The 114,010-nt window shown below is 65.9% G+C and carries 96 protein-coding genes, 7 tRNA genes and 2 pseudogenes; 68 read left to right on the top strand and 37 right to left on the bottom strand.

Annotation, left to right across the window (positions count from 1 at the left end; genetic code table 11):
* The first annotated feature begins 108 nt into the window (after positions 1-108).
* Both FA90_RS03505 and FA90_RS03510 read left to right on the top strand, forming a co-directional pair.
* Entirely contained in the window at positions 109-3,324 is a 3,216-nt protein-coding gene (locus FA90_RS03505) for an EAL domain-containing protein (protein WP_051971371.1), read from the top strand.
* The gene (locus FA90_RS03510) at positions 3,272-5,593 is read left to right on the top strand and encodes a xanthine dehydrogenase family protein molybdopterin-binding subunit (protein ID WP_081933616.1); all 2,322 of its coding nucleotides are present in this window, start codon (positions 3,272-3,274) and stop codon (positions 5,591-5,593) included. The genes FA90_RS03505 and FA90_RS03510 overlap by 53 nt, the downstream gene beginning before the upstream one ends.
* A 3-nt stretch (positions 5,594-5,596) precedes the next feature.
* On the opposite strand, the gene FA90_RS03515 is transcribed toward FA90_RS03510, so the two are convergent.
* Positions 5,597-6,025: a thioredoxin family protein gene (locus FA90_RS03515; protein ID WP_036165982.1), complete on the bottom strand. Its 429-nt coding sequence runs from the start codon at positions 6,023-6,025 to the stop codon at positions 5,597-5,599.
* A gap of 61 nt (positions 6,026-6,086) precedes the next feature.
* On the opposite strand from FA90_RS03515, the gene tsaB reads away from it, so the two are divergent.
* The 4 genes from tsaB (at position 6,087) to FA90_RS03535 (ending at position 9,345) form a co-directional block, all read left to right on the top strand.
* Complete coding sequence (gene tsaB, locus FA90_RS03520; RefSeq protein WP_036165985.1) at positions 6,087-6,830, top strand: tRNA (adenosine(37)-N6)-threonylcarbamoyltransferase complex dimerization subunit type 1 TsaB; 744 nt, start codon at positions 6,087-6,089, stop codon at positions 6,828-6,830.
* Positions 6,831-6,937: 107 nt separating this feature from the next.
* On the top strand, positions 6,938-7,381 hold the full coding sequence (rimI, locus tag FA90_RS03525) for a ribosomal protein S18-alanine N-acetyltransferase (RefSeq protein ID WP_051972091.1): 444 nt from the start codon (positions 6,938-6,940) through the stop codon (positions 7,379-7,381).
* A 403-nt stretch (positions 7,382-7,784) separates the two neighbouring features.
* Positions 7,785-8,390, top strand: a complete 606-nt coding sequence (locus FA90_RS27100; protein WP_239700522.1) for a uracil-DNA glycosylase — start codon at positions 7,785-7,787, stop codon at positions 8,388-8,390.
* The gene (locus FA90_RS03535) at positions 8,359-9,345 is read left to right on the top strand and encodes a DUF1853 family protein (RefSeq protein WP_036165987.1); all 987 of its coding nucleotides are present in this window, start codon (positions 8,359-8,361) and stop codon (positions 9,343-9,345) included. Before FA90_RS27100 ends, FA90_RS03535 begins: the two co-directional genes overlap by 32 nt.
* Before the next feature lie 617 nt (positions 9,346-9,962).
* On the opposite strand, the gene lplT is transcribed toward FA90_RS03535, so the two are convergent.
* Positions 9,963-11,225, bottom strand: a complete 1,263-nt coding sequence (gene lplT / locus FA90_RS03540; RefSeq protein ID WP_036165990.1) for a lysophospholipid transporter LplT — start codon at positions 11,223-11,225, stop codon at positions 9,963-9,965.
* 166 nt (positions 11,226-11,391) lie between these two features.
* Between lplT and alr the strand changes: the two genes are divergently transcribed.
* The 9 genes from alr to phoR all read left to right on the top strand — a co-directional run bounded on the left by alr (position 11,392) and on the right by phoR (position 21,222).
* The gene (gene alr, locus FA90_RS03545) at positions 11,392-12,507 is read left to right on the top strand and encodes an alanine racemase (RefSeq protein WP_036165992.1); all 1,116 of its coding nucleotides are present in this window, start codon (positions 11,392-11,394) and stop codon (positions 12,505-12,507) included.
* An 88-nt stretch (positions 12,508-12,595) separates the two neighbouring features.
* Positions 12,596-13,972: a DNA repair protein RadA gene (gene radA, locus FA90_RS03550; protein WP_036165995.1), complete on the top strand. Its 1,377-nt coding sequence runs from the start codon at positions 12,596-12,598 to the stop codon at positions 13,970-13,972.
* A 531-nt stretch (positions 13,973-14,503) separates the two neighbouring features.
* Positions 14,504-15,547: a phosphate ABC transporter substrate-binding protein PstS gene (pstS, locus tag FA90_RS03555; RefSeq protein ID WP_036165998.1), complete on the top strand. Its 1,044-nt coding sequence runs from the start codon at positions 14,504-14,506 to the stop codon at positions 15,545-15,547.
* A 235-nt stretch (positions 15,548-15,782) separates the two neighbouring features.
* Entirely contained in the window at positions 15,783-16,715 is a 933-nt protein-coding gene (pstC, locus tag FA90_RS03560; protein WP_239700976.1) for a phosphate ABC transporter permease subunit PstC, read from the top strand.
* 1 nt (position 16,716) lies between these two features.
* Positions 16,717-17,583, top strand: a complete 867-nt coding sequence (gene pstA / locus FA90_RS03565) for a phosphate ABC transporter permease PstA (RefSeq protein WP_036166000.1) — start codon at positions 16,717-16,719, stop codon at positions 17,581-17,583.
* A 25-nt stretch (positions 17,584-17,608) separates the two neighbouring features.
* The gene (pstB, locus tag FA90_RS03570; RefSeq protein ID WP_036173953.1) at positions 17,609-18,424 is read left to right on the top strand and encodes a phosphate ABC transporter ATP-binding protein PstB; all 816 of its coding nucleotides are present in this window, start codon (positions 17,609-17,611) and stop codon (positions 18,422-18,424) included.
* Between the two features lie 45 nt (positions 18,425-18,469).
* Entirely contained in the window at positions 18,470-19,195 is a 726-nt protein-coding gene (gene phoU / locus FA90_RS03575; RefSeq protein WP_036166003.1) for a phosphate signaling complex protein PhoU, read from the top strand.
* 6 nt (positions 19,196-19,201) lie between these two features.
* Positions 19,202-19,897, top strand: coding sequence for a response regulator (locus FA90_RS03580; protein WP_036166006.1), 696 nt, complete (start codon positions 19,202-19,204; stop codon positions 19,895-19,897).
* A 32-nt stretch (positions 19,898-19,929) separates the two neighbouring features.
* Positions 19,930-21,222: a phosphate regulon sensor histidine kinase PhoR gene (gene phoR / locus FA90_RS03585; RefSeq protein WP_036173956.1), complete on the top strand. Its 1,293-nt coding sequence runs from the start codon at positions 19,930-19,932 to the stop codon at positions 21,220-21,222.
* A gap of 8 nt (positions 21,223-21,230) precedes the next feature.
* Here the strand turns inward: phoR and FA90_RS03590 are convergent, their stop codons facing one another.
* Positions 21,231-23,468, bottom strand: a complete 2,238-nt coding sequence (locus FA90_RS03590) for a TonB-dependent siderophore receptor (RefSeq protein ID WP_051971374.1) — start codon at positions 23,466-23,468, stop codon at positions 21,231-21,233.
* A gap of 298 nt (positions 23,469-23,766) precedes the next feature.
* On the opposite strand from FA90_RS03590, the gene FA90_RS03595 reads away from it, so the two are divergent.
* From FA90_RS03595 to FA90_RS03620, 6 genes are all read left to right on the top strand, one after another.
* On the top strand, positions 23,767-24,672 hold the full coding sequence (locus tag FA90_RS03595) for a patatin-like phospholipase family protein (RefSeq protein ID WP_373994587.1): 906 nt from the start codon (positions 23,767-23,769) through the stop codon (positions 24,670-24,672).
* 30 nt (positions 24,673-24,702) lie between these two features.
* Positions 24,703-25,110, top strand: coding sequence for a heme-binding protein (locus FA90_RS03600; protein ID WP_036166021.1), 408 nt, complete (start codon positions 24,703-24,705; stop codon positions 25,108-25,110).
* Positions 25,111-25,363: 253 nt separating this feature from the next.
* Complete coding sequence (gene carA, locus FA90_RS03605) at positions 25,364-26,539, top strand: glutamine-hydrolyzing carbamoyl-phosphate synthase small subunit (protein ID WP_036166024.1); 1,176 nt, start codon at positions 25,364-25,366, stop codon at positions 26,537-26,539.
* A gap of 3 nt (positions 26,540-26,542) precedes the next feature.
* A complete protein-coding gene (gene carB / locus FA90_RS03610) occupies positions 26,543-29,773 on the top strand; it encodes a carbamoyl-phosphate synthase large subunit (protein WP_036166026.1) in 3,231 nt (1,076 codons plus the stop codon).
* 218 nt (positions 29,774-29,991) lie between these two features.
* Positions 29,992-30,465 carry a transcription elongation factor GreA gene (greA, locus tag FA90_RS03615; protein ID WP_036166029.1) on the top strand — a complete coding sequence of 158 codons (474 nt, stop codon included), beginning with the start codon at positions 29,992-29,994 and terminating at the stop codon, positions 30,463-30,465.
* Between the two features lie 11 nt (positions 30,466-30,476).
* Positions 30,477-30,932 (top strand): DUF4149 domain-containing protein, encoded by a 456-nt coding sequence (locus tag FA90_RS03620; protein WP_239700523.1) that lies wholly within the window; start codon positions 30,477-30,479, stop codon positions 30,930-30,932.
* A gap of 67 nt (positions 30,933-30,999) precedes the next feature.
* Here the strand turns inward: FA90_RS03620 and yhbY are convergent, their stop codons facing one another.
* Positions 31,000-31,470 (bottom strand): ribosome assembly RNA-binding protein YhbY, encoded by a 471-nt coding sequence (gene yhbY / locus FA90_RS03625; protein WP_036166032.1) that lies wholly within the window; start codon positions 31,468-31,470, stop codon positions 31,000-31,002.
* Between the two features lie 43 nt (positions 31,471-31,513).
* Here yhbY and FA90_RS03630 point away from each other — a divergent pair, with 43 nt between their 5' ends.
* The 6 genes from FA90_RS03630 to FA90_RS03655 all read left to right on the top strand — a co-directional run bounded on the left by FA90_RS03630 (position 31,514) and on the right by FA90_RS03655 (position 36,912).
* Entirely contained in the window at positions 31,514-32,161 is a 648-nt protein-coding gene (locus tag FA90_RS03630) for an RlmE family RNA methyltransferase (protein ID WP_036166035.1), read from the top strand.
* Between the two features lie 266 nt (positions 32,162-32,427).
* Positions 32,428-34,308, top strand: coding sequence for an ATP-dependent zinc metalloprotease FtsH (ftsH, locus tag FA90_RS03635; RefSeq protein ID WP_036166038.1), 1,881 nt, complete (start codon positions 32,428-32,430; stop codon positions 34,306-34,308).
* A gap of 111 nt (positions 34,309-34,419) precedes the next feature.
* Positions 34,420-35,259 (top strand): dihydropteroate synthase, encoded by an 840-nt coding sequence (folP, locus tag FA90_RS03640; RefSeq protein ID WP_036166041.1) that lies wholly within the window; start codon positions 34,420-34,422, stop codon positions 35,257-35,259.
* Between the two features lie 19 nt (positions 35,260-35,278).
* The gene (glmM, locus tag FA90_RS03645; protein WP_036166043.1) at positions 35,279-36,619 is read left to right on the top strand and encodes a phosphoglucosamine mutase; all 1,341 of its coding nucleotides are present in this window, start codon (positions 35,279-35,281) and stop codon (positions 36,617-36,619) included.
* A 60-nt stretch (positions 36,620-36,679) separates the two neighbouring features.
* Positions 36,680-36,756: transfer RNA gene (locus tag FA90_RS03650), tRNA-Pro, on the top strand.
* Positions 36,757-36,835: 79 nt separating this feature from the next.
* Positions 36,836-36,912, top strand: a tRNA-Arg gene (locus tag FA90_RS03655).
* Between the two features lie 6 nt (positions 36,913-36,918).
* On the opposite strand, the gene FA90_RS03660 is transcribed toward FA90_RS03655, so the two are convergent.
* On the bottom strand, positions 36,919-38,013 hold the full coding sequence (locus FA90_RS03660; RefSeq protein ID WP_036166046.1) for an acyltransferase: 1,095 nt from the start codon (positions 38,011-38,013) through the stop codon (positions 36,919-36,921).
* A 254-nt stretch (positions 38,014-38,267) separates the two neighbouring features.
* Between FA90_RS03660 and FA90_RS03665 the strand changes: the two genes are divergently transcribed.
* Positions 38,268-39,239 (top strand): MBL fold metallo-hydrolase, encoded by a 972-nt coding sequence (locus tag FA90_RS03665; RefSeq protein WP_081933618.1) that lies wholly within the window; start codon positions 38,268-38,270, stop codon positions 39,237-39,239.
* Between the two features lie 27 nt (positions 39,240-39,266).
* Here FA90_RS03665 and FA90_RS03670 read toward each other — a convergent pair whose 3' ends face one another.
* Positions 39,267-40,571: a family 1 glycosylhydrolase gene (locus tag FA90_RS03670; RefSeq protein ID WP_081933619.1), complete on the bottom strand. Its 1,305-nt coding sequence runs from the start codon at positions 40,569-40,571 to the stop codon at positions 39,267-39,269.
* 144 nt (positions 40,572-40,715) lie between these two features.
* On the opposite strand from FA90_RS03670, the gene FA90_RS03675 reads away from it, so the two are divergent.
* The 3 genes from FA90_RS03675 (at position 40,716) to FA90_RS03685 (ending at position 44,500) form a co-directional block, all read left to right on the top strand.
* A complete protein-coding gene (locus FA90_RS03675) occupies positions 40,716-42,563 on the top strand; it encodes a TonB C-terminal domain-containing protein (protein ID WP_156116569.1) in 1,848 nt (615 codons plus the stop codon).
* A gap of 121 nt (positions 42,564-42,684) precedes the next feature.
* A complete protein-coding gene (locus tag FA90_RS03680; RefSeq protein ID WP_036166052.1) occupies positions 42,685-43,827 on the top strand; it encodes a polysaccharide biosynthesis/export family protein in 1,143 nt (380 codons plus the stop codon).
* Positions 43,828-43,846: 19 nt separating this feature from the next.
* Positions 43,847-44,500, top strand: a complete 654-nt coding sequence (locus FA90_RS03685) for a Wzz/FepE/Etk N-terminal domain-containing protein (RefSeq protein WP_081933621.1) — start codon at positions 43,847-43,849, stop codon at positions 44,498-44,500.
* A gap of 126 nt (positions 44,501-44,626) precedes the next feature.
* Here FA90_RS03685 and FA90_RS03690 read toward each other — a convergent pair whose 3' ends face one another.
* Positions 44,627-46,519 carry a nucleoside-diphosphate sugar epimerase/dehydratase gene (locus FA90_RS03690; RefSeq protein ID WP_239700524.1) on the bottom strand — a complete coding sequence of 631 codons (1,893 nt, stop codon included), beginning with the start codon at positions 46,517-46,519 and terminating at the stop codon, positions 44,627-44,629.
* A gap of 694 nt (positions 46,520-47,213) precedes the next feature.
* On the opposite strand from FA90_RS03690, the gene FA90_RS26870 reads away from it, so the two are divergent.
* The 6 genes from FA90_RS26870 (at position 47,214) to FA90_RS03710 (ending at position 50,751) form a co-directional block, all read left to right on the top strand.
* On the top strand, positions 47,214-47,381 hold the full coding sequence (locus tag FA90_RS26870) for a hypothetical protein (protein ID WP_197065239.1): 168 nt from the start codon (positions 47,214-47,216) through the stop codon (positions 47,379-47,381).
* Between the two features lie 64 nt (positions 47,382-47,445).
* Positions 47,446-47,613, top strand: a complete 168-nt coding sequence (locus FA90_RS26875; RefSeq protein ID WP_197065240.1) for a hypothetical protein — start codon at positions 47,446-47,448, stop codon at positions 47,611-47,613.
* A 214-nt stretch (positions 47,614-47,827) separates the two neighbouring features.
* Positions 47,828-48,202: a LiaI-LiaF-like domain-containing protein gene (locus tag FA90_RS03695; protein WP_036166057.1), complete on the top strand. Its 375-nt coding sequence runs from the start codon at positions 47,828-47,830 to the stop codon at positions 48,200-48,202.
* Positions 48,192-48,905, top strand: coding sequence for a LiaI-LiaF-like domain-containing protein (locus tag FA90_RS03700; RefSeq protein ID WP_036166060.1), 714 nt, complete (start codon positions 48,192-48,194; stop codon positions 48,903-48,905). Before FA90_RS03695 ends, FA90_RS03700 begins: the two co-directional genes overlap by 11 nt.
* A 14-nt stretch (positions 48,906-48,919) precedes the next feature.
* Entirely contained in the window at positions 48,920-49,993 is a 1,074-nt protein-coding gene (locus tag FA90_RS03705; RefSeq protein WP_036166062.1) for a sensor histidine kinase, read from the top strand.
* Positions 49,994-49,998: 5 nt separating this feature from the next.
* Positions 49,999-50,751 carry a LytTR family DNA-binding domain-containing protein gene (locus tag FA90_RS03710; RefSeq protein WP_036166065.1) on the top strand — a complete coding sequence of 251 codons (753 nt, stop codon included), beginning with the start codon at positions 49,999-50,001 and terminating at the stop codon, positions 50,749-50,751.
* 34 nt (positions 50,752-50,785) lie between these two features.
* Here FA90_RS03710 and FA90_RS03715 read toward each other — a convergent pair whose 3' ends face one another.
* The 3 genes from FA90_RS03715 to FA90_RS03725 form a co-directional block, all read right to left on the bottom strand.
* Complete coding sequence (locus FA90_RS03715) at positions 50,786-53,065, bottom strand: ATP-dependent DNA helicase (RefSeq protein ID WP_156116570.1); 2,280 nt, start codon at positions 53,063-53,065, stop codon at positions 50,786-50,788.
* Entirely contained in the window at positions 53,062-54,750 is a 1,689-nt protein-coding gene (locus FA90_RS03720) for a VRR-NUC domain-containing protein (RefSeq protein ID WP_036166070.1), read from the bottom strand. Before FA90_RS03720 ends, FA90_RS03715 begins: the two co-directional genes overlap by 4 nt.
* 100 nt (positions 54,751-54,850) lie before the next feature.
* Positions 54,851-55,534: a hypothetical protein gene (locus FA90_RS03725; RefSeq protein WP_036166073.1), complete on the bottom strand. Its 684-nt coding sequence runs from the start codon at positions 55,532-55,534 to the stop codon at positions 54,851-54,853.
* 108 nt (positions 55,535-55,642) lie between these two features.
* Here FA90_RS03725 and FA90_RS03730 point away from each other — a divergent pair.
* Together FA90_RS03730 and tssA are read left to right on the top strand one after the other, a co-directional pair.
* Positions 55,643-56,188, top strand: a pseudogene (locus tag FA90_RS03730) (AAA family ATPase); the annotation flags it as partial.
* Between the two features lie 25 nt (positions 56,189-56,213).
* Complete coding sequence (tssA, locus tag FA90_RS03735; RefSeq protein ID WP_036166079.1) at positions 56,214-57,242, top strand: type VI secretion system protein TssA; 1,029 nt, start codon at positions 56,214-56,216, stop codon at positions 57,240-57,242.
* 7 nt (positions 57,243-57,249) lie between these two features.
* On the opposite strand, the gene FA90_RS03740 is transcribed toward tssA, so the two are convergent.
* Positions 57,250-57,846, bottom strand: coding sequence for a phasin family protein (locus FA90_RS03740; protein WP_081933622.1), 597 nt, complete (start codon positions 57,844-57,846; stop codon positions 57,250-57,252).
* A gap of 78 nt (positions 57,847-57,924) precedes the next feature.
* Complete coding sequence (locus FA90_RS25470) at positions 57,925-58,140, bottom strand: hypothetical protein (RefSeq protein ID WP_156116571.1); 216 nt, start codon at positions 58,138-58,140, stop codon at positions 57,925-57,927.
* A gap of 116 nt (positions 58,141-58,256) precedes the next feature.
* Here FA90_RS25470 and cueR point away from each other — a divergent pair, with 116 nt between their 5' ends.
* A complete protein-coding gene (cueR, locus tag FA90_RS03745) occupies positions 58,257-58,649 on the top strand; it encodes a Cu(I)-responsive transcriptional regulator (protein ID WP_036173977.1) in 393 nt (130 codons plus the stop codon).
* Between the two features lie 42 nt (positions 58,650-58,691).
* A complete protein-coding gene (locus FA90_RS03750; RefSeq protein WP_036166082.1) occupies positions 58,692-59,561 on the top strand; it encodes an alpha/beta hydrolase in 870 nt (289 codons plus the stop codon).
* Between the two features lie 89 nt (positions 59,562-59,650).
* On the opposite strand, the gene FA90_RS03755 is transcribed toward FA90_RS03750, so the two are convergent.
* The 4 genes from FA90_RS03755 to FA90_RS03770 all read right to left on the bottom strand — a co-directional run bounded on the left by FA90_RS03755 (position 59,651) and on the right by FA90_RS03770 (position 60,134).
* A tRNA-Leu gene (locus FA90_RS03755) sits at positions 59,651-59,735 on the bottom strand.
* 47 nt (positions 59,736-59,782) lie between these two features.
* Positions 59,783-59,867, bottom strand: a tRNA-Leu gene (locus tag FA90_RS03760).
* A gap of 47 nt (positions 59,868-59,914) precedes the next feature.
* A tRNA-Leu gene (locus tag FA90_RS03765) sits at positions 59,915-59,999 on the bottom strand.
* A 50-nt stretch (positions 60,000-60,049) separates the two neighbouring features.
* Positions 60,050-60,134: transfer RNA gene (locus tag FA90_RS03770), tRNA-Leu, on the bottom strand.
* A gap of 465 nt (positions 60,135-60,599) precedes the next feature.
* On the opposite strand from FA90_RS03770, the pseudogene rnr reads away from it, so the two are divergent.
* From rnr to FA90_RS03795, 4 genes and pseudogenes are all read left to right on the top strand, one after another.
* Positions 60,600-62,814 (top strand): annotated as a pseudogene (gene rnr, locus FA90_RS03775) (ribonuclease R); the annotation flags it as partial.
* A gap of 899 nt (positions 62,815-63,713) precedes the next feature.
* Positions 63,714-64,460 (top strand): 23S rRNA (guanosine(2251)-2'-O)-methyltransferase RlmB, encoded by a 747-nt coding sequence (gene rlmB, locus FA90_RS03785; RefSeq protein ID WP_036166088.1) that lies wholly within the window; start codon positions 63,714-63,716, stop codon positions 64,458-64,460.
* Positions 64,461-64,589: 129 nt separating this feature from the next.
* Positions 64,590-65,327 (top strand): serine O-acetyltransferase, encoded by a 738-nt coding sequence (gene cysE, locus FA90_RS03790; RefSeq protein WP_036166091.1) that lies wholly within the window; start codon positions 64,590-64,592, stop codon positions 65,325-65,327.
* Between the two features lie 49 nt (positions 65,328-65,376).
* Entirely contained in the window at positions 65,377-66,081 is a 705-nt protein-coding gene (locus FA90_RS03795) for a YceH family protein (RefSeq protein WP_036166094.1), read from the top strand.
* Between the two features lie 44 nt (positions 66,082-66,125).
* On the opposite strand, the gene FA90_RS03800 is transcribed toward FA90_RS03795, so the two are convergent.
* From FA90_RS03800 to FA90_RS03830, 7 genes are all read right to left on the bottom strand, one after another.
* Complete coding sequence (locus tag FA90_RS03800; RefSeq protein ID WP_051971377.1) at positions 66,126-66,998, bottom strand: hypothetical protein; 873 nt, start codon at positions 66,996-66,998, stop codon at positions 66,126-66,128.
* A 1-nt stretch (position 66,999) separates the two neighbouring features.
* Positions 67,000-68,019, bottom strand: a complete 1,020-nt coding sequence (locus FA90_RS03805; RefSeq protein ID WP_051971378.1) for a hypothetical protein — start codon at positions 68,017-68,019, stop codon at positions 67,000-67,002.
* On the bottom strand, positions 68,016-68,885 hold the full coding sequence (locus FA90_RS03810) for an ABC transporter ATP-binding protein (protein ID WP_036166096.1): 870 nt from the start codon (positions 68,883-68,885) through the stop codon (positions 68,016-68,018). The genes FA90_RS03805 and FA90_RS03810 overlap by 4 nt, the downstream gene beginning before the upstream one ends.
* Positions 68,882-69,256 carry a GntR family transcriptional regulator gene (locus FA90_RS03815; protein WP_036166099.1) on the bottom strand — a complete coding sequence of 125 codons (375 nt, stop codon included), beginning with the start codon at positions 69,254-69,256 and terminating at the stop codon, positions 68,882-68,884. Before FA90_RS03815 ends, FA90_RS03810 begins: the two co-directional genes overlap by 4 nt.
* A 175-nt stretch (positions 69,257-69,431) precedes the next feature.
* The gene (locus FA90_RS03820; RefSeq protein WP_036166102.1) at positions 69,432-70,211 is read right to left on the bottom strand and encodes a UDP-2,3-diacylglucosamine diphosphatase; all 780 of its coding nucleotides are present in this window, start codon (positions 70,209-70,211) and stop codon (positions 69,432-69,434) included.
* Between the two features lie 21 nt (positions 70,212-70,232).
* On the bottom strand, positions 70,233-70,727 hold the full coding sequence (locus FA90_RS03825; RefSeq protein WP_036166103.1) for a peptidylprolyl isomerase: 495 nt from the start codon (positions 70,725-70,727) through the stop codon (positions 70,233-70,235).
* Between the two features lie 58 nt (positions 70,728-70,785).
* The gene (locus tag FA90_RS03830) at positions 70,786-71,388 is read right to left on the bottom strand and encodes a peptidylprolyl isomerase (RefSeq protein ID WP_036166105.1); all 603 of its coding nucleotides are present in this window, start codon (positions 71,386-71,388) and stop codon (positions 70,786-70,788) included.
* A gap of 216 nt (positions 71,389-71,604) precedes the next feature.
* Here FA90_RS03830 and cysS point away from each other — a divergent pair, with 216 nt between their 5' ends.
* From cysS to FA90_RS03860, 6 genes are all read left to right on the top strand, one after another.
* Positions 71,605-73,053, top strand: a complete 1,449-nt coding sequence (gene cysS / locus FA90_RS03835) for a cysteine--tRNA ligase (protein WP_036166108.1) — start codon at positions 71,605-71,607, stop codon at positions 73,051-73,053.
* 16 nt (positions 73,054-73,069) lie between these two features.
* Positions 73,070-73,759 (top strand): DNA-3-methyladenine glycosylase, encoded by a 690-nt coding sequence (locus FA90_RS03840; protein ID WP_036166110.1) that lies wholly within the window; start codon positions 73,070-73,072, stop codon positions 73,757-73,759.
* A gap of 182 nt (positions 73,760-73,941) precedes the next feature.
* Entirely contained in the window at positions 73,942-74,922 is a 981-nt protein-coding gene (locus FA90_RS03845) for an acetyl-CoA carboxylase carboxyltransferase subunit alpha (protein WP_036166111.1), read from the top strand.
* A gap of 59 nt (positions 74,923-74,981) precedes the next feature.
* Positions 74,982-76,367 (top strand): tRNA lysidine(34) synthetase TilS, encoded by a 1,386-nt coding sequence (gene tilS, locus FA90_RS03850; RefSeq protein WP_081934037.1) that lies wholly within the window; start codon positions 74,982-74,984, stop codon positions 76,365-76,367.
* Between the two features lie 153 nt (positions 76,368-76,520).
* On the top strand, positions 76,521-77,768 hold the full coding sequence (locus FA90_RS03855) for an aspartate kinase (RefSeq protein ID WP_036166113.1): 1,248 nt from the start codon (positions 76,521-76,523) through the stop codon (positions 77,766-77,768).
* Positions 77,769-77,868: 100 nt separating this feature from the next.
* Positions 77,869-77,961, top strand: a tRNA-Ser gene (locus FA90_RS03860).
* 287 nt (positions 77,962-78,248) lie between these two features.
* On the opposite strand, the gene FA90_RS03865 is transcribed toward FA90_RS03860, so the two are convergent.
* Positions 78,249-79,208 carry an AraC family transcriptional regulator gene (locus FA90_RS03865; protein ID WP_051971382.1) on the bottom strand — a complete coding sequence of 320 codons (960 nt, stop codon included), beginning with the start codon at positions 79,206-79,208 and terminating at the stop codon, positions 78,249-78,251.
* A gap of 121 nt (positions 79,209-79,329) precedes the next feature.
* On the opposite strand from FA90_RS03865, the gene FA90_RS03870 reads away from it, so the two are divergent.
* Positions 79,330-80,205 carry an SDR family oxidoreductase gene (locus FA90_RS03870; RefSeq protein WP_036166115.1) on the top strand — a complete coding sequence of 292 codons (876 nt, stop codon included), beginning with the start codon at positions 79,330-79,332 and terminating at the stop codon, positions 80,203-80,205.
* Positions 80,206-80,432: 227 nt separating this feature from the next.
* Here the strand turns inward: FA90_RS03870 and FA90_RS03875 are convergent, their stop codons facing one another.
* A complete protein-coding gene (locus FA90_RS03875; RefSeq protein ID WP_036166118.1) occupies positions 80,433-80,831 on the bottom strand; it encodes a helix-turn-helix domain-containing protein in 399 nt (132 codons plus the stop codon).
* Between the two features lie 52 nt (positions 80,832-80,883).
* Between FA90_RS03875 and FA90_RS03880 the strand changes: the two genes are divergently transcribed.
* The 4 genes from FA90_RS03880 to FA90_RS03895 all read left to right on the top strand — a co-directional run bounded on the left by FA90_RS03880 (position 80,884) and on the right by FA90_RS03895 (position 83,794).
* Positions 80,884-81,477 carry an NADPH-dependent FMN reductase gene (locus tag FA90_RS03880; protein WP_036166133.1) on the top strand — a complete coding sequence of 198 codons (594 nt, stop codon included), beginning with the start codon at positions 80,884-80,886 and terminating at the stop codon, positions 81,475-81,477.
* Positions 81,478-81,487: 10 nt separating this feature from the next.
* Complete coding sequence (locus FA90_RS03885; protein WP_051971384.1) at positions 81,488-82,312, top strand: class III extradiol ring-cleavage dioxygenase; 825 nt, start codon at positions 81,488-81,490, stop codon at positions 82,310-82,312.
* 20 nt (positions 82,313-82,332) lie between these two features.
* Positions 82,333-82,719 carry a DoxX family protein gene (locus FA90_RS03890; protein WP_036173992.1) on the top strand — a complete coding sequence of 129 codons (387 nt, stop codon included), beginning with the start codon at positions 82,333-82,335 and terminating at the stop codon, positions 82,717-82,719.
* A 121-nt stretch (positions 82,720-82,840) separates the two neighbouring features.
* A complete protein-coding gene (locus tag FA90_RS03895; protein ID WP_036166138.1) occupies positions 82,841-83,794 on the top strand; it encodes a LysR family transcriptional regulator in 954 nt (317 codons plus the stop codon).
* Positions 83,795-83,796: 2 nt separating this feature from the next.
* Here the strand turns inward: FA90_RS03895 and FA90_RS03900 are convergent, their stop codons facing one another.
* Both FA90_RS03900 and FA90_RS03905 read right to left on the bottom strand, forming a co-directional pair.
* Positions 83,797-85,464 (bottom strand): thiamine pyrophosphate-binding protein, encoded by a 1,668-nt coding sequence (locus tag FA90_RS03900; RefSeq protein ID WP_036166141.1) that lies wholly within the window; start codon positions 85,462-85,464, stop codon positions 83,797-83,799.
* Positions 85,457-86,698 (bottom strand): MFS transporter, encoded by a 1,242-nt coding sequence (locus FA90_RS03905; RefSeq protein WP_036166143.1) that lies wholly within the window; start codon positions 86,696-86,698, stop codon positions 85,457-85,459. The genes FA90_RS03900 and FA90_RS03905 overlap by 8 nt, the downstream gene beginning before the upstream one ends.
* A gap of 387 nt (positions 86,699-87,085) precedes the next feature.
* Between FA90_RS03905 and FA90_RS03910 the strand changes: the two genes are divergently transcribed.
* From FA90_RS03910 to FA90_RS03925, 4 genes are all read left to right on the top strand, one after another.
* Positions 87,086-88,912, top strand: coding sequence for a CocE/NonD family hydrolase (locus tag FA90_RS03910; protein WP_239700525.1), 1,827 nt, complete (start codon positions 87,086-87,088; stop codon positions 88,910-88,912).
* A gap of 405 nt (positions 88,913-89,317) precedes the next feature.
* A complete protein-coding gene (locus tag FA90_RS03915; protein ID WP_036166148.1) occupies positions 89,318-92,317 on the top strand; it encodes a TonB-dependent receptor domain-containing protein in 3,000 nt (999 codons plus the stop codon).
* A gap of 13 nt (positions 92,318-92,330) precedes the next feature.
* The gene (locus FA90_RS03920; protein ID WP_036166151.1) at positions 92,331-93,641 is read left to right on the top strand and encodes a gluconate:H+ symporter; all 1,311 of its coding nucleotides are present in this window, start codon (positions 92,331-92,333) and stop codon (positions 93,639-93,641) included.
* A 43-nt stretch (positions 93,642-93,684) separates the two neighbouring features.
* Positions 93,685-96,732 carry a glycosyl hydrolase family 28-related protein gene (locus tag FA90_RS03925; RefSeq protein WP_239700526.1) on the top strand — a complete coding sequence of 1,016 codons (3,048 nt, stop codon included), beginning with the start codon at positions 93,685-93,687 and terminating at the stop codon, positions 96,730-96,732.
* Between the two features lie 90 nt (positions 96,733-96,822).
* Here the strand turns inward: FA90_RS03925 and FA90_RS03930 are convergent, their stop codons facing one another.
* Both FA90_RS03930 and FA90_RS03935 read right to left on the bottom strand, forming a co-directional pair.
* Positions 96,823-97,458, bottom strand: coding sequence for a DNA-binding protein (locus FA90_RS03930; RefSeq protein ID WP_051971389.1), 636 nt, complete (start codon positions 97,456-97,458; stop codon positions 96,823-96,825).
* A 32-nt stretch (positions 97,459-97,490) separates the two neighbouring features.
* The gene (locus FA90_RS03935; RefSeq protein WP_036166156.1) at positions 97,491-98,699 is read right to left on the bottom strand and encodes a cation:proton antiporter; all 1,209 of its coding nucleotides are present in this window, start codon (positions 98,697-98,699) and stop codon (positions 97,491-97,493) included.
* A 236-nt stretch (positions 98,700-98,935) separates the two neighbouring features.
* On the opposite strand from FA90_RS03935, the gene FA90_RS03940 reads away from it, so the two are divergent.
* The 3 genes from FA90_RS03940 (at position 98,936) to FA90_RS03950 (ending at position 101,883) form a co-directional block, all read left to right on the top strand.
* Positions 98,936-99,256, top strand: coding sequence for a hypothetical protein (locus FA90_RS03940; protein WP_036166158.1), 321 nt, complete (start codon positions 98,936-98,938; stop codon positions 99,254-99,256).
* A gap of 103 nt (positions 99,257-99,359) precedes the next feature.
* Positions 99,360-99,677, top strand: coding sequence for a hypothetical protein (locus FA90_RS03945; RefSeq protein ID WP_036166160.1), 318 nt, complete (start codon positions 99,360-99,362; stop codon positions 99,675-99,677).
* Positions 99,678-99,723: 46 nt separating this feature from the next.
* The gene (locus tag FA90_RS03950; RefSeq protein WP_051971391.1) at positions 99,724-101,883 is read left to right on the top strand and encodes a TonB-dependent receptor; all 2,160 of its coding nucleotides are present in this window, start codon (positions 99,724-99,726) and stop codon (positions 101,881-101,883) included.
* A gap of 43 nt (positions 101,884-101,926) precedes the next feature.
* Here the strand turns inward: FA90_RS03950 and FA90_RS03955 are convergent, their stop codons facing one another.
* The 4 genes from FA90_RS03955 to FA90_RS03970 form a co-directional block, all read right to left on the bottom strand.
* Positions 101,927-103,090, bottom strand: coding sequence for a sensor histidine kinase KdpD (locus tag FA90_RS03955; RefSeq protein WP_036166165.1), 1,164 nt, complete (start codon positions 103,088-103,090; stop codon positions 101,927-101,929).
* 97 nt (positions 103,091-103,187) lie between these two features.
* Entirely contained in the window at positions 103,188-103,640 is a 453-nt protein-coding gene (locus tag FA90_RS03960; RefSeq protein WP_239700527.1) for a response regulator, read from the bottom strand.
* 123 nt (positions 103,641-103,763) lie between these two features.
* The gene (locus tag FA90_RS03965) at positions 103,764-104,603 is read right to left on the bottom strand and encodes a LytTR family DNA-binding domain-containing protein (protein WP_036166171.1); all 840 of its coding nucleotides are present in this window, start codon (positions 104,601-104,603) and stop codon (positions 103,764-103,766) included.
* Entirely contained in the window at positions 104,600-105,760 is a 1,161-nt protein-coding gene (locus FA90_RS03970; protein ID WP_156116572.1) for a sensor histidine kinase, read from the bottom strand. Before FA90_RS03970 ends, FA90_RS03965 begins: the two co-directional genes overlap by 4 nt.
* Positions 105,761-105,967: 207 nt before the next feature.
* On the opposite strand from FA90_RS03970, the gene FA90_RS03975 reads away from it, so the two are divergent.
* Positions 105,968-106,972, top strand: a complete 1,005-nt coding sequence (locus FA90_RS03975) for an MBL fold metallo-hydrolase (protein WP_036166173.1) — start codon at positions 105,968-105,970, stop codon at positions 106,970-106,972.
* A gap of 75 nt (positions 106,973-107,047) precedes the next feature.
* Positions 107,048-107,434: a response regulator gene (locus tag FA90_RS03980; RefSeq protein WP_036166176.1), complete on the top strand. Its 387-nt coding sequence runs from the start codon at positions 107,048-107,050 to the stop codon at positions 107,432-107,434.
* An 18-nt stretch (positions 107,435-107,452) separates the two neighbouring features.
* Here FA90_RS03980 and FA90_RS03985 read toward each other — a convergent pair whose 3' ends face one another.
* A complete protein-coding gene (locus FA90_RS03985; protein WP_036166178.1) occupies positions 107,453-108,181 on the bottom strand; it encodes a siderophore-interacting protein in 729 nt (242 codons plus the stop codon).
* A gap of 102 nt (positions 108,182-108,283) precedes the next feature.
* Between FA90_RS03985 and FA90_RS03990 the strand changes: the two genes are divergently transcribed.
* The 3 genes from FA90_RS03990 (at position 108,284) to FA90_RS04000 (ending at position 109,856) form a co-directional block, all read left to right on the top strand.
* The gene (locus FA90_RS03990) at positions 108,284-108,691 is read left to right on the top strand and encodes a MarR family winged helix-turn-helix transcriptional regulator (protein WP_307170580.1); all 408 of its coding nucleotides are present in this window, start codon (positions 108,284-108,286) and stop codon (positions 108,689-108,691) included.
* A 60-nt stretch (positions 108,692-108,751) separates the two neighbouring features.
* Entirely contained in the window at positions 108,752-109,300 is a 549-nt protein-coding gene (locus FA90_RS03995) for a M23 family metallopeptidase (RefSeq protein WP_036166194.1), read from the top strand.
* Between the two features lie 112 nt (positions 109,301-109,412).
* Positions 109,413-109,856 (top strand): hypothetical protein, encoded by a 444-nt coding sequence (locus FA90_RS04000; RefSeq protein WP_156116573.1) that lies wholly within the window; start codon positions 109,413-109,415, stop codon positions 109,854-109,856.
* A 4-nt stretch (positions 109,857-109,860) separates the two neighbouring features.
* Here FA90_RS04000 and FA90_RS04005 read toward each other — a convergent pair whose 3' ends face one another.
* From FA90_RS04005 to FA90_RS04015, 3 genes are read right to left on the bottom strand one after another with little or no spacing between them, the layout of a single operon-like run.
* Complete coding sequence (locus FA90_RS04005; RefSeq protein ID WP_081933626.1) at positions 109,861-111,261, bottom strand: MFS transporter; 1,401 nt, start codon at positions 111,259-111,261, stop codon at positions 109,861-109,863.
* Positions 111,248-112,276, bottom strand: coding sequence for a glucokinase (locus FA90_RS04010; RefSeq protein ID WP_051971395.1), 1,029 nt, complete (start codon positions 112,274-112,276; stop codon positions 111,248-111,250). Before FA90_RS04010 ends, FA90_RS04005 begins: the two co-directional genes overlap by 14 nt.
* Positions 112,277-112,328: 52 nt before the next feature.
* The gene (locus tag FA90_RS04015; protein ID WP_036166199.1) at positions 112,329-113,666 is read right to left on the bottom strand and encodes a GH1 family beta-glucosidase; all 1,338 of its coding nucleotides are present in this window, start codon (positions 113,664-113,666) and stop codon (positions 112,329-112,331) included.
* Between the last annotated feature and the right edge of the window lie 344 nt (positions 113,667-114,010).

Consider the following 114,010-nt stretch of genomic DNA (forward strand, 5'->3'; position numbering starts at 1 on the left):
CCGCATGTCGACATTTTTACTGACTTGAGGCAATTAACTCGGCATAATCAGTATTTATTGAAATATCATAATTATTGTCAGCGCTGCAATTCAACCTCCTCGCTCCCCATGCCCGCCACCGAACTCCTCGACCTCAGCGCGTCCCGTGCCTTGCCGGGCCGCCTGGCGCGGCTGGCGCGCCTGAGCGGCCAATCGCTGTACGGCGCGCTGCTGCTGATGGCCCTCGGTGGCCTGGCGCTGCCGGCCCTGGTCGGCGGCTACTTCCTGCTCGGCGTGCAGGAGCAGCAGTCCGCACGCCATGAACTGAACGAGTCGCTCCAGCGCAATGCCGACATCCTGGCGCTGGGGATGCAGGAATCGCTGTGGAACATGAACCTTGACGCCGCCAGTTCGCTGGTCGATTCGCTGATGCGCGACCCGGCCGTGCTGCACGTGCACGTGCAGGCCCAGGGCGACGCCGACTTCCTCGACCGGCGCGCCGGCGTGAGTCCGGGCGGGCACGTGCTGCACGCCGAGCGCGAAGTGGTGGTGCACGGCCAGCCGATCGGGCGCGTCGCGGTCGAGATGGACGACAGCCGCAACCAGCAAAGCCTGCGCGCCAAGCAATGGCGTTACGCGATGGTGCTGGGCGGGCAGCTGGCGGTGTCGCTGCTGCTGATCATGCTGCTGCTCAGGCGCCGCCTGGTGGCGCCGCTGGGCACGCTGATGGCGTTTTCCGATCGCCTCTCGCAGGGCCGCTTTGACACGCCGCTGGCGCTGGCCAGCCGCGACGAACTGGGCCGCCTGGGCCGCCAGATGGAGCGCATGCGCATCGCGATCGGCGAACTGTTCGAGGACATCGGCCGGCGCGAGGAACGCTTTCGCAGCATCGTGACCCAGGTGCCGGGCGCGGTGTTCCGCGTGCGTCCGGGCGGCGCCATCGACTTCGTCAGCGACGCCATCGAAGCGATCTCCGGCTATCCGGCGCAGCGCTTCATCGGCGCCTCGAGCGACCGCTGGAGCGACATCATCCGCCCCGAGGACCGGCGCCAGCACTATCGCACGATCAAGGAGGCGATGCTCGACGTGCGTGCGTACGAGATCGAATACCGCATCGTCGACGCCAACGGCATCGAGCGCTGGCTGCTCGAGAGCGGCCAGCCCGCCGCCTTCGATGGCGAGCAGGTGTACTGGATCGACGGCATCATTTCCGACATCAGCCAGCGCAAGGACAACGAGATGCGCATCGAGGCGCTGCTGGCCGAGCAGGACGCCGTGCTGGACAACGTCATGTTCGGCATCGTGCACGTACGCGCGCGCCGCGTGGTGTCGACCAACCGCCGCTTCGAGGCCTTGTTCGGCTACCGCGAAGGCGAGCTGGCCGGCGAGTCGATCGGACGCCTGTTCCCCGACGAGACCGATTACCGCCAGGGACTCGAGGCCAGCTATCCGCCGCTGGCGCAGGGCGGCGACTACAGCGACGAGCGCCAGTTCCGGCGCGCCGACGGCAGCCTGGTGTGGTGCACGGTGAGCGGGCGCGCGCTCGATGCCGAACGCGTCGACGCCGGCAGCATCTGGGTCTTCGCCGACGTCACCGAGCGCCGCCAGGCCGAGGAAAAGCTGCGCCTGTCGGCCACCGTGCTGGAACACATCGCCGATGGCGTGATGGTGCTCGACGTGCACGGCCGCATCGTCGCCACCAACCCGGCCTTCACGCAGATCACCGGCTATACCGAAGCCGAGGCGCTCGGCACCCATTCGAGCCTGACGCGGGTGAATCATCCGGGCCACTCGGCACTGTGGCGCGACATCGAGGAAACCGGCTTCTGGCGCGGCGAGACCTGGAACCGCCGCAAGAACGGCGAGGCCTACCTCGAATGGCTGACCGTGTCGACGGTGCACCACGACGCCGGCGCCGTCACCCATTACGTGTGCGTGTTCAGCGACGTCACCAAGGCGCGCGAATCGCAGGAGGAGCTCGATCACCTGGCGCACCACGACGCGCTCACCGGGCTGCCCAACCGCTTGCTGTTCCACGACCGCCTGGAACACGCGATGGTGCGCGCGGCGCGCTGCGAGCGCCCGCTGGCGGTGATGTTCATCGACCTGGACCGCTTCAAGACCGTCAACGACACGCTTGGCCACCACGTCGGCGACGAGCTGCTCAAGCAGGTCGCGCACAACCTCTCAGGCTGCCTGCGCGAAGGCGACACGCTGGCGCGCCTGGGCGGCGACGAGTTCATCGTGATGCTCGAGGACGTCGACGGCGAGCACGGCGCGGCCCTGATCGCGGAAAAGCTGATGGCGTTGTTCGAGCGCCCGGTGCTGTTGTCGGAGCATGAGCTGTTCGTCACCGGGAGCGTCGGCATCAGCCTGTTTCCGCAGGATGCGAGCGACCTCAACGTCCTGGTGCGCAACGCCGATGTCGCTATGTACCAGGCCAAGGCGCGCGGGCGCAACGGCTACCGGTTCTATGCGCCGTCGATGGATGGCGAAGGCGTCGAGCGCCTGCGCCTGGAAACGCTGCTGCGGCGCTCGATCGAGCGCGGCGAGATGCGCCTGGCCTACCAGCCTCAGGTGGCGATCGAGGGCGACGCCGAGGGCGGGCGCCTGCTCGGTGTCGAGGCCCTGGTGCGCTGGCATAATGCCGAGTTGGGCGAGGTGCCGCCGGAGCGCTTCATTCCGCTGGCCGAGGACATCGGCTTCATTGCCCAGCTGGGCGGCTGGGTGCTGGAGGAAGCATGCCGCCAGATGGTGGCGTGGGAGCGCGCCGGCCTGGCGGTGCCGAAGATGGCGGTCAACCTGTCGGGACGCCAGTTCGACCGCGGCAGCATCGCCGGCCAGGTGCACCAGGCGCTGCTCGATACCGGCCTGGCGCCGCCCCGCCTGCAGCTCGAGGTGACCGAGTCGGTCATCATGAACACCGCCGACGCGCTTTCGTTCATCAACGACCTGCATGCGCTCGGGGTCGAGCTGGCGATCGACGACTTCGGTACCGGCTACTCTTCGCTGGCCTACCTGAAGCAGATGCCGGTGCAGACGCTGAAGATCGACCGCAGCTTCATCCGCGACATCGCCGGCGATGGCGTCGATGAGGCGGACGACCGCGCGATCGCCAGCGCCATCATCCAGCTCGGCAAGAGCCTGGGCCTGGCGGTGATCGCCGAGGGCGTCGAGAGCGAGGCGCAAGCCGCCTTCCTGCTGCGCCACGGCTGCAACCGCGCGCAGGGCTATCTGTACGGCCGGCCGATGGCGCCGGACCGCTTGTTGGAAGAATGGAGACCAGATCACGATGCGAGACGCGAGCAGCCCGGAGCCGGGCGAGGAGAAGCCGGTCCGGCCTGAGCCGGCCGCGAAGACCGGCCGGCGCGCCTTCCTGCTGGGCGGGCTGGCCCTGGGCGGCGCGCTGGTGGTCGGCTGGGGCGTCGCGCCGCCGCGCCAGCGCCTGCGCGCGGCGAGAAAGCTGGCGCTCGAATCGGGCGCGGTGGCGCTCAACGGCTGGGTCGCGATCGCGCCCGACGGCACGGTGTCGGTGGTGGTCCCGCGCAGCGAGATGGGGCAGGGCGTCACGACCGCACTGCCGATGCTGCTGGCCGAGGAACTCGACGCGCCCTTGGCGTCGGTGCGGATCTCGCAGGCGCCGCTCGACAAGATCTTCGGCAACCTGGCCGTCATGCGCGACAACCTGCCGTTCCGCCCGGACGACCGCGGCAGCGTCAAGCAGGGCGTGCGCTGGGTGATGGGCAAGGTCGGGCGCGAGCTCGGCATCATGTTCACCGGCGGCTCGACCAGCGTCAAGGACGCCTGGCAGCCGATGCGCGAAGCCGGCGCGGTCGCGCGCGCGATGCTGCTCGCGGCCGCGGCCGAGCGCTGGAACGTCGACGCCGCCGGGCTGCGCACCGAAGACGGCAACGTGCTGCACCCGGACGGGCGGCGCATCTCGTACGGCGCGCTGGCGGGGCGCGCAGCCGTGGTCGGCGCCAGCATCGGCGTGGACGACATCAAGCTCAAGTCGCCGCGCGACTTCAAGTTGATCGGCAAGCCGGCGCCGCGCCGCGACAGCGCGATCAAGGTCGACGGCAGCGCGCTGTTCGGCATCGACGCCCGCCCGGAAGGCTTGCTGTACGCGGCCCTGAAGATGGCGCCGGCGCTGGGTTCAAGCGTGGCGTCGTTCGACGCGGCCAAGGTCCTGGGCATGCCGGGCGTGCTCGAGGTGGTCGACGTCTCGAACGCGGTGGCGCCGCTGTCGGGCGCCGGCGCGGCGGTCGCGGTCGTGGCCGGCAGCTGGTGGCAGGCCAGGCAGGCGGCGCAGGCGCTGCCGGTGAGCTGGCGCGCAGGTCCCGATGCCTCCCTGTCGAGCGAGGCGCTGTTCGCCGCGTTTTCGAAAAGCCTGGACCAGGAATCGGGCTACTGTTTTGTTGACGAAGGCAGCCAGGACGTGGCCGGCGCCGAGACGACGGTCCACGCCGAGTACCGCGCGCCTTTCCTGGCGCACGCCGCGATGGAGCCGCTCAACTGCACCGCCCAGATGGTGGACGGCAAAGTCAGGGTCTGGACCTCGACCCAGGTGCCGAGCGTGGCCGCGGACGCGGCCGCCAAGGCGGCCGGGGTCGGGCGCGACGACGTCACGGTCGAGGCGATGCTGCTGGGCGGCGGCTTCGGGCGGCGCCTGGAAGTCGACATGGTGGCGCAGACGGTGGCGATCGCCAAGGCGTTGCGCGGCCGCCCGGTGCAGCTGATCTGGACGCGCGAGGACGACGTCCAGCACGACGTCTACCGTCCGGCGGCGCTGGCGCGCTTTACCGCCAGGCTGGGCCAGGGCGGGCGTCTGCTGGCCTGGGACAACCGCTCGGTCAGCGGGGCGATCGGCCACCAGTACTTCCCGCGCGCGCTCGGCCTGCCCGGCTTGGGGCCGGACAAGACCACTGCCGAGGGCGAATACGACATGCAATACGCCGTGCCGAACCTGCGCGTGGCGCACGTGACGGTGGACAGTGCGGTGCCGATCGGCTACTGGCGCTCGGTCGGCCACTCGCACAATGCCTTCTTCAAGGAGAGCTTCATGGACGAGGTCGCGCACGCGGCCGGCAGGGACCCGGTCCTGCTGCGGCGCGAGCTCCTGGCGGACCATCCGCGCCACCTGGCGGTGCTCGACGCCGCCCTCGCGCGCGCGGGCGACGCGCCGGCGCGACGCGCGCACGGGGTGGCGCTGCACCAGTCGTTCGGCACCATCGTGGCGCAGGTGGCCGAGGTGTCGGTCGAGGGCGGGGACATCCGTGTGCACCGCGTGGTGTGCGCGGTCGATTGCGGGATCGTGGTCAATCCGAACATCGCGGCCCAGCAGGTCGAAGGTGCCGTGCTGTTCGGGCTGTCGGCGGCGCTGGCGGGCGAGATCACGCTGCGCGACGGCCGCGTCCAGCAAACCAACTTCGGCGACTATCCGGTGCTGCGCATGGGGCAGGCGCCAGTGGTCGAGACGATCCTGATGCCCAGCGGCGAGCCGCCCGAAGGCATGGGCGAACCCGCGGTGCCGCCGGTGGCGCCGGCGGTGGCGAATGCGCTGTTCAAGCTGACCGGGCAGCGGCTGCGCAGCTTGCCGTTGAAACTGGCGTAAGGCTCAATCGTCGGCGTTGGCCAGCAGCGTGCGCAGGTTGCACGCTTGCTGCCAGCCACGCCGCTCTTCGTTCGAGCCGGCCAGGCGCGCCAGTTCGTCGGGCGCCAGCGCCGCCTTGGCCTGCACCAGGCGGTCGGCCACGTTGGGGTCGGGCAGCATGGTGCCGTAAAAGGCGACCACGTCGTCGCGCTGCAGCAGCAGGGTCGGGAAGTTTTCCACGTCGAGGTCGCCGACCACGCCGGCCTGGTCTTCGACGTCGATCCAGACGAAGGTCTTGTCGGGGTGGCGCGCGGCCAGCGCGTCGAAAGCGGTGCGGTAGGATGAGCACGTGCCGCACCAGGCGGCGCACAGGCAGGCGACGATCCAGCCGCCGCCGTCGAGGGCGGCGGTCAGCTGGTCGCGGTTGTCAAGCTCGAGAGTCAGGCTGGGCATGGACGGCATTTTACAACGATCGGCGCTTTTGGCGGGCCGGGGCGGCGGGTTAGAATACGGCATGCCGATCATCCTTGCCATCGAAACCTCGTCCGAACTGGCGTCCTGCGCCTTGTTGAACACCAGCGTGCCGTCTGCCGCCACGCGGCCGGCTGTCCTGGCGCGCGAATCCGCCAGCGTGCGTACGCACTCGCAAGCCATCCTGCCGATGGTGCAGGAACTGCTGCGCGAAGCCGGCGTGACGCTGGCGGACTGCGACGCCATCGCCTTCGGCGCCGGTCCCGGCTCCTTCACCGGTGTGCGCACCGCTTGCGGCGTGGCCCAGGGCCTGGCGTTCGGCGCCGGCCTGGCGACGCTGCCGCTGGTGACCCTCGAAGCGATGGCCGAGGCGTGCCGCGCGCGGTCCGGCGCAACCGAGGTCTTGACCGTGCTCGACGCGCGCATGGGCGAGGTCTACTGGGCCCAGTATCGCTGGGACGGTGGCTGGGAAATCGTCGCCGAGCCGGTGCTGTCGGCCCCTGGCGCGGTGGCGCCGCTGCCAGTGGCGGACGGCGCCGTGCTGGCTGCGTGCGGCAACGGTTTCGCGGCGTATCCGGAAGCATTTGCCGATCAGCCTTTCGCCGCCGCGGCCGATGCTTCGATCCTGCCGCACGCGCGCGAACTGGCCGTGCTGGGCGTGGCCGCGCTGGCGGCCGGCCGTGCGGTGCCGGCCGACGAAGCCCAGCCGATCTACCTGCGCAACAAGGTCGCCTACACCAGCGCCGAGCGCCAGGCGATCAACGCGGCCAAGGCGGGCGCGGCATGACCGGGCGGGAACTGGACGCCGGTCTGGCGCCGGCCCAGGCAACGCAGCCGGGCGCGGGGCAGGGCGCGGGGCAGGGCGTAAATCCGGGCCGCCTCCTGCTGCGCCCGATGGTCATGGCCGACGTCGACGCCGTGCACGCGCTCGAATGCAGCGTATTCCCGCATCCGTGGAGGCGCGCCAACTTCATCGATTCGCTGCGCAGCGGCTACGACGCCTGGGTGCTGGCCGACGCCGACGCGCAGGGCGCCGATGGCGCGCTGATCGGCTACTTCCTGTCGATGTATGCGGTGGACGAAGCGCACCTGCTCGACGTCGCGGTCAGCGCCGGCCGTCAGGGCGCGGGTCTGGGGCGATTGCTGCTGGACCGCATCGCCGCGCGCGCGCGCGACAAGGGCATGGCCACCATCTTCCTCGAAGTGCGGCCGTCGAACGAGCGCGCCCTGCAGGTCTACCGCCGATACGGCTATACCGAGATCGGCCGCCGCAAGGCTTATTATCCGGCGCATGAAGGCAAACGCGAGGATGCGATCATCATGAGGCTGGAACTATGAGCGCCTTCAGCGAACGCGACGCCGTCTTCCTGGCCGAGATGGGGCTGGCGCCGCTCTGGCGTCTGCGCGATGCGGCGGGGGCGGGCGATGTGGTGATCGACGCCGAGGCAGGGGTGCAAGCGGCCGCCGTCGCCGAGGCGCCCGCGCAGGCGCATCCACCTGCGCCCGTGCCCGTGGCTGCACCCGCAGCCGCACCCGCACCCGCACCCGCACCCGCACCCGCACCCGCACCCGCGCAAACGCAGGTGCCCGCGCCTGCGCCCGCGAGCGGCCCCGGCCGCTGCAGCGCGTCGCCCAGTCGGCCTCGGCCCTGGAGCCGGTCGTACCGCCGCCGGCCAACCCGGACGCCGCCTGGGACGACGACGCGCTGGCGACCGACGCCACGCCGGACGAGATCGCGGCCATGGACTGGGACCAGCTGCAGCTGGCGGTCGCCGCTTGCCGCCGCTGCAGCGCCTGCCGCGACGGCCGCGCGCCGGTGCCGGGTACAGGCGCCAAGACAGCGCGCTGGATGGTCGCGGCCGGCGCTTCGACTGCGGCCGACGAAAAGGCGCGCATCCCGCTGGCGGGCGACCCCGGCAAACTGCTCGACAACATGCTGAGCGCGGTCGGCCTGGCGCGCACGCGCGACGTCTACATCACCAATCTGATCAAGTGCCGCCCGACCACGGTCGCCGGGACCGAACGCGCGCCCACCGCGGACGAAGCGGCGGCCTGCCGTCCCTTCCTCGAGCGCGAGCTGGTCCTCACCGGCGCGGAGACCGTGCTGACCCTGGGCCAGATCGCCGCCAACACGCTGCTCGGCCGCGCGCTGACCGAGCCGCTGGCCGGCGTGCGCGGCCAGGCCCATGCGCTGCAAGCCGGCGACAGGGGCGTGCACCTGGTCGCGACCCTGCACCCGGGCCAGCTGCTGCAGCGCGGACTCGACAAGGCATCGGTGTGGGCGGATCTGTGCCGGGCGCGCGCCGACGCTAGCAATGGTGGCAACCGCGGTGACCGGCCCGGCTGACAACTACCAGGCTGACTTCGAGCGCCGCTGGGGCCACCTGCGGCGCGCGCGGGTGCGGGCGCTGGCCTGGCTGCTCGACGCCCCCGACCTGCTCGACGCCCACGATCCGCACTGGGAAGGGCGCATCGCCAGCCTTGGCCCGGTGACGTTTGAAACCGAGCGCTGGCTGACCGAACTGGACGCCGATCCGGCCCCACTCGACGCCCTGCTCGGCGCCAAGATGATGACGCGCCTGGGCCTGTACGCCGAAAAACTGATGGCGCTGTATTTCGCCCACCAGGGCCGGCTGGTCGCGCATGGCGTGCAGGTGCGCGCCGCGCGCAACGACACGGTCGGCGAGTTCGACTTCCTGCTCGACGACGGCGCCGGTGGCCTGGAACACATCGAGTTCGCCACCAAGTTCTATCTATTGCAGGAAGGCGTGCACGGGCAGCTTGCCGATAGCTTCGACGCCTTCGTCGGCCCCAACCTGGCCGACAGCCTGGGCCGCAAGATGCGCAAGGTGTTCGACCATCAGCTGGAACTGGGCAAGCACCCGGCCGCCCGGGACGTGCTGCCGCGCCCGGTGACGAGTGCGAAGGCGCTGGTCAAGGGCTGGCTGTTCTATCCTGCCGGAACCTACCATGAACTGGCGCTGCGCGGCATCGCGGCGCGCCATTGCCGCGGCTTCTGGTGCGCGCTGTCGGAGCTGGATCGGCTGGAGGGGGATCGCTTCCTGGTGCTGCCGCGCCTGCGGTGGCTGGCGCCGTTCAGCGCCCAATCGGCGACCTGGATGCTGGACCGCTCTCGATTGCGCGCTGAACTCGAAGACCATTTCGCGCAGTCCAACGGGCCGGTGCTGGTCTCGCTGGTGGGCGAAGGGGAGGGCCGCATCGTCGAATTCGAGCGCGGCTTCATCGTGCCGGACGATTGGCGGACGCGTGCCGGTGAGCGCGGGGCGGCGCCGACGGTTTAAGACGAGTTTTCGCTTTGGCGAGCTGCAATTCATGCCTGATCGGATCGATTCGGCGGGAAGCGGACGTCTGTAGCATCTTCACTTATTCGATAGCACGGACAGGTGCCAGTAAAAAAGCCTCCGTGTTTAAATCTGCGTCGCTTTTCGTCGTCTGCCCGGTTAACACGACAACAGCAGGAGCCGGTATCGATTCCGAGCCATGCATTGTGCTCCCTGCTTTAACATCTGCTGTCGAGCTAGCTGACGCCATCAATCACGCTTTGGATAGTTCGCATGACGGATTCGCCCATCCTCTGAGCTGGAAAGGGCCGGCACCCCAAGATTGGCGGCTGCAGGCGTCAAAAGCGAGGCAGCATTTCAAAAGCAAGCGTCGCTCGTTTCCTTGATTACTGACGGGAAGACAATAACCTTCACGGCGCACCGAAATGGAGGAACGACAGGGCCGAACGAGGGTCAAGCGCATCGAGACGGCGGTGGACTTCGAAGGATTTATGCGGGACGTCGACATGCAGCGCAAACAGTTCCAGCAAGAGCAAGCGTAAATCGTCGTCGGCGGCGCGGACGGCCGCTCGATCACGGCGGCGGGCGGCGCGCGTTGGCCGACAAAGCGCCTCTGGTCAGTGCTTGTGCTCTTCGATCAGCGCCAGCAAATCGTGCTTGCGCTGGTTGTTGGCATGGCGCCGTCCGACCAGGTACATGATCGCGGCCAGCGAGAAGCCGAACAGCACGATGATCACGCTCAGGTGGACGTTCAGCGTGATCATGATCGCGTACACCGCCATTAAGGTCAGGATCGACAGGTTTTCATTGAAGTTCTGCACCGCGATCGAGTGGCCGGCGCTCATCAGGACGTGGCCGCGGTGCTGCAGCAGGGCGTTCACCGGCACCACGAAAAAGCCCGACAGCAGGCCGATGATCAGGAGCATCACGACCGCGATCTCGATGCGGTGCACCAGCGTCATGGCCATCACCACCACGCCCATCGCGATGCCGAGCGGGATCACGCTCAGCGCCTTGCGCAGCGGGATCAGCTTGGCGGCGAGCGCCGCGCCTACCGCCACGCCGATCGCGACCACGCCGATCAGCGTCGTCGCCTTGTCGAGCGGCATGTGCAGCGAGCGCTTGGCCCATTCCAGCACGATCAGCTGCAGCGCCGCGCCCGAGCCCCAGAACAGCGTGGTCACGGCCAGCGAGATCTGGCCCAGCCTGTCGTTCCACAGCGTCTTCGAGCACTCGGCGAAGTCGGCGATCAGCTTGGCCGGGTTGCGTTCCTGGTGTTCGTAGCGCGCGCCGGTGTCCGGAATGCGCAGGTTGAAGGCGGCGGCCAGTGCGTAGGTGCCGACCAGCACGGCGATCTGGGCCTTGGCCGGGGTGTCGATGCCGGTGTCGATGCCGGGCACGTCGAGGGTCATCAGCCAGGCGCCGCCGTGCGCGCTGACCAAAGCGCCGCCCATCACGGTGCCGAAAATGATCGACATCACGGTCAAGCCTTCGATCCAGGCGTTGGCGATGACGAGCTGCTCGGCCGGCAGCAGTTCGGTCAGGATGCCGTACTTGGCGGGCGAATACACGGCCGCGCCGAAGCCGACCACCGCGTACGCGGCCAGCGGATGCACGTTCAACAGCACGAGCGCGCAGCCGAACACCTTGATGAAGTTGGCGATGAACATCACACGGCCCTTGTTCATCGAATCGGCGAAGGCGCCCACGAACGGCGCAAGCAGGACGTAGAACAGCACGAACGACAGTTTGAGCAGCGGGGTCAGCGAAGCCGGGGCTTTCATCGCCGTCAGCAGACCGATCGCGACGATGATCAGCGCGCTATCTGCGAGCGACGAGAAAAACTGCGCCGCCATGATGGTATAAAAACCACGATTCATTCGATACGGTCGTTCTAAAAACATAGAGTGGGTTGCTTTATACCATGAAAGATCGGTTAGCCCAAAGATTGCACACCCTGCGGACGGGGCCTCCGGGTTCGCTCCGGCAACGGGCCGGGTACAATAAACCCTTCCGTTTTTTCGCTTCACCCCCATCTGTATCGCCATGCCACGCCCCTTGCACGCCACCATCCACCTCGACGCCATGCACCAGAACCTGGTCAGGGCGCGCAGCTGCACGCCGCTCTCGAAAATCTGGGCCGTGGTCAAGGCCAATGCCTACGGCCACGGCCTGGCGCGCGGCATGCGCGGCTTTGTCCAAGCCGACGGCCTGGCGCTGATCGAAACCGAGAATGCGCTCGAATTGCGCGAACTCGGCTGGGTCAAGCCGATCCTGCTGCTTGAGGGAATCTTCGACGCGTCCGACATCCCGCTGCTGGCCGAGCACAACATCAACAGCACGGTCCACTGCCTCGAGCAGATCAAGATGCTCGAATACACCAGCCTGTACCGGCCGATCGACGTGCACCTGAAGATGAATACCGGGATGAACCGGCTGGGTTTCCCGCCCGAAGACTTCCGAGCGGCCTACGCGCGCCTGCGCGCGATCCCGGGCGTGCGCAACATCACGCTGATGACCCACTTCGCGAATGCCGACGAGCTCGAGCATCCGCGCCTGTCGATCGCCGAGCAGGTACGGCGCTTCCGTCTCGGCGCCGACGGCCTGGCCGGCGAACGCAGCCTGTCGAACTCGGGCGGCGTGCTGCACCAGACCGAACTGCTCGGCGGCCAGTACGGCGAGCTGCAGAACGACTGGGTCCGGCCCGGCATCATGCTGTATGGCGGCACCCCGGGCGGGCGCGCGGCGGCCGACTTCGGCCTGCTGCCGACGATGACGCTGCGCTCCGAGATCATCGGCATCCAGCAGCTTGCCGCCGGCGACACGGTCGGTTACGGCAGCCGCTTCCAGGCCGACGGCCCGATGACGGTCGGCGTGGTCGCCTGCGGCTACGCCGACGGCTATCCGCGCCACGCCGCCCAGGACACCCCGGTCATCGTCGACGGCGTGCGCACCCGGCTGGTCGGGCGCGTGTCGATGGACATGATGACGGTCGACCTGACGCCGGTCGCCAATGCCCGCGTCGGCAGCAAGGTCACGTTGTGGGGCGACGGCCTGCCCATCGACGAGGTGGCCCAGGCCGCCGGCACCATCGGCTACGAGCTGATGTGCGCGCTCGCCGCGCGCGTGCGCGTGGGCGAAGGCCGCCTCGGTTGCGACTGAGCTGCAACCGAGCTGCAACTGAGCTGCAACCCAATTGCGACCGAGCTGCGCATACTAATTAATAGAACACTAGGGATTTCACATCGCCATGGCTAAATCACGAACCAGTTTCGTCTGTAACGAATGCGGCGCCGTCGCCAGCCGCTGGAGCGGCCAGTGCCCGGAATGCAAGGCCTGGAACACGATGACCGAGCAGGTCGAGAGCGCCGGACTGAACCGCATGTCGCAAACCCAGTTGCACAAGAGCCTGGCGCAGACCGCGCCGGTGCTGTCGCTGGCGGACATCGAGGCGATCGACGTGCCGCGCTTCGGCACCGGCATCGAGGAATTCGACCGCGTGCTGGGCGGCGGCCTGGTGGCGGGCGGCGTCGTGCTGATCGGCGGCGATCCCGGCATCGGCAAGTCGACGCTGTTGCTGCAGGCGCTGTCCAGCCTGGCAGCGACGCGCAATACCTTATATGTGTCCGGCGAGGAATCCGGCGCCCAGATCGCGCTGCGCGCGCGCCGCCTGCAGGTCGAGGCCAAGGAACTCAAGCTGCAGGCCGAGATCCAACTGGAAAAAATCCTCGGCACGATCGCCGACCTGAAACCCGACGTCGCCGTGATCGACTCGATCCAGACGCTGTATTCGGATGCGTTGACCTCGGCGCCCGGTTCCGTGGCCCAGGTGCGCGAATGCGCCGCCCAGCTCACGCGCGTGGCCAAGCAGACCGGCGTGACCATCATCCTGGTCGGCCACGTGACGAAGGAGGGCGCGCTGGCCGGTCCGCGCGTGCTCGAACACATCGTCGACACCGTGCTGTACTTCGAGGGCGACACGCAGTCGAGCTTCCGCCTGGTGCGGGCGATCAAGAACCGCTTCGGCGCGGTCAACGAGCTGGGCGTGTTCGCGATGACGGAAAAGGGCTTGAAAGGCGTGTCGAATCCGTCCGCCTTGTTCCTTTCACAACACGACACCCAGGTGCCGGGTTCCTGCGTGATGGTCACGCAGGAGGGCACGCGTCCGCTGCTGGTCGAGGTGCAGGCGCTGGTCGACGCCAGCCACCTGCCGAATGCGCGCCGGCTCTCGGTCGGGCTGGAGCAGAACCGCCTGGCGATGCTGCTGGCGGTGGCGCACCGCCACGCCGGCATCGCGGCGTTCGATCAGGACGTGTTCATCAACGCGGTCGGCGGCGTGAAGATCACCGAGCCGGCCGCCGACCTGGCCGTATTGCTGGCGATTAACTCGTCGATGCGCAACAAGCCGCTGCCGCGCGGGCTGGTGGTGTTCGGCGAAGTCGGCCTGGCCGGCGAGATCCGCCCCGCGCCGCGCGGCCAGGAGCGCCTGCGCGAGGCCGCCAAGCTGGGCTTTTCGGTGGCGGTGATCCCGAAGGCCAACGCGCCCAAGCAGGCGATCGAAGGCATGACCATCGTCGCGGTCGAGCGTATCGACCAGGCCTTCAACAAGCTGCGCGAACTGGATTGACGGGGCACCGGCTTGCCGGCGGGGTTGACGAAAGCGGCGAGTGCTGCGGGGATGCCCCGGGCCTCGCCGCTTTTCGTTTTGAAAGGCGCAACGGCCTTGCCGCTATTCGTGATAACGGTCGCGTAGTTTTCTGGAACAACCTGTTCCTTCGCAGATCGCCTCGAAGACGACCAGTCCGGCAATACCTGCCAGGACTCCTGAAATGACGATATCCATGAGCATGATGCAAAAACGCTGTTGAGCGAACCTCCACGACGCGATGCGTTGTACGGGAAAGAAATACGAAACAAGTCCTCCATGGTCACTTCGATCCCTTAAAACTAGCAGATCGCAGCGTACTTACAAGCGGCTCCGTCGAATATGACAGGCTGGTCGATTTATGTGACATGGGTAAGGTTCCACAGGCAACGCCAGAGGGGAGAGGCGCCAAACCGAGCTGTCATAAAAGGCGCGGGAACCTGTCATAAAGCCGTCATAATTGCCAATTACACTTCGCGCATCAATCGTGTCACCTACCTTAAAGGACTTGATATGCGCATGAAGCAACTGCTGGCCACTATCCTCATCGGCACCACCGCGGCGTTCGCGAGCACGGCGACGCTGGCGGCGGACATCACCGGCGCCGGCTCGACCTTCGCTTACCCGATCTACTCGAAGTGGGCGGAAATGTACAAGGCCAAGAGCGGCAACGGTCTGAACTACCAGTCGATCGGCTCGGGCGCGGGCATCAAGCAGATCAAGGCCAAGACCGTCGACTTCGGCGCCTCGGACATGCCGCTGTCGGTCGAAGAACTGAACGAAGCCGGCCTGATGCAGTTCCCGACCATCATGGGCGGCGTTGTCGCCATCGTCAACCTGGAAGGCGTCGCACCGGGCCAGCTGAAGCTGACCGGTCCCGTGCTGGCCGACATCTACTCGGGCAAGGTCACCAAGTGGAACGCAGCCGAAATCGCCGCCCTGAACCCGGGCGTCAAGCTGCCGGCCGAAGACATCACCGTCGTGCACCGTTCGGACGGCTCGGGCACTTCCTTCCTGTTCACCAACTACCTGTCGCAGACGAATGCCGATTTCAAGGCCAAGGTCGGCGCCGGCACCGCGGTGAAATGGCCTGTCGGCGTGGGCGGCAAGGGCAATGACGGCGTCGCCGCCAACGTCCAGCGCATCAAGGGCTCGATCGGCTACGTCGAGTGGGCTTACTCGAAGAAGAACAAGCTGACCCACACCCAGCTGAAGAACCACGACGGCGTGTTCCTGCAGCCGGACGACGACAACTTCAAGGCCGCCGCGGCCAACGCCGACTGGACGAAGGCGCCGGGCTTCGGCGTGGTGCTGACCGACCAGCCGGGCCAGAAGGCCTGGCCGATCACCGGCGTGACCTACGCCCTGGTGCACAAGCAGCAGGCCGACGCCGCCAAGGGCAAGGAAGTGCTGGGCTTCTTCGACTTCGCCTTCAAGAACGGGGCGGCCGCCGCGACCGATCTGGACTACGTGCCGATGCCGGAAGCCGTCACCAAGCTGGTCGAAGGTGCATGGAAAGCCAACCTGAAGGATGCTTCGGGCAAGGCGATCTACTGATCGAGTTGGACACCGAGTTGGTAACTGAGCTCCACCGTTACGCAAGATAACGGGCAGCGATAAACCCATCTGCCCGCACGGGCAGGTGGGTATTCTGCATCCAAGGCAGGACAAGAGATTGAATAAAGACATGAACGCACAAACCGCGATCGCCGCTGAAAAAGAAGTGCAGTGGACCGAGAATGCAGCGCAGTTCGGCCTCGACGACGCCAGCCATGCGGCGCTGCGCAACACCATGCGCGTGCAGCGCATGCAGGACTTCTTCTTCCACAAGATCACCATGCTGTTCGCGGCGCTGGTGCTGGTGGTGCTGGTCGGGATCATCGTGTCCCTGGCGATCGGCGCCGCGCCGGCCTTCAAGGAATTCGGCCTGGGCTTCATCACCACCGCCGAGTGGGATCCGCCCAACGACAAGTTCGGCGCCCTGATCGCCATCACCGGCACCCTGGTTACCTCGGGCATCGCGCTGCTGCTGGCCTTCCCGATCAGCTTCGGCATCGCCCTGTTCCTCACCGAAATCTGCCCGGCCTGGGCGCGCCGCCCGATGGGTACGGCGATCGAACTGCTGGCCGGCATCCCGTCGATCATCTACGGCATGTTCGGCCTGTTCGTGTTCGTCCCGTTCTTCGGCGACCACGTCCAGCCGGTGCTGAAAAACACGCTGGGCGTGCTGCCGATCATCGGCCCGCTGTTCCAGGGCCCGGCCATGGGCCTGGGCCTGCTCACCGCCGGCGTGATCCTGGCCGTGATGATCATCCCGTTCATCGCCTCCGTGATGCGCGACGTGTTCGAGATCGTCCCGGCCGTGCTGAAGGAATCGGCCTATGGCCTGGGCTGCACGCGCTGGGAAGTGGTGCGCAAGATCGTGCTGCCGTACACCCGCGGCGGCGTGGTCGGCGGCGTGATGCTCGGCCTGGGCCGCGCGCTCGGCGAGACCATGGCCGTGACTTTCGTGATCGGCAACGCCAACGACCTGTCGCTGTCGCTGTTCGCACCGGGTAACTCGATCTCGTCGACCTTGGCCAACGAATTCGCCGAAGCCAGCTCGACGCTGCACGTGTCCTCGCTGATGGCGCTGGGCCTGATCCTGTTCGCGATCACCTTCATCGTCCTGTCGGCGGCCAAGATCATGCTGCTGAAAATGTCGCGCAACGAAGGTGCAAAATAAAATGGAAAACATCAATACTCCCGCAGTCAATCCGGTTTACCGCCGCCGCCTGCTGGCGCACCGCCTCGGCATGGCCCTGTCGATCGCCGCGATGGTGATCGGCCTGGGCTTCCTGGCATGGATCCTGGTCACGCTGCTGATGGAAGGCTTCCACGGCCTGACCGCCAGCCTGTTCACGATGGACACGCCGGCCCCCGGCAGCCCGGGCGGTCTGCGCAACGCCATCGTCGGCAGCCTGCTGCTGGTCGGCCTGTCGACCCTCATCAGCACCCCGATCGGCATCCTGGCCGGCATCTACCTGGCCGAGTACGGCCAGAACAACAAGTTCGCCGCCGTCACCCGCTTCGTCACCGACGTCATGCTGTCGGCGCCGTCGATCGTGATCGGCCTGTTCGTGTACGCGCTGTACGTGGCCAAGGCCGGCCACTTCTCGGGCTATGCCGGCACCATCGCGCTGTCCCTGATCTCGATCCCGGTCGTGCTGCGCACCACCGACAACATGCTGCACCTGGTGCCGAACGCGCTGCTCGAAGCCGCGTTCGCGCTGGGCGCGCCGCGCTGGAAGGTGGCGCTGATGGTGCGCCTGCGCGCGGTCAAGGCCGGCGTGATGACCGGCGTGCTGCTGGCCGTGGCGCGTATCGCCGGCGAGACCGCGCCGCTGCTGTTCACCTCGCTGAACAACCAGTTCTTCAGCCTCGACATGAACCAGCCGATGGCCAACATGCCGGTCGTGATCTACCAGTTCGCGATGAGCTCGTACGAAGACTGGCGCAACATCGCCTGGGGCGGTGCGCTGCTGGTGACCTTCAGCGTGCTGTTCCTGAACATCCTGTCGCGGACCGCGTTCCGCCAGAAAAACCCGCAATGACGCGTAAAGCGAATCCATCATGATGATGACTACGACCATGACCGCCCCGGCCTCGAACACCAACGCCAACGCGAACGCCGGCCCGAAGGCCAAGACGATCGAGATCTCCGGCCTGAATTTTTACTACGGCAAGGCGCACAGCCTGAAGAACGTCAGCCTCGACATCCACGACAAGCAGGTGACGGCCTTCATCGGCCCGTCCGGTTGCGGCAAGTCGACGCTGCTGCGCACGCTGAACCGCATGTACGACCTGTACCCCGGCCAGCGCGCCGAGGGCTCGATCCAGTACCGCGGCCGCAACATCCTGGAGCCTGGCGTCGACGTCAACATGCTGCGCGCGAAGGTCGGCATGGTGTTCCAGAAGCCGACTCCGTTCCCGATGTCGATCTATGACAACATCGCTTTCGGCGTGCGCCTGTACGAAAACCTGTCCAAGGGCGAGATGGACGAGCGCGTGGAATGGGCGCTCAAGAAGGCCGCGCTGTGGACCGAAGTCAAGGACAAGCTGGGCAAGAGCGGCCTGTCGCTGTCCGGCGGACAACAGCAGCGCCTGTGCATCGCGCGCGGCGTGGCGGTGAAGCCGGACGTGCTGCTGCTGGACGAGCCGACCTCGGCGCTGGACCCGATCTCGACCTCCAAGATCGAAGAGCTGATCAGCGAACTGAAGGGCGACTACACGATCGCCATCGTGACCCACAACATGCAGCAGGCCGCGCGCTGCTCGGACTACACCGCCTACATGTACCTGGGCGAGCTGGTCGAGTTCGGCGAGACCGACCAGATCTTCCTGAATCCGTCGAAAAAGGAAACCCAGGACTACATCACCGGCCGTTTCGGTTGAACGTTGGCATCAGTTAATATAACGAGATAAGACAGGATAGAAGACATGGCAGGCGATCACTCATCCAAGCAGTACGACCAGGAGCTCGAAGGCATCCGTTCGAAGGTGCTGCTCATGGGCGGCATGGTGGAAACCCAGTTCGACGAGGCGGTCAACGCTTTCCGCGTCGGTAACAGCGACTCGGCCGACAAGGTCATGGCCGACGACCACGCCGTCAACCAGCTCGAAGTCCAGCTCGACGACGCCTGCAGCCACCTGATCGTGCGCCGCCAGCCGGCCGCCAACGACCTGCGCACCGTGATGGCGACCATCAAGGTGATCACCGACCTCGAACGCATCGGCGACGAAGCGACCAAGATCGCGCGCACCGCCAAGAGCCTGCACGAGCGCGGCCTGGTCAGCTTCAACCATTACGAAGTCGTGCGCACGATCTCGCGCGCCACGGCCGACATGCTGCACGACGCGCTCGACGCTTTCGCGCGCCTGGACGGCAAGGCCGCGGTGCAGATCATCGCCCAGGATGACGTGATCGACTTCGAGTTCCGCTCGATCATGCGCAACATGATCACCTTCATGATGGAAGACCCGCGCACGATCTCGTCGGCGCTGGACACGCTGTGGGTGGCCAAGGCGATCGAACGCATCGGCGACCACGCCAAGAACATCGCCGAGTACGTGATCTACGTGGCCGAAGGGCGCGACATCCGCCACTCCAAGCCGGCCACCGGCGAACGCGGCGTCGGCGAAGCGCCGGCCCAGGCGCAGGGCTGATCGGCGATGGCGTCCACTACGTCCATCCTGATCGTCGAGGACGAACCGGCGATCGTCGAGCTGGTGAGCTATTCGCTGCGCGAGACCGGCTGGGATATCCGCACCGCGCCGAACGTGGCGTCGGCCTGGGAGGCGGTGACGCAGGCGCGGCCCGACCTGCTGCTGCTGGACTGGATGCTGCCCGACCAGAGCGGCCTGCGCCTGCTGTCGCGCCTGCGCGGCGACCGCGACTTCCAGGACATCCCGGTCATCATGCTGACCGCCAAGAGCATGGAAGAAGACAAGATCGCCGGCCTGAACACCGGCGCCGACGACTACGTCACCAAGCCGTTCTCGCCGCGTGAATTGCTGGCGCGCTCGAAGGCGCTGTTGCGGCGCAAGAGCCCGCACCTGGCCGAGGCGCCGCTGTCGGCCGGTGCGGTCACGCTCGACCCGAGCAGCTGCACCGTCACCCTGAACGGGCGCCAGCTCGACATGGGCAATGCCGAATACCGCCTGCTCAAGTTCCTGATGGCGCACCGCGAGCGCGTGTTCTCGCGCAGCCAGCTGCTCGACAAGGTCTGGGGCGACGCCGCCGCGGTCGAGGAGCGCACGGTCGACGTGCACGTGCTGCGCCTGCGCAAGGCCCTCAAGGAAGCCGAAAAGCTGATCAAGACGGTGCGCAGCGTCGGCTACATGCTCACCGAAAAAGAGCCGCAATGAAAGAGATGGAATAAGTGGAAGACAGCTCCGCCCTGAATCCCAGGCTGGTGTTCTGGGTCCCGGCCGTGCTGCGCCTGGGCCTGGTGGCCGGCGCTGCGGGCATCGTGTGGTGGATGGCGGGCGCGGTGACCGCGCTGGCCTTCGCCCTCGTCATCGTCGTCACCCTGCTGGTCGTGCAGCTGAACTACCTGCACAAGCTGGGCGAATGGCTCAACGACCCGAAGAGCGGCAAGCTGCCGGACGGGTGGGGCGCCTGGACCGACGTGTTCGCGCGCCTCTATCGGCTGCGCCGCGACGACGAGCGCAACCGCGATGACCTGACCGAATGGCTGGCGCGTTTTCGCCAGGCCATGCATCTGCTGCCGGAAGGCGTGGCGATCATGGACGACGTGCTGTTCCTCGAGTGGTGCAACCCGGCCGCCGAGCGCCACCTCGGCCTGACGCTGGAACGCGACAAGGGGCGCCGCGTCACCAACCTGATCCGCCATCCCGAGTTCATCGACTACGTCATCCTGGGCCGCTACGAGCAGCCGCTGACGCTGGCCATCCGCGGCCGCAAGCTGGTGGTGCAGGTCATCCCGTTCGAAAACCGCAGGCAGATCCTGGTGACCCACGACGCTACCGAATCCGACCGCATCGAAGCGATGCGGCGCGACTTCATCGCCAACGCCTCGCACGAGCTGCGCACGCCGCTCACCGTGGTGGTCGGCTTCCTGGAAATCGCGCTGGCCGATCCCGGCCTGGATGCCGAGACCCGCACCGCCCACCTCAAGCTGATGACCGAACAGGCCCAGCGCATGCAGCGCCTGATCGAGGACATGCTGACGCTGTCGCGCCTGGAGTCGGACGAGTATCCGCTCAAGCGCGAGCGGGTCGACGTGCACAAGCTGGTCGAGCAGGTCGCCAACGACGCGCGCGCGCTCTCGAACGGCCGGCACCAGATCGAGTTCGAGGTCGACGGTCCGGACCTGATGGGCAGCGCCGAGGAACTGCGCAGCGCCTTCGGCAACCTGGCCACCAACGCGGTGCGCTACACCCCGGCCGGCGGGACCATCAGGCTGGCCTGGCGCCGTGGCCCGGACGATTTGCGCTTCGAGGCGTGCGACACCGGCATCGGCATCGACGAGCAGCACATCTCGCGCCTGACCGAGCGCTTCTACCGTGTCGACAAGAGCCGCTCGCGCGAGACCCAGGGCACCGGCCTGGGCCTGGCGATCGTCAAGCACGTGCTGCTGCGCCATGGCGGCAAGCTGTCGATCCGCTCGACGCCGGGCAAGGGCAGCGTGTTCACGGCTTCGCTGCCGAACACCTCGCTGCAGGGCTAGCGCGTCATCTAGAAGCTCAGCTCCAGCGTCGCGCGCAGCATCGTGAAGCCCGGATAGATCGTGCGGCTGCGCTGGACGCTGCCGTCAGGCGAGGTGTAGCTGCTGGCGCTGATGAAATCCTGGCGCAGCAGGTTGGAGGCGGCCAAGCGCAGCTGGCGCCTGGCGTCGAACTTCCACAAGGCGTACAGGTCGAAGTCGCGGCGCACGCTCTGATACGTGACCTGGTTGCCCGACACGCGCACTTCGCCGCCATTCTTGAAGACGAAACTGCCGCCCGTGGTGAGCCGCCCCAGCTTGTAGTCCGCGCCGAGCGTGCTCGAAACCGGTGTCTGGTCGAGCAGCCGGTTGTTCGGTCCCGGAATCGCATCCACGCTCGACCAGTTGCGCGACAGGCTGGCGCGCAGGTCGAGCGCGGTGGTGGTGTCGATCAGCGCCTTGAGCGGGAACTTGGCTTCGAACTCGAGCCCACGCGCACGCGCGTGGCCGGTGTTCACGGGCAGCGAGACCCAGCGGCTGCCGTCGAAGAGGGTCTGCTCGCGCGTATTGTTGTCGATGTTGCGGCCCGACGCGCTGAGCGACACCAGCGCGCCCTCGGCCCAGTAATGCTCCCAGGCGGCATCGAGACCGAGCGCCAGCTCGGGCTTGAGCTCGGGGTTGCCGATCGAATCGGGATCGGTCTGATTGTTGTTGACCGAAGTGAAGCGGTGCGGGATCAGGCGTTGCAGGTCGGGCGCCCGATAGGTGCGCGTGAGCGCCAGGCGCAGCTGGTCGCCTTTCGTGTCGGGGATCTTGTACAAGGTCTGGAACAGCGGGCTCCAGACGTTCGAGCGGTTGTGCGCGGTGGAGAAGGTGTTGCCCGCGACCCGCGTGTGGATGCCTTCCCAGCGCACGCCCAGGTACACCGACCAGTTTTTTGTGACGTTCCATTCGTCCTGGCCGTACAGCGCCATGCGGGCGACGTCGGCGTGGTAGACCTCGTCGCCGCCCGGCGGCACGACCTCAGGTCGGTAATAGTCGCGGTCGCGGCGCGCATCGTCCTCGGTCTGGTAGCCGCCGTCCCAGCCAGCCGCCAGCGCATGGCCCTCCCAGCTGGCGCTGGTGAACTTGCCCATCGTGTTCATGCCACGGATCGTGGCGTTCGACTTGATCAGCTCGTGCAGCGCATCCACGTCGGGACTGCCGGCGCCGGTGCGGTAGGTGGCGTTGGCGGGGCTGCCCGCGGTGGCGCTGATCTTGGCGTCGAGCTTGGCGCCGGACGCGAAGGCGCGGGTCCAGTTGAGCTCCTCGCGCACGTTCTTGCCGTCGTTGCTCACGGTCTGGTCGAGGACCGGGTAGGCCGGCGCCGGGCCGAGGCGGGTCGCGACCAGCGTGCCGACGTCGTTCTCGAAATGGTTGATGTTGACGAAGGTCTGCGAACTCAGGGTGTCGCCGTTGTCGAGCTTCCAGACCAGGCGCGGACTGAGATTCAGGAACAGGATGTGGCCGCTCTCGGGCAGGCTGCCCAGGCGCAGGCCATCGGGCTCGCCGGCCGCATCGATGTGCTCCTCGACGTTGTGCGTCGTGCGCGTGTAGTGCTCGCGCCTGACGTTGGCGCTCAGCTCCCACGACAGCGCCCCCGCCTTGTCCGCCAGCTGCAGGTTGGCGTTCGGCCCCTTGATGTCGCCGGCGCTGGAATAGCCGAGCTTCAGCTCGCGCTGGCCGGCCTTGACCGTTTTCTTGAGCACGACATTGATGGTGCCGGCGATCGACTGGGTCGAGAACTCGGCGCTCGCGGCGCGCAGCACCTCGATGCGCTCGACCAGCTCGGGCGCCAGCGCATCGAGCGTGAAGCCGGGCGGGGCTTTTTCGCCGTTGATCAGGATCTGCGTATAGCCGCCGCCCAGGCCGCGCATGCGCACTTCGCCGCCGCGCCCGCCAGCCCTGCTCACCGTCACTCCGGGCACGCGCTTGAGCGCATCGAGCACGCTGGTGTCGCCATACTTGAGCAGCTCGTCACGGTTGACGACGATCCTGCTGGCGGTATCGTCGCGCCGCGGATCGTAGGCATTCAGGGCGCCGCGCACCTCGACCTGTTGCACGTTATTGTCCTTCGCATCCTTGCCGTCCCTGGCGGCGCCATCGCCACGGACTGAGGTGGCTTGCCAGGCCTGCGCCGGCGCTGCGGCCAGGGCGATCGACAGGGCGGTCGCCACGGCGGCGGCAAGCTGGCTCAGGCGAATCGGACGGGGAGGGGGCTGGGTGTGCATATGAGAAGCCTGTAAGGGACAAGGTTTTCAAGGTCGCGAAATATGCGCAAAGATAGCATTTATAATTGCTAGGATAAAGTAATTTAACTGATAACATCACAGACTTTGAGCGAGAGCCGGACAGCGGTCCAGGCAAATGCGCCAACCCGTGCATTCCTTGCGGCAAACCGGTCCCCTGAACGGTTTCGTCGCAGATGGCCGGCGCGGGATCGAGGCGAAGCCGGCATTGGCCTGGAACGGGTTACAATCCTGGCTTTAGTCCACGTACCCATTCAGGCCCATGGTTTCCCGACGTTCCATGCTGTCCGCGTTGGCCGCCTCGCTGGTGGCCGGTTGCGGTTCATCGCCGACCAAACCGGTGGCCGTCGCCGCCGCGCCCACCCCGGCCCCGCTGCTCCTGCGTAAAGTGCGCATCGCCCTGGCGCTGGGCGGCGGCGCCGCGCGCGGCTTCGCCCACATCGGCGTGATCAAGGCCCTGGAAGCCCAGGGTATCTATCCCGACATCGTGGTCGGCACCAGCGCCGGCTCGGTGGTCGGCTCGCTGTACGCCTCCGGCTTCTACAACGGCTTCGCGCTGCAGAAGATCGCGATGGAGATGGACGAGGCCACGATCTCCGACTGGGCGCTGCCGTTCTTCAGCAAGTCGCCCGGCGTCCTCAAGGGCGAGGCGCTGCAAGCCTACGTCAACAAGGCCGTGCGCAACACCCCGATCGAAAAGCTCAAGATCCCGTTCGGCTGCGTCGCCACGGATCTGAAGAACGGCCAGCCGATCCTGTTCCGGCGCGGAAACACCGGGCTGGCGGTACGCGCATCGTCGTCGGTGCCGAGCGTGTTCCAGCCGGTCGCGATCGGCGGCCATACCTACGTCGACGGCGGCCTGGTGGCGCCGGTGCCGGTGCGCTTCGCGAAAGAGATGGGCGCCGAGTTCATCATCGCCGTCAACATCTCGAGCGCGACCGAGGCCCAGGCCACGGCCAGCTCGCTCGACGTGCTGATGCAGACCTTCACCATCATGGGCCAGCGCCTGAACCATTTCGAACTCAAGGACGCCGACATCGTCATCACGCCGCAGCTGGGCACCATGGGCAGCGCCGACTTCAACGGCCGCAACCTGGCCGTGCTGGCCGGCGAGCAGGCCGCGGCCGGTGTGATGGGCGAACTCAAGGCCAAGCTGCGCGCCAGGCAGGCGACGCCGGCCACCTGATTTTTTCACCGCACCACCGATAAGGAAGCCATGAAGACCAAACCCGTCCTGACCCTGGAAGACGTCAAGAAAATCGCCGCCGCCGCCGAGGCCGAAGCCAATGCCAACAACTGGAAAGTCGTGATCTCGGTCGTCGACGACGGCGGCCACCTGCTGTGGCTGCAGCGCCTGGATGGCGCAGCGCCGATCTCCGCCCACATCGCCCCGGCCAAGGCCAAGACCGCCGCGCTGGGCCGCCGCGAATCGAAAATCTACGAAGACATGATCAACAACGGCCGCGTGTCCTTCCTGAGCGCACCGGAACTGGAAGGCCTGCTCGAAGGCGGCGTGCCGATCGTGGTCGAAGGCGAGACCGTCGGCGCGGTCGGCGTGTCGGGCGTGAAATCGGCCGAGGACGCGCAGATCGCCAAGGCCGGCATCGCGGCCCTGGGTCTCTGATTACTGCGGGAATGACCCAAGGGAATGGGTCGCCGGCGATTGCCGGCAAGGGCAAATCGCGCTATAATTCGGAAGTTTATCCACACTACTATCTGCCGTAGCGATTACCCACCCATTCCTTTTCTAACGTCCTGCAATCGCGGGCGCCGACCAGCAAAACTGCGTCGCTCGCATTCGCCCAACCCCGCATCGGGGGCGGGCTTCAGGTCGGTCTGACGTGGCCCAGCTACGGCAACTTTCACGGGAGTTGCCCTTGCCGCCATTTTTTTCTGGCCCAGCCGTTCCAGCCATCCTGGCCCTCGCAGACGGAACCATTTTCAAAGGCGTTTCGATCGGCGCCGCCGGTCACACGATCGGTGAAGTGGTCTTCAATACGGCCATCACCGGTTACCAGGAAATCCTGACCGACCCCAGCTATTCGCGTCAGATCGTCACGCTGACCTACCCGCACATCGGCAACCAGGGCGTGAACCCGGCCGACGTGGAGGCGTCTAAAGTCCATGCCGCCGGCCTGATCATCCGCGACCTGCCGCTGCTGGCATCGAACTTCCGCTCGACCCAGTCGCTGTCGGACTACCTGAAGGCCGAAGGTACGGTCGGCATCGCCAACATCGACACCCGCAAGCTGACCCGCATCCTGCGCGAGAAGGGGGCCCAGAACGGCGCGATCCTGACCGGCACCCAGGGCAACGAGCCGTCCGAGGCGCAGGCGCTGGAACTGGCGCGTTCGTTCCCGGGCCTGAACGGCATGGACCTGGCCAAGGTCGTGTCGGTCAAGGAGCCGTACGAATTCACCGAGACCGAATGGAAGCTGGGCGAGGGCTTCGGCAAGCAGGACAAGCCGAAGTACCACGTGGTCGCTTTCGATTACGGCGTCAAGCGCAACATCCTGCGCATGCTGGCCGAGCGCGGCTGCAAGGTCACCGTGCTGCCGGCGCAAGCCACCGCGGCCGAGGCCCTGGCCCTGAACCCGGACGGCATCTTCCTGGCCAACGGCCCTGGCGACCCGGCCCCGTGCACCTACGCGATCGAAGCTTCGCGCGAACTGATCGAGAAGGGCATCCCGACCTTCGGCATCTGCCTCGGCCACCAGATCATGGCGCTGGCCTCCGGCGCCAAGACCGTGAAGATGAAGTTCGGCCACCACGGCGCCAACCACCCGGTGCAGGACCTGGACAGCAAGCAGGTCCTGATCACGTCCCAGAACCACGGCTTCGCGGTCGACGCCGCCACGCTGCCTTCCAACTGCCGCGTGACCCACGTCTCGCTGTTCGACGGCTCGCTGCAGGGTTTCGAGCGCACCGACAAGCCGGCCTTCTGCTTCCAGGGCCACCCGGAAGCCTCGCCGGGGCCGACCGACGTCGCCTATCTGTTTGACCGTTTCATTAGCAAGATGAGCAGCAACATGACTGCCGCCCGCGGAGAATAATACATGCCAAAACGTAGTGACATCAAAAGCATCCTGATCATTGGCGCGGGCCCGATCGTCATCGGCCAGGCAGTGGAATTCGATTACTCCGGCGCCCAGGCCTGCAAGGCCCTGCGCGAAGAAGGCTACAAGGTCATCCTGGTCAATTCGAACCCGGCGACCATCATGACCGACCCGGAAACGGCCGACGTCACCTATATCGAGCCGATCACCTGGAAGGCGGTCGAGCGCATCATCGACAAGGAGCGTCCCGACGCGATCCTGCCGACCATGGGCGGCCAGACCGCGCTGAACTGCGCGCTCGACCTGCACCGCCACGGCGTGCTGGACAAGTACAAGGTCGAGCTGATCGGCGCGACCCCGGAAGCCATCGACAAGGCCGAAGACCGTTCGAAATTCAAGGACGCGATGACCAAGATCGGCCTGGGTTCGGCCAAGTCGGGCGTCGCGCACACGATGGACGAGTCGCGCGCCGTGCAGCGCGAGCTCGGCTTCCCGGTCATCATCCGTCCGTCGTTCACGATGGGCGGCTCGGGCGGCGGCATCGCCTACAACGAAGAAGAATTCGAAGCGATCTGCAAGCGCGGCCTGGAAGCCTCGCCGACCTCGGAACTGCTGATCGAAGAATCGCTGCTCGGCTGGAAAGAGTACGAGATGGAAGTCGTCCGCGACAAGAAGGACAACTGCATCATCGTCTGCTCGATCGAAAACCTGGATCCGATGGGCGTGCACACCGGCGACTCGATCACCGTCGCGCCGGCGCAGACGCTGACCGACAAGGAATACCAGATCATGCGCAACGCCTCGATCGCGGTGCTGCGCGAGATCGGCGTCGACACCGGCGGCTCGAACGTGCAGTTCTCGATCAACCCGAAAGACGGCCGCATGATCGTCATCGAGATGAACCCGCGCGTGTCGCGTTCCTCGGCGCTGGCCTCGAAAGCGACCGGCTTCCCGATCGCCAAGGTGGCCGCCAAGCTGGCCATCGGCTACACGCTGGACGAGCTGCGCAACGAGATCACCGGCGGCGCGACCCCGGCCTCGTTCGAGCCGTCGATCGACTACGTCGTGACCAAGATCCCGCGTTTCACGTTCGAGAAATTCCCGACCGCGGACAAGCACCTGACCACGCAGATGAAGTCGGTCGGCGAAGTCATGGCGATGGGCCGCACCTTCCAGGAATCGTTCCAGAAGGCGCTGCGCGGCCTGGAAGTCGGCGTCGACGGCCTGAACGAAAAGACGCGCGACCGCGAGAAGATCGAGGAAGAGCTGGGCGAGCCGGGACCGGACCGCATCTGGTACGTGGGCGACGCGTTTGCCCAGGGCTTCACGCTGGAAGAAGTGCACGGCCTGACCAAGATCGATCCGTGGTTCCTGATCCAGATCAAGGAAATCGTCGACATCGAGCTGTGGCTGGATCACCAGAAGCTGGAAAGCCTGGACAAGCCGACGCTGTACAAACTGAAGCAAAAGGGCTTCTCGGACCGCCGCCTGGCCTTCCTGATGCAGACCACGCCGCAGGCGGTGCGCGAGAAGCGCCACGCTTTGGGTATCCGTCCGGTCTACAAGCGCGTCGACACCTGCGCCGCCGAGTTCGCCACCAACACCGCCTACATGTACTCGACCTACGACGAGGAGTGCGAGGCCAACCCGACCGACAAGAAGAAGATCATGGTGCTGGGCGGCGGTCCGAACCGCATCGGCCAGGGCATCGAGTTCGACTACTGCTGCGTGCACGCGGCGCTGGCGATGCGCGACGACGGCTACGAGACCATCATGGTCAACTGCAATCCGGAGACCGTGTCGACCGACTACGACACGTCGGACCGCCTGTACTTCGAATCGCTGACGCTGGAAGACGTGCTCGAGATCGTCGACCTGGAAAAGCCCGAAGGCGTGATCGTCCAGTACGGCGGCCAGACTCCGCTGAAACTCGCGCTCGACCTGGAAGCCAACGGCGTGCCCATCATCGGCACCTCGCCGGACATGATCGACGCCGCCGAAGACCGCGAGCGTTTCCAGCAGCTGCTGCAAAAGCTCGGCTTGCGCCAGCCGCCGAACCGCACCGCGCGCACCGAAACCGAAGCGCTCGCCCTGGCCAACGAGATCGGCTACCCGCTGGTGGTGCGTCCTTCGTACGTGCTGGGCGGCCGCGCGATGGAAATCGTGCACGAGCAGCGCGACCTCGAGCGCTACATGCGCGAAGCGGTCAAGGTGTCGAACGATTCGCCGGTGCTGCTGGACCGCTTCCTGAACGACGCGATCGAAGTCGACGTCGACTGCATCTCGGACGGCGTCACCACCTTTATCGGCGGCGTGATGGAGCACATCGAACAGGCCGGCGTGCACTCGGGCGACTCGGCCTGCTCGCTGCCGCCGTACTCGCTGTCGCAAGAGACCATCGACGAACTCAAGCGCCAGACCTCGCTGATGGCCAAGGGCCTGGACGTGGTCGGCCTGATGAACGTGCAGTTCGCGATCCAGCAGTCCGAAGTCGACGGCAAGACCGTGGATACCGTGTACGTCCTGGAAGTGAACCCGCGCGCCTCGCGCACCGTGCCGTTCGTCTCGAAGGCGACCGGCCTGCAGCTGGCCAAAATCGCCGCGCGCTGCATGGTCGGCCAGACCTTGGAACAGCAGGGCATCACGAAAGAGATCGTCCCGCCGTTCTACAGCGTCAAGGAAGCCGTGTTCCCGTTCGTGAAGTTCCCGGGCGTCGACACCATCCTCGGCCCCGAGATGAAGTCGACCGGCGAAGTCATGGGCGTGGGCCAGACCTTCGGCGAAGCCTTCGTGAAGTCGCAGCTGGCGGCCGGCATCACGCTGCCCAAGTCCGGCAACGTGTTCCTGTCGGTGAAGTCCTCGGACAAGCCGCGCACCGTCAAGCTGGCGCGCGAACTCGTCAACCTGGGCTTCACGCTGGTGGCGACCAAGGGCACCGCGGCCGTCATTTCCGCCGCCGGCATCCCGGTCAGCCCGGTCAACAAGGTGGTCGAAGGCCGGCCGCACATCGTCGACATGATCAAGAACCACGAGATCGCGATGGTCGTGAACACGGTCGAGGAAAAGCGCAATGCGATCGCCGACTCGCGCACCATCCGCACCTCGGCGCTGCAGGCGCGCGTCGTGACCTACACGACGATCGCCGGCGCGGAAGCGGCGGTGCAGGGCATGGGCTACATCGACGATCTGCGTGTCTACGATTTACAAGGCCTGCATAAGACCTTAAACTAAAGGGGACTCGCAAACCTGCTGCGCGTTGCCACGCCGGCCGGCGATGCTCGCTGTACTTGAGTACAGCTGCGCTTCTTGGCCACCGTGGCCGCCGCTCGCTACGGTTTTCGAGGCCCCCGATGCGTCGGGGGTTTGCATATCAGTAAAACCACAGTGTTCGCGCGGCGTGCGTCGCGTGATCCTGTGGTTTTAACTTTTTTAATACTAAATATACATCCATGAACACTCCATTGACCAAACACGGCGCCGAACTCCTGAAGGAAGAGCTGCACCAGCTCAAGACCAAGGAGCGCCGCAGTGTGATCGATGCGATCGCCGAAGCGCGTTCGCACGGCGACCTGTCGGAAAACGCCGAGTACGACGCGGCCAAGGAGCGCCAGGCCTTCGTCGAAGGCCGGATCGCGGAACTGGAGCAGAAGCTCTCGACCGCCCAGGTCATCGACCCGTCCACGCTCGACGCCGAAGGCCGCGTCGTGTTCGCCTCCACCGTCGACCTCGAAGACCTGGACAACGGCCAGAAGGTCACCTACCAGATCGTCGGCATCGACGAAGCCGACCTGAAGCAGAACAAGGTCTCGGTTACCTCGCCGATCGCGCGCGCGCTGATCGGCAAATACGCCGGCGACGTGGTCGAGGTGCAAGCCCCGTCCGGCCCGCGCGAATACGAAATCCTCGAAGTCCGTTATATCTGAGCGTTGACGCTTTGATCAACAACAAGGCGATTGTCAACGCACGTCTGTTGCTGGCCGCCCTGTGGGCCGGCAGCGTGTGGGCAGTCAGCTACCTGGCCGCGCCGAGCGCCTTCAGCGTGCTGGGCAGCACCCAGGCCGGCGACGTCGTCGCCGTCATGCTGACGCGCTCGGCCTGGCTGGCGATCGTGCTGGCCGTGCTGCTGGCGCCCCTGGTCGCGCGCGCGCCCGACCTCGACGCGCGGCGGCGGCGTTGGCTGTTCGGCCTGATCGCGGCGATGCTGGCCTGCAGCCTGGGCGTCTACCTCGGCCTGCAGCCGGCCATGGCGGCGATCCGTGCGGCGGCCGGGCCGGCCGGCGTGCGCGCGTCGCCGCAATACGGGACCTTCATGGCGCTGCACGGGGCGTCGCAAGTGCTGTACCTGCTCGAGAGTATTCTGGGCGCGCTGCTGGTGGTGAAGAGCCGCTAGTGCTCGCGCGGCGGCAGGCGAAAAAAAACCGGGGCAGCGGCCCCGGTGCATGTTATAAAAACGGCCCTTATTTATTGAGCGCGTTTTTCTTGCTGCTGGCCTGGCGCGGCTTGGCGCGCTTGATGTTGCCGCCCTGGGTGACGCGTTCGTTACCCTTGAGCAGGACCTTGGTGACGGTCGGTTTTTTCGTGCCGCTCGGGCTCGGTTTGACGATGGTGACTTCGCGCAGGCCCTTGCCGGCCTTGCCCGAGCGTTCCTTGACTTCATCTTTCTTCGGGCGATACAGCACCAGCAGCTTGCCGATGTGCTGGACCGGGGCTGCGTCGAGGTCTTCGCAGATCTGTTCGTAGATCGCGACGCGCTCTTCGCGGTCGTCGCCGAATACGCGCACCTTGATCAGGCCGTGCGCATCCAGGCTGGACGAGATTTCTTTCAGGACGGCCTCGGTCAGGCCGGCTTCGCCGATCATCACGACGGGATTGAGTCCGTGGGCTTCCGCACGCAGGGCAGAACGCTCGGCCGGTGTAAGTTTGATCATAATAATTTTTTGATGGTACCAATAAAAGCAGTATTCTACGCGAATGGCCAAGAACAAATTCAATAAAAACTGGATTCACGACCACATTAACGACCCTTACGTGAAATTAGCGCAAAAAGAGGGGTTCCGGGCACGCGCGGCCTACAAATTGAAGGAAATCGACGAGGAGGAAAAACTGATCCGGCCGGGCCAGGTCATCGTCGACCTCGGCTGTACGCCCGGCAGCTGGGGCCAGTACACGCGGCGCAAGCTGGCCGGCGGCGACGAGGGCGGCATCAAGGGCACGATGATCGGCCTGGACATCCTGCCGATGGAGCCGATAGCCGACATGCACTTTATTCAAGGTGATTTCCGCGAGGAAGAGGTGCTCGCCCAATTGGCTGATATCCTGGAAGGGCGCCAGGCCGATCTGGTGCTGTCCGACATGGCGCCGAATTTGTCGGGTATCCCAACCGCCGACGCGGCACGTATGGAGCACTTGATCGATCTTGCTATTGAGTTCTCGCAAATGCACCTCAAGCCAACCGGCGCATTGTTAGTGAAATGTTTCAAGGACATGGGGTTTACGCAGAACGTCGAGAAGTTCCGCGACGAGTTCAAAGTGGTCAAGCAGATCAAGCCCAAGGCCAGCCGCGACAAATCGTCGGAAATCTTTTTGCTGGGCCGGGGTCTGAAAAATCCAAGCGCCTGAAAAAGCCGGGCGGAAACTGCTGAAACCAAGGATTTTGCTCCAATCGCTCTTGATATTTGGGAGCACAACCACACATCACCCGTGGGCGATCAGTCCTGGAGCCGGTTCTCTCGTCGCTGAGCGAGCTTTCGTGCGCAGCGGAAATGAAAACCCGTTATAGTTACGTTAAGGCTTGACAAGCGGCGTGCGTGGCACGGCCCGCTTATTGCGGTAAAATCCGCGTTTGAACCAATGGGAAAAGATGCGTCCGCATCAGAGGAGTTTTCGTGAATAATATGTTTTCCAAATCCGCCATATGGGTGGTGGTCGCGCTGCTGTTGTTCATGCTGTTCAAGCAGTTCGACAACCACAGCGCCTCGGGCGGCAGCAAGACGATTGCTTATTCCGAGCTGCTCGATGACGTCAAGGCTAAAAAGGTCAAGGATGTCGTCATCGAAGGGACGAGCATCACGGCAACCCTCAACGACGATTCGCGCGTACGCGCAACCGCGACCATGCTGGATCGCGGCCTGATCGGCGACCTGCGCGACAACAACGTGCACTTCGACGTCAAGCCGCCCGAGGAGCCGTCGTTCCTGCAGCAAGTATTCATCTCCTGGTTCCCGATGCTGCTGTTGATCGGGGTCTGGGTATTCTTCATGCGCCAGATGCAAGGCGGTGGCAAGGGCGGGGCTTTCTCGTTCGGCAAGTCGAAGGCGCGCATGATGGATGAGACCAATAACACCGTCACCTTCTCCGATGTCGCCGGCTGCGACGAGGCGAAGGAAGAAGTCGGCGAAATCGTCGATTTCCTGAAGGACCCGACCAAGTTCCAGAAGCTGGGCGGCCGTATCCCGCGCGGCGTGCTGATGGTCGGTCCCCCGGGTACCGGCAAGACCCTGCTGGCGCGCGCCATCGCCGGCGAAGCGAAAGTGCCGTTCTTCTCGATCTCCGGCTCGGACTTCGTCGAGATGTTCGTCGGCGTCGGTGCGAGCCGTGTGCGCGACATGTTCGAGAACGCCAAGAAGCACTCGCCTTGCATCATCTTCATCGACGAGATCGACGCGGTCGGCCGTCACCGCGGCGCCGGCATGGGCGGCGGCAACGACGAACGTGAACAGACCCTGAACCAGCTGCTGGTGGAGATGGACGGTTTCGAAGCGTCGTCGGGCGTGATCGTGATCGCCGCGACCAACCGCGCCGACGTGCTGGACAAGGCGCTGCTGCGTCCGGGCCGTTTTGACCGCCAGGTGATGGTTGGCCTGCCGGACATCCGCGGCCGCGAGCAGATCCTGAACGTGCACATGCGTAAAGTGCCGATCGGTACCGACGTGAAAGCCGACATCCTGGCGCGCGGCACCCCGGGCTTCTCGGGCGCCGATCTCGCCAATCTGGTCAACGAAGCAGCCCTGTTCGCCGCGCGCCGCAGCAAGCGCCTGGTCGAGATGAGCGACTTCGAAGACGCCAAGGACAAGATCTACATGGGTCCGGAGCGCAAGTCGATGGTGATGCGCGAGGAAGAGCGCCGCAACACGGCCTATCACGAGTCGGGCCACGCGGTGATCGCCAAGCTGTTGCCGAAGGCCGATCCGGTGCACAAGGTCACGATCATGCCGCGCGGTTATGCGCTCGGCCTGACCTGGCAGCTGCCCGAGCACGACAGCCTGTCGGGCTACAAGGACAAGATGCTGGAAGAGATCTCGATCCTGTTCGGCGGCCGTCTTGCCGAGGAAATCTTCGTCGGCCAGATGTCGACCGGCGCCTCGAACGACTTCGCCCGCGCCACCAAGCTGGCCCGCTCGATGGTGACCCGCTTCGGCATGTCGGAGAGCATGGGCGTGATGGTGTACGAGGACGACGCGAACGACGGCTTCTTTGGCGGTTCCGTCAAGACCATCTCGGAAGCGACCCAGCAGAAAGTCGATGCCGAGATCCGCAATATTCTCGACAACCAGTACAGCCTGGCGCGCCGCCTGCTCGAGGACAACCGCGATAAGGTCGAAATGATGACCAAGGCCCTGCTCGAATGGGAAACCATCGATGCCGACCAGATCAACGACATCATGGCCGGTCGTGATCCGCGTCCGCCGAAGACCCCGACGCTGACCAAGCGCAATCCGCCGAGCGACAATGGCGGCGTGCCGCAAACCACGACGGCGCCGGCCTGATTCTTCGCCTGGCAAGTAATACGCCAACGAAAAGACACCCCGCGGGGTGTCTTTTTTTTTGTCCAGCGATTATCGTGCGTATTTGCGTCTTTTGTTTCAGGTGGTTCGATCATGTGTCAGTATTTTCAATGCGGCCGTTTCGGCTTCGACCTCGCCCAGCGTCCCCTGGTCATGGGTATCCTCAACGCCACTCCCGATTCGTTCTCGGACGGCGGCCGCTACCAGGCGCTCGAATTCGCGATGGAGCGCGCCGAGCAGATGATCAAGGATGGCGTCGACATCATCGATATCGGTGGCGAATCTACACGGCCGGGCTCGCCCAGCGTGCCGCTGGCGCAGGAACTCGACCGCATCATGCCCGTCATCTATGGCTTGCGCGAACTGGGCTATCCCTTGTCGATCGATACCTGCAAACCCGAGGTGATGCGCGAAGCCATCATCGCCGGCGCCGACATGATCAACGACATCAACGCTTTCCGCGCGCCCGGCGCGATCGATGCCGTCAAGGATGGCGATTGCGGCCTGTGTGTCATGCACATGCAGGGCACCCCGCAGGACATGCAGGCGCAGCCGCATTACGAGGACGTGGTGGCGGAAGTGGTCGCCTTCCTGCGCCAACGTGTCGACGCCTTGCTGGCGGCAGGTGTTGTACCGGAGCGCGTCACGATTGACCCGGGATTTGGCTTTGGCAAGACTGTCGAGCATAATGTCGCCTTGCTTCGCAGCATCGGACGCATGCAGTACGAACTGGGCTTGCCCGTACTGGCCGGTCTGTCGCGCAAGTCGATGATCGGCGCGCTCACCGGGCGTCCCCTGGAGCAGCGCCAGGCCGGCAGCATCGGCGGTGCATTGGCTGCGGTAGCGCAGGGCGCGCGCATCGTGCGGGTCCATGATGTGGCAGAAACGGTGGACGCGCTGAAGGTCTGGAACGCGGGCACCACGGAAATTTAACGAACAACGAGAAATACAGATGGCACGCAAATATTTTGGTACGGATGGCGTACGCGGCCTGGTGGGCGAAGCGCCCATCACCCCCGATTTCGTGATGCGCCTCGGCTACGCAGCCGGCAAGGTGCTGGCCAAGGGCAAGACGAGCGCCAGCGGCCGGCCGAATGTGCTGATCGGCAAGGACACACGCATCTCCGGCTACATGCTCGAGGCCGCGCTGGAAGCGGGCTTTTCGGCGGCCGGTGTCGACGTCATGCTGGCCGGCCCGATGCCGACCCCGGCGATTGCCTACCTGACGCGTGCGCTGCGCCTGCAGGCCGGCGTGGTGATTTCGGCTTCGCACAACCCGTTCCAGGACAACGGCATCAAGTTCTTCTCCGGACACGGCACCAAGCTGCCGGACGCGGTCGAACTCGAGATCGAAGCCGCGCTCGACCAGCCGATGGGCTGCGTCTCGTCCGAAAAGCTGGGCCGCGCGAGCCGCCTGCGCGACGCCCAGGGCCGCTACATCGAATTCTGCAAGGGCACCTTCCCGAACGAGCTCGACCTACGCGGCCTGAAGATCGTCGTCGATTGCGCCCACGGCGCCGCCTACAACATCGCCCCGCATGTGTTCCATGAACTCGGCGCCGAAGTCATCGAACTGGGCACCAAGCCCGACGGCTTCAACATCAACGACGGCGTCGGCGCGACGTCGCCCAAGGCGATGGCCAAGGCCGTGGTCGAGCACGGCGCCGACCTCGGCATCGCGCTCGACGGCGACGCCGATCGCCTGATCATGTGCGACGCCACCGGCCGCCTGTACAACGGCGACGAGCTGCTGTACGTCATGGTGCGCGCCCGCATGGCGACCGGCAAGGTCGACGGCGCAGTGGGCACGCTGATGACCAATATGGCGCTCGAAGTCGCGTTCAAGGAAATGGGCGTGGGTTTCGCGCGCGCGAAGGTCGGCGACCGCTACGTGCTGGAGATGATGCAGGAGCGCGGCTGGCTGTTCGGCGGCGAAGGTTCGGGCCACCTGCTGGCGCTGGACAAGCACAGCACCGGCGACGGCATCGTGTCGGCGCTGCAGGTCTTGTCGGCGCTCAAGCGCGACAACCAGTCGCTGGCCGACTGCTGCAGCGGCCTGAAGCTGTTCCCGCAGACCCTGATCAACGTCCGCGTCCAGCCCGGCTTCGACTGGACCAGGAACGCTTCGATGGTCGCCGAAAAGGAAGCGGTCGAACGCGAGCTGGGCGACGACGGCCGCGTGCTGATCCGCGCATCCGGCACCGAGCCGCTGGTGCGCGTGATGGTCGAGGCGCGCGACGCCGAGTTGGCCGAGCGAATGGCCAAGCGCATCGCCGCGCGTGTGGAGGCTTAACCGGGGTCGACGGGCAGCTTCATTGACGCTGCCCGGCCTACGGGGTATGATCGGCGCAATCGGAGTGTAGCGCAGCCCGGTAGCGCACCTGCTTTGGGAGCAGGGGGTCCAAGGTTCGAATCCTTGTACTCCGACCACCGTTTCGACAACGGGCTGTCCTCGACGGCCCGTTTTCATTTCGTGCACGGCCCATCCGGCTGCGTATCGTCACAGAGACTGCCCATAGCTCAGTTGGATAGAGCATCAGCCTTCTAAGCTGAGGGTCGCTGGTTCGAACCCAGCTGGGCAGGCCAATCACCTCATGTACTCAACGATACCGATTCGCCGATGATCGTCTCCGGATCCGTCTGCGATTGCGCCGGCTTTACCGCGGACCGCGCACTTGCGAAACGCATCAAAGGCAGCTCGACGTATTGGTAGGAGGCGAATGCGAGCAGGAATACGCCACCGAGTGCAATCAGCACGTAGAAAGGCGGCATTTCCGGATGACTCGCAGTGGCAAGCTGCTGCCACAGATATACGGTAAAAGAAATCTTTCCGAGATGGCAGACGGTGCGGTTCAGGAACAGGCCTCCGACCAGGCGGTTCGATACCGGCGTTGCCAGCACGGCAGCGCAAATCAGGACCGGCACGACCATGACGTCGACCAGACGCTGCAGCGTATACGGAAGCGTCACGACCAAGCCAAGCACGAAGATCGCGCAGCACAATGCCGCCCACGACGGTAGCGCGATTTTTCTCAGATGAGGCGCAATGTCATCCCAGTAGGCGCCGGCAACGCATCCGGTCAACATATACGAAAACACCGTAGCGAATTCCGCTACATGGTCGAATCCCGATCGTCCCGCAATCAGCGCGCCGCCCATCGTCGCCAGGGTCGATATCAGCAGCGTGCGGCGTCCGCCCATAATGGTCGACAAAACAAATACAAAGGGAAAAACCAGGTAAAACTGCTCCTCGTAGGCCAGACTCCAGGTATGCGCAAGGTACCAGCCGCAGGCTGCTTCGAGGTTGCAGGTAAACAGCGCCGCTCGGGCAAATTGGCGCCCTTGCACATCGATTGCGCCGGACAGCGAGAAGAATAGCAGCGCCAGCATGTACAAACCCAGCGGCGGCACGATCCTGAAAAACCGGCGCAGGTAAAACTCCCTGATGTCGACTTTGCGGGCCGTGGTTTGTTCACGCACGAGGCCGCGGCAGATGACGTAGCCGCTGATGCAAAAGAAGATCAGGACGCCGAGATGCCCGAACTTCCACGACCTGGAAAGGATGCCAGCCCACACGTGCCCGCCGTACCACGGGTGGCTATAGCTCGTCACGTGATGCACCAACACCATCAGGACGGCGATACAGCGCCAAGCGTCGATATGCTGAATGCGTGAAGCTTGGGTCATTTATTCGTTCCGGTCGCGCCAATGTATGCGTAAAGATGATTTACTCCATCGAATATTATATATATGCAATGATAGTGTTCGCTAATTAATTCCAGCGATGTGTCTCGGCAGACACATCTGACTGAATAAGCCTTACGCCGCCTCACGCCATGGGAGCATGCGCTTCGTTGCCCTCGTGCTAGAGGACGCCGTCTGCTGAGGCTTCGTGTTAGTGTCCATTTTTACAATGACGATGGTCGACACGGGGGGAGCACATGCGGTTTCAAGGATTGCTGGGACGCGCCGTCATGCTGGCGGCGCTGACAGGTTTGATCAACGTCAACGTTCATGCTCAGCAATCGGCGTCCGCGACAGCCGGACAGGTGTATTCGCTCAAGCTGCCTGCGGGAGGCGCGAATGCAGGTACGAGGCCTGCCGACCAGGGCAGTGGCAGTGTGCAATTCATCGGCACGGCGACCGTGCTGATCCGCTATCAGGGTTTCACGATCCTCACCGATCCGAATTTCCTGCACAAGGGCGAAAAAGTGCACCTCGGCTATGGCCTGACTTCGACGCGCCTGACCAATCCAGCGATCGACCTCGACAAGCTGCCGCCGATCGATTTGGTCGTCCTCTCGCACATGCATGAAGACCATTTCGACCGTTTCGTGCAGACCCACCTCGACAAGAACATCCCGATCGTAACGACCAAGGAAGCGTCCGAAGCCTTGAAAAAGCTCGGTTTCACGCGCGGCTACGGGCTGTCGAAATGGGATGCGGTCGAGGTCGAGAAGGGCGATGCGCGGCTGCGGATTACCGCCGTCCCCGGGCGCCACGGCAAGGATGGCATGCAGGCGCTGCTGCCGAGCGTGATGGGTTCGGTGCTCGATTTCGGTCCCCACGTCGGCACGCCCAGCTACCGCATGTACGTCAGCGGCGACACGCTGATCTACGACGACCTGAAAAATATACCGCAGCGCTTTCCCGGTGTCGACCTGGCCTTGCTGCACCTGGGCGGTACCCGCATCCTGAGCACGTTCAAGGTGACGATGGATGGCAAGGATGGCGTACAACTGATGCAGATCATCCAGCCACGACACGCAATCCCAATCCATTACGACGATTACGATGTGTTCAAGTCGCCGCTGTCCGATTTCGCGCGCGAAGTGAAAGCGGCCGGGCTGGACCGGCAGGTCAGCTATCTCGCGCATGGCGAAACCTACACGTTCAAGCCGAACTCGCGCTGATCGTTGCGCCCAGGCGCCGGCCTGGCGCTATTCGCGTTCTTCGGTGCGCGGCGCCAGCGTCGGGTCGATGTCGAACGGCCAGCCGCTCGGCGGCGCGACGCTGCGCTGGAACTCGTGCGGCATCAGGATCGGCACCTGCAGGCACACGCTTTGGGTCGGCAACACTTCCATCCAGTCACGCACCAGTTCCTTGTAGGCGATGCCGACCGGACGGATGTTGCGGTCGAGGTCGTATAAACCGAGCGTGTTGACGGTGCCGTTGTTTTCGCGCAGCGCGCTGTCCCAGTCGACCTGGTCGGTCAGCGAATACCAGGTAAAGCCGACCAGCGGCACGCCATTGTTGCGCACGCGCAGGACGTTCGCCCATTCCTTGCGCAGCCAGTGTACGGCTTCGTCGCCGCGCGGTCCCTGGCACAGGTTGGTTTCGGTGTGCATCACCGGCAGGCGGTAGCGGTTGTAGTATTGGTGCGTGATCACGGCGTAGCCGAAAATCTCCCCGGCCGAGCGCGTCAAGCCATCGGCCGACACATAGTGCTCGTTGGTCTGGTAATAATCGTTGCCCATGATGCAATGGTGCTTCAGATTATTGTTCAGGAAGAAGTGGTACTCGTCACGGGTCATGCCGTTGTCGAGCAGGTACTCGTACATTTCCGAATCGACGCGCCGGCCGTAGTTCAGGTCGAGCGACAGGAAGCGCCGCGCATTGTAGAGCTCGGCGGGGCCGATGGCGGCCGGGCTCTCGGCGTGAAAGTATTCGGTCGATTCGCTCTGCACGAACAGGGCGTCGGGCCGCACCTGCAGGATCGCATGCATCGCCAGGATGTTGGCCTTGACGATGTTCTTCATCGCGGTGACGAAGGCGCGGTCGGTGGTCATCTGCTCGTTCCACCAGCCGTACAGGGCCGAGAACAGCGCGCAGATCGACATTTCGTTGATCGGCGTGTACAGCTGGATCCACGGGTAGCGCCGTGCGAACGTGCCGGCGTAGGTGGCGAACAGTTCGGGAAAATCCGGATTCTGGAAATTGCCGACCCAGTCGGGTACGCCGAAGTGGCACAGGTCGACGATCGACGCAATATTGCGGCGCTTCAGGTCGTTGAACGCCAGATCGGCAAATTCCCAATCGTAGCGGTTCGGTCCGAGCCAGCAGCGATGCAGCGGCGGGCCGTAGCGCAAGACGCGCAAGCCGAGGTCCTGCACCAGCTCGAAGTCGGTTTTCCAATATTTATAGTGGCCGCATTTTTCCAGCTCGTCCATCCGCACCTTGCCGTTCTGGATGGTGGGATTGCTGTTTTCGATGCCGGTCGCAAAGATAAATCCGGGAGACGCCATGCCTGCCCTTTCAGATGATAGCTTGCATCCATTGTAGCTCTGGCGCGCATAAACTGTTTTCCTGGCGTGCGCAGCGGCCTTACTGCTGAGTGATGAGGTATGCTATCGATCAGACAACGATCCGGTCTGCTCTCACCCATCCACATGTCCAACGCCAGCGCCGCGGTTTCCCTGCGTACCGGTCCCAGCAATCGCCGGCTCGTCTCCGGACTGCTGGTGTCGCTGCTGCTGCATGCCGTGGTACTGTTGCTGCAATTCGGCGTTCCGGGTTTACGACCCGGGCCGGGCGGGCCGCTCACCGTCAGGCTGGCGCCGCTGCCCGAACCGTCCGTATCGACTCCACTGCCGCCACCGCCTTTGCCAGCCGTGCCCGCCAGCGCCACGCCGCCGATAGCGCCGCCGGCGCCGCTGCCCGCGCTGCCACCGTTGCCGTCTCCTGTCTCGGCGCCGTCCCAGCCGCGCAGAGGTTTCTCGATGGTCGATCCGGCGCGTCCGAAACCCGCACCGGCGCCGCCGCCGCGCACCGTCGCACCGCAACGGCCGCCACGCCGCCGTGCGCGTGCGCCTGCGGCACACGATGGCCTGCATACGGACGTCATCGCCCGGGACGGGCGCAAGGACGATGGTTTCAGCGTACCACCGGTAGCCGGCGCGCCGGCGCCCGAACCGGAACCGTTGGGCAAAACCGAACTGTCCGAAGCGAGCGAACCCACGCCTGAGCCGGCCCAGACCCAGGCCGCGCCAACCTTGCCCGAGCAGGCGCCAGCCGACGAGCAGGCGCAACAGTCCGAGCGCACGCGCCTGGCCGAGCAGCGCGAACAGCAACGCGAGCAGGCGTTGCAAGCCCGGCGCGACGCCGACGAGCAAGCCTTGCGCGCCACCGCCGACGCCGAGGCCAGGCGCGCCGCCGAGCAGCGGGCGCGCGTGCAGGCCGACCAGGATGCGCGCTACCAGGCCGAGCTGACACGCCGCCAGCGCCAGGCCGAGGAGGAGACCCGCCTGGCCGAGCAAGCGCAGCGCCTGGCAGCGGCGCAGCAATTGGCCGAGCAGCAGCGTGTCCAGGCGGAGCAGGCCAGGGCGCAGCAGCTGGCCGAGCAGCAGCGCATCCACGCGGAGGAGGCAAGGGCTCAGCAGCTGGCGGAGCAGCAGCGTGTCCAGGCGGAGCAGGCAAGGGCTCAGCAGCTGACCGAGCAGCAGCGCGTGCGGGCCGAGCAGGCAACGGCGCAGCAGCTGGCCGAGCAGCGGCGCATCCAGGCCGAGCAGGCGAGGGTGCAGCAGTTGGCCGAGCAGCGCGCGGCCGAGCAGCGCCAGCGCGAGCTGCAGGCCCGCCAGCAGGCGGAGCAGCTGGCGCGCGAGCAGGCGCAGCAGGCGGCGCGCCTGGCCCAGCAGGAACAGCTGCGACGCCAGCAAGAAAAAGGTAACGCCGATGGCTCGATGGGCCCGGGTCAGACCGGCGCCATCGCAGGCAACAGCGCCGGCAACGGCAATGGCGGCGCCGGCCGTGGCGCTACCTTGCCAGGCGGCGCACAAGGCGGCAGCCTGGTCTCGCGTGCGCGCGAGCTGCTGCGCGGCATCGACATCGACAAGCCGATGCCTCCGGTGATGCGCCCGGCCGAGGACGCCCGCCCCGAGCCCCGGCGCGCCCTGGCCGACGCCGTCCTGCGCGACGTGCCGCTGCGCATGTACATCGACAGCGTGCGCCAGAAAATCGAACGCAACGTGGTGGTGGGCCAGGGCTTGCTGGCCGAGGACGTCGTGCGCGTGTTCCTGCTGGTGAGCATCGCGATCCGCAGCGACGGCAGCATCGACGACGTGACGATCGTCCGCTCCAGCGGCCGCGCCGACGTCGACGAGATCGTGCGCCGCATCGTTCGCCTCAATGCACGCTACGCGGCTTTTCCGCCGAACGTGGCAGCCAATTACGACGTGATCGAAGTGCGTCGCGTATGGAGTTTCTCCGGGGTAGTTCGCCTGCTGGAAGAAATGCGCTGAGCATGCACCGTCAAAGGCTGACCTGAGCCTGCCATTTGACGTGCATTAAAGCTTGCCGGGTCAAGGGGCATACGCTGACTCTGATCGCCAGAGGCTGGCAGCACTTTTCGACAGGCAAGACATGAACGTTTCTACGACGCGATTCCCGAAATCGGCGGCTGGCGCCTTGGCGCTGCTGGCCCTCGTACTGGTGCTCGCGGGCTGCGCCCCCGCCATCCATTTTCGCGACCAGGACAAGGCCGGCGCGGACCAGCCGGCACCGCCGACCGAACTCATCAACGACAAGCTGATCGCCGCCGAACGCCAGGAACACAAGGACCAGTCCAACCAGGATCTCGACAAGCTGCTCGTCCCGAATCCGCCGCCTTACACGATCGGCAGTGGCGACGTACTCTCGATCGTGGTCTGGGATCATCCCGAACTGGCCGGCGGCATGGCGGCTTCGCCCACCGCCGACCTGGCCAGCACGGCCATGAACGCCAATGCCGGCGCCAACGCCGGTGCGCCCGGGTTCGTGGTCGACCACCTCGGCCGCATCCAGTTTCCGCTGGCCGGCCTGCTGCCGGTCGAAGGACTGACCGAGGAGCAGGCCAGGACGCAGCTGAGCACGAAGCTGGCCAAGTACCTGGCCAACCCCAACGTCACACTGCGCGTGCAGGCTTATCGCAGCAAGCGCGTGTATCTCGACGGCGAAGTCAAATCGCCCGGCCTGCAAGCGATCAACGACATCCCCATGACCCTGGTCGAAGCCATCAACCGCGCCGGCGGCCTGCTCCCGACCGCCGACCAGAGCCGCATCCTGCTCGAGCGCGGCCAGCAGCGCTACCGCGTCAACCTGCGCGAGCTGGTGCTGAAGAACATCAACCCCGGCCTCGTGATGCTCAGTCCGGGCGACGTCGTGCGCATTCCCTCGCGCGACGAAACCAAGGTCTTCGTGTCCGGCGAGGTGATCACGCCCAAGGCGCTGACGATGCACGACGGCCGCCTCACGCTCAACGAGGCCCTCGGCGAGAGTGGCGGCATCAGCCCCTTGAGCGGCGATGCGCGCCAGGTCTACGTCGTGCGCAAGACAGCCGAGCGTACCCGCGTGTTCCAGCTCGACGCACGTGTTGCCGGTTCGCTGGCGATGGCCGAGGCTTTCGAGCTGCAGCCGAAGGACATCGTCTACGTGGCCGCCACGCCGCTGGCCAATTGGAACCGCAACCTGAGCCTGCTGATCCCGGGGGCGCTGAGCTCGGCCGTCAGCGCAACCAATCGGCCCTGAGCCCACACGGAGCAAGACCATGAGTACCCCTGGCGAACCGCATGCCCTGAGCCCTGTCGTCTCGAGCCCGCCCATCCTGAACGTGCCCTTCGATCCACGCGTGGTCGAACCCCCGCACGAGGAACCGGCCTTCGATCTCAAGGGCTATCTCCATACCTTGTTCGACAACCGATGGCTGATCGGCGGCATCACTGCCCTGATCACACTGGTGGCGGTGCTGTACGCGCTGGTCGCCAAGCCGGTGTACGAGGCCAACCTGATGATCCATGTGGAGGAAGAAAGTCCGAATGCCTCCAAAAACATTCTCAGCGAGGCCTCGTCGCTGTTCGAGACCAAGAAGGCGGCGATCGCCGAGATGGAGCTGCTGCGCTCGCGCATGGTGGTGTCGCGCGCGGTCGACAACCTGCAACTCTATATCGATGTGCAGCCCAGATATTTCCCGATCGCCGGTTTCTGGTTCGCCAACCAGAACGGCAACGCGCTGTCCCAGCCAGGACTGTTCGGCTACGGCGGCTACGTGTGGGGTGCGGAAAAGGCCGATGTCTCGCTGTTCGAAGTGCCCGAAGCCTGGCTCGGCCGCCAGTTCGCGCTGACGGCGCTGGGCAAGGGGCGCTACCGTTTCTCGGGCGGCGGCCAGCGCATCGCTTTCGACGGCAACGTCGGTCTGCGCTAGCCCAGCCCGATGATGCCGATGACGGCAGTACGGTCACGCAGCCGGTTGCTAAGCTGTTCTAGATATGCCGGTTTGCTTTCGTCACGCATGAGTATCCTCGCGAATCGGTGGGGGGAACGAATACCGTCAAATACGGAACGGCACGAATTTCTTGATCAGGGCCAGGCGCTCGGGCTCGGGCAGCGGAAGGACGGTCGGCGCGCTCTGGGTTTGCTGGGGCGTGTATTCGGTGACGATCGACTTGACCATCGCTTCGATCATCGGCCGCTCGTGGGTCTCGCAGGCCATCATCAGGCAGGTGATGAAGGTGTCCAGCACGCTCGGGCGCAGGGCGTTTTCCTTCATGCGCATGATGCGCGGGTGCTCGCTCGGGCAGACTACGCCGTCGGTGAGCAGCTCCTCGTGCAGCTTTTCGCCGGGGAACAGGCCGACGTAGCGGATCTCGATGTCGCCGCCCGGGTTCTGCGACGTCTTCTCGCTCAGGCCGGACAGCGCGATCAGGGTGCGCGCCAGGTCGACGATCCTGACCGGTTCGCCCATGTCGAGCACGAACACGTCGCCGCCCTTGGCCATGGCGCCGGCCTGGATCACCAGCTGCGCCGCTTCCGGGATCAGCATGAAGTAGCGCGAGACTTCGGGGTGCGTGATGGTCAGCGGCCCGCCACGCGCGATCTGGCGCTGGAACAGCGGGATGACGGAGCCGGACGAGCCGAGCACGTTGCCGAAGCGGACCATGCAGAAGGTGGTGCCGGCGCCGGGCCGGGCGGCGGCGGCCTGGAAGATCAGCTCGGCGATGCGTTTGCTGGCGCCCATGACATTGGTCGGGCGCACCGCCTTGTCGCTGGAGATCAGGACGCAGGTCTCGACCCCGTACTTCGCGGCCTGGGCGGCGATGACCTGGGCCCCGACCACGTTGTTGCGCAAGCCTTCGACGATGTTGGTTTCGACCAGGGGCACGTGCTTGTAGGCGGCGGCGTGATAGACCGTGTCGACGCCGCCGTCGCGCAGGATGCGCTCGACCAGCTCGGCGTTGCAGACCGAGCCGAGATGGGCTTCGATCGGGATGTCGGGGAAGCGCGTGCCCAGCTCCTGGCGGATCGTGTACAGCGCGAACTCGGAGTGATCGAGCAGGTGCAGGCGGGCCGGGGCGAGGGTGACGATCTGGCGGCACAATTCGCTGCCGATCGAACCGCCCGCGCCGGTCACGAGCACGTGCTTGCCGCGCACGCAGCGGGCGAACAGGTCAAGGCGCGGCGGCACCGGCGGGCGTCCGAGCAGGTCTTCGAATTTGAGCTCGCGGATGGTTTCGCGCGGCGTGACCTTGTCGTCGGCCAGGTCGACCAGGCGGCTCAGGATCTTGATGGCGACGCCGGCCTGGGCCAGGCGCTGCATGATGTCGCGCAGGCGTTCCGGCGAAGCCGAGGAGATCGCAATGACGATCGAGCGGATACCCATCGCCTTGACGACTTCTGCCAGGCGGTCGGTGTGGAACACGCGCAGGCCGGCGATATTGCGTTCGTTCAGTGCGTGTTTATCGTCGAAGAAGCAGACCGGGCGATATTCCTGGCTGCCGCGCATGGTTTGCACAAGCCGCGCCCCGGCTTCGCCGGCGCCATACACGGCGACAGTTTCCGAAACGCTATGGCCAACCTCATATAAATGGCGCAGGAAATTGCGCATGCCGACGCGCGAGGCGACGACATAGGAAAAAACGATAAACCAATAAATGGCCAATGCGCTGCGGGGAAAGTTTTCTTCATTGATCGCAAACATCACGATATAGGCGCAGAGAATGGCGATCGCCAAGGCGAATCCGGTGACGCTCAATAAACGCTGGTCGATGAAACGAATGACCGCGCGATACAGGTCGGAGATGGAAAAGGCGGCGATCGTGACCACGGCCACCAGCACATAGGAGGCCGGGCCGAAATGCGAAGCCAGTTTCAGGTCGCCGCCGCGCAGTAGCATGGCGATCAGGAAGCAGAATGGCAGGGCGACCAAGTCCACCGTCACCATCATCGCAATCTTGATTGTGCGATGTAGGGAAATCAATTTGGTGCAATATTCCTTGATAACACCGTGCGTGAACTTTGGCATGATTCCAAAAAACTGCGTAGGGTTTCAGGGTAATCCTAGTTTCCGTCGATTTGGATGGGTCTATTTTTAGCGGTGATTAGGCGGATTGCTCGATGAAATGAAAGCGATTTAGATAGTGAATTGCTGAGTAAGTTTATTATCCAAGCGCGTAAGGGCATGAGGCTTGACCATGCTCAACCGCCGGAATGGAATTAATTCGAAACGCCATTTAGTGAAATGAAGAAACCAATAAAGGAATTATTCAATTTGTAATTATTTCGAAATAGAATCAGAACAGCGATAAGAACGACGTTTCGATCAGCGGCGCTCAGCCTGGCAGGGCGCGCTTGCGGTGCGGTGGCGAGGGCGATATATGTCCATTCAAAGGCATGGCGTCATGCCGTGTAGTCCAGCTCGACCATACGTTTGTAGGACATCGCCGCAAGGCCGCGTCCAGTGTGCGGCAGCTAACGGTGGTCATGCATGCGGGCCGTTACGATAGGGGCGTTGAGTGAGGACGCCAGCGGCATACCGCAGGCCGCCAAATACCCCAACAGGTCAGCCGGTCGCCTCGAGGATCGGCACCAGATTCCCGTGCCGGCGCCTGCGCCGGCCGAACCGGAAGCGGAGGTTGTTAATGTCGACGTCGATGACGAGCCACCCACCGAAGCATCTCGTGCGCGAGTATCTCGAGCGCCGCTCGAAAGAATCCGAGCCGCCGCCGACGCCCGAGGAAATCCGGCGTCAGCTTGGCTGGAGCATGCTGATGCAGGCGGTGGACGACAAGCTGCCTTCGCGTTCCTGACGCACCGCCGCCCAACCACGCCTCGACGCGTGGCGGCCCCCACCACAACAACAGGAGAATCGACATGACCGCCAACATCGGCAACAAGCACATCGCCCAGCACCGTGGCGCGAAAGAGCGCGCGGAGATCCGCAAGACCAACATCGCGCGCGAAGCCGTGAAGCAGGCCGAAGCCCGCGCCAAGTACCGCAACCAGCAGAAAGGCAAGCCGCTGCAAGGCACCGCCGCCTGATTGGCATAGCGCCAGAGAGCCCGCCCCGGCAACGCGGCGGGCTTTTTTGCGTCCGCGCACGCGCCGCCGAGCGCCGCGCCTGCGACCGCCACCTGGCGATCACCGTTCGCCGACGGCGCCGCCGTTCACCGATGCCGCGCCGCCGTTCGCCGAAAAGCGCTTTCGCGCCGCGCACGGCTCGGCTATCGTGTCCTCATTGCACAACGGAGGACGTATGAACAGCGAAGCTTCCTATCATCTGCGGCGCCAGGTCCTGTGGGGCCTGCTGCTGGTCGGCCTGGGCACCGCCTTCCTGCTCGACCAGATGCACATCATCGAGATCACCGACTACTGGCACTATGCGCCGTTGCTGCTGGTCCTGGCCGGCATCAACCAGACGATCGGCTATCCGAGCGCCGGCGAATTCTCGCGCGGTCTGTGGAACGTGTTCATCGGCTTGTACCTGTTCGCCGTGCTGGAGGGCTTGTTCGGGCTGACCTGGTCCAACAGCTGGCCGCTGTTCATCATCATCAGCGGGGTGACGATGGCGATCCGCCCGATCGCGGCGCGCCGCTTCAACCTGCAGCGGGAGCGTCATCATGGCGAATGAAGGCAATCGCGCCTTCGGCCAGGTCGTGATCGGCCTGCTGGTGGTGGCGATGGGCGTGCTGTTCCTGCTCGATAACCTGGGCTACGTCGGCTTTCGCCATGCGCTTTCGTTCTGGCCGATCGCCTTCATGGTCGCCGGGGCCAGCATGATGGTCAGCCAGGAAGAGCGCAACGGCCACGTCACCGGCCTGATCCTGATCGTGGTCGGCCTGCTCCTGCTGCTCAAGCACATGGGGCTGATCGACATCAGCTGGAACATGGTGTGGCCGGTGCTGCTGATCGTGATCGGCGGCCTGATCCTGTTTCGCACCGTGGGCGGCGGACGCGTCGTCCACCTCGGCGTCCACAAGACGGGCGGCGGGGCGGGCGGCAAAGCGGCCGGTACGCTCGACGTCACCGCGATCCTGGGCGGGGTCCAGCGCCGTGTCGAGACGGCGGACTTCCGCGGCGGCGAAGTCACCGCGTTGCTGGGCGGGTGCGAGCTCGACCTGCGCGCCTGCTCGATCGTGAAGGAAGCCGTGCTGAACGTGTTCACGGTGTGCGGCGGCGTCTCGATCAAGGTGCCGCTCGACTGGACCGTGGTGATGGATGGCGTGCCGGTGGCGGGCGGCTTCACGCAAAAGACCGTGCCCACGCCGGACGTCGGCAAGCGCCTGGTGATCACCGGCTACGCCTTCATGGGTGGCGTGGAAGTCAGTAACTGAGATGAGCAACTGAGATGCGCAGCTGGCGCGCCGCCTTGCTCTACCTGCTGGCCTGGCTGATGCTGGGCCTGCTGCTGGCCGCCATGCTGGCGGTCGGCGGCGCGGCCTGGCCCGCCAGCCTGCTGTTCGCGTTGCCGCTGGTGCTGGTGTACGCCTTCGCCAGCGGCTATTCGGCGTATTACGTGTGCCGCGCCTATCCGCTCGGGCCCGGGCGCGCGCTGGCCGTGCTGCGCGGCGTCGGCTTGACGTCGCTGTGCGCGGCCGGCCTGTGGTGCGCGCTCGGCGCGGCCTGGAGCAGCTTGTGGCAGGCGCTGGCGCCGACGCTGTCCTTGCCCTTGAACCGGACGCTGGCGGCGTCGACGTTCGGCATCGGCGTGCTGCTGTACGGCCTGGCCGCGGCCGTGAGCTATCTGCTGATCGAGTCCGCGCGGGTGCGCGAGCTCGAGACGCGCACGCTGCAGGTCAAGCTGATGGCGCAGGATGCCGAGCTGCGCATGCTGCGCACCCAGGTCGATCCGCACTTCCTGTTCAACAGCCTCAATTCGATCAGCGCGCTCACCACGATCGACCCTGCCGCCGCACGCGCGATGATCGTGCAACTGGCCGATTTCTTCCGCCACAGCCTCGGGCTGCAGGCCGACCGCAAGGTGACGCTGGCGCAGGAGCTGCGCCTGGTGGCTGACTTCGTCGCGATCGAACAGGTGCGCTTCGGCGAGCGCCTGCGTGTCGGGTTCGATGCCGACGCCGGCGCGCAAGCCTGCCTGCTGCCGCCGATGCTGCTGCAGCCGCTGGTCGAGAACGCGGTCAAGCACGGCATCGGGCAGATGCTCGAGCCGGGCATGATTCGTGTTCATGCCGCACGCGCCGGCACGCAGCTGCAAATCCGCGTCGAGAACGACGCCGATCCGGACGGCGTGCCGGCAAAGGGCGGCGGCATCGGCCTGGAAAACGTGCGCCAGCGCCTGGCGGCCACGTATGGGCACGAGGCCGGCCTGCGCTGGACCCGCACGGCAGACGCTTTTTGCGTCGAGCTGACGCTGCCCGCTGAAATGCTCACCCCATCCACCGACACTGTGATCAAGGTTTGAACAGTATGCGCGCGATTATCGTGGACGACGAACACCTGGCGCGCGCGGTGCTGCGCGAACACCTCGAGCAGCATCCCGACGTCGAAATCGTCGGCGAATGCGCCAACGGTTTCGAGGCGGTCAAGGCGATCGCCGAGCTGCAGCCCGACCTGGTCTTCCTCGACATCCAGATGCCCAAGCTCGATGGCTTCGAGGTCGTCGAGCTGGCAGGCGCGGGGCCGCACTACCTGTTCGTGACGGCGTTCGACCAGTTCGCGCTGCGCGCCTTCGAGGTGCATGCGCTCGACTACCTGCTCAAGCCGTTTTCCGGCGAACGCCTGGCGCTGGCGCTCGCGCACGCGCGGGCGCGCCCGGCCGCGCCCGCGTCCATGCAGGCGAGAGCGGCGCACGCCATCCAGGACGTGGCGATCGAAGCGCGCCGGCGCCAGCTGCCGCTCGAGCGCATCCTGATCCGCGATGGCGTGCGGGTGCAGGTGGTGCCGGTGGCCAGCGTGGACGTGATCGAGGCCGAAGACGACTACGTCGCGATCCAGGCCGGCGGCAAACGCTGGCTCAAGAGCCAGCGCCTGGCCGAACTCGAAGCCCAGCTCGATCCGCAGGCCTTCCTGCGCGTGCACCGTTCCTTCATCGTCAACCTGGCAGCGGTCGCGCGCATCGAGCCGGCCGGCCGCGACGGGCATTGCGCGGTGCTGCGCGACGGTACCCGGGTGCCGATCAGCCGCAGCGGCTACCAGCGGGTGCGCGAGCGGATCGGATAAGCCTGCTCAAACAAGCGTCCTTAAACCAGCCTGCTTACGCCACCTCGACGTGCCACCAGCTCGGCAGCAGTTCGAGCACTTCGGGCCGCGCGAAGCGGTCGTCGATCAGCCACACGGTGCCCCGGTCCTGCTCGGTGCGGATCACGCGCCCGGCCGCTTGCACGACCTTCTGCATCCCCGGGTAGAGATAGGTGTAGTCGTAGCCGGCGCCGAACTTCGCCTGCATGCGCTGGCGCAGCTGCTCGTTGACCGGGTTCACCTGCGGCAGCCCGAGCGTGGCGACGAAGGCGCCGATCAGGCGCTCGCCCGGTAGGTCGACGCCCTCGCCGAAGGAGCCGCCCAGCACGGCAAAGCCGATCCCGCGCCCGCCCGGCGCGAAACGCTCCAGAAAGGCCGCGCGTTCCGGCTCGCTCATGCGGCGCGACTGGCGCCAGGTCGGCACGTCCGGGTGGCTTTTTTCGAAGGCGTTGGCGGCCTGCTCGAGGTAATCGAAGCTGCTGAAGAACGCCAGGTAGTTGCCCGGCGCCTCGTGGTACTGGCGCGCCATCAGTTCGGCGATCGGCTCGAGCGAGGCCTTGCGGTGCTGATAGCGGGTCGAGATCGCGCGCGCCACGCCGACCTTCAGCTGGCTGGCGACGAACGGCGATTCGACGTCGATCCAGGCCGTGTCCGCCGGCATGCCGAGCAGGTCGGCGAAATAATTCCAGGGGCTGAGCGTGGCCGAGAACAGCGTGGTGGAGTGGGCGAAGCCGAAGCGCGGACCAAGGAAGGGCGCGGGCACCACGTTGCGGATACAGAGGACGGTGTCGCGCTCGTCGCTGCGCGTGAGGTCGAACAGCGAGTGTTCGCCGAACGATTCGGCCAGGCGCTGGAAGGCCAGCGCTTCGAAATAGAAGTCCTGCAGCGCCGGCTCGAGCGGCACTGCGAACTCGGCCAAGTGCTCGGTGATGGCGCTGCACGCTTCCTGCAGCGCGTTGACGAATTTGCCCGGCAGCTCGTCGATGACCTGGTAGGGCAGCGGCGCCGATTTGCTGACGTCCGTCCAGGCGCGCTTGACCTTGTCGAGCGGCTTGTGCAGGCTCGGGGCGGCGCTCGAGCGGGCGGCGCGCAGCAGGGCGCGATCCAGCGTCGCCGTGTACATGCCGCGGGCGCGCGAGACCAGATTGTGCGCCTCGTCGGCCAGCACGCTGACGCGCCAGCCGTTGGTCAAGGCCAGCGCGTACAGCATGGCGCTGCCGTCGAACCAGTAGTTATAGTCGCCGACCACGACGTCGCTCCAGCGCGTCATCTCGCTGCCCAGGTAGTAGGGACAGACTCCGTGCGCCAGGCCGATCTCGCGCAGGGCCTCGCGGTCGAGCAGCGGTGCCTCCAATGCGGCGGCGCGCGCTGCCGGCAGACGGTCGTAGAAGCCGCGCGCCAGCGGGCAGGCGTCGCCCTGGCAAGCCTTGTCCGGATGCTCGCAAGCCTTGTCGCGCGCGCTCAGCTCCAGCACGCGCAGGGGCAGCGTGCCGCCTTTCAGGGTCTCGGCGGCGTCCAGCGCCAACCGGCGGCCCGGCGTCTTCGCAGCCAGGAAGAACAGCTTGTCGATGCCGTGCTGGGGCGCGGCTTTGAGCAGCGGGAACAGGGTGCCGACGGTCTTGCCGATGCCGGTCGGGGCCTGGGCCAGCAGGCAGCGGCCGCTGGCGTTGGCGCGGAACACGGCTTCGGCCAGCTGGCGTTGGCCGGGACGAAAGTCGGCGTGCGGGAAGCGCAGGGCGTTGAGCGCCGCGTCGCGCGCGGCGCGGTGGCGCATTTCCTGCTCGGCCCAGGCCAGGAAGCGCGTGCAATGGTCTTCGAAGATGACGGCCAGCTCGGCGCGCGTGCGGCTCTCGCGCAGCACGGTCTCCTTCTGGCTGCCGATGTCGAAGTAGACCAGCGCCAGGTTGACGCTGTCCATGTTCAGCGACGCGCACATCAGGTGGCCATACACACGCAGCTGGGCCCAGTGCAGGTGGCGGTGGTTTTCCGGAATGCTGGTGAATTGGCCGCGGAAGGTCTTGACCTCCTCGATCAGGTTCTGGTCGGGGTCGTAGCCGTCCGCGCGCCCGCGCACGTGCAGCGGGCCCCAGTCGCCTTCGAGCGTGATTTCGGATTTGTAGTTGTCGCTGCCGCCGGACAGCCGGCGCGCGGCGACCACCGCGTGGCCGGCGATGCCTTCCTGCGCGGTCGGCGAGGGCGTAAAGCGCAGGTCGAGGTCGCCCTGCTTGGCGGTGAACTCGCACAGCGCTCGCACCGCCACCGTGTACCGGGTGGCGCTGTTGCCGGCCTCGCTCATGCCGCCGCCTGCTCCCATTGCAGGTAGCAGACCGAGATCGGCATGCCGTGCGCGCCGCAGTACTCGATCCAGCGCAGCTGGTTGTCCTGCAGGCGGTCGCCCGGGCCCTTCACTTCGATCATGTTGTAGCGTTTTTCCCCGGGCCAGAACTGGATCAGGTCGGGAAAGCCGGTGCGGTTGTCCTTCACGTCCGCGAGGATGCGCTGGCACCAGAGCTTGAGGTGCGCCGCCGGGATGCAGTCCAGCGCCAGTTCGATGATGGCCCGATCCAGCCATTCCCAGGACACGAAGGCCGAGGCCAATCCGATCTTCTGTTCGTGGATGGCGAGCGTGGCCTCGCGGTAGCTGCCGTCGTCCAGGCGCGCCAGGCAGGCGTCGAACTCCGCCTTGCGGCGGCTGTGGAAATCGGCGCTGTACAAGTCCGCCGGGCCGCGGTGGAAGGGGTGGAAAAAGGCGCCGGGGATCGCCGCGAAGATCGCCGGCCAGCACAGCAGGCCGAACAGGGTATTGGCCAGCGTGTTCTCGACGTAGAACACCGGAGCCGCGTCCTGCCACAGGTGACCGAGCACGACGCCTTCGACGCGCCAGTCGTTCGTGGCCGGCAGCGGCAGGCACAGGTCGAGGCGCTCGACCGGGGCGGCGCGCCTGGCGGCGATGCGCGCGTGCCCGAGCTTCTTGGCCAGGCGCGGGCCGATGCGCAGCAGATGCTGGCGTTCGGCTTCGCTTTCCGGCGCGGCATCGGCCAGCTCGAACAGCGCGTAGGCCTCGTCGATGCGCTCGGCCTTCTCCAGCACGCGCATCGCGCGCCCGCGTGCGCCCGGGTAGCGGCATTCGGCGTAGACCGCGTGCGCGTGTTCCCAGTCCTTTTGTTTTTCCAGCTGCTGGCCGAGCTGGAACAGCAGCTTCTCGCGCCGGCTGTCCAGCCAGGTGTTCTCGAACGCGTGGCGCGGCAGGTCGGCCAGGATGTCGAGCGCGGGTTCCTCGGCGTAGAAGCGCTCCTTGCAGGCGTGCAGGCGCAGGTAGTGGTCGATGTCGTCGCGGTTGCGAAAGCCGCGCGAGCTTGGTGAGAACTCGACCTGCTCGTAGCGGAACACGCCCAGGTCGGACAGCACGAACTCGGTCCAGTCCTGGCTCAGGTTGCCGAAGAAGAGCAGGCGCAGGCGGTCGCACAAGGGCTGCACCAGCAGGCGCCAGACGCTGTCCGGGCAGTCCGGATGCCAGTGCGAGAACGGCTTGGCGGCGCCAGCGCCCTCTTCATTGTCGTGGTCGGCGCCGGCGCAATGGATGGCGCGCAGGTGCTCGAGCTGATCGGCCTTGCGCGCATGCCTGATCGGCGCGGGCAGGGCGAACGCGGTGGCAATCTCGGGCTTGAGCAGCAGGTCGAACAGTTCGTCGAGCGAGACCGCCGGGTCGGCGGCGATCCAGCCAGTCGGCAGCAGGCTGGCTGCGGCCTCGAGCGGGCAGCCGATTTCTGCGTAATTGAGTTTGCTGGCGCGAAACAGCGTCCCCTTGCGCATCACCATGCGCACGAACAGCGCACGCGCAGGTTGCGGCAGGGTGGGGAAGGCGGCGACGAAGGCGTGTTCTTCATCGTCGAGGAGGTCCGCGTAGCGCTGGGCGATCCAATTCAGCACACGCTGGAAGTTGTCCAGGTAGTAAAACTCGTTCTCTAAAACCTTGATCATCGCGCTGGCTGACTGTGCTTTTGTACAGTATAGCGGCGCGACTCGGGTTTACCCAGTGGTTTACCGCTTTTTCGATGCAGCCCGTGGCTTTTGCGGCGCATCAGGGCCGCATTGGTGTGTGCGGGGCGCAGGGTTGGTCGCCGCAACCGGCATCGGGAGCGCCGTCGCGCCCGTTGGCAGCATGCTGCATGATGGCCGAGATCAAGGCGACGTCGGTGTCCACGGCAGCGGGATCGGCTGTGGTCCGGCTCGCGCCGGCACGTCGTTTCGCGGCCGGATGCGCTGCGCCGTGCACGGCAGCGACGCCGGTCCGGCCCGGCTCGCGCAGCAGCGCCGCGCGAGTCGTGGGCGCGTGTTGTGGCGCTGGCGCGCTGTGCGGCGCGGGATGTGATGCCGCATGTGGCGCGTCGGGCAGCGCCGCGGCTGCCAGGGCCGGTTCGGCATTGGGGCCGGACAGGGACGGCAGGTTGACGATGGTCGCGCCACCCGATGGTGCGTGCGGCGCGGCCGGCTGCGCCACCGCGGCGGCGGCGGGTGCGCTGCCCTGCGCCGGCATGCTGCCGGCCGCTGTCACGGGCGGCGCCGGCAGCGCCAGCGCGACCACCGGCTGTTGCACGGGCGCCGGATCGTGCGCCAGCCACGCCAGCGCACCCACCAGCGCACAGCAGAGCAGCCCGCCCGCGCCGCACCACAGCAGCGTGCGCCGGGCTGGCGGACGCGCGCCCAGGCCGTCGAGCATCGCCAGGATGTTGACCTCGCCGGACGAGCGGCGTGACGAGCTCATCAGGTTTGGACGTCTGGAGCCGGGTTGATCTTCGTCTGTAGGGCGCACGGTACTCCTCCTAATATTGGCAGGTTACTTCCAATTAGAAACAAATTGGAGAATCCGATGCTGAGCTTCCAGGTGTTCGACAAGGGCGTGCTGGACGACGCCGAAGGGCGCCAGATCGATTTTCGCAACACGATCATCATCCTGACCTCCAACATCGGTTCGAGCCAGATCATGCACGCCTGCCTGAACAAGACCCCTGGCGAGCGCCCGACCCCGGACGGCTTGGCCGAGATCATCCGCCCGAGCTTGATGAAGCACTTCAAACCGGCCTTTCTCGGGCGCTTGACGGTGGTGCCGTTCTATCCGATCGACGATACGGTGCTGTCCGACATCATTCGCCTCAAGCTCGAGCGCATCAAGCGGCGCGTGTTCGACAACCACCAGGCCGCGTTCGACTACGACGACGCGCTGGTGGCGGCGATCCTGGCGCGCTGCACCGAGGTCGACTCCGGTGCGCGCAACGTCGACACCATCCTCAACGGCACGCTGCTGCCCGAAATCGCCGATTCGGTGCTGGCGCGCATGGCCGAGGGCGGGGCGGTCAAGCGGGTCAAGGTCGGCGCGACCCGCGCCGGCAAGATCAAGTACGCGGTCGAGCCGGCTTGAACCTCGATCGACGAAGGAGACGAGCATGCTGAACCTGGAAGCATTGCTGGCGCCGGTGAGTGCGCAGCAGCCCTGCGGCGAGGACCTCGCGTTCTCGAGCGAAGTCGACGCCATCGCGCGCGCGCGCCAGGCCGACGACCCGTCGATCGAGCAGGGCGCCTGGGTCACCGACCTGAAGGAAGCCGACTGGAAGTTCGTGGCGCGAAGCTGCGCCCAGCTGATCGAAAAGCGCAGCAAGGACCTCCAGCTGGCGGTGTGGCTGGCCGAAGCGAGCGTGCGTACCGGCGGCCTGCGCGCCTTCGGCGACAGCCTGGCCCTGATCGCGCTGCTGTGCGAGCGTTACTGGGATGGCTTGTATCCGCTGCCGGACGAAGATGGCGTCGAGCGCCGCATCGGCAACCTGGCCTGGGTGGCCTCGCGTATCGCGCCATGGCTGCGCGAGGTGGCGCTGACCGAAGGGCCGAAGGGCTACGCGCTGCGCGACTTCGACGTCGCGCGCATGCACGGCGGCGAGCAGCTGGCCAAGCTGGAAGCGGCGCGCGCGGCCGGTTCGGCTGCGTTCTGGGAAGGGATGCTGCGCGACGCCGAGTTCTGCGCCGGCGCGATCGAACAGCTGGAAAAGAGCGTCGACGCGCGCCTGGGCGCGGATGGGCCGAGCTTCAGCGCCGCCAGGTCGGGCCTGGAGAGCGTGCTGCTGTTCATCAAGCCGGAGATCAAGCAGGCCTCCGGCGCCGGATCGGGAGCTGCACCTGTGGCCAAACCCGCCATGGACGGCGTGCTGGCTGGCGGTCAGGTTGCAGTCGTGCCGGGCTCGGCTGCAGGTGCGATCGCGATGCACGGCCAGGCACTGGACCGGGTCCAGGCGCTGGCCCAGCTGCGCGCGGTGGCGGCGTTCTTTCGCCGCACCGAGCCGCACAGTCCGGTTGCCTACCTGGCCGACAAGGCCGCCGCCTGGGGCGAGCAGCCACTGCACGTGTGGTTGCGCGCGGTGATCAAGGACGACGCCTCGTACGCCCACATCGAGGAGATGCTGGGCGTGGCGCCGAAGTCCTGACCCCGGTTCAGGCGGCCGGGCCTGAGCCGCCCGACGCCGGCGCCTGCGCAGCGCCCGGCATCGGGAAACCGCCGCCCTTGCCCACCTGGGCGGTGGCCTGCGCGACCTGTTCCTCGACGCGGCGCATCGCCTCGCGCGTGGACTGGGTGACCTGCTCGTAGCCGCGGAAGGCGTTGTCGATCGCGGCCTTGATGATCTCGAGCGCGTTTTCCTGGCCCGGCTTGACGTTCTGGGTGACGTCGTAGATCAATGCCGACAGCGTGTTCTTGGCTTCGCTCAGGTGGGTGTCGGCGGCCTGCTGGAAGTCTTTCTGGATGTCGGCGATGATCTGGCGCATCTGCTCGCCGTAGGCGGCGGCTTGCGCCATGCCCGGCTGCATGTTGGACGACACCGTGTCCATGGCCGCCTTCGGGTCCTGGGCCTGGCTCATCTGGCGGCCCGCGGCGAGCGTGCCTTCCATCGTGCTGCGGGCGGTCTGCAGGTTCAGCGCGACGACTTGCTCGACGCCCTGCACGGCCTTGCTGGCCAGTGCGTTGAAGGTCTGCATCTGCAGGTCGAACAGCGTTTTTGTGGCGGATGCGAATTGCTCGGGATTCGTGAACATCGATTTCTCCTCGGTGAAATTGCTGGGGCCTGCCGACTGCGTCTCCTGCCTGGTTCTGTTATTGCAACGATTCCAACATTATTTGCCAACGATGCGTCTTTCGCAATGGGCGTCACGATACGGTCCGCTGGCCTGCTCCCAGCCGGGCCCGAGCGAGGTCTGCGCGCAGACCAGGCGAGCATCGATCTTGCTGCGCCATTGATACCAAGGGGCGGGCGCGGCGTCGAGTACGGCGGGCAGGGCGAGTGCGCAGGCCAGCAGGCAACGCGGTTCGAGCAGGGCGGCAAGTCTCATCGTCCGCCGAGCTTAACCGCTTGGCGACGCAAGTCAAGCGTGCCGACCTGATCTTGCATAAAGCGGAACCGTGTATGCTCGCGCAAAAGACTGATGGAGCACAGATGACCGCAACCTTGAACATCGGCGAGGCGGCCAAGGCCTCGGGCGTGACGGCCAAGATGATCCGCCACTATGAATCGATCGGCCTGTTGCCGGCGGCGCGCCGCAGCGACGCCGGTTACCGCATGTACGGCGACCAGGACGTGCGCGTGCTGCAGTTCATCCACCGCAGCCGGGCGCTCGGCTTTTCGCTGGAACAGATCGCCAACCTGCTGGCGCTGTGGCAGGACAAGGCGCGCGCCAGCGCCGACGTGCGGCGCCTGGCGCGCCAGCACATCGACGAACTCGACCGCAAGATCGCCGAGCTGGAATCGATGAAGCGCACCCTGGCCAGCCTTGCCGATTCCTGCCACGGCGACGGGCGTTCCGATTGCCCGATCCTGGACGACCTCGCCGCGCACGGATGAGTTGTGTTGTAATGGCAAATTATTCACTTCACGTTGCCGTCGATGCCTTCACGCTACTTGCTGCCCGCGCTCGCGGGCACGTCCCTGCTGCTGTTGCTGGCCGCCGCCGGCGTCTGGCTGGCCGGTTCTTCCCTGATTGCCGTCACGCCGCGTCCGGTCGAACTGAGCGGGATGGATGCCCAGACCCTGTCGCTGCCCATCCCCGGCGGCCATACCGTGCAAGGCTCCTTCCTGCCCGGCAGCGGCGCCGGCGCGGTGCTGCTGCTGCACGGCATCCACGGCGACCGGCGCGACATGGCCACGCGCGCCCGCTTCCTGCATGCGCAGGGTTATGCGGTCATGCTGATCGACTTGCCGGGCCAGGGTGCGAGCACGCTCGATGCGGTCACCTTCGGGCTGCATGAAGCGCAAGGGGTGCGCGTTGCGCTGGAAAAGCTGCGCCAGCTGGCGCCCGGGCAGCGCGTCGGCGTGATCGGCGTGTCGCTGGGGGCGGCGTCGCTGGTGCTGTGCCGCGATTGCGCGCCGGTCGACGCGGTGGTGCTGGAATCGATGTACCCGACCATCGAGGACGCGGTCGCGGACCGGCTGCGCATGCGCGTCGGGGCGATCGGGCGTCCGTTGTCGCAGCTGTTGCTGTGGCAGCTGCCGCTGCGTCTGAATATCCAGCCGGCGCAGCTGCGCCCGATCGAGCGCATCGCCGGCTTGAACGCGCCTGTGCTGATCGTGGCCGGCAGCGCCGACCGTCACACGACCCTGCCGGAAACCGAGCGGCTGTACGCGGCTGCGCGCGCACCGAAGTCGCTCTGGGTCGTCGATGGCGCCGTCCACGAGAACCTGTACGCGTATGCGCCGCATGAGTATGAACGGCGCATCGGCGGTTTCCTGGCGCAATGGCTGCGGGCAGGTGGGTGAAGAAACGCAAAACGCCGCAATCCTTTTGCAAAGATTGCGGCGTTTTGCGCCGATGACAAACTCGGTGATCTGTACGATCCGGTAGCTTTTGGTGCCCACGGAGGGACTCGAACCCCCACACCTCGCGGCACATGGACCTGAACCATGCGCGTCTACCAATTCCGCCACGTGGGCATATCAACTGCTCAACACTGCTTCTACTGCTGTACTACGGTAGCTTCTGGTGCCCACGGAGGGACTCGAACCCCCACACCTCGCGGCACATGGACCTGAACCATGCGCGTCTACCAATTCCGCCACGTGGGCATATCAACTGCTCAACACTGCTTCTACTGCTGTACTACGGTAGCTTCTGGTGCCCACGGAGGGACTCGAACCCCCACACCTCGCGGCACATGGACCTGAACCATGCGCGTCTACCAATTCCGCCACGTGGGCATATCAACTGCTCATTTACCGCCAACCACCACTACCGCATCAAGATCGCTTGGTGCCCACGGAGGGACTCGAACCCCCACACCTCGCGGCACATGGACCTGAACCATGCGCGTCTACCAATTCCGCCACGTGGGCAATCTTGCTGCTTTGCTGCCAAAACTCGACGTCGCCGCCGAATTCCGCTACGATAGCAGGCTTTGTCGTTTTGCGCTAGACCAACTTTCGTTTGCCAGCGCCCGGCATCGCCCATCGACTCTTCGTCGCCGGCTGTGCCGTTTTCGAAGAGAGCGAAAGTATAGCGGATGCATGGCAAATGTCAAAGGGCTACAGCGACCGATTGCGTCGGCCGCGTTCGCCCCCATATCGGTTCCATGAAATTTCGCGCGAATTTGCGCGTGACATTGCAAACGCGCGGCATGCGCTACGACACGCTTGGCAGCGCCGGTTAGGCGAATCGCCCGGTCCTCCGTTACACTATGGGCGTCAAGGTGTCAATCCAACAAGTTGCCAACGAGTTGCATTAACGAATCCATGCACGCCAGCGTGCCGGCCCTCGGCCCCGCAGGCCTTGCTCAACGCAGTCCAGGACAAGAAAACGATTTGAAGCACCCAACTTACACCATCCCCAGCCGCGAGGAGATTCTCGGCGTATTCCGCGAAGCCGGCCGCCCGCTCGACAGCGCCGCCCTGGCCCGCACCCTGCAGGTCGATCCCGAAGCCGAAGGCGTGCTGTCGCGCCGCCTCAACGCGATGGAGCGTGACGGCCAGTTGCGCGCCAGCCCCGGCGGCGAGTATGCGCTGACCGATCACTCGAGCTTCATCGCGGGCCGCGTCAGCGCCCACCGCGACGGCTTCGGATTCGTGATCCCGGACGAGGGCGGCGACGACCTGTTCCTGCCCGATAAGGAGATGCAGAAGGTCCTGCACGGCGACCGCGTGCTGGCACGCGTGGTCGGCACCGACCGGCGCGGGCGCTCCGAAGGCACCATCGTCGAGGTGGTCGAGCGCGCCAACACCCACATCATCGGCCGCCTGCTGAACGAAGACGGCGTCTGGAAGGTCGCGCCCGAAGACCAGCGCATCGGCCAGGACGTCCTGGTGGCCGGTTCGCCCGGCAAGGCCAAGGCCGGCCAGGTGGTCAGCATCGAGCTGGTCGAGCAGCCTTCGCGTTTCAAGCAGCCGACCGGCAGGATCGTCGAGGTGCTGGGCGAGCTCGACGACCCCGGCATGGAGATCGAGATCGCCGTGCGCAAGTTCGGCGTGCCGCACATCTTCTCGCAGGCCGCGGTCAAGCAGGCCAACAAGCTGCCCAACGAGGTGCTGGCGGGCGACCTCAAAGACCGCGTCGACCTGCGCGACGTGCCGCTGGTGACCATCGACGGCGAGGATTCGCGCGACTTCGACGACGCCGTCTACTGCGAACCGGTCAAGATCGGCCGTACCAACGGCTACCGCCTGCTGGTGTCGATCGCCGACGTCAGCCACTACGTCAAGCCCAACGACGCGCTCGACGGCGACGCGCTCGAGCGCTCGACCTCGGTCTACTTCCCGCGCCGCGTGATCCCGATGCTGCCCGAGAAGCTGTCCAACGGCCTGTGCTCGCTGAACCCGGCCGTCGACCGCCTGTGCCTGGTGTGCGACATGGTGATCACCGCCGCCGGCGAAGTCACCGCCTACCAGTTCTATCCGGCCGTGATGCACTCGGCCGCACGCCTGACCTACAACGAGGTCGCTGCGATCCTGGGCAACACGGGTGGTCCGGAAGCCGGCCGCCGGCCTGGCATCGTGCCGCACCTGCAGCACCTGAACGAGGTGTTCCGCGCGCTGCTGCAGGCGCGCCAGAAGCGCGGTGCGATCGATTTCGAGACCACCGAGACCTACATCGTCTGCAATGCCATGGGCAAGATCGAGAAGATCATCCCGCGCACCCGCAACGACGCCCACCGCCTGATCGAGGAATGCATGCTGGCCGCGAACGTATGCGCGGCCGACTTCCTGATCCGCCACGACCAGCCGAGCACCTTCCGCATCCACGCGGTGCCGACCGAAGAGAAGCTCAACCAGTTGCGCACCTTCCTCAAGCAGGTCGGCTTGAACCTGGGCGGCGGCACCACGCCGCAGGCGCGCGACTACGCCGAGCTGATGGAGCGCATCAAGGAGCGTCCCGACGCGGCGCTGCTGCAGACCATGCTGCTGCGTTCGATGCAGCAGGCGGTCTACAGCCCGGACAACGTCGGCCACTTCGGCCTGGCGTACGAACATTACGCCCACTTCACCAGCCCGATCCGGCGCTATCCGGACCTGCTGACCCACCGCGCCATCAAGGCGGTCCTGAAGGGCAAGAAGTACGAGCCGACCGACATCGACCTGTCGAAGCTGAACACCACGATCTCGAAAGCGGCGCGCAAGCAGGCCGCCAAGGACCAGGCCAACGGCAAGCAGAAGGATCCGAAGGACCTGACGATCTGGGACGCCCTCGGCGTGCACTGCTCGGCCAACGAGCGGCGCGCCGACGAAGCCTCGCGCGACGTCGAGAACTGGCTCAAGTGCTACTACATGCAGGACAAGCTGGGCGAGGAATTCACCGGCGTGATCGCGGGCGTGACACCGTTCGGCATCTTCGTGCAGCTCGACGAGCTGTTCGTCGAAGGCCTGGTGCACGTCACCGGCCTGGGCCAGGATTATTTCGAGTACGACGAAGCGCGCCATGAACTGCGCGGCAAGAACAGTGGCCAGGTGTACCAGCTGACCGGCCGCGTGACCGTGCAGGTGGCGCGTGTCGACCTGGAGGCGCGCAAGATCGACTTGGTGCTGGCCCAGCCCAAGCAGGAAGAATCGATCCCGGCGCCGCTCGAACGCGCGCGCGCGGCCGCGCTCGAGGCGCTCGAGCCGAAGCCGCCGCGCAAGCGCAACCGCAACAAGAAAAAAGGCCAGCGCCAGGAACCGGCGCCGGCACAGGACGGCACCTTGACCTGGCCGCTGCCGGTCGATGACGGCGATGCTGCGCTGGACCAGGCAGCCGGCGCCAGCGACGAAAGCCCGGACGACGTGGTGTTCGTGCCGCCGTCGCGCAGCAGCCGCCGCCGCAAGGCCAAGGCGCAGCGCGCGGCCGATGCGCGTGCGGCGAAAGCCGAAGCGGCGGAAGCAGCCGCGGCGCAGCCGGCCGAGGTTGCGGCTCAGCCGGTTCCGGAGCCCGCCGTGCAGCCGGCCGTGGCGCCGGTTGTCGAGCCGATCGTTGTCGAGCCGACCGCAGCGCCGGTCCTTGAGCCGGTTTCGGCAGCGGCGCCGGCCGAACCGGCGCCGAAGAAGAAGCGGGCTGCCAAGAAGGCCGTTCCGGACGTTCCGGCTCAGGCGCCTGAGTTCGTGCCTGAGCCGGTACCTGAGCCGGTGCCTGAGCCGGTGCCTGAGCCGGCACCCGCGCCGGCGCCCGAGCCGACTGCGGCCGAACCCGCGCCCAAGAAAAAGCGCGGCGCCAAGGCGGCAGCGCAAGCGACGGTGGCCGAACCCGTCGCCGAGCCGGCCGCCCAGCCGGTCGCGGCACCGGTCGTCGAGTCCATCGCTGTATCGGATGCGCCGGTCGTCAAGAAGCCGAAGAAGACCTCCGCCAAAAAGGCGGCAAAACAAGCCGACGCCCAGGAAGGCGTCGTCGCAGCCGAGCCGGCGTCCGCGCCGGTCGAGGCACCCAAAACCAGAAGAAAGAGCAGCAAGTAACAGATGAAAAATAAAATGATTTTCGGCTTCCACGCCGTGACCTCGCGGCTGCGCCACGAGGCCCAGTCGGTGGAAGAGATCTTCGTCGACGCCGGACGCCAGGACCGCCGCATGCAGGACCTGATCGCCAACGCCAAGGCGGCCGGTGTGCGCGTGATGCCGGTCGAGGCCGAGCGCCTCGACAAGATCGTCGGCACGCGCCGCCACCAGGGCGTGATCGCCTTCGCCAGCCAGCTCTCGCTCGCCCGCAACCTGGACGAGCTGCTGGACGCCGTCGACGGTCCGCCGCTGCTGCTGATCCTGGACGGCATCACCGACCCGCACAACCTGGGCGCCTGCCTGCGCGTGGCCGACGGCGTCGGCGCGCACGCCGTGATCGCGCCGAAGGACCGTTCGGTCGGCCTGAACGCCACCGCCGCCAAGGTCGCCAGCGGCGCCGCCGAGACCGTCCCGTACATCACCGTGACCAACCTGGCGCGCACCATGCGCGACCTGAAGGAGCGCGGCATCTGGCTGATCGGCACCTCGGACGACGCCGACAAGGGTCTGTACCAGGGCGACTTCACCGGCCCGACCGCGCTGGTGATGGGCTCGGAAGGCGAGGGCATGCGCCGCCTGACGCGGGAGACCTGCGACATGCTGGTGTCGGTCCCGATGTTCGGCTCGGTCGAGAGCCTGAACGTGTCGGTGGCCTCGGGCGTGTGCCTGTACGAGGCGCGCCGCCAGCGCCTGGCGGCCGAGCCGCAGTAAACGTCGCCGCTTGCAATCGAACGCCGGTGCATCGTCGCCGGCGTTTTTTTTGTCTACAGGAATCAAAGGTCGGCCAGCAGGCGTCGCGCGAATCGGCTACCATGCTGCCTTATTGGCATCGTATCGATCATGTTTTCCAGACTGCGCGAAGATATCCGAAGCATCATCGAGCGCGATCCCGCGGCGCGTAACGCGTGGGAGGTGCTCACCTGCTATCCCGGCCTGCATGCGGTCGTCATGCATGGCTGGGCGCACGCCTGCTGGCGCGCCAATTTCAAATGGCTGGGCCGCTTCATCTCTTACCTGGCGCGCATCGTCACCGGCATCGAAATCCACCCCGGCGCGACGATCGGCCGGCGCGTGTTCATCGACCATGGCTTCGGCGTGGTGATCGGCGAGACCGCCGTGGTCGGCGACGACTGCACCATCTACCAGGGCGTGACCCTGGGCGGCACCACGCTGGTGGCCGGCACCAGGCGCCACCCGACGCTCGAGCGCGGCGTGATCGTCGGCGCCGGCGCCCAGGTGCTGGGCGCGTTCACGGTCGGCGAATACGCCAAGGTCGGCTCGAACGCGGTCGTGGTCAAGCCGGTCCCGGCCGGCGCCACCGCGGTCGGCAATCCGGCCCACATCGTGCGCAAGGAAGACCAGTCGCGCAGCGCGCGCATGTTCGCGGCCTATGGCGTGACCCCGGACGGCGACGACCCGCTGTCCAAGGCGCTGCGCAACCTGATCAACCACGTGGCCCAGCAGGACGAGCAGATCGAGCGCCTGTGCGCGACGCTCAAGGCCAACGGCATCGCCTGCCGCGGCATCGAGGAAGACGACAAGCTCGACCAGGCCAGACTGAACCGTCTTGTAGAATAGCGCCGTTTCCTGTTTCACCCGCCTCACCAGCCTCGCCAAAGGACCGACCATGCAAGACGACATCCCGGGCGCCTTCGACCCGGCCTCCGACCTCGACCCGCAGGAAATCCGCGTACTCGGGGTGCTTGCCGAAAAAGAAGCGCTCACGCCCGACAACTATCCGATGTCGCTGAACGCGGTCATGAACGGCTGCAACCAGCTGTCCAGCCGCGATCCGGTCATGCAGATGCCCGAGGACGTCGTGCACGACACCCTGCAGCGCCTCATGCAGCGCAAACTCGTGAACGGCATCTCGCAGGCCGGCGCGCGCGTGGTCAAGTACGAGCACCGCATGCGCATCAAGTGGTCGCTCGAGCAGGACAAGCTGGCCGTGCTGGCCGTGCTGATGCTGCGCGGTCCGCAGACCGCCGGCGAGATCCGCACGCGCAGCGGCCGCCTGCACGAGTTCAAGTCGGTGGCCGAGCTTGACGCCGCGCTGCAGTTCCTGATCGACAAATACCCGCCGCTGGTGGTGCGCCTGGAGCGCCTGGCCGGCGCCAAGGAGTCGCGCTACGCCCAGCTGCTGGGCGGGCCGGTCGCGCTCGCACCCGAGCCTGCGGGTGCAAGCGCGGGTGCGCTCGGGAGCGCAAGCGCAGGCGCAGGCGCGCCGGCGGGCGGGCGCGTCGGCCAGCTGGAGCAGGAAGTGGCTGCCCTGCGCGCCGAAGTCGACGAACTCAAGGCGCAGTTCGCGGCGTTCCGCCAGCAGTTCGAATGAAACCATTCGAATGAACGCCGGCGGCGCTGACTGTCCGCGGCCGGTCAGTTGTCTTGTTTGGCACGCGCGTCGGCCAGCGCGGCGGTTGGCGCTGGCGGTGCGGGTTCCTGCGCGTACGTCAGCTCGACGATCGCGTCATTGCTCCAGCTCGGGTCCGACAGCGGCACGCTGAATCGATGGCCGCCGGCCTTGAGCGGCAGACGGCGTTCGCCTTCGCGCAGCGTCGCCGCCTGCAGTGGGGCGCCGCTCGATACCGGCCAGTAGCGCGCGTCGCCGAACTTGCTCTTGGGGTCGCCATTGAACCAGCCGCACCAGTCGCGCGACAACAGCAGGCCGTCGATCGTCATCACCCAGAAGAACGGGATTTCCGCTTTGGCGATCGCAACCTTGACCAGGCATTCGAGCCGGATGTCGCCCAGGCGGCGCTGGCTGTCCGGCAGGCCCGGCGTGCGCACGTCGGGTTCGATGCGGACCTGGCGCTTCTTGCGGTTCAGCTCCAGTTCCGCCTTGGCGTCCCACGCGGCCTGGCTGCGCGGGATCGCGAGGCGGCCGTCGCTGCCCAGCTCGAGCGGGAGGTTGAAGTCGTCCGCCGTCAGCCGGACTTTGGGCAGCTCGCCGGCGAGCGGGGTGCCGTCGGGGCGACTGGCCAGGAACAGCAGCCTGGGCACCGCTGGAGCGAGTGCGCGGTGCGCATCGAAGCTGTCCAGGCCGGCCACGATCGCGCGGTAGGCGCGGATTTCCGGATTCTTCAAGGCGTTCACGTGCACCACCCCCTCGCGCTTGGCGCCCGGGGCGACGTCCTGCGTGCCCGCTGGAGCGTCGGCCTGGGGCGCCGGTGTGTCCTGGACCTGGGCCTGGGCCGCGCCGCCGACCGTCAGCGCCCAGGCGAACAGCCAGCTTGCCTGGCGGGTGCGCATGTCAGCCCTCGTCGCGCCAGCGGCGCATGCGCATCGCACCGTAGATCATCGCCGCGCCGGCCAGGGCGCCGGCCACGGCGTCGACGCTGGCCAGGCTGCCCCAGGACTGGACGAACACGCTGCCGATGTCGATGCCATTGTCGGCGTGCGGCACGCCGCCCGGCACCACGCCGGGGTAGGCGTACCAGATGCCGGGGACGATGCCGGTGAGCAGGCGCGTCACCACGTCCGACACGATCCGCGCCAGCTCGAACTCGGTCCCCGAGATGCGCGTCATCGCGGCATTGATCCACTTGGCCACGATCAACGCCACGGCCGGTGCGCCGACCGCCCACATGAACGGTTTGGTGCGCGCCCAGCTCGAGACCAGCAGCAGCCAGCCGACGGTCGGCAGCGCCCACACGATGTACACCGGCAGCAGCGCGACCACGCCGAGCGGCGCCAGGTAGAAGTCGCGTGCGCCGAACACCACGCCGAACAGGTTGACCCCATTGGCCGACAGCGCGGCGCAGGCAACCAGCACCAGCAGCAGCGCCGCCGCCACCCCGAGTGCGATCGCGATCAGCGGCGCCACGCACAGCGCGGTGACCAGCTTGGACGTTACCGTCATCGCGTCCGACACCGGCAGCGACTTCCAGAACAGGATGCTGCGGTCGCGCCGCTCGTCGTACAGCGTGCCCAGGCAGTAGGAAAAGACCACGAAGACCAGCAGGATGATCGGCGGCGCGGCTGCGACCAGGTACAGGCCGGAGGCGATCTTGGCGGCCACCGGGCGCAACTGCTCGCCGGCCGCGGCCAGCGTGCCTTGATCCACCAGATGGCCGTTGATCCACACGTGGTGCGGCACGCCATGCACGGCCAGGCCGTAGCCGAATGTCGAGCCGAACAGCACCACGATCACCGCGGCGACGATCAGCGGTGCCCAGAACATCGAGCCCTTGTACTCCCAGAACTCGCGCTGGAGCAGCCAGCGCATGGTGTTCGACGTCTGCGCGGTCGGTTTCATGTTGGCGGTGTTCATGCGTAGCTTCCTTTCATGGTCGCGACGAACAGGTCGGCGACGCTGGGGTTGCGGGTTTCGCCGAGGGCGGCGAGCTGCTGGCGCGTGACGCCGCCGGGGCCGGCGTCGAACAGCATCACGGCCTTGCCGAACACGGTGCGGCGGTCGATCGGCTGCAGCGCGTTGGCGGCGCTCAGCTTGTCCTGCGAGACCATCACCTCGATGTAGCGCTCGCCGATTTCTTCCATCGACGCGGCCAGCACGACCTTGCCGTCGCGGATGAACATCAGGTCGGTCAGGATGTGCTCGACTTCCTCGACCTGGTGGGTGGTGATGACGATGGTCTTGTTCTCGTCAAAATAGTCTTCCAGCAGGTTCTGGTAGAACTGCTTGCGGTACAGGATGTCCAGGCCCAGGGTCGGCTCGTCGAGCACCAGCAAACGCGCGTCGATCGCCATCACCAGCGCCAGGTGCAGCTGGACGATCATCCCCTTCGACATCTCCTTGACCTTCATGCGCGGGCTCAGGCGCGTGTTGGCGATGTAGCGCTCGGCCTTGGCGCGGTTGAAGCGCGGGTGCACGCCGGCCACGAAGTCGATCGCATCCTTCACGCGCAGCCAGCGCGGCAGGATCGCGACGTCGGCGATGAAGCACACGTCCTGCATCAATTCGTCGCGCTGGGTGCGCGGGTCCAGGCCCAGCACCGACAGCTGGCCGTCGAACGGGATCAGGCCGAGCGCGGCTTTGAGCGTGGTGGTCTTGCCCGAGCCGTTCGGCCCGATCAGGCCGACGATGCGCCCGGCCGGGATGTCGAAGTCGATGCCGTCGACCGCGGTGCGCTTGCCGTAGCGCTTGGTCAGCCCGCGGGCCGAGATCACGGGGCTCATTGATGGCCTCCGTTGCGCTCGCGGGGCGCTCGCATCAGCTGTTCCAGGTTCAGCCCGAGCTGGCGGATGCGCTCCAGCAGCGCCGGCCATTCTTCGCTCAGGAAGCGTTCGCGTTCGCTGGCGAGGAGTTTTTCGCTCGCGCCTTCGGTGACGTACATACCGATCCCCCTTCGTTTTTCTACTAAGTTATCGTCGACCAGTTCCTGGTAAGCCTTGGACACCGTGATCGGGTTGAGCTGGTACTCGGCGGCGATCTGGCGCACCGAGGGCAGTGGATCGCCCGCTTTCAACGCGCCGTCGAGCATCATGCCGATCACCTTGTCTTTCAGTTGCCGGTAGATCGGCGTGTTGTCATTCCAGCCGATCGCCATGGCCGGCCTCTTGGGTCTGGTTCGCGGTTTGCTGAGTCATTGCCTACCCTCCTTGGGTGGTGTATTGCAGTGGTGTTGTAGTTAAGTATAACACCGGCGTAGCCGCGGTCAATACGGAGCAGGCGGCTGCCTACCTGATACTTCTGCTAGGTAAAGGAGTGTCGAGCGCGGACGCTCAAAGCAGGTTGCCGCTCAGGTCGTGGCGCGTGAGGTTGCCTCGATGGTCGAGCGCGATCCAGCCGCCGCGCGCCGGCTCGAGGTCGAGCTCCCAGTCGGGCAGCACGAAGCGCCGCCGGCCCGTGACTGCATCGAGGTGCAGGGCAGGGCGGTGCGTGTGGCCATGGATGATGGTGTCGGCGCCGCTGGCATCGAACAAGGCCGCCACCGCGGTCGGCGCCACGTCCATGATGTCATACGATTTTTCGGCATGCGTCGAGCGGCTGCCTTCGCGCAGGCCGGCGATGATCGCCTTGCGCTGGGCTAACGGCATGGCCAGGAACTGCGCCTGCCAGGCCGGCTCGCGCACCTGGGCGCGGAAGGCCATGTAATTGACGTCGCCGGTGCATTCGGCGTCGCCGTGCACCAGCGCGATCGTGTGTTCGCCTGCCTGCAGCACGGTCGGCTCGCTCAGCAGCGTCAGCCCGGCCGCCTCTGCGAAGGCTTGGCCCGCGAGGAAATCGCGGTTGCCGGCCATCCAGTAGACCTGGACGCCGGCATCGGCCAGCGTGCGCAGGGCGCCAGCGACCTGCGCATTGAAGGGGTCGGCGAGATCGTCGTCGCCGGCCCAGTACTCGAAGATGTCGCCGAGCAGGTAGAGGCGCTCGGCGTGGATCGCGCGCCCGGCCAGGAAAGCGAAGAACGCTTCGGCCGTGCGCGGATGGGCTTCCTGCAAATGCAGGTCCGAGATGAACAGCGCAACCAGGGGCGAACGCGCGCGCGCGGAATCAGAAGTCATAAGAGCCGCGCGCCACCGTCATTACTGGACGACTTCGACTTTCTCGATGATGACCGGATCGGCCGGCACGTCCGAGTGCATGCCGGCGCGCGAGGTCTTGACGTTGTTGATCTGGTCGACCACGTCCTGCCCTTCGACGACCTTGCCGAACACGGCGTAGCCCCAGCCGTCCTGGCCCGGGTAGTTCAGGAAGTCGTTGTTCTTGGTGTTGATGAAGAACTGGGCCGATGCCGAGTGCGGGGCCATGGTGCGCGCCATCGCGACCGTGTACTTGTCGTTCTTGAGGCCGTTCTTGGCTTCGTTTTCCACGGTCTGGTCGGTGTCCTTCTGATTCATGCCCGGCTCGAAGCCACCGCCCTGGATCATGAAGTCCTTGATGACGCGGTGGAAGATGGTGTTGCTGAAGTGGCCCTTGTTCACGTAGGCCAGGAAGTTGGCAACGGTCTTCGGCGCCTTGGCGTCGTCGAGTTCGACCTTGATGTTGCCCTTGTTGGTGGTCATGAGTACGGCGGTCATAGGAGGTCCCTTATGGTTGGGGCGCCTGCGGGCGCCCGGGGTTTATATGAATAGTTCGCTATTTTACCGCCTTGTCCTCTTTGAGGAGCGTCGCGGACTTGATGATGACCGGCGTGACGGGGACGTTCTGCATTCCGTGGATGTCGTCCACCAGCACGCCCTTGATCTTGTCGACCACTTCCTGGCCCTTCACGACCTTGCCGAACACCGTGTAGCCGCCACCCATGTTCGGGTAGTCCAGGCCGGGGTTGTCGACCGTGTTGATGAAGAATTGCGAGGTGGCCGAATCCGGATTGGCTTCGCGCGCCATCGCGACCGTATAGACGGTGTTCGACAAGCCATTGTTGGATTCGTTCTTGATGGGCTTGCGCACCGCGCGGCCATGGAATTTCTCGTCCATGCCGCCGCCCTGGATCATGAAGTCGCTGATCACGCGGTGGAAGATCGTGCCCTTGTAGAATCCTGATTTGACGTACTGCAGGAAGTTGTTCACGGCGATCGGCGCCTTTTCCTGGTTCAGCTCCAGCACGATCTCGCCCATCGAGGTTTTCAGCGACACTTGCGGATCGGCGGCCCAGGCATTCACGGCGAAGGCCATCGCGGCGACGGCGGCGGAGAATCGGATCGCCAGGCGGGCGCCGGGCTGTTTCAGGGTGTGCATCGTGGCTTCCTCTCGGTGGATAAAACGCAAAGTGATGTCAAGGGTTTTGCAGAAAAATAAACCTGGGGCAGATGCGGCCAGTCAGGATTTTATCAATGCTATACTTCGCGACGGACCACCGATTTTATCAAAAAAGAACAAAAATGGTCCTGAAGCACTGGGCGCTTCCCCAATCCGTCCCGAGCTTCATGCTCCAACCCTCAAGCAAACCATCCGATGAGCCAACTCAAGATTTACAACACGCTCGCGCGTGACAAGCAGGATTTCGTTCCCATCCAGCCCGGCAAGGTCAACATGTACGTGTGCGGGATCACGGTCTACGATTACTGCCACGTCGGTCACGCCCGGATGATGATGGCGTTCGACGTCATCTATCGCTGGCTCAAGACCTCGGGCTATGAGGTCAGGTATGTCCGCAACATTACCGACATCGAAGACAAGATCATCAAGCGTGCGGTCGAGAACAAGGAAACGATCACCCAGCTGACCACGCGCTTTATCCAGGCCATGCATGAGGACAGCGATGCGCTCGGCATTCTGTCTCCGGATTTTGAACCGCGCGCGACCGAACACGTGCCGCACATGCTGTCGATCATCGACAAGCTGGAACAGAAGGAACTGGCCTACCAGGGCGAGGACGGCGACGTGAACTATGCCGTGCGCAACTTCCCCGGCTACGGCAAGCTGTCCGGCAAGTCGCTCGACGACCTGCGCGCCGGCGAGCGCGTCGACGTCAATACCGGCAAGCGCGATCCGCTCGACTTCGTGCTGTGGAAAGCGTCCAAGGAAAACGAACCCGACGAAGTGAAATGGGATTCGAAGTGGGGCAAGGGCCGTCCGGGCTGGCACATCGAGTGCTCGGCCATGTCGTGCGCGCTGCTGGGCGAGCATTTCGACATCCACGGCGGCGGCGCCGACCTGCAATTCCCGCACCACGAGAACGAGATCGCGCAATCCGAAGGCGCCTTCGGGCCCTTGATGGCGCGCTACTGGATCCACAACGGCTTCGTGCGCGTCGATAACGAGAAGATGTCCAAGTCGCTGGGCAATTTCTTCACGATCCGCGACGTGCTCAAGAAGTACAAGCAGCCCGAAGTGGTACGCTTTTTCATCGTCCGCGCCCACTACCGTAGCCCGTTGAATTACTCGGACGCCCATATCGACGACGCCAAGGGTGCGTTGACGCGCCTGTACACGGCGCTGTCCGAAGTCGACACCGGCGCGGAAGCAGTCGAGGTCGACTGGACCGAGACGCATGCGCAGCGCTTCCGCGACGCGATGAACGACGATTTCAACACACCGCTGGCAGTGGCTGAGCTGTTCGATTTGGCCTCCGAGGTTAACCGGACGGGATCGGTGGAGGCTGCGCGCCAGCTAAAGGCGCTTGGTGGTGTGCTTGGCCTTCTTCAAGACATCCCGCGTGACTTCCTGCAGGGTCGCCGGACAGTGCATGCAACGGCAAATATGACGGGAGTGTCCGCATTGGCAGCTGCCGGAACAGTAACCTCGGAAGAAGATCGTATTAACGACGCCATCGCGCGCCGCGCCGCTGCCAAGAAGGCGCGCAATTTCCAGGAAGCCGACGCGATCCGCGCCGAGCTCACGGGCGCCGGCATCGTCCTCGAGGACAAGCCCGACGGCAGCACCAACTGGCGCCGCGCCTGAGTCGCGGCGCATCGGCATGGCACTTTCCAAGGACCTCATGGGCGCCGCTTCGTCACTTTCCGGCGACCAGCCCGGCAATCCGGACGCGCAGCCTTGGCTGCCGCCGTACTGGGCGGAGGCGAAGGCCGAGCTGATGCGGCGCGACCGCATCATGAACAAGCTGATCCCGCAATTCGGCGACCTGCAGCTGCACGGCCATCCGGACCCGTTCACGACGCTGGCGCGCTCGATCGTCGGCCAGCAGGTCACGGCCAAGGCTGCCGAGCTGGCCTGGCAAAAGCTGCGCACGCTGTGCCCGAAGATGACGCCGGCACAGGTGATCAAGGCCGGCGCCGGCGAGTTGTCCGGCTGCGGCCTGTCCAAGCGCAAGACCGAATACATCCTCGACTTGGCCGACCATTTCAAGGCCAAGCGCGTGCATGCCGACCAGTGGTCGGAAATGGATGACGAAGCCGTGATCGCGGAGCTGGTCCGGATTCGCGGCATCACCCGCTGGACAGCCGAGATGTTTTTGATATTTAATCTGCTCAGGCCGAACGTGCTGCCGCTCGACGATGCCGGCCTGATCCAGGGCATCAGCCAGAACTATTTTTCCGGAGAGCCAGTCTCGCGCAGCGATGCGCGCGAGGTCGCGGCCAACTGGGAGCCCTGGCGCACAGTTGCCACATGGTATTTGTGGCGTAGTCTGGACCCGATTACCGGTTAAAATAGCCGTTTTCAAAGGGCCTTGGAAAACCTACTGCGCGTTGCATTTCCGTTCTGCGATGCTCGCCGTACCGTAAGTACGGCTGCGCTTCTCTAACGGAACTGCCGCCGCTCGCTACGGTTTTGCAAGGCCCTCGGCGCCGCATGACGATTTCCGCGGCCACGAACAAACCCGGAGGACCAATGAGTAAAACAACTTTCCTCAGTTTTGAACAGCCGATCGCCGAGCTGGACTCCAAGATTGAAGAGCTTCGCTTCGTGCAAGACGATTCGGCCGTCGACATCTCGGAAGAGATCGACCGCCTGGCCAAGAAGAGCCAGCAACTGACGAAAGACATCTATGCCAAGCTGACCCCGTGGCAGGTTTCGCAGATCGCGCGCCATCCGCAGCGTCCGTACACGATGGATTACGTGAACGCGATCTTCACCGACTTCCACGAGCTGCACGGCGACCGCACCTTCGCCGACGACCAGTCGATCATCGGCGGCCTGGCGCGTTTCAACGGCCAGTCGTGCATGGTCATCGGTCACCAGAAGGGCCGCGACACCAAGGAGCGCGCGATGCGCAACTTCGGCATGCCGCGTCCGGAAGGCTATCGCAAGGCGATGCGCCTGATGAAGCTGGCCGAGAAATTCAACTTGCCGATCTTCACTTTCGTGGACACCCCGGGCGCCTTCCCCGGCATCGACGCGGAAGAGCGCGGCCAGTCGGAAGCGATCGGCCACAACCTGTACGTCATGGCCGAGCTGAAAGTGCCGCTGATCGCCACCATCATCGGCGAAGGCGGTTCGGGCGGCGCGCTGGCGATCGCCGTCGGCGATGCCGTGCTGATGCTGCAGTACTCGACCTACTCGGTCATCTCGCCGGAAGGCTGCGCCTCGATCCTGTGGAAGACCTCGGAACGCGCGGCCGAAGCCGCCGACGCGCTGGGCCTGACCGCGCATCGCCTGAAAGCGATCGGCCTGATCGACAAGATCGTCAGCGAGCCGCTGGGCGGCGCCCACCGCGACCCGGCCGCCATGGCCCAGGGCCTCAAGCGCGCGCTGGCCGACACCCTGCGCCAGTTCCAGGGCATGAAGACCAAGGACCTGCTGGAAGCCCGTCACGCCAAGCTGATGGCTTACGGTAAGTTCAAGGAAACCCTGCCGCGCGAAGAAGAGTGAAGCAAGTACATCGCGGACCGGGCGCAGCGTCCGGTCCGGCTGCAGACCTTGCAGCCCACATCGCGCCAGCACTCGATGCTGTGCGCGATTCGTTTTTTCAGGACCGCCAACCGTCGATCGCGGTCGCCCTGAGCGGCGGCCTCGATTCGATCGTCCTGCTGCGTCTCGCGCACGGGTACGCGCACGCGCGCGGCCTGGACCTGTTCGCCTTCCACGTCCACCACGGCCTGAGTCCGAACGCCGATGCGTGGCGCGCGCATTGCGCCGCGGCCGCCGCCGAACTCGGGGTGCCGTTCGACGCGCGCGCCGTCACGGTGGAGAAGGGCGCCAGCGGCATCGAAGCGGCCGCGCGCAAGCGACGCTATGCCGCGCTCGGCGAGATGTCCAGAGTCCACGGCGCCACGCTGCTGCTCACCGCCCACCATCTCGACGACCAGGCCGAGACCGTGCTGCTGCAGCTGCTGCGCGGCTCCGGCCCGGCGGGCCTGTCCGGCATGGACGCGGCCAACCGCGCGCCGACGCTGCTCGGCGACGACCATCTGGTGATGGCGCGTCCGCTGCTGCAGGCGACGCGCGCATCGCTGGAGGCGTACGCCGAAGGGCAGGGCGTCGCCTGGGTCGAGGACGAATCGAACGTCGATCCGCGCTACGCCCGCAACGCCTTGCGCCACACGGTGATGCCGGCGCTGTCCCGGGCCTTCCCGGGCTTCCAGCATCGTCTGGCGCGCGCCAGCGGGCATATGCAATCGGCCCAGCGCCTGCTCGACGAGTTGGCCGAGCAGGATCTGGCGGCCTGCGTGCACGTCGACGGCGCCATCGAATCCGTTGAGCTGGGCTACCTGCGCGGACTCTCGAGCGATCGCGTCAACAACCTGCTGCGCCGCTGGTTTTCGCGCCGCGGTCTTGCGATGCCGTCTGCCGCATGGCTGGAGCAGATGGTCGCCCAGCTGTTCAACGCGCGCGAGGACGCGCAACTGCTCGTCAACCATCAGGAAGTCGAGGTGCGGCGCCACCGCGACCGGCTCTACCTCGTGCCGCACCAGCGCGACCTGGCCGGCATGCGCGACCCGGACGACGAAGGCCTGATCGTCAAGCACGCCCAGGCCTTCACCTGGCGCGGCGAAGCCAGCCTGGCTTTCCCGGATTACGGCGGCGTGCTGCATTTCGATCGCGCCGGGAGCGGCTTCGATCCGGCCTGGCTGCAGGCTCGGCCGCTCGAGATCGACTTCCGCAAGGGCGGCGAAAAACTGAAGCTGGCGCCGAACCGCCCGCGCCGCATCCTGAAGCACCTGTACCAGGCGGCGGACGTGCCTGCCTGGGAACGCATGCGCCTGCCGATCGTCAGCAGCGGCTTCGAACTCCTGTTCGCGGCCGGAGTCGGCATGGATTGCCAGCGCCTCTCGGACGGCCCGGATCGTATCGCGCTGCGCTGGGAGGTCGTCTAGCAAAGCCGGAGGCGCTGTCGGGAATATGACATCTTTGCATTACCATATTCCGATTCGGTATAGGATTATCCGCTTGGCGTCTTGAGATTCTGCAGCGCAGCATGTAGAGTTCAAGGCTCAATTGATTTTTTACAAGCGGAAATCCCCACTGTCATGGCTTTAATAGTCCACAAATACGGCGGGACGTCGATGGGTTCGACGGACCGAATCAAGAATGTCGCGGCCCGTGTCGCCAAATGGCATGACGCCGGCCACCAGGTCGTGGTTGTCCCGTCGGCGATGTCGGGCGAAACCAACCGTCTGATCGCGCTGGCCAAGGAAATCATGGCCCAGCCCGATCCGCGCGAACTGGACATGATCGCCTCGACCGGCGAGCAAGTCTCGGTCGGCCTGCTGGCGATGGCGCTGCTGGCGCGCGGCAAGGACGCGGTGTCGTACACCGGCTGGCAGGTGGGGATCAAGACCGACTCGGCATTCACCAAGGCGCGCATCCAGTCGATCGACGACACGCGCGTGCGCAACGACCTGGCCGCCGGCAAGATCGTGATCATCACCGGCTTCCAGGGCATGGATGAACAGGGCAATATCTCGACGCTGGGCCGCGGCGGCTCGGATACCTCGGCGGTGGCGATCGCCGCCGCGCTGAAGGCCGACGAATGCCTGATCTACACCGACGTCGACGGTGTCTACACCACCGACCCGCGCGTGGTCGACGAGGCGCGCCGCCTGTCCAAGATCACGTTCGAGGAAATGCTGGAGCTGGCCTCGCTGGGTTCGAAAGTGCTGCAGACCCGCTCCGTCGAATTCGCCGGCAACTACCGCGTGCCGACACGCGTGCTGTCGTCGCTGACCGATCCCCTGATGCCGCTGGAAGAAGAAGCCAACTCGGGTACCCTGATTTCGTTTGAGGAAGAAAGCAACATGGAACAAGCCGTCATCTCGGGCATCGCCTTTCACCGCGATGAAGCCAAAATCACCGTCCTGGGCGTGCCGGACAAGCCGGGCGTCGCGTACCACATCCTGGGTCCGGTGTCGGACGCCAACATCGAAGTCGACATGATCATACAGAACGTGTCGGTCGAGGGTAAGACCGACTTCACGTTCACGGTGTCGCGCAACGACTACCAGCGCGCCCTGGCCGTGCTGGAAGCCAACAAGGAAAGGCTGGGCTTCACCCGCCTGCTTGGCGACGCCAAGGTCTCGAAGGTGTCGGCCGTTGGCGTGGGCATGCGCAGCCACGTCGGCGTCGCCTCGAAGATGTTCCAGACGCTGGCCGACGAGGGCATCAACATCATGATGATCTCGACCTCCGAGATCAAGATTTCGGTACTGATCGACGAGAAGTATATGGAGCTGGCCGTACGCGCCCTGCATAAAGCGTTTGATCTGGAGAAAGCTTAACTTTTTCTAAAAAAAATGGCCGCGCTTCCTTGACCAAATTAAGTGTGGCTATTAATATGCGTGCACTCAGCGACAACGAGAAGCACTGTTGAAGTTGATTGGAGACGTGGCCGAGTGGCCGAAGGCACATCCCTGCTAAGGATGCATATGGCTTATACCCGTATCGTGGGTTCGAATCCCACCGTCTCCGCCAAGTTTCAGACAAAAAAGCCGTCGCAAGACGGCTTTTTTGTTTTCCGCGGCCGGGCAGGCGAGCAGGGCGACAGTTCGCCCTGCAGGTGGGATTCGAAGCCGCGCGCCTGCAAGCGCGCGGGCGGTCCGCGGCATGTGGACGAATCCCACCGTCTCCGCCAAGTTTCAAACAAAAAAGCCGTCGCAAGACGGCTTTTTTGTTTTCCGCGGCCGGGCAGGCGAGCAGGGCGACAGTTCGCCCTGCGGGTGGGATTCGAAGCCGCGCGCCTGCAAGCGCGCGGGCGCGCATCACCACATGATCGTATGGCCTTGTTGCAGAGGTCGAGCGAGCGCTTGAGCGCTCTGGTGGTCCTGACCGTATCGTCGCGGCGAGTAGCCCATCTGGCGCTTGAAAGTCGCACAGAAGGCGCTTTCCGACTCGTATCCGAGCGCGTGCGCAACAGTGGCGATGGAATCGCGGGCGTGCACCAGTCTGTCGGCAGCCAGGAGCATACGCCAGCGGGTAACGTATTCCATCGGCGTGACGCCAACGGCCCGTTTGAACTTCAACGCAAAGGTCGAGCGCGACATGCCGGCACGGCGCCCGAGCTCACTCAGTGTCCAGCGGTAGGCAGGTGCGAGGTGGACGGCCTCGATGGCTGCGCCCAACTGCTGGTCTGCCAGTGCAAAAAGCCAACCCACCCCGCTGGCGTCACTGCTTGTCATGTACAGCCTGAGCGCCTGCACCAGCATGACATAGGCAATTTGCTGCGCGATCAAGAAGCTGCCTGGCTCTGCTTCGCGCTGCTCCAGCATCAGGCGGTCGAGCGCCCACCGCATTGCTGTTCGGTCAGATTCCTTGCGTAGCAATACAACGGGAGGAAGCATCTGTAGCAGCACGCCCGCATGCCGGCCAGCGAACGTGAAATGCGCGCCAACGGTCATGCAACTCCCGCCGCCGTTCACAGTCCGTACGGTTCCCTGCATGGGTACGCGCACGAGCGAGGCGGCATCAACCGGAGGCAGTGCCAGGTCGCTGGCCAGCCGGAAGGGGCGGCCATGTGGCAACAGGATGCAATCACCGGCCTCCAAGCGCTGCGGATCAGGCACGCCGTCGACCATCAACCAGCAAGCGCCAGCGATGATGGCATATAGCTTCATTCCGTCGTGCGCAGCGAATTGCAAAGCCCAATCGCCGCCTTGGTCGAGGCCGCCCGAGAAGAAACTACGCGGCCGAAGGAATGAGAGTACTTCAGATAAGGGATCCATGTTCGGACGATCGCGACAAACATATGGATTCTACAGCATGGATCGTCTCACTTGAGCGCCATACAATGCTTTCATCCCAGCGCAACGGCGTACTGGATATCCTTAAAACAAGGAACTCATCATGCGTATTTTCATGACCGGTGCGACCGGCTTCATCGGTTCACGCGTTGTCCAAGACCTGCTCGAGGCAGGCCATCAGGTACCCGGACTCGCCAGGACCGACGACGCTGTGCTCGCCCTTGCGGCTGCCGGTGCGCAAGCGCTGCGCGGTGACCTGACGGACTTGATCAGCCTGCGTCGCGGTGTCGCCGACTGCGATGGCGTGATCCATACCGCTTTTGTCCACGAGGATATGAGCAGGTTCAAGCAAGCCTGTGACATCGACCTCAATGCGATCAATGCCATGGCTGAGGCACTGGCAAGGACTAACCGTCCGCTGGTGGTTACCTCCGGCACAGCAGCCCACACAGAAGACCTTGCGGCGCCTGTCGGGAGCATCGCAGTGCCGCGTATGTCAGAACAGGCAGCAACAAAAGCCGTGGCACAGCAAATGCGGGCATCGATAGTGCGCTTGCCGCAAGTGCACGACCGCAACAGGCAAGGGCTGGTGAGCTACCTGATCGCCTTGGCCCGTGCAAAAGGGATGTCAGCCTACATCGAAGAGGGTATGAACCGTTGGCCGGCCGTGCATCGCTCCGATGCAGCATTGCTGTATCGCCAAGTACTTGAATACGGACTCGCCGGCGCGCGCTACCATGCAGTTGCTGAAGAAGGCGTTACGCTGCGTGCAATTGCTGAGGCAATCGGGCGGCGCCTCGGCGTGCCGGTGGTCTCGCTGTCACGCGAAGACGCCGGCGACCACTTCGGCTGGCTGGCCTTTTTCGTCGGGCTCGACATGCCCGCATCGAGCGCACTGACGAGGGCGCGCCTCCATTGGCGGCCCAAGCAAGCCGACACCATGATCGAAGATAGAGAAAGTAGCAGCGCAAGAAAGTAGCAGCGCATTTGACGGTCGCGTGCAATCCGCGGGTAGCAGGTAGACTGCAACGTCAATTTTCGACCGTACCGGACATCGCTGGTTGTGCTCGATAACCGATCATGGCTAAGCTTTTGCTACCCTTATCTCCAGCAAACTGCCGGTAGCGTATCATCCTCGACCTGCCGCGTCTTCATGTGTACACCGGAGACCATGCGGCTTGACAGCGGAGCGAGCTTATCAGCGCTTTACTTGATCGTCCGGGACTGGGCAAACGCGCCACGCGCGGCGGTGATTGCATCAGAGTGCGCTGCAACCCACTCAGCCAGCCCGCGCACCGGAGATAGAAAATTTTCTCCGAGTTCGGTCAGCGCGTATTCGACTTGTGGCGGCTTGACCGGGGTGACCGTGCGTGTCACAAAGCCATTCTCTTCCAAATCCCGCAGTGTCTGCGCGAGCATTTTCTGGCTGATCTCGCCAATGTCCTTGCGCAGGGCATTGAACCGGCGTGGCCCACGGCCGAGTGTTCGAACCACAAGCAAAGTCCATTTATCGCAAATCCGCGCCAGCATGCGGCTCAGGTGCTCACAGGTAGCGGGATCTTTTTGCTCACCTGGTTTCGATTTGGTGCCTTCTTGTGCAACCATTTGAAGCCTCCTAATATGGTTTCTCCTAGTTACTACCATACATGAGGAAACCATGAATGTTAAGCCCCGTATTGCCCTGATCATTGGTTCGACGCGCGCAACGCGTTTCGCGGACAAGCCTGCTCAGTGGATGTTGAAGCAGGCACGAGCGCGACAGGATATGGACGTCGACATCGTCGACCTGCGCGACCATCCTTTGCCGTTTTTCGACGAGGTCGCGTCAAACCTGCGTGTGCCAAGCAAAGATCCCGAGGCGATTCGCTGGCAACAAACCGTTGGCAAATTCGACGGTTTCATTTTCGTCGTGGCCGAGTACAACCACTCGATCACGGCCGCGTTGAAAAACGCCTTGGACCAGTCGTACAAGGAGTGGAACCGCAAGCCTTTTACCGCGATCGGTTACGGGAGCGTCGGCGGCGCGCGCGCGATCGAACATCTGCGCGGCATTGGCGTCGAGCTCCAGATGGTATCGACGCGCGCCACCATGCACATCGGCGGCAGCGACTTCATGAAAGTCTTCCCGATGGGCGGCAACCAGCCGATCGAAGACATCGAAGCCGGCATACTCCCGTCGGCGACTGCCGCGCTCGACGAGCTCGTCTGGTGGGCGCAGGCAACCATGACTTCCCGCGCAGCCACGGCATAAGGAACTCGCCATGACGCAGCCGCGCCTACCTACCTATTTTCTATCCCATGGCGGTGGTCCCTGGCCATGGATGAAAGAATTCAGGCCCGGTGCCTACGACTTGCTCGAAGCGTCGCTGCACGATGTGCGGCGCGAAGTCGGCCAGGCACCGCGCGCCATTCTGATGATCTCCGGACATTGGGAAGAGCATGATTTCATGTTGTCATCGGCGGCTCAACCACCGATGGTGTATGACTACCGCGGTTTTCCCGACCACGCCTACCATATTCGCTACCCCGCGCCCGGTGCGCCCACGCTGGCGCGCACGGTACAAACCATGCTGGTGAATGGCGGCGTGGTCGCTCACCTCGATCCGCAACGCGGCTTCGACCACGGCACGTTTTCCTTGATGCACACGATGTATCCAAAGGCCGATATGCCCTTGCTCCAGCTGTCGCTGAAGGCAAGTCTCGACCCGGCGGCGCATATTCAGGCCGGCAAACTGCTTGCTCCGCTGCGAGACGAAGGCGTATTAATCATCGGTAGCGGCTTCAGTTTTCACGACACGCGTTCCATCATGAATGGCGCCGGCGCTGCCGCATCAGCGGCGTTCGACGGCTGGCTCAATGAAACGCTGGTCGACTCGAGCCCGCAAGCGCGGGAGCATGGCCTGCTGCGCTGGACGGATGCGCCTGCCGCTCGAAGCGCCCACCCGCGCGAAGATCATCTGCTTCCGCTGATGGTGGCGGTTGGCGCTGCAGGCAGCGATGCCGGCCACCTGATCTATCGTCAAACGGATTTCATGGGAGGGATCACCGTATCGAGCTATCGCTTCGGCTCGCTTTCTACACTCTGAACCGCGTCTAGGCGATGATCATGGATTCTTCTATCGTGAACAATCAAGGCCGTACGGTCCGTGTCGCTATCTGGCTGCTCCGCATCGTGTTCAGCCTGGGATTCTTGTTCTTCTCAGTGATGAAGTTGAGCGGACGGCCGGCGATGGTTGCCGAATTCGAGACTGTCGGACTAGGCCAGTGGTTTCGTTATTTTACGGGAACGCTGGAATTGATCGGCGCGGTCACCATCGTGGTGCCAAGGTTCTCCATTGTCGGCGCCATTGTGATGTTGACCGTCGACCTAGGTGCATTGTTCGCGCATTTGACCGTGTTGGGCTGCGATTGGATTCACGCGGTAATCATGGCGGCGCTGCTTGGCGTGCTAATCTGCCTGGAGCGCCCAGGGGCCGGCCAGCAGGCGTCTTGAAACGTTCGAACTCGCACCGTTATCCACGGTATGTCATTCATCTCGGAAGGCTGACGCCGCTCGCTGAACCGCGCCACAAGCCCTTGTGGCGCCAAGCGGCGTCATGCACTACCATCCGTCCATGAATTCAGACGACCTCATCCTGTTTGCGCAGGTGGCAAACAGCGGCAGCATTTCGCGCGCGGCCATGGTGCTCGGCGCCGACCAGTCCACCATCAGCCGCCGCATCGGCCTTCTGGAAGCGGAACTCGGCGTACGCCTGTTCCACCGCAGCGGCCGCGGCGTGACGCCGACCGAGCGCGGCCAACAGCTGCTGGAATACGCCGCCGCTTCCGCGGCCATGCTGGTGGAGGCCGCGCGCGCGATGCGCGACAGCGCCGAGCAGGGACCCGCGCGTTTGTGCATCGCGGCCCAGCCGACCATTGCCCGGCTGCTGTTCGGCAGGCTAGGCCACGCCCTGAAGGAACGCTATCCGCTGACGCAGGTGCGCTTCGTCGAGGGTCTCGCGAGCCAGATCCTCGGGCAGCTGGGCGATGGCGCGATCGACGTGGCGATCCTGTACCTGCCCGAGCACCACGGCGCGCTGCAGTACGATGCGCTGCTGACGGAAGAAATCCATCTGGTCACGCCAGCCGATTATCCGCTGGAGGGCGATACGATCCCGGTGCGCGACCTGGGCGAGATTGCGCTGATCCTGCCGAGCACGCACCATGGCTTGCGCGTGCTGGTGGAGACGCTGGCGGCGCGCTACGGCTTTTCCGCCAACATCGCGCTCGAATGCGACGGGTCGATATCGATCACCAAGCGCCTCGTACTGGAGCGCTGCGGCTGCACCGTGCTGCCGTCTGCGGCGGTGGTGGAGGAAGTGGCGGCGGGACGTCTCAAGACCTACCGCCTGGTGCAGCCGTCGATCCGGCGCGAGGTGGCCATCGTGTGGCCGAAGAACCGCGTCACGCCCGACGGTCTGTGGGCGGTGACGCAGATCATCCGCCAGCGCGCGGCGGCACTGGTGCGCGAGGGCGCCTGGCCGGACACGGTGCTGCACGGCGAGGGCGCCGCCGCCGACAGCGTCTAGACTCAGGCGAGGCGCGCCGCAGGCGTGATCTGGCGCGGGTCGGTGCGCAGCTCGATCAGCGCCGCCCGGCCGGCCGACTGCGCGCGCGCGAAGGCGGCGGCGAAGTCTTCGCTGCGTTCCACCCGTTCGGCGTGGGCGCCGAAGGATCGGGCGAACGCCACGAAGTCCGGATTGGCCAGGTCGGTGGCCGACACGCGATGCGGATACTCACGCTCCTGGTGCATGCGGATGGTGCCCAGCATGCCGTTGTTGACGACGATGACGACCATCGGCGCGCCGTACTGCATCGCCGTCATGAGCTCTTGCGGATACATCATGAAGCAGCCGTCGCCGGCGAAGCACACGACGGTGCGTCCCGGGTCGCGCAGCTTGGCCGCGATCGCCGCCGGGAAGCCGTAACCCATCGCGCCGTTGGTCGGCGCCAGTCCGGTGGCCCTCCGCCGGTAACGATAGAAGCGGTGCACCCACACGGTGTAGTTGCCGGCGCCGTTGGTGATGACGGCATCCTCCGGCAGCGTGTCGCTCAGGTGCGCCACGACCTGGGCCAGGTCGACGCCGGCCAGGTCGGCATGCGGCTGCGGCGGCGTGGAATGGGCGACGTAGTCGGCGCGCGCGGCTGCCGTCCAGGCGCTCCACGCAGGCGCCGCGACCGGCGCCAGGCCGTCCAGCGCCAGTGCGAAGCGGCTCAGCGACGCCACGATCGGCAGGCGGGCGTGGTAGACGCGGCCGAGTTCCTGCGGGTCCGGGTGCACATGCACCATCGTCTGCTTCGGCACCGGGCTTTCGATCAGCGTGTAGCCGTTCGAGACGGTTTCCGACAGGCGCGAGCCGATCACCAGCAGCAGGTCGGTGTCGCGCACGCGCTCCGCCAGCTTGGGCGAGACGCCCAGGCCCAGCATGCCGACATAGTGCGGGTCACGGTTGTCGAAAAGGTCCTGGCGCCGGAACGAGGCGGCCACCGGCAAATCGTTGGCGACGACGAAGCGCTTGAGCGCGGCCAGGCCGTCGTCGGTCCAGCCGCTGCCGCCCACCACGACCAGCGGCCTGGCCGCGCCGGCCAGCAGCGTCTGCAGCTCGGCCAGCGCCGCCGGTTCCGGTGCGGCGTGGGCGACGCGCACCTGCGGCGCGGCGGGCGCGCTCCCGGTGCCGAACAACACCTCTTCCGGCAGGCCGACCACGACCGGGCCGGGCCGGCCGGACATGGCGACGCTGAAGGCGCGTGCGACGATCTCCGGGATGCGTTCCAGGCTGTCGATCTCGGTCGCCCATTTCGCCAGGCCGCCGAACATGCGTCGATAGTCCACTTCCTGGAAGGCTTCGCGGCCCTTGAATTTGCCCTCGATCTGGCCGACGAACAGGATCATCGGCGTCGAATCCTGCATCGCCGTGTGCACGCCGTTGGCGGCATGGGTGGCGCCGGGGCCGCGTGTGACGAAGCAGATGCCGGGGCGGCCGGTCAGCTTGCCGTGGGCCTCGGCCATGTTCGACGCGGCGCCTTCGTGGCGGGTGACGATGGTGCGGATACTGCCGGCGGCGCCGGCATCGTGCAACGCGTCCAGCACCGGCAGATAGCTTTCGCCGGGCACGCAATACACGGTATCGACGGCGTTGGCGAGCAGGGTATCGACGAGGATATGGCCGCCGATGCGCGGTTGAATCGATTCAGACATGAAGTTCGAGCTCCTTGTTGCGGGTTTCAGGCAGGAACAGGGCGACGGCGAAGACCACCAGGTAGGAGCAGGCGGCCCAGATGCCGATCGAGACAGCCAGGCCCACCGAGATGCTGGTCATGCCGACGCCGGCCGGCACCAGCGAGCCGATGCCCCGCCCGAAGTTGTAGGAAAAGCCGCCAGCCGTGCCGCGGATCTGGGTTGGGAACAGCTCGGTGAAGCAGGCGCCCATGCCGGACACGATCCCCGACTGGAACAGGCCGAGCGGGAAGCCGAGCAGCAGCAGGACGCCCAGCGGCAGGTGGAACTGGGTATAGGCGAGCACGGTGAGCGTGGCGCCTGCGGCGGACAGCGCGAACGTCTTGCGCCGGCCCAGGCCGTCGCTCAGGTAGGCCATGCCGACGTAGCCGCAGAACGAGCCGAAGATGTTCACCGCGAGGTACATCGTCGTCATGCCCACCGTGAGCCCCTGGGTCTGGCGCAGGTAGGTCACCAGCCAGGTGAGAATGGTGTAGTTCCCGCCCAGCGCACCGGCCGCCATCAGCGAGGCCATCACGGTCAGCGGCAGCACCTTTGGTGAAAAGATCAGCGCGAAGTTGGCGGCGACCGAGGTCTGCTCGCGGTAGGCGGCGGCCGCTTCGAAGGCCGCCGATTCCTGGATGTTGCGGCGCATCCATACCACCAGCAGGCCGGGCAGGATGCCCACCAGGAACAGCACACGCCACGCATCGTGTTCGGGCAGCAGGCTGAAAATGCCCCAGTAGGCCAGCGCCGCCGCGGCGTAACCCACCGGCCAGCCGCTCTGCACCGAACCGACCGCGCGGCCGCGGATGCGCTTGTCGACCGCTTCGCCGATCAGCACCGCGCCCGCGGCCCACTCGCCGCCGAAGCCCAGGCCTTGCAGCGTGCGCGTGAGCAGCAGCTGGTGGAAAGAATTCGTGAAGGCCGACAAGCCGGTGAACACGGCGAACCACAGGATCGACAGCTTGAGCACCTGTACGCGGCCGATGCGGTCGGCCAGCAGGCCGGCGATGATGCCGCCGATGGCCGAGGAGACAAGTGCGGCCGTGCCGATGATGCCGGCCTCCGACTTGCTCATTCCCCATACCGTCAGCAGGGTCGGAATCACGAAAGCGAACAGCTGGACGTCCATCGCATCGAGCGCCCACCCGAGGAAGCACGCCCAAAACGTGCGGCGCTGATCAGGCGCCATGCTGCTGTACCAGGACTGCATATCGGTCTCCTTGCGCGTCTGCGCTTCTTGTATGTGCTGCCTGGATGCAGTATCAGAGAAAGCGTACTGATGCGCATGGCATGGCACGCATACCTGTTATGCATCGGTACGGTAAGGATGCGCACGGCATGCCAACTCGAATTAATTGCAGTGTATTGACTGATAACAACCCGACTCAGCGCTAGAATGAACGCGGCCGCCCATCGCACGGCCACCGCTTCACGCACGCCGGCGCCTCACAAGGATGCGCCGCGCCCATTCCTGCTGTGTCTCGAAAGGATATCGTTGATGTTGTATCGCGCTTCTCTCGCCGTTCTCGCATCCGCCATCGTCGCCACGACCGCCTCGGCGGCCCCACCTCCGCCCGCCGCCGCGAGCAAAGACGACATGCTGCAACTTGGGAGCGACATCCCGGCCAAATGGGCCGCGCCGCAGGCCGGCTTCGATTACGTGAGGCGCGAGGTGATGATCCCGATGCGCGACGGCGTCAAGCTGCACACCGTGATCCTGGTGCCGAAGAACGCCACGGGCTTGCCGATGCTGCTCGAGCGCACGCCGTACAACGCCGACGGCTTTGCCAAGGAAAACATCCCGCACCTGCGCGACGCCCTGTGGCCGGCAGGCCGCGAGTGGGTCGACGACGGTTATATCCTCGTGTACCAGGACATCCGCGGCAAGTACGGCTCGAAAGGCGACTACGTGATGACCCGTCCGCCGGTCGGCAAGCTCAATCCGAGCAAGACCGACGACACCACCGACGCCTATGACACCATCGACTGGCTGGTCAAGAACGTCGCCGAGAGCAACCGGAAAGTCGGCATGATCGGCTCGTCCTACGATGGCTGGACCGTGACCATGGCCTTGCTCGGTCCGCACCCGGCGCTCAAGGTGGCGGCGCCGGAAAGCCCGATGATCGACGGCTGGATGGGCGACGACTGGTTCCACTACGGCGCTTTCCGCCAGGTCAACCTGGACTACTTCACCTCGCAGACCAGCAAGACCGGCAAGGGCGAGAACGTGGCGCGCTACGCCGCCGACGATTACCAGGCGTTTCTGGACGCCGGTTCGGCCGGCGCCTGGGCCGAACAGAACGGCTTCGGCCAGCTCGGCTTCTGGAAACGCCTGTCGAACCATCCGGCCTACGACGCGTTCTGGCAGGGCCAGGCGCTCGACAAGTTCGTCGCGGCCAAGCCGTCGACGGTCCCGACCATGTGGCTGCAGGGCCTGTGGGACCAGGAAGACATGTACGGCGCCGTCACGACCTGGGAGGCGCTGCGCGCCAAGGGCCTGTCGAACAACCACCTGGTGATGGGGCCGTGGGCGCACAGCCAGGTCAACGGCAGGGCAGAGAGCCTGGGTCCGCTGAAGTGGAAAGGCGACACCGCCGCCGACTTCCGCCACGACGTGCTGGTCCCGTTCTTCAATACCTACCTGAAGGACAAGCCGGCTGCCCAGCCGCTGCCGCCGGTGATGATCTACAACCCGGCCGAAAACCACTGGGACCGCTTCGCCGACTGGCCCGGCACCACCTCCTTGACCCCGCTGTACCTGCAGGCCGGCAATGGCCTGGGCTTCCAGAGCGCCGCGGCGGGCGAAGACAGCTACGTGTCCGACCCGGCCAAACCGGTGCCGTTCCTGGCCCCGCCGGTGGCCTTTGCCGACCATGGCCGCTGGGTCAGCTGGCTGCTGCAGGACCAGCGTTTCGTCTCGACCCGCACCGACGTGCTGTCCTACCAGACGCCGGTCTTGAGCGAAGCCGTGACCGTGCAGGGCGCGCCGTTCGCCGACATCTTCGCCAAGACCACGGGGACGGACGGCGACTTCGTCGTCAAGATCATCGACGTGTACCCTGCGACCTGGGCCGAACAGCCGGAGATGGCCGGTTACCAGCTGCCGGTCAGCCTGGACATCTTCCGCGGCCGCTATCGCCAGAGTTTCGAGCAGCCGTCGGCGATTCCGGCCGGCCAGGTGCAGGAATACAAGTTCCGCCTGCCGACCATGAACTACGTGTTCAAGCCGGGCCACCGCATCATGGTGCAGATCCAGTCCAGCCTGTTCCCGCTGTACGACCGCAATCCGCAGACGTTCGTGCCGAATATCTTCTTCGCCAAGCCGGCGGACTACCAGAAGGCGACCGTGTCGATCGAGCACGGCGACGCCGGCAAGAGCGCGGTGCTGCTGCCGGTGGTAAAGGCGAGTACGGCGCTGAAGTAAGTCCCACCCTCTGATGCCGTTTCCAAAGCCGTCGCGAGACGGCTTTGTTGTTTTTTGGGCCAGTGACAGCCAGCCAGCGCGTCCGCATCAGCGCTGTCGTCATCGCTGCGCCGAGCCTCTCCACACTCTGGGCGCCGCTGGAGTGATACCGATATCCATATCGCTTACGGCAGAAAGGTGATTGCACGTTAGCGATAACATCTATACATTTCAAACTATTCCGAATCGTCAATACATTCGGCAAGGCAAGCCGCATCGGCACTGCAGCGGCCATTTTGCATGCGGCATCTTTGCGCCAGCGCGCGCCATCACGGAGGACACCAGAACAGACCCGACGCAACCCGAAAACTCGGCATACCGGCGACCGCTCAGCGGCGCCGCTCATTACAAAAAAACGGAGACATCATGCAGAGACAATACCAGCGTACCTTGATCAACCTCGCCGTGGCCAGCGCCTGCGGCGTCCTGTCCATGTCCGGCCACGCCCAGCAGACCCAGGCCGATGCGCCCGCGGCCGCCGGCGCCAGGACGGAACCAGCGCAGGACGCGGCCGGCGCGAGCGCAAGCGCTTCCACGACCGCATCCGCCTCGGCAGCCAACCCGGGCGGCGTCAACACCGTCGTCGTATCCGGCTCGCGCATCGCCGCGCGCGGCTTCACCCAGCCGACCCCGACCACCAGCTTGAGCGCCGCCGACCTCGAAAAGGCAGCCAAGCCGAACCTGTTCGACACCCTGACCGAGCTGCCGGCCCTGCAGGGCTCGACCGGCCGCACCACCAATACCTACAGCACCAGCTCGGGCATCCAGGGCCTGTCGTCGCTGTCGCTGCGCGGCCTGGGCACGATCCGCACCCTGACCCTGCTCGATGGCCAGCGCGTGGTCGGCGCCAACGTCACCGGCGTGACCGACGTCAGCCAGTTCCCCCAGCTGCTCGTGAAACGCGTCGACGTGGTGACCGGCGGCGCATCGGCCTCGTACGGGTCGGACGCCGTCGGCGGCGTGGTCAACTTCATCACCGACAAGAAGTTCAACGGTTTCAAGATGAACCTCGAGGGCGGCGAGACCAGGTACCACGACGACAAGAACGGCACCCTGCAGGCGGCGTGGGGCCGCGGCTTCCTGGACGATCGCTTGCACGTCGAGGCCAGCGGCGAGTTCACCAAGGAAAACGGCATCGATTCGCCCGGCTTCGGCCAGGTCGGACCGAACGGCCGCACCTGGTACGACAATCCCGCGCTGCAGGAATCGAGCGCGGCGATGCAGGCGGCCGGCGCGCCGCGCTACAAGTACATCCACAATGCCCAGCACGTCCAGTATGCCAAGTACGGCCTGATCACCAACGGCCCGCTCAAAGGCACGGCCTTCGGCCCCGGCGGCACGCCATATCCTTTCCAGTATGGTACCGATTGCGTCGGCAACTTCTGCATCGGCGGCGACCGCGCCGGCAGCGTCGGCGCCGGCACCAACCTGGCGATGAACTTCAAGCGCGAAGTGGCCTACACCCGCGTGTCCTGGGACCTGACCCCGGACGACGAGATCTACGTCACCGGCAACTGGGCCCAGGTGCGCTCGGTGTTTTCGCCCAACCCCGGCGCGGCCAAGCAGGGCAACCTGAACATCCGCTGCGACAACGCCTACCTGCCGGCCTCGATCCAGGCCGGCTGCGCGTCGGGCTATCCGACCGGCGTGATGCAGGTCGGCACCGCCAACGCCGAGTTCCCGGCGAATATCAACGTGCATCCGACCCGCACCCAGCGCCGCGTCGTGGTCGGCGCGGACGGCAAGTTCAAGCTGTTCGGCAGGGACTGGTCGTACGACGGCTACGCCGAGCACGGCGAGAACACCACCGTGATCCACGTGCAGGACATCACGCTCAACCCGCGCTACAACTTCGCCATCGACGCCGTGCGCGACCCGGCCACCGGCCAGATCGTGTGCCGTAGCGCCACTGCGCGCGCGGCAGGCTGCCAGCCGATCAACATCTTCGGCGACGTGCCGATCAACCCGGCGGGCTGGAATTACATCGCCCCGGCCAACGGTCCGATGCAGCACACCGACTCGGTCCAGAACGTGGCCAGCGCGAACTTCAACGGCGAGCTGGCGCAGGGCTGGGCGGGACCGGTCTCGATGGCCTTCGGCGCAGAATGGCGGCGCGAGGCCTACTCGGTGCACGGCGACCCGTACGGCGCCGGCGTGAGCGCGGTCTCACCCTACAGCGCCGGCTACCCGCAGGATCCGACCCTGTCTACCGGCGGCGACAACTGGTTCGCCGGTAACTACCACAACGGCGAGGGCGCCTTCACCGTGCGCGAAGCCTACGTCGAATTCAACCTCCCGTTCCTGAAATCGGACCGCTGGGGCGAAGCCAACCTGAACATCGCCGACCGCCAGGAGAAGTACAGCACGGCGGGCAGCGCCAGCGCCTGGAAGATCGGCGCCACCTGGCAGACCCCGATCTCCGGCCTGCGCCTGCGCGCGGTCAGCTCGAAGGACGTGCGCGCGCCCAATTTGTCCGAGCTGTACGCGGCGATGACGGTCACCAACCAGGCCGTCAACAACACCAACGGCCAGTCGATCCAGATCCAGCAGCGCAACGTCGGCAACCCGAACCTGGTCCCGGAGACCGCGCGCAACAATTCGTTCGGCGTGGTGCTGAGCCAGCCGAGCTGGGCGCGCGGCTTCAACCTGTCGGTCGACTACTACGACATCAAGGTCAACAACGTGATCAACTCGCTGGGTCCGCAGCAGGAAGTCGACCTGTGCAACGGCGGCAACCAGCAGGTCTGCTCGGCGGTGTCGATCAACGGTCCCGCCGGCACCAACTACGTGCTGGCCCAGAGCTTCAACTTCGCCTCGCTGCACACGCGCGGCATCGACTTCGAGACCGCCTACCGCCTGAACCTGGCGGACCATGGCTTGCCGGGCAGCGTCACGCTGCGCGGCCTGGCCTCGCGCACGATCCACTCGATCTCCGATCCGGGCGTGCCGGGCACCACGCCGAGCGAAGGCGCCGGCAACATGACCGGCGCCACGCCGAAGTGGAAGGCGCTGGTGTCGCAGTCGTGGGAGGGCCTGCTGGACAACAAGCTCAGTCTGACGCTGGCCGAACGCTGGATCAGCGCCGGCGTGATCAGCAACGAGTACATCGAGTGCCAGACCGGTTGCCCGAAACCGACCGCCGCGCACCCGACCATCTACGACAACCACCTGCCCGGTGCGACCTACATCGACCTCGGCGCCACGGTCAACATCTCGAAGCAGGCCACCGCCTACTTCAAGGTCGACAACCTGGCCGACCGCGACCCGGTGCTGGTCCCGCAGACCAACCTGAGCCTCGCCCTGAATCCCGCCATCTACGACGCGATCGGCCGTACCTATCGCGCCGGCGTGCGCGTGAACTTCTGAGCGGGCCCCGGCTGTGTGGAACCTGTTTGCGGTACTGCTGGCGGTCGGCCTGCTGACCGTCATGATCGCCTGGGGCAAGGTGCAGGCGCTGCTGGCGTTCGTGCTGGCGGCGATGGCCGCCGCCCTGATGCTGGGGATGCCGGCCTCGAAGATCCCGGGCGCGATCGAGAAGGGGATCGGCGACCTGCTCGGCTCACTGGTGGTGGTGATCTGCGTCGGCGCGGTGTTCGGCAAGCTGATCGCCGACAGCGGCGCCGCGCGGCGCATCGCGATCACGCTGGTGCGCTGGCTGGGCGACGGCAAGATGCCGATCGCGATGACCGTCACCGGCTTCGTGGTCGGGCTGCCGCTGTACTACAACGTCGGCTTTGTGCTGATGATCCCGCTGATCTTCTCGCTGGTGGCGCAATCGGGGCGGCCGGCGGTGGCGCTCGGGATGCCCTTGCTGGCCGGGCTGTCGATCGCGCACGGCTTCCTGCCGCCGCACCCGTCGCCGACCGCGCTGGTGGCGGCGGTGCATGCCGACATGGGCATGACGCTGCTGTATGGTCTCGTGGTCGCGATCCCGACGCTGCTCATCGCCGGCCCGCTGTTCGCCACCACTTTGACCCGCATCCGCGCCCAGCCGGCGGCAATCTTCCGCGGCGAGCCGGTCCCGGACGAGCAGCTGCCGGGGGCCTTTGCCAGCATCGCCACGGCGCTGCTGCCGGTGCTGATGCTGGGTGTACTCACGCTGGTCACGGTGGCGCGCCCGGCGCTGGCGCAGCCGCTGGCCTTTCTCTCCAGCCCGCTGGTGGTGATGCTGGTGTCGTATGGCGTGGCCGTGGTCACGCTCGGGCTGGCGCGCGGGCGCACGCTGGCGCAGGTGATGGGTTCGGCGCAGGAGGCGCTGCGCGAGATCGCGCCGATTCTCCTGATCATCGCCGGCGCCGGCGGGTTGAAACAGGTGCTGACCGAATCGGGCGTGAGCGCCCAGCTCGGTGCGCAGCTGGCCAGCCTGCCGGTGCCGCCGCTGCTGCTCGGCTGGGCGGTGGCCACCGTGATCCGCATCTGCCTCGGTTCGGCGACCGTGGCCGGCGTGACCGCGGCCGGCGTCATCGAACCGCTGGTGCGGGCCACCCACTGCAACCCCAACCTGATGGTGCTGGCGGTCGGCGCCGGCAGCCTGATGTGCAGCCACGTGAACGACTCGGCGTTCTGGATGTTCAAGGAGTACTTCGGCCTGTCGCTCAAGGACACCTTCCGCTCGTGGTCGCTGATGGAGACCCTGGTCGGCACGTTCGGTATCATCTTCGTGCTGCTGCTGTCGCTGTTCGTGGCATAGTCGAGTCGCACGGCAACGCAAAACAAAAATCATGGAGACCAGATTGAACCAACGTTTCATACCAATGCGCGTCCTCGCGCTCGCCGCCGCCACGCTGGCGGCGAGCGCCACCGGCCCGGCGCAGGCCGCCGCACGCTCGGCGCCCGCATCCGTCTCGGCTTACCAGAGCATGCCAGCCGACCCGCGCGCGGTCGTCGTGCACGCCAAGGGCGACGGCGCCACCGACGACAGCGACGCGCTGCAGGCGGCCATCGACAGCGCCGCCAACAAAGGCCAGGGGGGCGTGGTGTTCCTGCCGGCGGGGCGCTACCGCATCACGCGCACGCTCCTGATCCCGATCGCGGTGCGCGTCTACGGCGTCGGCAAGACCCGCCCGACCCTGGTGCTGGCCCCGAATACACCCGGCTTCCAGAAGGGCGTGGCCAACATGGTGATCTTCACCGGCACCGACACCTACAACATCGGCGGCGTGGCCCAGCCGGTGCCCAGCGCCGTGCCGGCACCGGGCACGCCGGGCGCCAAGCCGGTGCGCGACGCCAACTCGTCGACGTTTTATTCGGTGCTGTCGAACGTCGACTTCGAAGTCGGCGACGGCAACCCGGCCGCCGCCGGCGTGCGCATGCACACGGCGCAGCACTCGAACCTGTCGCACATCGACTTTCGCATGGGGTCCGGCCTGGCCGGCGTGTACGACGTCGGCAACTACGCCTACGACCTGAAGTTCTACGGCGGGCGCTACGGCATCCTGGCCGAGAAGACCTCGCCGGCCTGGCAGTTCACGCTGCTCGACTCGCATTTCGAGGGCCAGCTTGAAGCCGCCATCCGCGAGCACGAGGCGGCGCTCACGCTGGCCAACACGGACATCCGCGACACCCCGGTCGGCATCGAGATCGACCGCGGCTACGGCGACTGGTTGTGGGGCAAGGACGTGCGTTTCGAGAACGTGTCGAAAGCCGGCGTCATCGTCAGCAACGAGAACAACGTCTATACCCAGGTGGGCTTCGAGCGCGTCAGCGCGCGCAACGTGCCGACCTTTGCGCAGTTCCGCGACAGCGGCAAGCAGGTCGCCGGCAAGGGGCGCGACTACCAGGTCAGCGAATTCACCCACGGCCTGACGCTGCCCGGCCTGGGCGAACCCGGGCATTTCGAGACGCGCTTCCAGAGCGCCGCGCTGCCGGCCAGGTCGCCGGACGCGCGCGTGATGAAGCCGCTGCCGCCGACGAGCGAGTGGGCCGATGCGCACGCCTTCGGCGCCAAGGGCGACGGCACGACCGACGACACCGCCGCGCTGCAAAAGGCGATCGACAGCCGCCGCGTGGTCTACCTGCCGCTGGGCGTCTACGCCGTCAACGACACCATCCGCCTGAAACCGGACACGGTGCTGATCGGCCTGCATCCGGGCCTGACCCAGCTGCGCCTGCCGAACGGCTCGCCCTTGTACCAGGGCGTGGGCACGGCCAAGGCGCTGATCGAAAGCGCGAAGGGCGGCGACGCCATCGTGACCGGCATCGGCATCAACACCGGCGAAGTCAATCCGCGCGCCACCGGCATCCTGTGGCGCGCCGGCGAGCGCTCGCTGGTGGACGACATCCGCGTCCAGTGGGGCATGGGCGCGCCGGGCGACCCGTACAAGAAGAGCGATCGCGCGGACACCAGCGCCTGGTGGGACCGCCAGTACCCGAGCATCTGGGTGACCGATGGCGGTGGCGGCACCTTTACCGGCGTGTGGTCGCCGGCCGGGCACGCGCAGGCGGCCTTCTACGTGACCAACACCACGACGCCGGGGCGCGTCTACGAACTCTCGGCCGAACACCACATCCGCAACGAGATCGTGCTCGACGGCGTGCAGAACTGGGAGTTCCACGCACCGCAGACCGAGGAAGAGGTGCGCGACGGGGCCGACTCGGTGTCCTTCGACATCCGCAACTCGAAGCACATCCTGGTGGCCAACTACCACGCCTACCGCGTCACGCGTTCGATGAAGCCTGCGCCGAGCGCGGCGCGCGTCACCAACTCGAGCGACATCCGTTTCCGCAACGTCGCCGTCAACGGCGAGAGCGGCTTCCCGACCTGCGACGAGAACGGCTGCACCGCCTACCTGCGCGCTTCCAAGTACCCGTACGAAAACGCGATCACCGACGTGACGCATCGCCTGCAGGTGCGCGAGCGCATGTTCGCGGTACTCGACTACACGGGTGCGCAAACCTCGGCGCCAACCGCCCCAGGCCAGCCGAAAGTCGACATGCTGGAAGACGGCTTCTATTCGATCGCCGGCGCGGCGGTGGATGCCAAGGGCCGGCTGTACTTCATCGACCGCCACTTCCAGCACATCTTCAGCTACGCCGAGGGCGAGGGCCTGCAGATGGTCAGCGACCATCCGCTCGACCCGGTCAACCTCGCCGTGGACGCCAGCGGCAACCTGATGGTGCTGTCGTCAAGCGGCAAGGACGCCACCGTGTACGCGCTCAAGCCGGGTGTGCCGGGCGCGCAGATCTCGGTGATCGCGCCGACGCCCGTGGCCGCGCACCCGCGCGCGCGCGTGGCGCTGCCGGTGAACTTCTGGCAGAACGGCGAGTTCTGGGACCAGCTGAACCCGGACACCTACGAATTCACCACGCTCGACGAGATGTTCGCGCGCGACGTGGCGAAGCCGAAGGCGCGCGAATACGTGTCGGCGGACGGCAGCCTGGTGCTGCCGGCCTTCCGCGTGACGCGCCACGGCGCGCCCGACCACCTCGGCTACCGCTGGTCGGACACGCTCGACACCCACGGCTTCGTCTACGCGCCGGTCGGGCAGCGCGTGGTATTCACCAACGCCTCGCGCAACCTCACCTACAGCGCCCAGGTCGGTGAGAAAGGGGCGCTGACCGACCTGAAGCAGGTGGCCGACCGCGGCGGCGAAAGCGCGGCGCTGGGGCCGGACGGCAAGGTGTACGTGGCCAACGGCCAGGTGTTCATCTACGGTCTAGATGGCAAGGCGGCGGGACGCATCGACGTGCCGGCGCGTCCGCTGCAGCTGATCTTCGGCGGGACGGACGGACGGACGCTGTACATCCTGACGCACCACGCGCTGTATTCGACGCGCATCTGAATGCCGGGCCGGCCGTACCCCCGGCCGGCCTGGCGACGTGACGTTTAGTTCCGGCTATCCGCTGCGGCGATCAGTCCGAGATCATGAAACCTAGCGCGTGGCGACGCTGACCAGGCTGAACGGCGACACCCCGCGCCCGCTCGAGCGCGAATTGAGTCGGGCATTGAGCCGCGCGCCGCCGAACTGGCCGAAGCCGTGGTTGAGCGTGCCGTCGAGCGCGGCGCCGGGGGTATCGTCGAACGCATCGTTGAGCGCATTGTCGAGCTCACCCGGGCCGAGGTCGTGCAGGCTCCACAGCGGATCGTTGGCCACCACCGTGAACGCCTGCTGCTCCTGGTGTGCAGCTTGTTGCGCGGCCTGCTGCGCCAGCCGCGCCTCGAGCGCCGCGACGGTCTCGCGCAACGCGGCCAGCTCGGCGTCGCGCGCGCGCAAGGCGTGCTCGTGTTCGGCGCGCAGCTGGCGGATGCGTTCCGCGGCGTCGAGGTGCAGGCGGTCGGCCAGCTGGTCGACCAGGGCGTGCAGGGCGTTGCCGGTGTCTTCACGGCGCAGGCCGCCGGCTTCCTGCTCCTCCTCGCGCAGCTCCTTGAGGAAGCGGTGGATGGTCGACTTCGAGCCGCTGTCGCCCAGCGCCTGGCGCACCGCGTCGACCGACGGGTAGCGCCCCTCGGCCAGCAGGCGCTCGCGCGTGGTCCTGACCTGCGATTTCGTGAGTCCGCTGCGTGCCATCTGCGATGCGCCTTTTCGTGTGCCGGTTCCGCTCAGGAGCTGGCCTGTTGCGCCAGGCCGGCGTGCTGGGCCCGGTTCAGTTTCGGAGCGACGACCGGGACCGTGAACATCGTACTGCCGACCGCCATCAGGAGCAAGGCCGTGAAGGTGTCGGCGGTGATGATGCCCTTGTCGAGCAGGATGTTGGCGAAGATGATTTCGATCAAGCCCTTGGTTTGCAGCAGCCAGCCGATGATCGAGGCTTCGCCGCGCTTCCATTTCAACAGCCTGCCGGCGACGTGCGCGCCCGCCAGCTTGCCGCCGACCGACGCGACCATGAGAAGGCCGGCCACGAAAAAGACCGAATAGCCGCCCAGGTCCCACTTGGTGCGCAGGCCGGTGCTGAGGAAGAACACTGGCATCAGGACCAGCAGCACGTTCTTGAACAGGCCATCCAGCTGCTCCTGGTCGAACCAGTCGCCGTCCATCACCACGCCGGCCAGGAAGGCGCCGACCATGAAATGCAGGCCGGCCCAGTCGGCGCCGAACGCGCAGGCGATCAGCCAGATCAGCGCGACGAACCAGCGGTCGCTCTGCGCCAGGGCGGCCATCAGGCGGCGGAACACGAAGGTCAGCAGCGCGAACGCCAGCAAGAAACCGAGCTGGCGCCCGACCCGCTCCCAGTCGAGCATGATCAGGGCCAGCACACCCCAGATCGCGACGTCGTCGAGGCTGGCATAGCGCAGGATGCGCTGGCCCATCGGCTGGCGCAGGATCTCCATTTTTTCCATCAGCAGTACGAGGATGGGCAGGGCGGTCACCGCGCACGCCATGCCGGTGCCGAGGGTGAATTGCCACACGGCGGCTTTTGGCCCCATCCAGCCCGGATAAGCCACCAGCAGCAGGGCGGCGGCGCAGCCGAACAGCAGCGGCGTGCCGAGCGACAGGCCGGCCGTGACCATGCTTTCGCGCTTGAAGGTCCAGACCTTTTTCAGGTCCAGCTCGATCCCGGCCAGCATCACGAACAGCATCACGCCCCATTGCGCAATGCCATTGAGCGTCTTGACCACGTCCGGATTGAACACGAACCGGTGGTAGTCGGGGAAGACGGCACCGAGTACGCCCGGTCCCAGGATCACGCCGGTGACGATCTGGACGATGACCAGCGGCGCGAAGTACTCGGTCCGGCCAAGGCGCCATATCAGATAGGGCGCAACGAACACCAGCAGCATCGCCAGCAGGAAGATTTCATTGGTGCTCATGGGTCTCCTCGTATTACGTTTGGTGTTACGTAATTATGTAATGGTTGAGAGAGCAATAGTATTTAAGAAACGAAAGTCGGTAAAGACTTTTCCGACTAGTAGAAGTAATAGGAGACAGGATCGCGCCGGCGGCGATCGGCGGCGATCGGCGGCGCTTCCGGGCCGCTTGCATGAACGTCACGCCATGTTATGATGCGCGGATTGCTCATCGAGCTTTGCAACACGACCCGACGCACATGCAACCCCTGCGCTACTTCCGCGGCTCCCTGCGCACCATGACCTGGCTCGACCGGGCCGTGGTGCTGTCGGTCGCGCTGTTGCTGGCGCTGCAGCTGATGCTGTCGGGGCAGCACAAGGACGACCTGGCCGGCTACGGCGACAATTGTCCGAGCTGCGTGTTCGCCCACCACCTGCCATCCGGGCTGCCCGATGTCGATCCGGTCGCGCTGCCGCCCAGGCAGGTGCTCAGCTATCGTCTCGAACCGGCCGCCGTCTATCGGTCGCGTTCCTTCGTCAGCTTCCTCATCCCCGAGTCGCAGGCGCCGCCGCGCGCCTGATCCGCCGCCGTATTCTTCGTCCACGCGCGCGCCTGCCGGCGTCCCCGCATGCGCGCACGCGCGTGGACCCGCGATCGACCATTGATGTCCTGCTGACTCAGGCATGTCCAATCTGCTGTTCCTGACCGTTTCCAAGCGGCGCATGCGCGCCTTCGCGCTCGCCATGGCCGTGGCGCTGACGCTGTTCATGGTGGCTGCCGCCGGCCACCGCCACGAGCACGCCGAGACGCACCCGTGCGCCGTCTGCACCGTCCTGCTGGACGAGCTGCCGACGTTCGACGCCCTGCCGCCGCTGCTGCAGGGCAGGACCGCGCACGCCTATGCCCTGGCGGCGCCGGCATCCGCCTACGTGTGCCTGTACCGGCCGGCGCTGCTGCTGCCGCCCAGCTGCGGCCCGCCCGTGAACCTCGCGGCGCTTTGACGCCGCCATCGTTTCGCATTCATCCATTCACGATTCAGAGGTTCACATGCACCACATTCCAAAACGCCGTCCGCTGCCGCTGCTGCTGGCAGGCCTGTTCGTCTCCCACGCCGCCTCGGCCCAGACCACCGCTGCGCCGGCACAGGCTGCCGATACGAGCCAGCCGATCCAGACCGTGCAGGTCACCGCCGCCCACCTGAAGAACGAGCGCAACGAGCTCTCGCCCAAGGTCGGCACGACCGTGTATTCGCTCGACAGCCACGCCATCGAAAACCTGCCGCAGGGCGCCAACACGCCGTTCAACGACGTGCTGCTGCACCTGCCGGGCGTCGACCAGGATTCCAAGGGCTCTGGCGGCGTACACGTGCGCGACGACCACGGCAACGTCCAGTACCGCATCAACGGCGTGCTGCTGCCGGAGAACATCAGCGGCTTCGGCAGCTCGATCGACACCCGCCTGATCGACCAGCTCGATTTCATGACCGGCGCCTTGCCGGCCCAGTACGGCCTGCGCACCGCCGGCGTGATCGAGATCCAGACCAAGGAAGGCGTACGCAACGGCGGACGCATCGGCGTGCAGGTCGGCACCCGCGGCGACTTCGAGCCGAGCCTCGAACTGTTCGGCACCCAGGGCAACCTGGGCTACTACCTGTCGGGCAGCTACCTGCGCAACGACATCGGCATCGAGAACCCGCAGCCGACAAAGAATGCGCTGCACGACCACACCCAGCAAAACAAATCGTTCGGCAACCTGTCCTACTACCTGAACGACGACACCCGCCTGGGCCTGATGTTCGGCACCTACAATGGCCACTTCCAGATCCCCAACAATCCGGACCAGGCCCCGGCCTTCTCGCTCGCCGGCCAGAGCGACGCCGCGGCCGGGACGAGCAACCTGCCGTCGGCGCAGCTGAACGAGACCCAGCGCGAAGTCAACCGCTTCGTGATCCTGTCGATGCAGAAAAGCCTGGGCGACCTGAACTACCAGGTGTCGGGCTTTCACCAGTATTCGGAGCTGCACTATTCGCCTGATCCGCTCGGCGACCTGATCTACACCGGCGTCGCCTCGGACACGCTGCGCAGCAACTCGTCCTACGGCCTGCAGCTCGACGGCAGCTACAAGCTCAATGCCAGCCACACGCTGCGCGCCGGCTTGCAGGCCACGCGCCAGCACACGTACAGCAACAACAGCGTCGGCGTGTTCCCGGTCGACGAGGACGGCATCCAGACCTCGGACAATCCGTTCACGATCGCCGACAACTCGGGCAAGGTCGGCAAGCTGTACAGCCTGTACCTGCAGGACGAATGGCATATCTCGGCGCCGCTGACGCTGAACTACGGCCTGCGCTACGATAAGGTCGACGCCTTCACCCAGGAACACCAGTTCAGCCCGCGCGTGAACCTGTCGTACAAGCTCACGCCGGCCACCGCCGTGCACGCCGGCTTCTCGCGCTACTTCACGCCGCCGCCGCAGGAACTGGCGGCGCAGTCGAGCATCGACCTGTACGCCGGCACCAGCAACGCGCCGGCGATTCCGGTCTCGAACAACGTCAAGTCCGAGCGCACCAGCTACTACGACGTCGGCATCAGCCACCAGCTCACGCCGAACCTGACCCTGACTGCGGACGCCTACTACAAGCAGATCCGCAACCTGCTCGACGAAGGCCAGTTCGGCCAGGCGCTGATCCTGTCGCCGTTCAACTACGACAAGGGCTATGCCAAGGGCCTGGAGCTGTCGGCGATCTACACCAACAAGCACTGGGGCGCCTACGCCAATTTCTCGACGCAAAAGGCAATGGCGCAGCACATCGTGTCGGGCCAGTCGCTGTTCGATCCGGATGAACTGGCCTACATCGCCAACCACTACATCTACCTCGACCACGACCAGAAGTTCACGGCCTCGACCGGCGCCCACTACCACTTCGGCGACAGCCAGGTCAGCGCCGACGTCCTGTACGGCAGTGGCCTGCGCAAGACGCCGGACGGCGGCGCGCCCAACTCCGGTACGCTGCCGGCCTATACGACGGTGAACATGGCCTACTCGCACGAGTGGAAGACCGGCTACGGCACGCTCGAGGGCCGCCTGGCGCTGATCAACGCCTTCGACCACAGCTACCTGCTGCGCGACGGCAGCGGCGTCGGCGTCGGCGCACCGCAGTTCGGTGCGCGCCGCAGCGTGTACGCGGGCCTGTCCCTGGCGTTCTAAGCGCTGGCGTTGTAAGCGCTAGCGTTTCGAGGGGCCGGCCGTTTCAGGGCCGGCTCAGCGTCGGCGCGTCGTGGAACAGGCGCCCGTCGAGCGGGATGTCGACGATGAAGGTGGTGCCGCGCTCGGCGCTGCTGTCGACGCCGACGCTGCCGCCGTGGCTTTCCGCGACCGCGCGCACGAAGGGCAGGCCGATGCCCCAGCCCTGCTTGTCGTTGCTCTTGGCCGATTCGGCACGCCGGTACATCTGGAAGATGCATTCCTGCTCGTTGGGCGGGATCGGCGCGCCTTCGTTATGCACCGACAGGATCAGGCGGCCGTAGGCGGCGTCGGTCTTGATCGTGATCGGCGTGCCGGGACTGCCGTACTTGACCGCGTTGCCGACCAGGTTTTCCAGCACGCGCTTGAGCGCCGCGCGGTCCCACCAGCCCTCGACCGCGCCGCCGCTCTCGCTGGCGGCCACCTCGAAGCGTGCATCATAGGCTGCGCCGGCGTCGGCCAGCACCTCGTCGACCAGCGTGTGCAGCGCCACCGGCGACAGCTGCAGCTGCAGGCGCTGGCCGCCGTGGAAAGCCATCGTGTGCAGCAGTTCGTCGACCATGCCGTTCATGCGCCGGGTGTTGGCCAGCGCCTTGGCGGCATAGGCTTTCATCTGCGCCGGGTCGTCGATGCGCAGGATCAGCTCGAGCGCGCTGACGGTCACGCTCAGCGGGCCGCGCAGATCGTGCGTCAGCGCGGCCGCGAAACGCTCGCGGAAACCGCTGTGCACTAGCGAGAACGCTTCGACCGATTCCTGGATGCCGGAATCGATCGAGCTGTTGATCGCGTGGGTCTCGTGAAAATCGAGCCGCACGCCGTCGCGGTCGAGCACGTGGAAGATCGCCCAGCGGAAGATCTGGAATTCCTCGATCAGCGAGGCATGGTTGTAGGCGGTGATGCGGGCGCGCTCGCCGCCGTGTTCCGACGCGATCGTGGTGCCGTCGACCGCCGAGGTGCGCGGGTAATCGGGGCTGATGCTTTCGACGATGTTGTCGTAGAAGACCGGCATCGTGTTGAGCAGGATAGGCGGTTGCACGTCGCGCGCGAGGAACAGCTGCTCGCGCACGCGCTCCTCCCATGCCCGCAATACCTCGTCGCGCAGCGCGAGCATGCGCTGGGCATTCGGCGAAAGCGTGGCGGGCGTACGGTTTTGATCGCTGGCAAGAGTCATGTGGGCTATCTTACCCGCAACACACTCGCGCCGGCCCGCGAATGCAAACCGGCGTCGGCCGCGTGTTACAGTTGTGGCCGCTCAGGGACGCGGCGGTTCAGGTATGCAGCAGCTTGAGGACGGCGTCGATCTTGTAGGGTTTGGAGGTGTACAGATACGGGCGTGCGCGACCGTCGAACAGGGACGGCAGCGTATAGCCGGACGCCAGCACCACCTTCACCTTCGGGTACATCTCGGTGACGGCCTCGGCCAGCTGCAAGCCGGTCATGCCGGGCATGACGACGTCGGAGAACAGGGCGTCGATGTCGCCGTTTTCCTGCAGCAGGCGCAGCGCTTCATGGGCGGAATAGGCGACCAGCACCTCCAGGCCGCGCGCTTCCAGCAGCGCGGCGGCCATCTCGGCCAGGTCTTCCTCGTCGTCGACCACCAGCACCTTGCGCAGCAGGGCCTGCGGCGCGCTCGGCGCATCGGCCTCGGCTGCCGGCGCAGGTTCGCCCGCCGGCCGTCCGGGGTTCATGTTGGCGCAACCGATATTCCACAATACTTGCATTTCCGACCTCGTTCTCGCTTCCCGGTATTTTAGCCGGGTTGGGCGCTGCTGACCGCCGGCGTCACGGGAAACCGGGTCAATAAGGCAACTTGTTGCTACTTTTACACAGATAAACCACCCGGATTACATCTGGCGGAACAAGTGGGCGAACAGCGGGCTGACTTTCAGGTGCTCGCTACGGCCGCGCAGCGACAGCTGCAGCTTGCCGAAGTCGTCGCGGCTGGCGCTGGCGACGTGGCGCAGGTTGACGATGCCGCTGCGGCTGATCTGGCAGAACTGGCCGGGGTCGAGCTGGGCCAGCAAGTCCTTCAGGCTCAGGCGGATCAGCGCGTCCCCTTGGGCGGTCGCGACGTTGACGTATTTGTCGAGGGCCTGGAAGTACAGCACGTCCCGCACCGGGATCATGCGCACCACGTTGCCGACCGCGGCGCGGATCGTGTCGAGGCGCGCCGTGGTGGTGGCGGCGGACGGCGCCGCCGGCGGCAGCAGCGCACGCATCTGCTCGACCAGCTGGGCCAGGCCGCCATCGCCGTGGCGCCCACCGCCATCGCCGCCATGGCCGGCGCGCTCCAGCTGCGCGCGCAGGCGCTCGACGGTCCGCGCCAGGCGCGCCTCGCCGACCGGCTTGAGCACGTAGTCGAGCGCCGCATGGTTGAACGCCTGCACGGCGTAGTCCTCGTAGGCGGTGACGAACACCACCAGCGGGAACGGGTGTTCGCCGTCCCAGCGCTCGGCCAGCTCCTCGGCCGCTTCGATGCCGCTGCGGCCCGGCATCCGGATGTCCAGGAACAGGACGTCGGGACGCAGCGCCAGCGCCTGCTCGACCGCGGCGATGCCGTTCGGCGCGGTGGCGGCGATCTCCAGTTCGGGCCACAGCTTGCGCAGCATGTGGGCAAGGGTGGCGGCCAGGATCGGCTCGTCCTCGGCGATCAGGGCGCGTACGGGTGCGGGATGGGTCGTCATGCGCTCTCCAGGTTCGAATCCAGTTCCAGTGGCAGGATGAGGCGCGCCACGGCGCCACGGGGCAGGCCCGCGACCAGCTCGACCCCGGCGCGCTCGCCGTACAGCGCCTGCAAACGCTCGCGCGTGGTACTCAAGCCGACGCCGCTTCCCGTGCGGCGAGATGCGGGCGGATCGGACGTATCCTGCAGCCCCAGGCCGGTATCGGCGATGGTGATCGCCAGCCGGCCGCCATCGAGCGCGGCTTCGATCGCGACCTCGCCGCCGTCGACGTGCGGCTCGAGCCCGTGGATGACGGCGTTCTCGACCAGCGGCTGCAGCAGCATGGTCGGCAGGCGCGCCGCGCGCAGCCCGGGCGGCAGCGCGCAGCGGTAGCGCAGGCGCGCGCCCATGCGCACGGCCATCAGGCCGAGGTAGGCTTCGATGGCGGCGAACTCCTGGCCCAGCGTGGTGGTTTCCAGGCGGCTGACAGAGAGCGTGGCGCGTAAAAAGGCGATCAGCTGTTCGAGCATCACCCCGGCCTGCTGCGGATCGAGCGCGATCAGTCCCTGCAGGTTGGCCAGCGTGTTGAACAGCATGTGCGGTTCGATCTGGGCCTGCATCAGGCGCAGCCGGGCCTGCAGGGCCTGGCGTTCGATGGCTTGCGCGCGCGCCTGGGCCTCGGCGCGTTCCCTCTCCATGCGCTCGATGCGCTCACGGTTCACGATCAGCAGCGTCACGCCGGCGATCGCGCACAGCGTGAACATGATCATGCTCAGGCGCCGCACGCCCAGGTAATCGGCCAGGTGCGGCGCCGGCACGCCGAGGACCCAGGCGCCCAGCGTCATGCCGCCGATGTTGGCGAGCGGCGCCGCCAGCAGCAGCACCGGCGCCAGCGCCAGCCAGCGCCGTCCGGCGATCGGGCGGGCGAGGAACAGGCGCACTCCGTCGATGACCAGGAAGGCGATCAGGCCGGTGCTCATCGAATACACCATCTCCTGGTACAGGTCCTGGGGCCGCCCTTCGATCAGGGCGATCAGGAGCGCGGCCCAGCTCGAGACGATCACGCCCATGCCGAAATCGCTGACGAAGCGCTGCAGGCGCGTGCGCCCGGGCGCAGCTGCGGCGGGCGGTGCGGGCGTTTTGGGGGCCAGGGGGAGCGAAGGGCAGGCAGTGGGCATGGCTGCGGCGGCGAATCCGTTGTTAAAGATGCAGGGCATTGTGCCCATCGCTGCACCGGGCGGCAAGCAGGATGCGACGAAGCCGGGTTGCGAAGGCGCGAAACCGCGCAGTGCGGGAGCGGAACGCGCGCCCGGGTGGGCGCGGCGTGGGCGCGCATGGCCGATAATGCGGCAACAACCCGCTTGAACCGCGTTGAAAGGAGAAACATGGAACTGATCTTCCTCGGCACCAGCTCGGGCACCCCGAGCCGCACGCGCAACGTCAGCGGCCTGGCGCTGCGCGGCGAAGGCAGCCGCCACTGGGCGCTGGTCGATTGCGGCGAAGCCACCCAGCACCGCATCCTGCGCACCAGGCTGTCGCTGATCGACCTGCGCGCGGTCTTCATCACCCACATGCACGGCGACCATTGCTACGGCCTGCCCGGACTGCTGGCCAGCGCCGGCATGCTCAACCGCAGCGAGCTGCTGTACGTGGCCGGGCCGGCGCCGCTGCGCGCGTTTCTACAGGGCGTGATGGATACGACCCAGCTCGGCTTGCCGTTTCCGATCGAGTTCGTCGAGGTGCACGGCGACGCCGCCGGCCGCCCCCTCCCCAACGTGCTGCCCGACCTGGCGGTGAGCAGCACGCCGCTGTCGCACCGCCTGCCGTCCTGGGCCTACACCTTCCGCGAGCGCGACGTGGAACGCAGGCTCGACGTCGTCAGGCTGCGCGCCGCCGGTATCCGCGCCGACGCGCGCTGGGGCGAGCTGCAGCGCGGCCATGACGTCCTGCTGGACGATGGCCGCCTGCTGCGCGCCAACGATTTCCGCCTGGCGCCGCGCAAGCCGCGCTGCGTCGTGGTCGGCGGCGACAACGACCGGCCCGAGCTGCTGATTGACGAGGCGCGCGGCGCCGACGTGCTGGTGCACGAAGCGACCTACACCGAGCCGGTGCTGGGGCGGGTCGGGCCGGGGCCGCAGCACAGCTCGGCCGCGATGACCGCGCGCGCCGCCCAGGCGGCCGCGGTGCCGAACCTGGTGCTGACCCATTTCAGCCCGCGCTACCAGGACACCGGGCAAGGCAAGTCCGCGGCCCCGGAGGCGAAGTCCGGCCTGACCATGCACGACATCGAGCAGGAAGCGCGCGCCGCCTACGATGGCCGGCTGTTCCTGGCGCGCGATTTCGACCGTTACGTGCTCGACCGACAGGGCGTGCTGGCGCGCGCCGAGTGAACGATTCGCGACAGCCGGCTCGGCAAAAGCGCGCCGGGGCTGTCTGGCATCCAGCACAGCCGTTACAATTTACGGATGCGAAAAAAAGTCCTTCTCGTCGACGACCAGCCGCTCGACCTTGCACTGACCCGGCAGGCATTGAAAGATTGCAGTATCGAGCATGAGATCGTGTCGGCCGCCGACGGGTTCGAAGGCTTGCAGCAGCTCGGCGCCCAGCACTTCGACGTGGTCGTGCTCGACCTCAAGATGCCGAAAGTGGATGGCTTCGAAGTCCTGGCGCAGATGCGCATCGCGCCGATCCTGTCCGCCAACCCGGTCATCGTCGTGTCCAATTCCGACCTGCAGGCCGACCGGGTCCGCGCGGACGCGCTCGGCGCCGTCGAATACGTCCACAAGGCGCTGGACTACGCGGCGTTCAAGGACGCGCTGAAAGCCGCACTGGGCCGCCACGGGTTCTGCTGACGCCCCGGCCCGGATGCCTCAGTCGAGGTGTTCGTGATGGTCGGCCACGCCGCGCTTCCAGTAGGCCGACACGCGCGTGCGCTCGCGCGCGAGGCCCTTGTCGTCGAGGATCTGGCGCAACGCCTTCATCAGCGCCGCCTCGCCGGCGGCCCAGGCGAAGCCTTCGCTTGACGGCAGCTCGACACCGCGCAATGCCGACAGCAGCTCCTCGGCGCTCGCGCACCAGCGCACGTGCGCGTCGGCGCGCGTCGCCAGCTGGCGCGCGTCGGCGGCGTCGGCCAGCAGCAGCACCTCGGCGCGCGCGCCTTGCGGCAGCTCTTCCAGGCGGCGCGCGATCGCGGGCAGGGCGGTCTCGTCGCCGGCCAGCAGGTGCCAGTCGACTTCCAAGGGGATGATCAGCGAGCCGCGCGGGCCGCCGACCAGCGCCTGCTGGCCGAGCACGGCCCGGCGCGCCCACTCCGAGGCTTTGCCGTCGCCGTGCAGCGCGAACTCGAGGGTGAGCTCGCGGGCTTCCCTGTCGAAGCGGCGCGGGGTATAGTCGCGCCGGACCTGCGCGTTGTCGCCATCCGCGTCGTCGTCGAACATCAGTTTCACATGGTCGTCGAACGACAGCGAGGTGAAGTCGGCCAGCGCCTCGCCACTGAAGGTGATGGCCAAAAAGCCGGGGCTGGGCCGTTCGATGCGCGTGACCGCGAGGTCGCGCAGCTTGAGTTCGTGGCGTACGCGTTGGACGATGGCATGGGTCATCGCTGGCTCCAGAATTAGTTGAGAATGTCTCCTATTATGCGAAACTTAGTTGATCAAGTCAACCAAAATCCGGGCGCGCCGGCTGGCGAGGTGATGGAAAGCATGCACACGATCATGCATCTGTTCCGCTCGCGCCGGCAGCGCAGCCTGCGCGGCGAGGATCACGAGCTGGTCCATATGGAGGTCAAGGTGCTGGGCTTTTTCGCGCGCCACCCCGGAGCGACGCAGAGCGACCTGGCGGTCTACTCGGGGCGCGACAAGGCCCAGCTGGCCCGCCTGGTGCGCGGCCTGCGCGAGCGCGGCCTGCTGGCCGCCGAAACCGACGCCGCCGACCGCCGCAGCACCCGCCTGCGCTTGAGCGAGCAGGGCCTGGCGCTGCACGCCGGCCTGCATCGCCACGACGGCGAGCTTGCGGCCACCGCGCTGGCCGGGCTGTCCGAGGCCGAGCAGGCCACCTTGCTGGGGCTGCTTGCGCGCGTGCGTGCGAACCTGGAAGCCGGGGACGACTGAGGGCGGCCCGGCGCCAGGTCGGGGCCTGTAAAAGCGGCGCGCCATCCCCATCTGCGCGCCATGCGAATCTTCCTGCGCAGCCTGCTGGTGGCCATCGTCCTGATCGCGGGCGAGGCGCTGCTGCGCCCGGCCATCGAAAGCGCCTGGTACGCGATGCGGCTGGCAGCGCTGCCGGCGCCCACGACCCTGCCGGTGCCGGTCGAGGGCGTGCGCGCGCGCGGCCTGGCCGACACCTGGCAGGCCGCGCGCAGCGAAGGCCGGCGCCACGAAGGCATCGACATCTTCGCCCGGCGCGGTACCGCGGTGATCGCGAACACCGAAGGCATCGTGCTGCGGGTGGGCATCAACCGCCTCGGCGGACAGGTGGTGTGGGTGCTGGGGCCGGGCGGGCAGCGCCATTACTACGCCCACCTCGACCGCTACGGCGACGTCCATGCCGGCATGCGGGTGGCGCCGGGCGCCGTGCTCGGCTATGTCGGCAATACCGGCAATGCACGTACGACGCCGCCGCATTTACATTACGGCATCTACACGGCGGACGGCGCGATCGACCCCTATCCCTTGCTGCGGCCGGACAGCGGCCCGCCGGGCCTATCAGCCAAGGAATAGCAAGGACTAGTCCTACACGCGCACGATTTGCCCTCACCGGCAGGGGAAGCGGACCCATACGCACTACAATCGTGCACATGTTTCGGATTTACCGGAAGTGCAGATTTCGAAGATGGATACCGTAGCCTCACCCGACATCGTCATCGACGGCCAGTTGCGGCGCGACACCGTGCTGTGGCGCTACCTCGACGCCGCCAAGCTGTTCGATTTCTTCGCAAACTCGACGCTGTTCTTTTGCCGCGCCGACCGCTTCAGCGACAAGTTCGAGGGCGCGTTCACGCCCACGCTGCGCCAGCAGATCAGCGATTCGTACGCGCGCGGCGAAATCGACTACACCTACGAGCAGTTCAAGCGGCGCATGCGCGAATCGGTGTTCATCAACTGCTGGCACCGCAGCCAGGACGACAGCGCGGCGATGTGGGCCTTGTACGGCAGTCGGCGCTGCGCTACGGCATCGAGGCGCCGGTGCGACGCTCGAAGCTGGCGACCGATCCGATTTAGAGGGAGGGGCCCCGCGCACGACCGCCGGCAGGCGTGCATGCGCGGGTATTCATGACGCGTCAGGCGGCGCGGCTGTCCGACGCGGCCGATGTGTGCACCGCGGTCTCGTGGGTCGGATCCTCGAGGATGCGGTCGGCCTTGTCGGAGGCGGGGTTGCCGTCGCTGTGGTGGAAGGGTGCGAACCAGGTCGCCGCCAGCGCCGGGATCGTCACCAGCAGCACGAAGCCGAAGTACACCGTGTAGCCCATCATCTCCTGCAGGTGGCCGCTGACCATGCCGGTGACCATGTTACACAGGCCCATCAGTCCGGTGCCGAAGGCGTAGTGCGTGGTGGCGTACTTGCCCGGCGCCAGCTGCTGCATCAGGTAGATCATGTAGCCGACCGCGCCGAAGCCGTAGAAGAACTTCTCGACCACCACGCCGGCCGTGATCGCCAGCATGTTCGACGGCAGCGCGATGCTCAGCACCAGGAAGGTCAGGTTCGGGATGTTGACCGCGCAGCACAGGATCAGGAGCACGCGCTTGAGGCCGCGCTTGGCGACGAACACGCCGCCCAGCAGCGAGCCGACCAGCACCGCCACCAGGCCGTAGGTGCCGTAGACGATGCCCAGCTGTTCGTTGGACAGCCCGAGCCCGCCCTTGGCCGCCGCATCGACCATGAAGAACGGTCCGATCTTGTCGAGCAGGCCGATACTGGCGCGAAACAGCAGTGCGAAGGCGATCATCTTCCACACGTCGCGCTTCTGGAAGAAGGTGACGAAGGAATCCCACAGGATGCTGCCGGCGGCCTTGACCGTGGTCGGCGTGTTCTCGGCGCGCGCGCCTTCCGGCATCACGCGCGCGTGCCACAGCGACATCACGATGATGATGCCGGCTACCAGGAAGAAGATCACGCGCCAGGCATCCATCCAGTCCGGGCCGAAGGCGTGCGGATCATGGTGGAACACGTCGGCGTGCAGGCGGCCGCTCAGGTAGACCATCAGGCCCGAGCCGACGATCGGCCCGATGTTCCAGGACAGGCTCTGCACGCCGCAGTACAGCGACTGGGCGCGCGTGTCGAGCGAGGTGACGTACACGCCGTCGCTGGCGATGTCCTGGGTCGCGCCGATGAAGGACATGATCCAGAACATGCCGAGCATGATCCACATCCAGTCGGGTAAACCCATCGCCAGCCCGACGATCGCGAAGCCGACGCCGACCATCACCTGGGTGAGCAGCACGAAGAACTTCTTGGTGCGGTACATCTCGACGATCGGCGCGAACAGCGGCTTGATCGTGTAGGCCAGGATCAGCATGCTGGAGTAGGCCGCGGCGCGGCCGTTGTCCATGCCGAGGTTCTTGAAGATGATCGCCGTGACGCTGGTGAGCATCGTGTAGGCCAGCGCCATCGTGAAGTAGCCGGTCGGCACCCACAGCAGGGGGGACCGACCCGTTTTGCCAACCGCGTCAGGCGTGCGCATGGCGGTGCTCCGCGCTCTGGGACTGGCCCTGCGCTTGCGCGTCGAGCAGGTGCTGCTCGAGCATCGCCGCCGCGCCCGACAACGCCGGGTAGGGCGAGTGGATCACGTAGACGGGGATCTGCGCCAGGTAGCTCGCATAGCGCCCCTTGTTCTCGAAGCAGGAACGGAAGCGCGAGCGCGCGAACCATTCTTTCAGGCGCGGCACCACGCCGCCGCCGATGTAGATGCCGCCGCGCGCGCAGAAGGTCACGGCGACGTTGGCCGCCACCGTGCCCAGCATGCCGCAGAACAGGTCGAGCGCTTCGACGCACCGCGGGTCGCTGGCGTCGAGCGCGCGCTCGACCACCTGGGCCGGGGTCAGGACGGCGGAGGAGGCCCCGTCGATGTGCACCAGCGCTTCGTGGATCGTCGCCAGGCCGGGGCCCGACACCAGGCGCTCGGACGAGACGTGCGGCCATTTGGTCCAGCAGTAGCCCAGGATCGCCTGTTCGCGTGCGTCGCAGGGCGAGAACGCCATGTGGCCGCCTTCGCTTTGCAGCACGTTCCAGCGGCCGTTGGACGGAATCAGGCCGGCCACGCCCAGGCCGGTGCCGGCGCCGACGATGCCGATCACGCCGTCGGGTGCGGCCTTGACGCCGCCGACCTGGACCAGTTCAGACGCGGGCAGGCCGGGCACCGACATCGCCAGCGCGGCGAAGTCGTTCAGCACCAGCAGGGTGTCGAAGCCGAGCGCCTCGCGTGCCGCGCGCGTCGAGAATTCCCAGCAGTGGTTGGTCATCTTGATGAAGTCGCCGTCGACCGCGGTCGCGATCGCGATCACGGCGTGGCGTACCCCTTCGGCCGGGTGACGCGCCAGGTAGGCGCGCACGGCGTCGACCAGGCTCGCGTAGTCGGCGCAGGCCAGCGTCTCGATGTCCTCGATGCGTCCGGGCGCGCGCTCGAGCGCGAAGCGGGCGTTGGTGCCGCCGATGTCGGCCAGCAGCCGGGCGCCGCCGGCATGCAGATCGTCGTTCATGTGTCCCCTCGTCTATGCTCTTCTCGTTGCTCTTGTATGTTGTGCGCAGGCCTCAGGCGGCCTGGCGCTGGCGTTGCTGGGCCGCCAGGAAATCACGGTACCACAGTGCGCTCGCCTTGGGGATGCGCTGCTGCGTCGCATAATCGACGTAGACGATGCCGAAACGCTTGGCGTAGCCCGAGTTCCATTCGAAATTGTCCATCAGGCTCCACAGGAAGTAGCCGCGCACGTCCACGCCATGGTCCATCGCCGCCTTCATGGTCTCGAGGTGGGTGCGCACGTACTCGATGCGCTGGTTGTCGGCGACCTGGCCGTCTTCGACCACGTCGACCGCCGCCATGCCGTTCTCGGTGATGTACACCGGCGGCAGGTTCGGGTATTCGTCCTTCATCTTGACCAGCAGCTCGGTCAGGCCCTGCGGGTAGATCTCCCAGCCCATGTCGGTGAAGCCGATGCCGCCGACCGGTTTGCGCGGCGGGTCTTCGGCGCTCATCACTTCGCGGCGGTAGTAGTTCACACCGAGGAAATCGATCGGCTGGGCGATGATATCGAAGTCACCTTCCTGGATGTCCGGTGCGTTGGCGCCGTGCGCCTGCAGCGACAGTTCCGGGTAGCGCTTCTTGAACAGCGGATCGAGGAACCACTCGTTCGAGTTGGCCCACTCGAGCGCGGCCAGCTTGCGGTCGGCTTCGCTGTCGGTGGCCGGGTCGGCGGTCCACAGGTTCAGCACGATGCCCAGGTCGGCTTCGGTGTTGGTGGCGCGCATCGACTGCATCGCCAGGCCGTGCGACAGCAGCAGGTGGTGCGAGACCTGGATCGCCTGCTTCTTGTCGGCCACGCCCGGCGCGAACTGCGCGTTGCCGTAGCCGAGGTTGGCGGTGCACCAGGGTTCGTTGTGGGTGGCGATGGTCGCCAGGCGGTCGCCGAAGCGGCGCGCGACTTCGTGCGCATAGTCGGCGAAGCGGTGCGCGGTGTCGCGCGACATCCAGCCGCCATCAATCTGCAGGCCTTGCGGCAGGTCCCAGTGGTACAGCGTCAGGTGGGAGGCGATCCCGCGCGCGTCCAGCTCGTCCAGCAGGCGCTTGTAAAAGTCGAAGCCTTTTTCGTTCCATGCCCCTTTGCCGGCCGGTTGCACGCGCGACCAGGCCATCGAGAAGCGGTAGGCGTCCACGCCCAGCGAGGCGATCAGGGCGACGTCTTCGCGGTAGCGGTTGTAGTGATCGCAGGCGACGTCGCCGTTGGTGCCGTCCTTGATGTTGGCCGGATTGCGCGAGAAGGTATCCCAGATCGACGGGCCCTTGCCGTCGGCGTCTGCGGCGCCCTCGATCTGGAAAGCACTGGTGGCGACGCCCCAGGTGAAATTGGCGGGAAAGCGGATGGAGTCGGTCATGGCTGTGCAGCGTCAGGAAGTGGTCTGGAGGCCCGGCCACCCATCATAGGGGCGGCGCGGCATTGGATCAAGGACCAGCTGCGCCACGCGGCGCCGGCGAACCGGGCGCAATGGCGGTCCGCGCGCGGGCCTGCGGCCGGTGCGGATGCGATGTGGTGCATGCTGTCTCCTCGTGCGGGCGAATGGTCGCGATCCGCCCGCCCTTTTTTTTGAAATCGATTTCATCGTACATTGCGGTTTCCCCGGCTGTCAAACTAAATGTTGCGTTGCCTGCATCGCCAGCATCGCGTAGGCGCCCGGTCGGGCCAATGGGCCAGGGCCGGGCAGTCGGGCGCCGCCGTTTC

It is taken from the genome of Massilia sp. 9096, assembly GCF_000745265.1.
Taxonomy (GTDB): domain Bacteria; phylum Pseudomonadota; class Gammaproteobacteria; order Burkholderiales; family Burkholderiaceae_D; genus Telluria.

Excerpts from the sequence above, each read along its gene's own strand:
- FA90_RS03505 (WP_051971371.1), top strand. The coding sequence starts at position 109 with ATGCCCGCCACCGAACTCCTCGACCTCAGCGCGTCCCGTGCCTTGCCG.
- FA90_RS03510 (WP_081933616.1), top strand. The coding sequence starts at position 3,272 with ATGCGAGACGCGAGCAGCCCGGAGCCGGGCGAGGAGAAGCCGGTCCGG.
- FA90_RS03515 (WP_036165982.1), bottom strand. The coding sequence starts at position 6,025 with ATGCCCAGCCTGACTCTCGAGCTTGACAACCGCGACCAGCTGACCGCC.
- tsaB (WP_036165985.1), top strand. The coding sequence starts at position 6,087 with ATGCCGATCATCCTTGCCATCGAAACCTCGTCCGAACTGGCGTCCTGC.
- rimI (WP_051972091.1), top strand. The coding sequence starts at position 6,938 with ATGGTCATGGCCGACGTCGACGCCGTGCACGCGCTCGAATGCAGCGTA.
- FA90_RS27100 (WP_239700522.1), top strand. The coding sequence starts at position 7,785 with ATGGACTGGGACCAGCTGCAGCTGGCGGTCGCCGCTTGCCGCCGCTGC.
- FA90_RS03535 (WP_036165987.1), top strand. The coding sequence starts at position 8,359 with ATGGTGGCAACCGCGGTGACCGGCCCGGCTGACAACTACCAGGCTGAC.
- lplT (WP_036165990.1), bottom strand. The coding sequence starts at position 11,225 with ATGAATCGTGGTTTTTATACCATCATGGCGGCGCAGTTTTTCTCGTCG.
- alr (WP_036165992.1), top strand. The coding sequence starts at position 11,392 with ATGCCACGCCCCTTGCACGCCACCATCCACCTCGACGCCATGCACCAG.
- radA (WP_036165995.1), top strand. The coding sequence starts at position 12,596 with ATGGCTAAATCACGAACCAGTTTCGTCTGTAACGAATGCGGCGCCGTC.
- pstS (WP_036165998.1), top strand. The coding sequence starts at position 14,504 with ATGCGCATGAAGCAACTGCTGGCCACTATCCTCATCGGCACCACCGCG.
- pstC (WP_239700976.1), top strand. The coding sequence starts at position 15,783 with ATGCGCGTGCAGCGCATGCAGGACTTCTTCTTCCACAAGATCACCATG.
- pstA (WP_036166000.1), top strand. The coding sequence starts at position 16,717 with ATGGAAAACATCAATACTCCCGCAGTCAATCCGGTTTACCGCCGCCGC.
- pstB (WP_036173953.1), top strand. The coding sequence starts at position 17,609 with ATGACTACGACCATGACCGCCCCGGCCTCGAACACCAACGCCAACGCG.
- phoU (WP_036166003.1), top strand. The coding sequence starts at position 18,470 with ATGGCAGGCGATCACTCATCCAAGCAGTACGACCAGGAGCTCGAAGGC.
- FA90_RS03580 (WP_036166006.1), top strand. The coding sequence starts at position 19,202 with ATGGCGTCCACTACGTCCATCCTGATCGTCGAGGACGAACCGGCGATC.
- FA90_RS03590 (WP_051971374.1), bottom strand. The coding sequence starts at position 23,468 with ATGCACACCCAGCCCCCTCCCCGTCCGATTCGCCTGAGCCAGCTTGCC.
- FA90_RS03595 (WP_373994587.1), top strand. The coding sequence starts at position 23,767 with ATGCTGTCCGCGTTGGCCGCCTCGCTGGTGGCCGGTTGCGGTTCATCG.
- FA90_RS03600 (WP_036166021.1), top strand. The coding sequence starts at position 24,703 with ATGAAGACCAAACCCGTCCTGACCCTGGAAGACGTCAAGAAAATCGCC.
- carB (WP_036166026.1), top strand. The coding sequence starts at position 26,543 with ATGCCAAAACGTAGTGACATCAAAAGCATCCTGATCATTGGCGCGGGC.
- greA (WP_036166029.1), top strand. The coding sequence starts at position 29,992 with ATGAACACTCCATTGACCAAACACGGCGCCGAACTCCTGAAGGAAGAG.
- yhbY (WP_036166032.1), bottom strand. The coding sequence starts at position 31,470 with ATGATCAAACTTACACCGGCCGAGCGTTCTGCCCTGCGTGCGGAAGCC.
- FA90_RS03630 (WP_036166035.1), top strand. The coding sequence starts at position 31,514 with ATGGCCAAGAACAAATTCAATAAAAACTGGATTCACGACCACATTAAC.
- folP (WP_036166041.1), top strand. The coding sequence starts at position 34,420 with ATGTGTCAGTATTTTCAATGCGGCCGTTTCGGCTTCGACCTCGCCCAG.
- glmM (WP_036166043.1), top strand. The coding sequence starts at position 35,279 with ATGGCACGCAAATATTTTGGTACGGATGGCGTACGCGGCCTGGTGGGC.
- FA90_RS03660 (WP_036166046.1), bottom strand. The coding sequence starts at position 38,013 with ATGACCCAAGCTTCACGCATTCAGCATATCGACGCTTGGCGCTGTATC.
- FA90_RS03665 (WP_081933618.1), top strand. The coding sequence starts at position 38,268 with ATGCGGTTTCAAGGATTGCTGGGACGCGCCGTCATGCTGGCGGCGCTG.
- FA90_RS03670 (WP_081933619.1), bottom strand. The coding sequence starts at position 40,571 with ATGGCGTCTCCCGGATTTATCTTTGCGACCGGCATCGAAAACAGCAAT.
- FA90_RS03675 (WP_156116569.1), top strand. The coding sequence starts at position 40,716 with ATGTCCAACGCCAGCGCCGCGGTTTCCCTGCGTACCGGTCCCAGCAAT.
- FA90_RS03680 (WP_036166052.1), top strand. The coding sequence starts at position 42,685 with ATGAACGTTTCTACGACGCGATTCCCGAAATCGGCGGCTGGCGCCTTG.
- FA90_RS03685 (WP_081933621.1), top strand. The coding sequence starts at position 43,847 with ATGAGTACCCCTGGCGAACCGCATGCCCTGAGCCCTGTCGTCTCGAGC.
- FA90_RS03690 (WP_239700524.1), bottom strand. The coding sequence starts at position 46,519 with ATGATGGTGACGGTGGACTTGGTCGCCCTGCCATTCTGCTTCCTGATC.
- FA90_RS26870 (WP_197065239.1), top strand. The coding sequence starts at position 47,214 with ATGTCGACGTCGATGACGAGCCACCCACCGAAGCATCTCGTGCGCGAG.
- FA90_RS26875 (WP_197065240.1), top strand. The coding sequence starts at position 47,446 with ATGACCGCCAACATCGGCAACAAGCACATCGCCCAGCACCGTGGCGCG.
- FA90_RS03695 (WP_036166057.1), top strand. The coding sequence starts at position 47,828 with ATGAACAGCGAAGCTTCCTATCATCTGCGGCGCCAGGTCCTGTGGGGC.
- FA90_RS03700 (WP_036166060.1), top strand. The coding sequence starts at position 48,192 with ATGGCGAATGAAGGCAATCGCGCCTTCGGCCAGGTCGTGATCGGCCTG.
- FA90_RS03705 (WP_036166062.1), top strand. The coding sequence starts at position 48,920 with ATGCGCAGCTGGCGCGCCGCCTTGCTCTACCTGCTGGCCTGGCTGATG.
- FA90_RS03710 (WP_036166065.1), top strand. The coding sequence starts at position 49,999 with ATGCGCGCGATTATCGTGGACGACGAACACCTGGCGCGCGCGGTGCTG.
- FA90_RS03715 (WP_156116570.1), bottom strand. The coding sequence starts at position 53,065 with ATGAGCGAGGCCGGCAACAGCGCCACCCGGTACACGGTGGCGGTGCGA.
- FA90_RS03720 (WP_036166070.1), bottom strand. The coding sequence starts at position 54,750 with ATGATCAAGGTTTTAGAGAACGAGTTTTACTACCTGGACAACTTCCAG.
- FA90_RS03725 (WP_036166073.1), bottom strand. The coding sequence starts at position 55,534 with ATGAGCTCGTCACGCCGCTCGTCCGGCGAGGTCAACATCCTGGCGATG.
- tssA (WP_036166079.1), top strand. The coding sequence starts at position 56,214 with ATGCTGAACCTGGAAGCATTGCTGGCGCCGGTGAGTGCGCAGCAGCCC.
- FA90_RS03740 (WP_081933622.1), bottom strand. The coding sequence starts at position 57,846 with ATGTTCACGAATCCCGAGCAATTCGCATCCGCCACAAAAACGCTGTTC.
- FA90_RS25470 (WP_156116571.1), bottom strand. The coding sequence starts at position 58,140 with ATGAGACTTGCCGCCCTGCTCGAACCGCGTTGCCTGCTGGCCTGCGCA.
- FA90_RS03750 (WP_036166082.1), top strand. The coding sequence starts at position 58,692 with ATGCCTTCACGCTACTTGCTGCCCGCGCTCGCGGGCACGTCCCTGCTG.
- rlmB (WP_036166088.1), top strand. The coding sequence starts at position 63,714 with ATGAAAAATAAAATGATTTTCGGCTTCCACGCCGTGACCTCGCGGCTG.
- cysE (WP_036166091.1), top strand. The coding sequence starts at position 64,590 with ATGTTTTCCAGACTGCGCGAAGATATCCGAAGCATCATCGAGCGCGAT.
- FA90_RS03795 (WP_036166094.1), top strand. The coding sequence starts at position 65,377 with ATGCAAGACGACATCCCGGGCGCCTTCGACCCGGCCTCCGACCTCGAC.
- FA90_RS03800 (WP_051971377.1), bottom strand. The coding sequence starts at position 66,998 with ATGCGCACCCGCCAGGCAAGCTGGCTGTTCGCCTGGGCGCTGACGGTC.
- FA90_RS03805 (WP_051971378.1), bottom strand. The coding sequence starts at position 68,019 with ATGAACACCGCCAACATGAAACCGACCGCGCAGACGTCGAACACCATG.
- FA90_RS03810 (WP_036166096.1), bottom strand. The coding sequence starts at position 68,885 with ATGAGCCCCGTGATCTCGGCCCGCGGGCTGACCAAGCGCTACGGCAAG.
- FA90_RS03815 (WP_036166099.1), bottom strand. The coding sequence starts at position 69,256 with ATGGCGATCGGCTGGAATGACAACACGCCGATCTACCGGCAACTGAAA.
- FA90_RS03820 (WP_036166102.1), bottom strand. The coding sequence starts at position 70,211 with ATGACTTCTGATTCCGCGCGCGCGCGTTCGCCCCTGGTTGCGCTGTTC.
- FA90_RS03825 (WP_036166103.1), bottom strand. The coding sequence starts at position 70,727 with ATGACCGCCGTACTCATGACCACCAACAAGGGCAACATCAAGGTCGAA.
- FA90_RS03830 (WP_036166105.1), bottom strand. The coding sequence starts at position 71,388 with ATGCACACCCTGAAACAGCCCGGCGCCCGCCTGGCGATCCGATTCTCC.
- cysS (WP_036166108.1), top strand. The coding sequence starts at position 71,605 with ATGAGCCAACTCAAGATTTACAACACGCTCGCGCGTGACAAGCAGGAT.
- FA90_RS03840 (WP_036166110.1), top strand. The coding sequence starts at position 73,070 with ATGGCACTTTCCAAGGACCTCATGGGCGCCGCTTCGTCACTTTCCGGC.
- FA90_RS03845 (WP_036166111.1), top strand. The coding sequence starts at position 73,942 with ATGAGTAAAACAACTTTCCTCAGTTTTGAACAGCCGATCGCCGAGCTG.
- FA90_RS03855 (WP_036166113.1), top strand. The coding sequence starts at position 76,521 with ATGGCTTTAATAGTCCACAAATACGGCGGGACGTCGATGGGTTCGACG.
- FA90_RS03865 (WP_051971382.1), bottom strand. The coding sequence starts at position 79,208 with ATGGATCCCTTATCTGAAGTACTCTCATTCCTTCGGCCGCGTAGTTTC.
- FA90_RS03870 (WP_036166115.1), top strand. The coding sequence starts at position 79,330 with ATGCGTATTTTCATGACCGGTGCGACCGGCTTCATCGGTTCACGCGTT.
- FA90_RS03875 (WP_036166118.1), bottom strand. The coding sequence starts at position 80,831 with ATGGTTGCACAAGAAGGCACCAAATCGAAACCAGGTGAGCAAAAAGAT.
- FA90_RS03880 (WP_036166133.1), top strand. The coding sequence starts at position 80,884 with ATGAATGTTAAGCCCCGTATTGCCCTGATCATTGGTTCGACGCGCGCA.
- FA90_RS03885 (WP_051971384.1), top strand. The coding sequence starts at position 81,488 with ATGACGCAGCCGCGCCTACCTACCTATTTTCTATCCCATGGCGGTGGT.
- FA90_RS03890 (WP_036173992.1), top strand. The coding sequence starts at position 82,333 with ATGGATTCTTCTATCGTGAACAATCAAGGCCGTACGGTCCGTGTCGCT.
- FA90_RS03895 (WP_036166138.1), top strand. The coding sequence starts at position 82,841 with ATGAATTCAGACGACCTCATCCTGTTTGCGCAGGTGGCAAACAGCGGC.
- FA90_RS03900 (WP_036166141.1), bottom strand. The coding sequence starts at position 85,464 with ATGTCTGAATCGATTCAACCGCGCATCGGCGGCCATATCCTCGTCGAT.
- FA90_RS03905 (WP_036166143.1), bottom strand. The coding sequence starts at position 86,698 with ATGCAGTCCTGGTACAGCAGCATGGCGCCTGATCAGCGCCGCACGTTT.
- FA90_RS03910 (WP_239700525.1), top strand. The coding sequence starts at position 87,086 with ATGCTGCAACTTGGGAGCGACATCCCGGCCAAATGGGCCGCGCCGCAG.
- FA90_RS03915 (WP_036166148.1), top strand. The coding sequence starts at position 89,318 with ATGCAGAGACAATACCAGCGTACCTTGATCAACCTCGCCGTGGCCAGC.
- FA90_RS03930 (WP_051971389.1), bottom strand. The coding sequence starts at position 97,458 with ATGGCACGCAGCGGACTCACGAAATCGCAGGTCAGGACCACGCGCGAG.
- FA90_RS03935 (WP_036166156.1), bottom strand. The coding sequence starts at position 98,699 with ATGAGCACCAATGAAATCTTCCTGCTGGCGATGCTGCTGGTGTTCGTT.
- FA90_RS03940 (WP_036166158.1), top strand. The coding sequence starts at position 98,936 with ATGCAACCCCTGCGCTACTTCCGCGGCTCCCTGCGCACCATGACCTGG.
- FA90_RS03945 (WP_036166160.1), top strand. The coding sequence starts at position 99,360 with ATGTCCAATCTGCTGTTCCTGACCGTTTCCAAGCGGCGCATGCGCGCC.
- FA90_RS03950 (WP_051971391.1), top strand. The coding sequence starts at position 99,724 with ATGCACCACATTCCAAAACGCCGTCCGCTGCCGCTGCTGCTGGCAGGC.
- FA90_RS03955 (WP_036166165.1), bottom strand. The coding sequence starts at position 103,090 with ATGACTCTTGCCAGCGATCAAAACCGTACGCCCGCCACGCTTTCGCCG.
- FA90_RS03960 (WP_239700527.1), bottom strand. The coding sequence starts at position 103,640 with ATGCAAGTATTGTGGAATATCGGTTGCGCCAACATGAACCCCGGACGG.
- FA90_RS03965 (WP_036166171.1), bottom strand. The coding sequence starts at position 104,603 with ATGACGACCCATCCCGCACCCGTACGCGCCCTGATCGCCGAGGACGAG.
- FA90_RS03970 (WP_156116572.1), bottom strand. The coding sequence starts at position 105,760 with ATGCCCACTGCCTGCCCTTCGCTCCCCCTGGCCCCCAAAACGCCCGCA.
- FA90_RS03975 (WP_036166173.1), top strand. The coding sequence starts at position 105,968 with ATGGAACTGATCTTCCTCGGCACCAGCTCGGGCACCCCGAGCCGCACG.
- FA90_RS03980 (WP_036166176.1), top strand. The coding sequence starts at position 107,048 with ATGCGAAAAAAAGTCCTTCTCGTCGACGACCAGCCGCTCGACCTTGCA.
- FA90_RS03985 (WP_036166178.1), bottom strand. The coding sequence starts at position 108,181 with ATGACCCATGCCATCGTCCAACGCGTACGCCACGAACTCAAGCTGCGC.
- FA90_RS03990 (WP_307170580.1), top strand. The coding sequence starts at position 108,284 with ATGCACACGATCATGCATCTGTTCCGCTCGCGCCGGCAGCGCAGCCTG.
- FA90_RS03995 (WP_036166194.1), top strand. The coding sequence starts at position 108,752 with ATGCGAATCTTCCTGCGCAGCCTGCTGGTGGCCATCGTCCTGATCGCG.
- FA90_RS04000 (WP_156116573.1), top strand. The coding sequence starts at position 109,413 with ATGGATACCGTAGCCTCACCCGACATCGTCATCGACGGCCAGTTGCGG.
- FA90_RS04005 (WP_081933626.1), bottom strand. The coding sequence starts at position 111,261 with ATGCGCACGCCTGACGCGGTTGGCAAAACGGGTCGGTCCCCCCTGCTG.
- FA90_RS04010 (WP_051971395.1), bottom strand. The coding sequence starts at position 112,276 with ATGAACGACGATCTGCATGCCGGCGGCGCCCGGCTGCTGGCCGACATC.
- FA90_RS04015 (WP_036166199.1), bottom strand. The coding sequence starts at position 113,666 with ATGACCGACTCCATCCGCTTTCCCGCCAATTTCACCTGGGGCGTCGCC.